At 50.8% G+C, this 115343-nt stretch carries 97 protein-coding genes and 1 pseudogene (1 of these 98 cut by a window edge); 24 read left to right on the top strand and 74 right to left on the bottom strand.

Annotated elements, in window-relative coordinates; all coding sequences use genetic code 11:
• The 9 genes from M2277_RS10630 to M2277_RS10590 all read left to right on the top strand — a co-directional run.
• On the top strand, positions 1-52 hold the 3' end of the coding sequence (locus M2277_RS10630; RefSeq protein WP_280754740.1) for an ABC transporter substrate-binding protein. It extends 1268 nt beyond the left edge of the window; the window shows 52 of its 1320 coding nt (coding positions 1269-1320); its start codon lies beyond the left edge, outside the window; its stop codon occupies positions 50-52.
• A 5-nt stretch (positions 53-57) separates the two neighbouring features.
• Complete coding sequence (locus tag M2277_RS10625) at positions 58-936, top strand: carbohydrate ABC transporter permease (RefSeq protein ID WP_234972779.1); 879 nt, start codon at positions 58-60, stop codon at positions 934-936.
• On the top strand, positions 923-1762 hold the full coding sequence (locus M2277_RS10620) for a carbohydrate ABC transporter permease (RefSeq protein WP_006207931.1): 840 nt from the start codon (positions 923-925) through the stop codon (positions 1760-1762). The genes M2277_RS10625 and M2277_RS10620 overlap by 14 nt, the downstream gene beginning before the upstream one ends.
• Positions 1763-1908: 146 nt before the next feature.
• Entirely contained in the window at positions 1909-3549 is a 1641-nt protein-coding gene (locus M2277_RS10615) for an alpha-glucosidase (protein ID WP_006207930.1), read from the top strand.
• 42 nt (positions 3550-3591) lie between these two features.
• A complete protein-coding gene (locus M2277_RS10610) occupies positions 3592-4536 on the top strand; it encodes an MTP-1 family protein (RefSeq protein ID WP_006207929.1) in 945 nt (314 codons plus the stop codon).
• 55 nt (positions 4537-4591) lie between these two features.
• Positions 4592-5653, top strand: coding sequence for a BtaManbiosPhlase (locus M2277_RS10605; protein ID WP_006207928.1), 1062 nt, complete (start codon positions 4592-4594; stop codon positions 5651-5653).
• Between the two features lie 351 nt (positions 5654-6004).
• Positions 6005-6412 (top strand): VOC family protein, encoded by a 408-nt coding sequence (locus tag M2277_RS10600; RefSeq protein WP_006207927.1) that lies wholly within the window; start codon positions 6005-6007, stop codon positions 6410-6412.
• A 287-nt stretch (positions 6413-6699) separates the two neighbouring features.
• Positions 6700-8202: an MDR family MFS transporter gene (locus tag M2277_RS10595; protein WP_280754739.1), complete on the top strand. Its 1503-nt coding sequence runs from the start codon at positions 6700-6702 to the stop codon at positions 8200-8202.
• A gap of 4 nt (positions 8203-8206) precedes the next feature.
• Positions 8207-8812 (top strand): PadR family transcriptional regulator, encoded by a 606-nt coding sequence (locus tag M2277_RS10590; protein ID WP_280754738.1) that lies wholly within the window; start codon positions 8207-8209, stop codon positions 8810-8812.
• 85 nt (positions 8813-8897) lie between these two features.
• On the opposite strand, the gene M2277_RS10585 is transcribed toward M2277_RS10590, so the two are convergent.
• The 3 genes from M2277_RS10585 to M2277_RS10575 form a co-directional block, all read right to left on the bottom strand.
• A complete protein-coding gene (locus tag M2277_RS10585) occupies positions 8898-9728 on the bottom strand; it encodes an aldo/keto reductase (protein ID WP_280754737.1) in 831 nt (276 codons plus the stop codon).
• A 247-nt stretch (positions 9729-9975) separates the two neighbouring features.
• The gene (locus tag M2277_RS10580; RefSeq protein WP_006207923.1) at positions 9976-10347 is read right to left on the bottom strand and encodes a hypothetical protein; all 372 of its coding nucleotides are present in this window, start codon (positions 10345-10347) and stop codon (positions 9976-9978) included.
• Positions 10348-10447: 100 nt separating this feature from the next.
• Positions 10448-11032 carry a nitroreductase family protein gene (locus tag M2277_RS10575; protein ID WP_063478467.1) on the bottom strand — a complete coding sequence of 195 codons (585 nt, stop codon included), beginning with the start codon at positions 11030-11032 and terminating at the stop codon, positions 10448-10450.
• 326 nt (positions 11033-11358) lie between these two features.
• Between M2277_RS10575 and M2277_RS10570 the strand changes: the two genes are divergently transcribed.
• Entirely contained in the window at positions 11359-13359 is a 2001-nt protein-coding gene (locus M2277_RS10570; RefSeq protein ID WP_280754736.1) for a prolyl oligopeptidase family serine peptidase, read from the top strand.
• A 242-nt stretch (positions 13360-13601) separates the two neighbouring features.
• Here M2277_RS10570 and M2277_RS10565 read toward each other — a convergent pair whose 3' ends face one another.
• The 15 genes and pseudogenes from M2277_RS10565 to M2277_RS10495 form a co-directional block, all read right to left on the bottom strand.
• The gene (locus M2277_RS10565) at positions 13602-14762 is read right to left on the bottom strand and encodes an N-acetylglucosamine-6-phosphate deacetylase (protein WP_280754735.1); all 1161 of its coding nucleotides are present in this window, start codon (positions 14760-14762) and stop codon (positions 13602-13604) included.
• Positions 14763-14859: 97 nt separating this feature from the next.
• Positions 14860-14982: a hypothetical protein gene (locus M2277_RS10560; protein WP_006207919.1), complete on the bottom strand. Its 123-nt coding sequence runs from the start codon at positions 14980-14982 to the stop codon at positions 14860-14862.
• An 88-nt stretch (positions 14983-15070) separates the two neighbouring features.
• Positions 15071-15808: a glucosamine-6-phosphate deaminase gene (locus M2277_RS10555; RefSeq protein ID WP_006207918.1), complete on the bottom strand. Its 738-nt coding sequence runs from the start codon at positions 15806-15808 to the stop codon at positions 15071-15073.
• Positions 15809-15838: 30 nt separating this feature from the next.
• Positions 15839-17113, bottom strand: a complete 1275-nt coding sequence (locus M2277_RS10550; RefSeq protein ID WP_280754734.1) for a Gfo/Idh/MocA family protein — start codon at positions 17111-17113, stop codon at positions 15839-15841.
• Positions 17106-19226, bottom strand: coding sequence for an alpha/beta hydrolase family protein (locus M2277_RS10545; RefSeq protein ID WP_280754733.1), 2121 nt, complete (start codon positions 19224-19226; stop codon positions 17106-17108). The genes M2277_RS10550 and M2277_RS10545 overlap by 8 nt, the downstream gene beginning before the upstream one ends.
• Positions 19223-20464, bottom strand: coding sequence for a Gfo/Idh/MocA family protein (locus M2277_RS10540; RefSeq protein WP_280754732.1), 1242 nt, complete (start codon positions 20462-20464; stop codon positions 19223-19225). The genes M2277_RS10545 and M2277_RS10540 overlap by 4 nt, the downstream gene beginning before the upstream one ends.
• Positions 20465-20480: 16 nt before the next feature.
• The gene (locus M2277_RS10535) at positions 20481-21311 is read right to left on the bottom strand and encodes a carbohydrate ABC transporter permease (RefSeq protein ID WP_063478461.1); all 831 of its coding nucleotides are present in this window, start codon (positions 21309-21311) and stop codon (positions 20481-20483) included.
• Entirely contained in the window at positions 21304-22185 is an 882-nt protein-coding gene (locus tag M2277_RS10530) for a carbohydrate ABC transporter permease (protein ID WP_280754731.1), read from the bottom strand. Before M2277_RS10530 ends, M2277_RS10535 begins: the two co-directional genes overlap by 8 nt.
• A gap of 80 nt (positions 22186-22265) precedes the next feature.
• A complete protein-coding gene (locus M2277_RS10525; protein WP_280754730.1) occupies positions 22266-23579 on the bottom strand; it encodes an ABC transporter substrate-binding protein in 1314 nt (437 codons plus the stop codon).
• 325 nt (positions 23580-23904) lie between these two features.
• Entirely contained in the window at positions 23905-24945 is a 1041-nt protein-coding gene (locus tag M2277_RS10520; RefSeq protein WP_280754729.1) for a LacI family DNA-binding transcriptional regulator, read from the bottom strand.
• 194 nt (positions 24946-25139) lie between these two features.
• Positions 25140-26516, bottom strand: coding sequence for a glycoside hydrolase family 5 protein (locus tag M2277_RS10515; RefSeq protein ID WP_280754728.1), 1377 nt, complete (start codon positions 26514-26516; stop codon positions 25140-25142).
• 191 nt (positions 26517-26707) lie between these two features.
• Positions 26708-27928: an asparaginase gene (locus tag M2277_RS10510; protein WP_280754727.1), complete on the bottom strand. Its 1221-nt coding sequence runs from the start codon at positions 27926-27928 to the stop codon at positions 26708-26710.
• Between the two features lie 482 nt (positions 27929-28410).
• Positions 28411-29226, bottom strand: coding sequence for a hypothetical protein (locus M2277_RS10505; RefSeq protein ID WP_006207908.1), 816 nt, complete (start codon positions 29224-29226; stop codon positions 28411-28413).
• Positions 29216-29758: an RNA polymerase sigma factor gene (locus M2277_RS10500; RefSeq protein WP_280754726.1), complete on the bottom strand. Its 543-nt coding sequence runs from the start codon at positions 29756-29758 to the stop codon at positions 29216-29218. Before M2277_RS10500 ends, M2277_RS10505 begins: the two co-directional genes overlap by 11 nt.
• Before the next feature lie 154 nt (positions 29759-29912).
• Positions 29913-31306 (bottom strand): annotated as a pseudogene (locus M2277_RS10495) (MATE family efflux transporter).
• A 156-nt stretch (positions 31307-31462) separates the two neighbouring features.
• Here M2277_RS10495 and M2277_RS10490 point away from each other — a divergent pair.
• On the top strand, positions 31463-32332 hold the full coding sequence (locus M2277_RS10490; protein WP_280754725.1) for an AraC family transcriptional regulator: 870 nt from the start codon (positions 31463-31465) through the stop codon (positions 32330-32332).
• A 188-nt stretch (positions 32333-32520) separates the two neighbouring features.
• Positions 32521-32673, top strand: coding sequence for a hypothetical protein (locus tag M2277_RS10485; protein WP_006207904.1), 153 nt, complete (start codon positions 32521-32523; stop codon positions 32671-32673).
• Between the two features lie 117 nt (positions 32674-32790).
• Here M2277_RS10485 and M2277_RS10480 read toward each other — a convergent pair whose 3' ends face one another.
• From M2277_RS10480 to M2277_RS10425, 12 genes are all read right to left on the bottom strand, one after another.
• The gene (locus tag M2277_RS10480) at positions 32791-33342 is read right to left on the bottom strand and encodes a hypothetical protein (RefSeq protein WP_148248341.1); all 552 of its coding nucleotides are present in this window, start codon (positions 33340-33342) and stop codon (positions 32791-32793) included.
• A 143-nt stretch (positions 33343-33485) separates the two neighbouring features.
• Entirely contained in the window at positions 33486-35069 is a 1584-nt protein-coding gene (locus M2277_RS10475) for a response regulator (RefSeq protein ID WP_148248342.1), read from the bottom strand.
• The gene (locus M2277_RS10470; RefSeq protein ID WP_280754724.1) at positions 35041-36969 is read right to left on the bottom strand and encodes a cache domain-containing sensor histidine kinase; all 1929 of its coding nucleotides are present in this window, start codon (positions 36967-36969) and stop codon (positions 35041-35043) included. Before M2277_RS10470 ends, M2277_RS10475 begins: the two co-directional genes overlap by 29 nt.
• A 191-nt stretch (positions 36970-37160) precedes the next feature.
• Positions 37161-38825: an extracellular solute-binding protein gene (locus M2277_RS10465; RefSeq protein ID WP_006207900.1), complete on the bottom strand. Its 1665-nt coding sequence runs from the start codon at positions 38823-38825 to the stop codon at positions 37161-37163.
• 135 nt (positions 38826-38960) lie between these two features.
• Entirely contained in the window at positions 38961-39842 is an 882-nt protein-coding gene (locus M2277_RS10460) for a carbohydrate ABC transporter permease (protein ID WP_006207899.1), read from the bottom strand.
• A gap of 22 nt (positions 39843-39864) precedes the next feature.
• The gene (locus M2277_RS10455; RefSeq protein WP_036643917.1) at positions 39865-40860 is read right to left on the bottom strand and encodes an ABC transporter permease; all 996 of its coding nucleotides are present in this window, start codon (positions 40858-40860) and stop codon (positions 39865-39867) included.
• Positions 40861-41164: 304 nt separating this feature from the next.
• Entirely contained in the window at positions 41165-41338 is a 174-nt protein-coding gene (locus M2277_RS10450) for a hypothetical protein (RefSeq protein ID WP_006207898.1), read from the bottom strand.
• A 190-nt stretch (positions 41339-41528) separates the two neighbouring features.
• Positions 41529-41765 (bottom strand): cold-shock protein, encoded by a 237-nt coding sequence (locus tag M2277_RS10445; protein WP_006207897.1) that lies wholly within the window; start codon positions 41763-41765, stop codon positions 41529-41531.
• 96 nt (positions 41766-41861) lie between these two features.
• Positions 41862-42062, bottom strand: a complete 201-nt coding sequence (gene cspD / locus M2277_RS10440; RefSeq protein ID WP_006207896.1) for a cold-shock protein CspD — start codon at positions 42060-42062, stop codon at positions 41862-41864.
• A 303-nt stretch (positions 42063-42365) separates the two neighbouring features.
• Complete coding sequence (locus M2277_RS10435) at positions 42366-42830, bottom strand: pyridoxamine 5'-phosphate oxidase family protein (protein ID WP_280754723.1); 465 nt, start codon at positions 42828-42830, stop codon at positions 42366-42368.
• 28 nt (positions 42831-42858) lie between these two features.
• Positions 42859-44499 (bottom strand): cellulase family glycosylhydrolase, encoded by a 1641-nt coding sequence (locus M2277_RS10430; RefSeq protein ID WP_006207894.1) that lies wholly within the window; start codon positions 44497-44499, stop codon positions 42859-42861.
• A gap of 194 nt (positions 44500-44693) precedes the next feature.
• Entirely contained in the window at positions 44694-45875 is a 1182-nt protein-coding gene (locus M2277_RS10425; protein ID WP_076151208.1) for an acyltransferase, read from the bottom strand.
• Positions 45876-46045: 170 nt separating this feature from the next.
• On the opposite strand from M2277_RS10425, the gene M2277_RS10420 reads away from it, so the two are divergent.
• The 6 genes from M2277_RS10420 to M2277_RS10395 all read left to right on the top strand — a co-directional run bounded on the left by M2277_RS10420 (position 46046) and on the right by M2277_RS10395 (position 50473).
• Positions 46046-46795 (top strand): amino acid ABC transporter ATP-binding protein, encoded by a 750-nt coding sequence (locus M2277_RS10420; RefSeq protein WP_036643923.1) that lies wholly within the window; start codon positions 46046-46048, stop codon positions 46793-46795.
• Between the two features lie 82 nt (positions 46796-46877).
• Positions 46878-47687: a glutamate ABC transporter substrate-binding protein gene (locus M2277_RS10415; RefSeq protein ID WP_006207891.1), complete on the top strand. Its 810-nt coding sequence runs from the start codon at positions 46878-46880 to the stop codon at positions 47685-47687.
• Between the two features lie 128 nt (positions 47688-47815).
• Positions 47816-48475, top strand: coding sequence for an amino acid ABC transporter permease (locus M2277_RS10410; RefSeq protein ID WP_006207890.1), 660 nt, complete (start codon positions 47816-47818; stop codon positions 48473-48475).
• Positions 48476-48517: 42 nt separating this feature from the next.
• Positions 48518-49168: an amino acid ABC transporter permease gene (locus M2277_RS10405; RefSeq protein ID WP_006207889.1), complete on the top strand. Its 651-nt coding sequence runs from the start codon at positions 48518-48520 to the stop codon at positions 49166-49168.
• Between the two features lie 217 nt (positions 49169-49385).
• Positions 49386-49883, top strand: a complete 498-nt coding sequence (locus tag M2277_RS10400) for a hypothetical protein (protein ID WP_280754722.1) — start codon at positions 49386-49388, stop codon at positions 49881-49883.
• Positions 49884-50038: 155 nt separating this feature from the next.
• Positions 50039-50473 (top strand): DUF6376 family protein, encoded by a 435-nt coding sequence (locus M2277_RS10395; protein WP_036643928.1) that lies wholly within the window; start codon positions 50039-50041, stop codon positions 50471-50473.
• Positions 50474-50559: 86 nt separating this feature from the next.
• Here M2277_RS10395 and M2277_RS10390 read toward each other — a convergent pair whose 3' ends face one another.
• From M2277_RS10390 to M2277_RS10290, 21 genes are all read right to left on the bottom strand, one after another.
• Entirely contained in the window at positions 50560-51672 is a 1113-nt protein-coding gene (locus M2277_RS10390) for a hypothetical protein (protein WP_280754721.1), read from the bottom strand.
• Positions 51673-51842: 170 nt separating this feature from the next.
• Positions 51843-52469 carry a nitroreductase family protein gene (locus M2277_RS10385; protein ID WP_152824872.1) on the bottom strand — a complete coding sequence of 209 codons (627 nt, stop codon included), beginning with the start codon at positions 52467-52469 and terminating at the stop codon, positions 51843-51845.
• Between the two features lie 523 nt (positions 52470-52992).
• A complete protein-coding gene (gene abnB, locus M2277_RS10380) occupies positions 52993-55398 on the bottom strand; it encodes an arabinan endo-1,5-alpha-L-arabinosidase AbnB (RefSeq protein ID WP_280754720.1) in 2406 nt (801 codons plus the stop codon).
• A 272-nt stretch (positions 55399-55670) separates the two neighbouring features.
• Complete coding sequence (locus tag M2277_RS10375; protein ID WP_280754719.1) at positions 55671-56894, bottom strand: family 8 glycosyl hydrolase; 1224 nt, start codon at positions 56892-56894, stop codon at positions 55671-55673.
• 401 nt (positions 56895-57295) lie between these two features.
• A complete protein-coding gene (locus M2277_RS10370) occupies positions 57296-58318 on the bottom strand; it encodes a zinc-dependent alcohol dehydrogenase (RefSeq protein ID WP_280754718.1) in 1023 nt (340 codons plus the stop codon).
• A gap of 20 nt (positions 58319-58338) precedes the next feature.
• Positions 58339-60579: a helix-turn-helix domain-containing protein gene (locus M2277_RS10365; RefSeq protein WP_280754717.1), complete on the bottom strand. Its 2241-nt coding sequence runs from the start codon at positions 60577-60579 to the stop codon at positions 58339-58341.
• A gap of 65 nt (positions 60580-60644) precedes the next feature.
• Positions 60645-61523, bottom strand: coding sequence for a carbohydrate ABC transporter permease (locus M2277_RS10360; RefSeq protein ID WP_006207879.1), 879 nt, complete (start codon positions 61521-61523; stop codon positions 60645-60647).
• On the bottom strand, positions 61517-62482 hold the full coding sequence (locus tag M2277_RS10355; protein ID WP_280754716.1) for an ABC transporter permease: 966 nt from the start codon (positions 62480-62482) through the stop codon (positions 61517-61519). The genes M2277_RS10360 and M2277_RS10355 overlap by 7 nt, the downstream gene beginning before the upstream one ends.
• 80 nt (positions 62483-62562) lie before the next feature.
• Positions 62563-64179, bottom strand: coding sequence for an extracellular solute-binding protein (locus tag M2277_RS10350; RefSeq protein ID WP_280754715.1), 1617 nt, complete (start codon positions 64177-64179; stop codon positions 62563-62565).
• A gap of 203 nt (positions 64180-64382) precedes the next feature.
• Positions 64383-64598: a hypothetical protein gene (locus tag M2277_RS10345; protein WP_063478446.1), complete on the bottom strand. Its 216-nt coding sequence runs from the start codon at positions 64596-64598 to the stop codon at positions 64383-64385.
• 108 nt (positions 64599-64706) lie between these two features.
• Entirely contained in the window at positions 64707-65639 is a 933-nt protein-coding gene (sdaAA, locus tag M2277_RS10340; RefSeq protein ID WP_063478445.1) for an L-serine ammonia-lyase, iron-sulfur-dependent, subunit alpha, read from the bottom strand.
• Positions 65636-66319 carry an L-serine ammonia-lyase, iron-sulfur-dependent subunit beta gene (gene sdaAB, locus M2277_RS10335; RefSeq protein ID WP_006207873.1) on the bottom strand — a complete coding sequence of 228 codons (684 nt, stop codon included), beginning with the start codon at positions 66317-66319 and terminating at the stop codon, positions 65636-65638. Before sdaAB ends, sdaAA begins: the two co-directional genes overlap by 4 nt.
• Before the next feature lie 39 nt (positions 66320-66358).
• A complete protein-coding gene (locus tag M2277_RS10330; protein WP_006207872.1) occupies positions 66359-67441 on the bottom strand; it encodes a dihydrodipicolinate synthase family protein in 1083 nt (360 codons plus the stop codon).
• Positions 67441-68457 (bottom strand): NAD-dependent epimerase/dehydratase family protein, encoded by a 1017-nt coding sequence (locus tag M2277_RS10325; protein WP_280754714.1) that lies wholly within the window; start codon positions 68455-68457, stop codon positions 67441-67443. The genes M2277_RS10330 and M2277_RS10325 overlap by 1 nt, the downstream gene beginning before the upstream one ends.
• 205 nt (positions 68458-68662) lie before the next feature.
• The gene (locus tag M2277_RS10320) at positions 68663-68803 is read right to left on the bottom strand and encodes a hypothetical protein (RefSeq protein WP_006207870.1); all 141 of its coding nucleotides are present in this window, start codon (positions 68801-68803) and stop codon (positions 68663-68665) included.
• Between the two features lie 41 nt (positions 68804-68844).
• A complete protein-coding gene (locus M2277_RS10315; protein ID WP_063478442.1) occupies positions 68845-70176 on the bottom strand; it encodes a hypothetical protein in 1332 nt (443 codons plus the stop codon).
• 255 nt (positions 70177-70431) lie between these two features.
• Positions 70432-72054, bottom strand: coding sequence for a Na/Pi cotransporter family protein (locus M2277_RS10310; RefSeq protein ID WP_280754713.1), 1623 nt, complete (start codon positions 72052-72054; stop codon positions 70432-70434).
• A gap of 107 nt (positions 72055-72161) precedes the next feature.
• Entirely contained in the window at positions 72162-73775 is a 1614-nt protein-coding gene (locus tag M2277_RS10305) for an ATP-binding protein (RefSeq protein WP_100086467.1), read from the bottom strand.
• Between the two features lie 243 nt (positions 73776-74018).
• Positions 74019-75449, bottom strand: coding sequence for an aspartate ammonia-lyase (locus M2277_RS10300; protein ID WP_148248867.1), 1431 nt, complete (start codon positions 75447-75449; stop codon positions 74019-74021).
• 251 nt (positions 75450-75700) lie between these two features.
• Entirely contained in the window at positions 75701-77068 is a 1368-nt protein-coding gene (locus M2277_RS10295) for a sensor histidine kinase (RefSeq protein WP_280754712.1), read from the bottom strand.
• The gene (locus tag M2277_RS10290; protein WP_036643968.1) at positions 77065-77784 is read right to left on the bottom strand and encodes a response regulator transcription factor; all 720 of its coding nucleotides are present in this window, start codon (positions 77782-77784) and stop codon (positions 77065-77067) included. The genes M2277_RS10295 and M2277_RS10290 overlap by 4 nt, the downstream gene beginning before the upstream one ends.
• Positions 77785-77942: 158 nt before the next feature.
• On the opposite strand from M2277_RS10290, the gene M2277_RS10285 reads away from it, so the two are divergent.
• Positions 77943-78662, top strand: coding sequence for a hypothetical protein (locus M2277_RS10285; protein ID WP_280754711.1), 720 nt, complete (start codon positions 77943-77945; stop codon positions 78660-78662).
• Positions 78663-78777: 115 nt separating this feature from the next.
• Here M2277_RS10285 and M2277_RS10280 read toward each other — a convergent pair whose 3' ends face one another.
• Both M2277_RS10280 and M2277_RS10275 read right to left on the bottom strand, forming a co-directional pair.
• A complete protein-coding gene (locus tag M2277_RS10280; protein ID WP_280754710.1) occupies positions 78778-79698 on the bottom strand; it encodes a polysaccharide deacetylase family protein in 921 nt (306 codons plus the stop codon).
• A complete protein-coding gene (locus M2277_RS10275) occupies positions 79664-80986 on the bottom strand; it encodes an MFS transporter (RefSeq protein ID WP_036643975.1) in 1323 nt (440 codons plus the stop codon). Before M2277_RS10275 ends, M2277_RS10280 begins: the two co-directional genes overlap by 35 nt.
• Before the next feature lie 214 nt (positions 80987-81200).
• On the opposite strand from M2277_RS10275, the gene M2277_RS10270 reads away from it, so the two are divergent.
• A complete protein-coding gene (locus tag M2277_RS10270; RefSeq protein ID WP_036643976.1) occupies positions 81201-81917 on the top strand; it encodes a DUF421 domain-containing protein in 717 nt (238 codons plus the stop codon).
• 48 nt (positions 81918-81965) lie between these two features.
• Here M2277_RS10270 and M2277_RS10265 read toward each other — a convergent pair whose 3' ends face one another.
• From M2277_RS10265 to M2277_RS10175, 19 genes are all read right to left on the bottom strand, one after another.
• Positions 81966-83000, bottom strand: a complete 1035-nt coding sequence (locus M2277_RS10265; protein ID WP_280754709.1) for a copper amine oxidase N-terminal domain-containing protein — start codon at positions 82998-83000, stop codon at positions 81966-81968.
• Between the two features lie 165 nt (positions 83001-83165).
• Entirely contained in the window at positions 83166-83765 is a 600-nt protein-coding gene (locus tag M2277_RS10260; RefSeq protein ID WP_006207860.1) for a TetR/AcrR family transcriptional regulator, read from the bottom strand.
• 35 nt (positions 83766-83800) lie between these two features.
• On the bottom strand, positions 83801-85249 hold the full coding sequence (locus M2277_RS10255) for an MDR family MFS transporter (protein WP_228029905.1): 1449 nt from the start codon (positions 85247-85249) through the stop codon (positions 83801-83803).
• A 406-nt stretch (positions 85250-85655) separates the two neighbouring features.
• Entirely contained in the window at positions 85656-86375 is a 720-nt protein-coding gene (locus M2277_RS10250) for a glycerophosphodiester phosphodiesterase (RefSeq protein ID WP_036643981.1), read from the bottom strand.
• A complete protein-coding gene (locus M2277_RS10245; protein ID WP_006207858.1) occupies positions 86336-87181 on the bottom strand; it encodes an HAD family hydrolase in 846 nt (281 codons plus the stop codon). The genes M2277_RS10250 and M2277_RS10245 overlap by 40 nt, the downstream gene beginning before the upstream one ends.
• A gap of 84 nt (positions 87182-87265) precedes the next feature.
• Positions 87266-88126, bottom strand: a complete 861-nt coding sequence (locus tag M2277_RS10240) for a carbohydrate ABC transporter permease (RefSeq protein ID WP_006207857.1) — start codon at positions 88124-88126, stop codon at positions 87266-87268.
• Positions 88116-89072 (bottom strand): carbohydrate ABC transporter permease, encoded by a 957-nt coding sequence (locus tag M2277_RS10235; RefSeq protein ID WP_481857770.1) that lies wholly within the window; start codon positions 89070-89072, stop codon positions 88116-88118. The genes M2277_RS10240 and M2277_RS10235 overlap by 11 nt, the downstream gene beginning before the upstream one ends.
• The gene (locus tag M2277_RS10230) at positions 89072-90409 is read right to left on the bottom strand and encodes an ABC transporter substrate-binding protein (RefSeq protein WP_280754707.1); all 1338 of its coding nucleotides are present in this window, start codon (positions 90407-90409) and stop codon (positions 89072-89074) included. Before M2277_RS10230 ends, M2277_RS10235 begins: the two co-directional genes overlap by 1 nt.
• A 299-nt stretch (positions 90410-90708) precedes the next feature.
• The gene (locus M2277_RS10225) at positions 90709-91263 is read right to left on the bottom strand and encodes a glycerol-3-phosphate responsive antiterminator (protein ID WP_006207853.1); all 555 of its coding nucleotides are present in this window, start codon (positions 91261-91263) and stop codon (positions 90709-90711) included.
• A 561-nt stretch (positions 91264-91824) separates the two neighbouring features.
• Positions 91825-95694, bottom strand: a complete 3870-nt coding sequence (locus tag M2277_RS10220) for a discoidin domain-containing protein (RefSeq protein WP_280754706.1) — start codon at positions 95692-95694, stop codon at positions 91825-91827.
• A 560-nt stretch (positions 95695-96254) separates the two neighbouring features.
• The gene (locus M2277_RS10215) at positions 96255-96725 is read right to left on the bottom strand and encodes a DinB family protein (RefSeq protein ID WP_006207851.1); all 471 of its coding nucleotides are present in this window, start codon (positions 96723-96725) and stop codon (positions 96255-96257) included.
• A gap of 150 nt (positions 96726-96875) precedes the next feature.
• Entirely contained in the window at positions 96876-98948 is a 2073-nt protein-coding gene (locus tag M2277_RS10210) for an amylo-alpha-1,6-glucosidase (protein WP_280754705.1), read from the bottom strand.
• A 24-nt stretch (positions 98949-98972) separates the two neighbouring features.
• On the bottom strand, positions 98973-101102 hold the full coding sequence (locus M2277_RS10205) for a glycoside hydrolase family 3 N-terminal domain-containing protein (protein ID WP_280754704.1): 2130 nt from the start codon (positions 101100-101102) through the stop codon (positions 98973-98975).
• A 26-nt stretch (positions 101103-101128) separates the two neighbouring features.
• Complete coding sequence (locus M2277_RS10200) at positions 101129-101953, bottom strand: carbohydrate ABC transporter permease (protein WP_076151217.1); 825 nt, start codon at positions 101951-101953, stop codon at positions 101129-101131.
• Positions 101954-101958: 5 nt separating this feature from the next.
• Positions 101959-102903: a carbohydrate ABC transporter permease gene (locus M2277_RS10195; protein ID WP_280754703.1), complete on the bottom strand. Its 945-nt coding sequence runs from the start codon at positions 102901-102903 to the stop codon at positions 101959-101961.
• Positions 102904-102998: 95 nt separating this feature from the next.
• On the bottom strand, positions 102999-104246 hold the full coding sequence (locus M2277_RS10190; RefSeq protein WP_280754702.1) for an ABC transporter substrate-binding protein: 1248 nt from the start codon (positions 104244-104246) through the stop codon (positions 102999-103001).
• A 173-nt stretch (positions 104247-104419) separates the two neighbouring features.
• Positions 104420-105976, bottom strand: coding sequence for a response regulator transcription factor (locus M2277_RS10185; protein WP_280754701.1), 1557 nt, complete (start codon positions 105974-105976; stop codon positions 104420-104422).
• A 6-nt stretch (positions 105977-105982) separates the two neighbouring features.
• On the bottom strand, positions 105983-107785 hold the full coding sequence (locus M2277_RS10180) for a sensor histidine kinase (RefSeq protein WP_280754700.1): 1803 nt from the start codon (positions 107783-107785) through the stop codon (positions 105983-105985).
• 55 nt (positions 107786-107840) lie between these two features.
• The gene (locus M2277_RS10175; RefSeq protein WP_006207843.1) at positions 107841-108584 is read right to left on the bottom strand and encodes a helix-turn-helix domain-containing protein; all 744 of its coding nucleotides are present in this window, start codon (positions 108582-108584) and stop codon (positions 107841-107843) included.
• Positions 108585-108695: 111 nt separating this feature from the next.
• Between M2277_RS10175 and M2277_RS10170 the strand changes: the two genes are divergently transcribed.
• The 4 genes from M2277_RS10170 (at position 108696) to M2277_RS10155 (ending at position 113698) form a co-directional block, all read left to right on the top strand.
• Positions 108696-110981, top strand: coding sequence for a glycoside hydrolase family 65 protein (locus tag M2277_RS10170; RefSeq protein WP_076151220.1), 2286 nt, complete (start codon positions 108696-108698; stop codon positions 110979-110981).
• A gap of 158 nt (positions 110982-111139) precedes the next feature.
• Positions 111140-111817 carry a beta-phosphoglucomutase gene (gene pgmB / locus M2277_RS10165; RefSeq protein WP_280754699.1) on the top strand — a complete coding sequence of 226 codons (678 nt, stop codon included), beginning with the start codon at positions 111140-111142 and terminating at the stop codon, positions 111815-111817.
• Between the two features lie 375 nt (positions 111818-112192).
• Positions 112193-113155, top strand: coding sequence for a phosphotransferase enzyme family protein (locus M2277_RS10160; RefSeq protein ID WP_152824915.1), 963 nt, complete (start codon positions 112193-112195; stop codon positions 113153-113155).
• A gap of 24 nt (positions 113156-113179) precedes the next feature.
• Positions 113180-113698: a hypothetical protein gene (locus tag M2277_RS10155; protein WP_280754698.1), complete on the top strand. Its 519-nt coding sequence runs from the start codon at positions 113180-113182 to the stop codon at positions 113696-113698.
• Positions 113699-114160: 462 nt separating this feature from the next.
• Here the strand turns inward: M2277_RS10155 and M2277_RS10150 are convergent, their stop codons facing one another.
• Both M2277_RS10150 and M2277_RS10145 read right to left on the bottom strand, forming a co-directional pair.
• Positions 114161-114367 carry a hypothetical protein gene (locus M2277_RS10150; protein ID WP_152824919.1) on the bottom strand — a complete coding sequence of 69 codons (207 nt, stop codon included), beginning with the start codon at positions 114365-114367 and terminating at the stop codon, positions 114161-114163.
• A 416-nt stretch (positions 114368-114783) separates the two neighbouring features.
• Positions 114784-115065: a hypothetical protein gene (locus tag M2277_RS10145; RefSeq protein ID WP_194166070.1), complete on the bottom strand. Its 282-nt coding sequence runs from the start codon at positions 115063-115065 to the stop codon at positions 114784-114786.
• Between the last annotated feature and the right edge of the window lie 278 nt (positions 115066-115343).

Raw genomic sequence — 115343 nt, 5'->3', positions numbered from 1 at the left:
TCCGCAAACCGGTTGGAATAACATGAAGAAAGCGATTGAAGGTGAACTTTAATCATGATTAATAAGCAAAATAATAAGTTGGGCTGGCTTTTCGCCAGTCCCTACATTATTTTCGGACTGGTATTTTTTCTGGGACCACTGCTTTGGTCCTTGTACCTTTCTTTTACGAATTGGGATCTTATCGCCCCCGAATTTGATTTTGTGGGACTGGACAATTTCCGAAAAGCTATGGCAGCGCCCGGTGTGCAATCCGCCTTCTGGGTGACTTACAAATTCATGATGCTGTTTGTTCCACTGGTAACCGCCATGTCGCTGGCCGTAGCCGTTGTTATTCAGGGATTGCCTAAATTCAAAAGCGTATACCTGATCGGGTTCTTCCTGCCGTATCTATCCTCAGGAGTTGTTGCATCCCTGATCGTACAAGGCTTTCTATCTTACAACAGCCCGGTCAACGAGTTCTTAAGAGGCACCTTCGGGATTAATATCGACTGGCTCGGCTCACCTTTCTCTGCACTGTTTATCGTCGGTTTGATTCTGGCCTGGAAGTTCACAGGTTATTATGCGTTGATCCTGACGTCGGGTCTTGAAAGCATTGACAAAGAAGTTTATGAAGCAGCTGCCATTGATGGGGTAAGCGACAGACAGCGCTTCTGGAAAATCACACTGCCGCTCTTGTACCCTGCCCTGTATACAACACTCATTCTTTCGTTCGGCGTAACCTTCGGCATCTTTACAGAAGTTTACCAGCTGACGGGTGGCGGACCGAACTTTGCAACCAATACATGGCAGATGGAAATCTTTAATCAAGCCTTTACGAATCTGCAAGCAGGATATGCATCCGCGATTGCCATTATGGCATCGATTGTCACGTTCATCTCGATCTTCGTGATTCGTAAACTGCTGGAAAGCTGGGGGAAACGAAATGGTTGGGTCTAAGAAAAATAGTAAACGTCGTCTCGCGAGCCGCTATGTACTGGCCACCCTTCTGCTTCTCGTCATGGTGTACCCCTACTTGTACATGGTGCTCAACTCGTTTGCGGATTGGGCACAAGTGGACAGGCAGCTCGTTCCAAGCAAATTTTCTTTAAAATCCTATGAATGGCTCCTGACCGGCGGCGAGGTCGGCATTGCCCGTCCCTGGATGAATGCATTCTTCAACAGCGTCATCGTTTCAGTTGCCTCCACCTTCCTTATGATGTTGTTCGGAATCATGGTAGCCTATGCGCTGTCCAAATTGAAATTCCGCGGACGCGATACCGTGAATAACTTCGTGTTATTCCATATGTTCTTCCCGGCGATCATTCTGCTGATTCCAAACTTCCTCATCATCCAGAAGGTAGGACTTTACGATACGTACTGGGCCATGATCATTCCTAAGGCCGTCAGTTTATGGGCGATTTTCATGTACACCAACTTCTTTAAAGCTGTTCCGGATGCCTTTATTGAAGCAGCGAAGTTGGATGGCGCATCGGATTTTAAAATTTTGTACAAAATCATGCTGCCCATGTCCAAGTCCATAACCGCGGTTATCTTCCTGTTCTTGCTAATGGAGCGCTGGACAGAGCTTCTATGGGATATGATCGTTGTTCGCAGCGACAACATGCTGACACTCAACGTTCTCTTGTCCCAGATGTTCGGACCGTATGGCAGTTATCCTGGTCCGCTGTATGCTGCATCCGTCCTGCTCACCGTGCCGATTATTATCATGTTTGCAATCTTCGGCAAAAAGTTCAAGGAAGGCATGCAGTTCAGTCTCAAATAAAAACAGGATATTTTCGAAATAACGTCCGATGGCTGCAGGAAGCTCGTTTAAGAGGTCTGTACTTTACATTACAACCTGCTATTCGGGCTTCTTCTTAAATAAAGGGTGAAAACAGAAAACACCTTTCATCCGGGAGTGGAGAACGTATGGATCGATATCCAAAAAAGTGGTGGCAGGAAACCGTCTTTTATGAAATTTATATGCCCAGCTTCTGTGATGGCAATGGGGATGGCATCGGAGATTTCCCCGGAATCACATCCAAGCTGGATTACCTGGAGGAGCTAGGAATCGGCGGGATATGGCTGACTCCCTTCTATCTGTCTCCCAAGATCGATAACGGCTACGATATTTCAGACTATTACGCGGTCGATCCGCAATATGGGACGATGGCAGACTTCGATTATTTCATTCATGAGGCTCATCAGCGGGGCATCCGGGTCATTGTGGATCTTGTGCTGAATCATACTTCATCTGCCCATGCCTGGTTTCAGGAATCCAGATCCTCTCGCCTCTCTCCGAAACGCGACTGGTATATTTGGAAGTCTCCTGATGAACAAGGCGCACTGAATAACTGGGAATCCTTTTTCGGCGGAAGCGCCTGGGAATGGGATGAAGGCACGGGGCAGTATTACTACCATGCCTTTGCGAAGGAACAGGCTGATCTGAACTGGGCCAACCCGGAAGTCCGCCGGGCGATGAAGGATGTTATGGGATTTTGGCTGGAGAAGGGAATCGACGGCTTCCGGCTTGATGTCATCAATTTTCTTAAAGTCTCGGGCGAATTCCTGGATAATCCGGTAGATGAGAAAGGCAGACAGGTCCATCGATACGATCAGAACCAGGATGGGATCCTGGAGGCGATCGGCGACATTTGCGGCTATGTGCATGAACGGGAAGGCATTTTTATGGTAGGTGAAGTCGGCTCTGAGGATATGGACATCCTGCGCCGATACAGCGGCAGCGGTCTGCTCGATGTGGTGTTTAATTTCAATCTGGGCAGCCAGGAACGATTCCGGCCAGCGGATTTATATCGAGAGCTCCAATTGATGGAAGACCAACATACATCTGACCAGCTTCCAACCTTGTTCTTCAGCAGCCATGATATGCAGCGCCACATTTCGAGATTCGGCGAAGGTAATACGGAGCTGGAAGAACAGAGAGCCAAGCTGATGGGAGCCCTTATGTTAACCGCGAAGGGTATCCCCTTCCTCTATTATGGCGATGAGATCGGGATGAGAAACCATATCGCGCACCGAATCCAGGATATGCGGGATATTCAAGGCATCAGCCATTATGAGATCGCCCTTAAGAATGGAAAAACGGAAGAAGAAGCATTAAGCATCGCCCGGGCCAAGAGCCGCGATTATTCCCGTTCCCCCATGCAGTGGAATGGAAGCCGTTACGGCGGTTTCTCGGAAGCGGCACCCTGGATCGGGATGGGTCCCGGGCACGAACGGATTCATACGGAAGCGCAGCGGGAGCAGCCAGATTCCATTTATTCTTTTTATAAAAAGCTGCTCTCGCTCCGAAGCCGATATCCGGCCATCGCGGCCGGTGAATACGTTAAACTCGAACGATTGACAGGTGACGCAATCGCATATACCAAACGCTCCGGTAGCGATGAAGCCGTCATCGTGCTCCAGTTCGGGAGCGAGCCGCTTAGGCTGGACCTCTCCTATTGGTCCGATAAGAAGCTGGAGATGGCAGCGGCTAGTGACGAGATTGTACCGATCGGCGGGTCTCTTATCGAAATCCCCCCTCATACGGCAGTGGTCTGGCTTTCCTAGGACGCAATTATTATATGGTTTATATAAGGAGGCTGCATGACAGTGGCAATGAATAAATCCGCAGTGAAAACATGCAAAGTGCTGTTGCAAGAATATCAAGACAGGAAGTCTAACGTTCAAAACCCGGTTAAACTGCATTTTACCGGCGTAGGCGACAAAGACGTGTATAACATCACGGCTCCATTCCGGATCGATGGGGTCACCGTGATTGCAGGCCGGGTGGAATCGCGGGACAGCGAGCATTCGGAAATTCACTTTTTTATGGAAAAGGACGGGGCTTGGATGCCCCTGGGGGGCGCACCTGTCCTCACGCTGCAGGATCCGTTCTTTACCTTCATCCAAGGCGAACTGGTGCTGGGGGGCGTTGAGATCTTCCCGCATCCTGCGATGGAGAATGCGCTGATGTGGAGAACCGTGTTCCGGAAAGGCAAAACGCTGAATGAGCTCTCCCCTTTCTTCACAGGCCCCGATGCAATGAAGGATCTACGCCTCGCGGAGCTGGTAAGCGGTGAGATTGGCGTGTTCACCCGTCCTCAAGGTGAAAAAGGCGGCCGGGGTAAAATCGGGTTCACCAAGGTAAAGTCGCTGGATGATGTGACGGTAGAGCTTGTGAACGATGCTCCTCTCTTGCCAGATCAATTTATCGATTCAGAATGGGGCGGGGCTAACGAACTGCACATTCTGAGAAATGGGCTTGTCGGCGTACTCGGTCATGTGGCCAGCTTCGATGAAGCCGGTGATCGCCACTATTATCCCATGGTGTTTGCCCTCGACCCGCAGACTGGCGAATTCAGTGATATGGAATTGATTGCTGTACGTGCCGAATTCCTGTCGGGGGAAACCAAGCGTCCGGATCTGGCTGACGTCGTATTCAGCGGAGGTCTCGTTCGCCATTCGAACGGAACCGCCGATCTCTATGCCGGAATCAGCGATGCCGAAGCACATCGCATCACCATTCAGGACCCATTCCTCAAGTTCGAACAGTAACATTACAGCCGTTCTCATATAAAAAAAACGCTTATTTGGATAGGGGTAAACAACCATGAATATATACAGATATGAGGAGAACCCTCTCATTACACCGGCTGATGTGAAGCCGTATCATGAAGGTTTTGAAGTAATTGGCGCTTTTAACGCAGGCGTAGCCGAATATAACGGTGAGGTGCTGTTGCTGCTCCGCGTTGCGGAACGTCCGGTCAGTGCTGACCCGATGATTGTCAAAGCGCCTGTATTCAACGCAGCAACGCAGAAGCTGGATATTTTGGAATTCCGTACCGATGATCCGCGTTATGACTTCTCAGACCCTCGCGTCATTCGCAATGTGAATCACAGCGCCACCTTCGAATATCTGACATCCTTGTCTTATATTCGAGTGGCTCGCAGCAAAGATGGACATCGATTTACCATAGATGACAAGCCGCTGGTCTATCCAGCGCAGTCGCTGGAATCCTTCGGTATCGAAGATCCACGCGTCACGCAAATTGGGGATACGTATTATATCTACTTCTCCGCCGTGTCCCCGGTCGGTGTCGGTGAATCGATGGTATCCACACAGGATTTCGTGAACTTCACGCATCACGGGATGATATTCGGACCGGACAACAAGGACGTGCTGATCTTCCCCGAGAAGATAGGCGGCAAATACTATGCGCTGCACCGCCCGACCACAAAGAGTACGGGTAATCCGGAAATGTGGATTGCAGAATCCGATAACCTCTTGTACTGGGGCAACCATAAACATCTTGCCGGACTCCGTGACGGCATGTGGGACAGCGGCCGTATGGGCGGCGGAGCCGTGCCATTCCGCACGGAAAAGGGCTGGCTGGAGCTCTACCATGGCGCAACGCTCGATCACCGCTACTGCATGGGCGCCCTGCTGCTGGATCTGAACGATCCATCCAAAGTAATTGCCCGCTCCAATCATCCGATCATGGAGCCGGAAGCCGATTATGAGAAGAACGGTTTCTTCGGAGACGTGGTCTTCTCCTGCGGCGCGCTGGTGGATGGCGATGTCGTGAAGATGTATTACGGCGTAGCCGATACGTCCATGGCTTGCGCTGAGCTGAGCGTGAAGGGAATTTTGGATAGCCTGACTTACGAATAAGATGTCTGCCTGTCCAACAGGCCCTGCTGATAGCAGTACCGCATCATGATTGTTGACACAGCAGCATGAAGATAACACCACAGCGTGATGCTGACACCCAAACCAAGGCCAGCTTTAGCAGGTCTTGGTTTTTTGGCATCTGCATATGATGGTATATTGATATCACACTACACGGGATGCCGAAATGACTTAGCCTGAAGAAGCACAGCTGCTGAGCCCCAAGGATAACATCCGGGTTTATTTCTCCGATTTTGCAAATATATATATGGAAGCGTATACAAAATGGGCTACAATAGTCTTATGAAATCATCTGATCTCAAGCTTATATACATACCGAGGAGGAATGCCGTCATGATTAAAGGAATCGCCCATCTGGCGTTTGATGTTGCCGATATGGAGAAGTCCCTGCATTTTTACTGCGACGTTCTTGGCTTTACCCGCGCTTTTGATATCCCGAACGATCAGGGCGAGCCATGGATTGAGTACATTAAGGTGTGTGATGGACAGTTTATCGAGTTGTTTTACGGTGGTCAAAATAAACCGGCACATGTACAGCGGCCTGTCGGGTTCTCCCATCTCTGTCTTGAGGTTCAAGATATCGACAGCTTGGCGGAGCATCTTCGCAAGCAGGGCATAACACTCGACGTTGAACCCGTTCAAGGAAAAGACTTCAATATGCAGTGCTGGGCCAGGGACCCGGACGGTAACCGGATCGAATTCATGCAGCTAGACGCCAGATCCCCGCAGATGAACAGCTGAATATACTCGCTCTCATCCCGTTATCACACGAAATACCGCATAGGAATAACAAAATTTCTGCTAGGCAGCTTGATGTAAAGATACGCTCTGGCAGCTGCTTGATTGCGTTACAAGGTCATCCCGCAATTAGGGGGTTGGCCTTGTTTTTTCTTGTCCAGAATGTAAGGACAGGCAGTGCCATTAAACATCTTGCCAACATCTGCTAATCCGGCTACAATATAACCACCGAATTATTCAAATTTGAATAATATATACATAGTTGAATATGGAAAAGGAGTATTCTTAACATGAATGCACAACAAAGCAACATCAAATTGGTCGTGGCCGGTCTGCTGCTGGGCATCTTCATGGCCGCCATCGATAACACGATTGTAGCCACGGCTTTATCGACGATTATCCGCGATCTTCAGGGCTTCGACCAAGTCGTCTGGGTAACCTCGATCTACATGGTTGCCGTAATGGCCGGCACACCGATCTTCGGCAAGCTGTCCGATATGTACGGGCGGAAACGGTTCTTTATATTCGGGCTGGTTGTCTTCCTGATCGGTTCCGCCCTCTGCGGGATGGCCAACAACATGACAGAGCTTATTATTTACCGGGCGATTCAAGGAATCGGCGGCGGTGCTCTTATGCCGATTGCGTTTACCATCGTGTTTGACCTGTTCCCGCCGGAGAAGCGCGGTAAAATGACGGGTTTGCTCGGTGCCGTATTCGGTACCTCCAGCATTATGGGACCGCTGCTGGGTGCTTTTATTACCGATAGCGTTGGCTGGGAATGGATATTCTACGTCAACGTTCCAATCGGGATCGTATCCTTTATTTTCATCATGACTTCCTATAAGGAGACCCGTTCCCATGCCAAGCAGAAGATTGACTGGACGGGAGCCGCAACGCTTGTAGGTGCCATCATCTGCCTAATGTTCGGTCTGGAGCTGGGCGGGCAAACCTTTGCATGGGACTCACCGCAAATTTTGGGCTTATTCGGGGGATTCATTGCCCTGTTCGTTGTGTTTCTCTTCGCGGAGACCCGGGCAGCTGAGCCGATCATTTCGTTCCAGATGTTCCGCAAGCGCCTGTTTGCCTCGAGCAATATCGTGGCCTTGTTCTATGGCGCAACCTTTATCGTGGCAACCATCTACATTCCGATCTTTGTTAGCGGAGTGTATGGCGGAACCGCAACCAATTCCGGCCTCATTCTGATGCCGATGATGCTCGGCAGCGTTGCCGGCAGCCAAGGCGGCGGTATGCTCACAACTCGAACTTCGTTCAGGAACATTATGATCCTGTCGGTGTTTTGCTTTATTGCGGGTATTTTCTGCCTGAGCACGATAAATCCTGATACGCCTCGCTACCTGTTGACGATCTTCATGGTCCTGACCGGCTTTGGCGTCGGGTTCTCGTTCTCCACCCTGAGCATGGCCTCCATCCATAACTTCGATGCCAGACAGCGTGGTGCAGCCACTTCGACGAACTCCTTCCTCCGCTCGTTCGGCATGACGGTCGGGATCACCATTTTCGGTATCATTCAGCGCAATGGCCTGAACAGCCGACTTGCTGAAGCCGCAGGGAATGCACCGGCCGGTGTCCCGCTGAATGCGGATGTGGTGCTTTCGCCCGAGGTGATGGGCCAGCTTTCTCCGAACGTACGCGAGCAAGTCACGGTTTCATTGGCCGATTCCATATCAAATACGTTTATGTGGGCGCTTGTGCCAGCGGTGCTGGCTCTGGTGTTTGTGCTCATGATGGGCAACGAACGGGTGGCCGTTCCTAGTAAGGTCAAGGGAGCCTAGTGGAATGTCGATGAAACTAGCCATTCTGGGTTTGCTGCTGGAGGGTGACTATCATCCGTACGAGATCCGGATCAAGATGAAGGATCGCGGGATGGATCAGTATACCAAACTTCAGATGGGCTCTCTCTATTACGCAGTAGACCGGCTCGCCGAGGACAGATGCATTGAGGCGGTCGAAACCATACACAGCGACAGCCGGCCGGACAAAACCATCTACCGGATCACGGATGCCGGACACAAGCTTTTTGAACAGCTGCTGCTCAAGAAATTCAGGGACATCGAGCCTGTGCACCACCCGCTCTATATCGCCCTGCCTTTCTCACGCCACGCAGACCCAGCCGTACTTGCCCCTATCCTGCAATCCCGTATCCGGGATGCGGAGCATCGGGTGAATCATGCGTACCAACTGTATGAGGAACACAAACATATCGTTCCCCGCAGCGCCCAGCACCTCATGATCGGGCTGTATGAACACGCCAGGACCGACTTGAACTGGCTAAAAAGACTGCATGAAGACCTCGTGCAAGGAAAGCTTGGCACGATAGGCGAACCGCTGTTTCCGGAGGATGCCTCCGATGAGGAGGATCGCGGAGCCAATTCATCCCTGTAGGTCCTATCTCGGAATATGCAAAAAAGAGCGAGAACTTCCCGTCAAAAGGGTTGTACTCGCTCTTTTTATAAGATAGAGGCAGATTCTAGAACAGGAATTCGTCCGGATTGGAGCCAAAACGTTTGTTTTGGTTCAAACCGTCAATGGCCGCCATATCCGCTGCGGAAAGCTCGAAATCAAAAATGCCGGCATTCTCACGGATACGATGGTCTTTAATCGATTTTGGAATGACAATAATGCCATTCTGAATATCCCAGCGCAGAATGACTTGCGCCGTTGTTTTTCCGTATTTCTCCGCGATCTGGGCCAGCAGCGGTTGATCCAGGTTGCCTTGCATCAATGGACTCCATGCTTCCAGAACGATATGATTCTCGCGCGCGTACCCCAGGAGCTCCTTCTGGGAGAGCAGCGGGTGCAATTCCACCTGGTTCACAACCGGAACAACGCCGGTGTCCTCCATGATATGCTGCAAGTGGCGGATTTGGAAGTTGCTGACGCCGATGGAACGGACAAGTCCTTCCCTTTGCAGATGAATCAAGGCCTTCCACGTATCGAGGTATTTATCTTTTCCCGGCCAGTGCACGAGGTACAGATCAATGAAATCCAGTCCCAGCTTCTTGCGGCTCGTCTCAAAAGCTTGCAGGGTCTTCTCATAACCCTGGTCTTCATTCCATACCTTGGTTGTGATGAACAGCTCGTCCCGCGAAACGCCGGATTCGCGAATAGCTTGCCCCACGCCCTCTTCATTGCCATAGACAGCTGCGGTATCGATGCTGCGGTATCCTGCAGCGATTGCTGATTTTACGGATTGAATAACCTCTTCGCCTTCTTTGGTCTTCCATACGCCGAGGCCCAGCCACGGCATTTTGACGCCGTCATTTAAAGTAGGTCCATCGGTAAAAGTTTGATTGGCCATTGAAGAAATCCCTCCCTGATGTGTAATACTGCGGTTAAAAGCCGCTCTCTTAAGTATATCAAAAGCCCAGTATCACGCTCAATGTTACATCACATGCCAGGGCTTCATGTTCGGTTTGTGTTTTTTTCCATCTGATCCGGTTGTGATCACGCTTATATAGAGAAAAAAGGGCCGTCCCCAGCAGCCATCAGCCACTTCCAGGTCCAGCCCTTGATTCTTATAATTTGCATGTGCATGCAGCAGGAATCTAATATTTGCGTTTGAAAATCCCAAAACTCAGCAGCCCGCACGATACCATGAACAGATACGGCCCCGCAGCAGCCCCTCTGATTGTCTGCCCAAAAAAATCAACCGTTTTGGACGATACGTACATCATGGTCAAGATAATCGCTGCAAGCGCAAAAGCGTATGCAATAATCTTGTTCATCTTCTTCTCGCGAACCACTTTCAGAAATGGATAGATAAAACATACTATGAAAAACGCGCCGCCCTGCAAAAAGCCGTTCTCTGCAGCCACGCCAATATCCAGCCATTTAAAAAAGAAGGAAGCCAGCGCTAAACAGGTTGCTATAAAAATAAGTTTACTGCCCAGATCCCACAACTTGAATCGAAATTTCATCCATGTACACTCCCCTAGTGTCAATCGCCCGGATGCCATTACACCCTTCGACAAACTTAGGGTTAATTATACCGGATTTTCGCTGCCGAGGGTAGATAAACTACAGGTCTGCAGCACTATTCAGCCATACGGTCTTACTCGCTGCCGGTTGACGTTTTCCTTGCTTCGGCTCCATATCCGGATATCCGATGTACAGGAAGCCCAGCATTTTATCGTCTGGTTTCAAACCAAACGCTTGGTTCATCAGGGCATGAAAGCACGGCTCACCCGTTCTCCACACGGCACCAAGACCAAGCTCATGGATTTGCAGAAGCATATTCTGAGTTGCTGCAAACACCGCTCCGTACTCTTCAAGCTCAATCACCTTCGGGTCCGTGGAAGGCTCAACCGCCACACCGATGACAAGCGGTGCACGATAGGCCTTCGTGCGTCCCGATTCACGAGCTGCAGCTACCACCTCTTCGCTGGTATCGTCGCCACCTGCAACCTGTATGTCTCCAAGAGCATTACCCAGAACGTCCCGTCCCTCTCCTTGCATCACAAAAAACTTCCACGGCTCCGTGAGCTTGTGGTTCGGCGCCCAGGTCCCTGCTTCTAAGATTTGCTCAATCCATTCCTGCGGCACGGCGTCAGGCTTGACTTTGCCAAGGCTGCGGCGCGTACGGATCGCTTCACTTACATTCATATCTGATTCCTCCCGAGCTATATATAGTTGATCTTTTTTACATACTCCTAATTGAGAGTCTATCTCAATTATAACAAAAAGAGAAGAGGAACTGCTGCGGAGTCTATCAACCACATTTCATATATAAATTGACCAGCAGAAAATTAACTGGACCTTTTCACTACGAAACCGCTATCTCATTACCTAGTATTATTGTAATTCCCCCTCTATTTTACTAGCATTTGGATTGAAATGTTCACAATCTACCTCTCTCTTTTGTCTAGATTTTCATACCATTATCTGGGATAATAAGGGTTAACTCACAGAGAAGATTAGGAGGATGATTCATGACTGATAAGCGACTTATAACCCCGGAGGATTTGTACCGGATGCACTGGGTAAATGACCCCGTTGTCTCTCCCGCAAGCGGAGCTATAGCATACGTACATAAATCCGTCAGCGAAAAGTTCGACGGCTACCGCTCCCACATCCGTCTGCTGCCTGCAGTTGGAACCCAGGACATTCTCTTCACATCCGGCGAAGCCGATGCTGCACCTGCTTGGTCCCCCGACGGGTCAGAGCTCGCCTTCCTGCGTAAAAAAGGCGACAAGCCACAGATATGGATCATGCCTGCCAACGGAGGGGAAGCCCGCCCGGTTACCGACATGAAGCATGGTGTCAGTGCATTTAAATGGTCACCGGACAGCACGCGCCTTCTGATTCGAAGTGAGGCGGAAGCAGCGGAGTCTACCGAAAGCGAAGACCAAGGCAAAGACGATAAAAATAAGCTGCCCGAAGAAAAGATCATTAACCGCATTAAATATAAAGCCGATGGCGGCGGATTGTGGAATGGACGTAGAAATCATCTATATATCGTAAATCCGGCAACGGAGGAATGCAAGCAAATAACTGATGGCGATTATGACGTATATGCCTTCGCCTGGTCGCCGGATGGCGGCCACATCGCATACAGCAACAGTCTAGCCACGGAGCAGTTCCCGGATCCCGATCTGCGTTTGACCAACGATGTATTCGTGATGGACCTCACGGACAAATCCGTAACCGAAATAACGGACGGAACGCTGTCGATCGGGTCCATTGTTTTCACTCCGGATGGGCAGTATGTTCTTATGCTCGCCAGCGATCTCAGCTGCGGGTTTGCCACGCTGACCAAGATTCATCTCGTTCCGCTCTCCGGTGGAGAATCCCGTGTCCTCTTTACGGACATGGATGTTCAGCTAGGGCACGCCGCTGTAAGTGATATGAGATCCGGTGCAGGAACGCCTCCTCTGTTCAGCAAGGACGGTCAATCGGTATACCTCCAGCTTAGCCAGGACGGCGGCGTGCATATCGGACGTTTTGCACTGGACGGCTCATCTTTTGACCTGGTGGTATCGGGTGAACGCGAGGTATATCAATTTGCTTTAACTCCTGAGGATACAATCATTTTTGCCGCTGCTGACCTGCTCCAGCCCGGCGATCTGTTCAGCTACTCTGCAGCCGAGGACAAAGAACGCCGCCTGACCCACTGCAATGAAGAACTCTGGAATGAGATTACGTTAAGCACGCCGGAGTCCTTTACGTTCCATACCTCCGACGGCTGGCCGATTCAAGGCTGGATCATGAAGCCTGCAGGCTTTACCGAAGGCTCCAAAGTTCCGGCTGTGCTTGAGATTCACGGTGGACCTCAAGCCATGTACGCTCACACGTTCATGCACGAATTCCAGCTGCTTGCTGCAGCCGGTTATGCTGTATTCTATACAAACCCCCGGGGCGGGCACGGGTACGGTCAGGTACACGTTAATACTGTCAGAGGAGATTACGGCGGACGTGACTATCAGGACCTGATGGAAGCTGTGGATTATGTTCTCGATACCTACACATATATTGATGCCTCCCGTCTTGGTGTCACCGGCGGCAGCTACGGCGGCTTCATGACCAACTGGATCGTGGGTCATACCGACCGCTTCCAAGCGGCAGTAACCCAACGTTCAATATCGAACTGGATTTCCTTCTACGGGGTCAGCGATATCGGTTACTCATTCACGCAGGATCAGATTTGGGGCAATCCGTGGGATGACCTGGAGAAGCTGTGGAAGCATTCACCTCTCGCTTACGTGAAGGACATGAACACCCCGCTCCTCATCCTTCATGGAGAACAGGATCTCCGCTGCCCGATCGAGCAGGGCGAACAGCTGTTCATCGCCTTGAAGCGGCTCGGGCGGGAAACCCAGCTGATCCGCTTCCCGGGAGCGGACCACAACTTGTCCCGTAGCGGCCACCCGCATCTGCGGGTAAAACGCTTGAGCCATATTGTCCGCTGGTTCGAAGAACATATCGAAAAATAGAACAAAGCCAAAAAATATCCCCGTGTGTGTCGCGCCACATCGGGGATTTTTTATGGCTGTTCGGCTGGGCGAAGGAGCGCGGCTGATCTGTAGAGCCTGCGAGCGCGGCGGTCGCTCTGCAAGTCCCTTTTAGGGACTTGCGCGGCCTGCGGGCGCGGCGGTTCGCGCTCATACTTTACACTCACACCCCGATGGAAAGTGAAATACTTCCCACGCTCCCCCTCTCGTTCACCATCCCGACATCAAACAGATCTATACACCGTCTCACCTGCAACTACGGTCTCCCGAACAGACATATTCGTCCCGTCCGCATAGCAATCGAACAGTGTCAGGTTCGCCGGACGACCAATGTCCAGCTCGCCTAATTGCGGCACATTCAACACCATTGCCGGGCGGCTTGTGACCGCGCTTATCGCTTCCGCCAGCGTCATGTCCGTATAGCGAATCGCATTCGCAATACCGACGTCCAGGGAAGAAGCGGAACCGGCCAGTATCGCCGGATTCTCTACCGTATGCAGGCGGCCGTCTACCGTCAGTTCCACTGCGCCTCCGATGAGGCTGCTGTACTGTCCGGGGGCCATGCCGCCGAACATGACGGCATCGCTAACGAGCACTGCTTTCTCCCGTTTAGCCTGCAGCATGGCTTTCAGCACGGACGGTGCCAGATGGTGTGTATCCGGGATAAAGGTTGCCCATAACCGGTCATCAGCCAGCTGATGCCAGATATAGTTGGGGTGCCGCGGCAGAATCGGCTGTGAGCCGTTCCCCAGATGGGTCGACACCGTCGCCCCTGCCTGCACCGCTTGCTCGATCTGCTCCCCGGTAGCCATCGTATGCCCGATCGCTGCCACAACGCCTGATTTAACCAGTTTCTCAATAAAAGGAACCGCCCCCTCACGCTCCGGCGCAAGTGTTACCATCCGAATTAGCCCGTCCGCCGCATCCTGGAGCCGCTGAAACTCATCCCAATCCGGATTTCGGACGTACTCTCTCGGATGCGCCCCACGACTGCCGTCTTCACCGGATAGATAAGGTCCCTCCATATGAATGCCTGCAATTGAGGCACTTCCCAAATGCCTGGATTGGACATATTGGGATAAAGCGGTGAATGCCTGACGCATCCGGTCGTAACTGCCTGTAATGACGGTTGGCAAATAGGAAGCAACGCCCCGGCGATGCAGCGCCAGCGTCACGCCTTCGATATCACTCCTCGATGTCACGGTGCCGTTCAAATCGCAGCCGCCAAAACCATTGACCTGCAAATCGATCCAGCCGCAGCTGATCCAGGGCAGCTTCGCCGATGTCTCATGCTGACCCAACGGCCGCACATCCGCGATTCGTCCATCTAAAGCCTCTATTTCTACCAGTGCCCCGGTGTGCGGGAGCTTACCTCGCCACAACATAGGCGTCCCCCTAACTGTTCTATACTTGTTCTTCGCATAAATGAACTCGATATCTGTGCAAGTTCATTAAATTACACAATTACCCTCACAGGTTTGTTCATATGACGCTTTCCCAGGCAGCGGAAGCGGTGATCATGGCTTCATCGACATGCTCCTCCGCTCCAGACAGAGAACAGATGAGCATAACTTTCGGTTCACCCGCTTTGCGCGCTCTTTTCATGCTGCCGAGCACACCGGATGGTTTACACACTCGTATAACGGAATCAGCAGCTCTGCACGCATTACACCAGCATCCCTAATCTGAATAATTAAGCCCACTGATAAATCGGCGCTGCCGATGCTTTATCCAGATACAGCATCCAGCTTGGATGGGTCTTCAATATCGTGGCGGGCACCTGGTTATCTACTCCGCCTTGAATGGTATTCAGAATAGCAGCCGCCTTTGCCTGATGAGGCACAACCGATACGATATGGCGGCTCTTCAAAATCTGTTTGACCGTCATCGTAATCGCTTGCTGAGGCACTTTCTCATTCGATGCAAACCAGCCCTCCCTAACCTGCTGGTTCTTGCACGTATCGCTCAGGTTCACGATTGTATAAGGCGACTCGTTATCAAAATCAGCCGGCGGATCATTAAAGGCAATATGCGCATTTTCCCCGATTCCAATCAAGGCCAGATCCACAGGCGCTTTCACAATTTCCTCATTCAACCGCTTCACCATGTCCTCAGGATCGCCTTCGCCGTTAATCAGCCATGCCTTGCCGACATTCGCGTAGGCCAGAAAGCGTTCCTTCAAATATTTACGGAAGCTCGCGGGGTGAGATTCCGGCAGTGCGATATATTCATCCAAATGGAACATCTCGATCTTATTCCATTCCATATCCAGCTTCACAAAATGCGACAAAAACTCAAACTGTGACGCGCCTGTTGACAGGACGATGCGCGCACTTCCTTTTTCCGCGATCGTATCGCGAAGAATGGCCTCGCAAGCGCGGGCTGCCTCTAAACCTGCTTGCTCCGCATGCTCCAATATGTTCAACTGCATAATGATAATTCCTCCTTGTTGTACAGAAATTCAAGCCAGAGCGCCGCTATGCAAAAATTCCTCCTGCCTCACCATGCGCTTCTCTACTCGGGAACGCTCGGCGGCAAACGCCATCAGGTGGCTCTGTATCGACGCCTTGGCCGAAGTGGAGCTGTCATGCTGGCCCTGGGACCCCACCGACTTCACAAAATCCTGGATCAAGCGCATATCCCCGCCGCCATGGCCTACATGGCCTTCCGGATCGACGAGTTGAATCACTTCCGACTTGCCGCTGCCAAAGCGGCGGATCTCGATTTCATTGGTCTCCATCGTGGCTCGAATCTCGCCTTCGGTACCCATAAGCTTGATCGTGCGGTTGCATTTTTCCGTGAATGCACTCATCGTGAACACGGCCGTAATGTCATGCTCGAACTCCATGCTGACCACCTGATGGTCCACGACATCGTTATCGCAATGATAGACGCACCGGCCAAAAGGCCCCTCCAGCATCGCTTGGTAACGGGCCTCATAACTTGGATCGTTGCTTGCCGCCTCGCCCTTCCAGCCTGCGTTCTCGATCAGATAGGTGTTCGGCGCATAATACTGGCATTCATGAGACACCGGACATCCGTCCAGGCAGCGCTTCGGCGCGCCGGGCGGAGCGGATTCCGGGCGAAAATGAGACAGATGGCCATAGGATGCCACACTCAGGCATTGGCCTCCGGCCAGCCATTGCATGATGTCGAGATCATGACAGGATTTCGCCAGAATCATCGGGCTGGAGGACTCGGTGTTATTGAAATATCCACGCACGTACGAGTGCGCCTGATGCCAGTAGCCGACGTTCTCATTATGCTGGATCGACATCAAACGGCCGATCCGTCCTTCATCGAGCAGCCGCTTAAGCTCCTGGAAAAAGGGGGCGTACCGAAGAACATGGCAGATCGTTAGCGTACGGTCATAGGCTTCCGCCTGCCGGCCCATATCGATGCATTCCTGCCATTCCGGCGACATCGGCTTCTCCAGCAGCACATGGTATCCCGCCGCCAACGCCTTCATGGTCGGCTCATAATGATCCCGATCCCTTGTGCAGATAAAGACGGCATCCGATTGCCGCGGCCTTGCAAACAGCTCATCCCAGCTCGTAAAGCATCGCTCATCGGCCAGCCCGAACTTGGCCTGGCAGCGGCTTCGCCGCACCTCATCCGGATCGGCAACCGCCACAATCCGCATCTCATCCGGCCGCTGGAGTGCATAACTGCTATAGATCATGCCCCGGAGTCCGGCTCCGATCAGTGTGACGGTCAGTGGTTTTGATTTACTCATGTCCTTCCACTTCCTTTCCCTCTCGTTGCCCGCGGTCATCGCCCTGCGGTTCGTTCAGCTCGGGAAGATCAAGCACCTTCAACATGCCGGGAAACACAACGCTCATCGCTCCCTCTTCCTCAAGCTGCCGTGCACTGGCCAACTTCGAGATGCTGCTCAAAGAGTCAACGGCCTTAACCTGTCCAATGCCCGGATCGATCACAGCCGCAAGCTGCACGTAAAGCCCTTCCCGTCCCACGGCATAGAACGGGATGACTCCTCCCTGCCATTCATCAAAGTGCGAGACGGCTTCCACACATCGAAGTACATCGAACGTGCGCAGTGCGGCCAGGCTATCCCCGAGCCAGATCAGATCATCGGCCAGCTTATGCAGCACCCCGAAATAGGAATGTGCAGGCTTTCCGTATATCGGATAAGGCTCATGAGGACCGACCCCGGACGTATTCAGCACCAGTACAGCGCAGCCGGATCGACACGTCTCCTGAATCCATTCCCAGTGCTCCTTCAATCGGCGGGTCCCTCCCCGCCAAACAGCAACGGTCAACGGCTGCTTTCGTCCGGTTGAATCCCCGGCAAGTCGGAATACATAACCGCTGTTCATGATGCCTTCCTGCGACCACCACAGACGGTAATCGACCTCAAGACCCTCCACCACGCCTAGCCGGATCACGCGCGGATTCAATTCGCAAGGCTTGCGGAAAGCGTAGATCCTCTCCTGCAGCCACTTCCTTGCTTGATCCTGTCTTTGCTGCGTGGGCAGCAAGGACCGCGCCTGGGCCAGTCGATCGCAGCGATCCTCATTGAAATCCCTGATCGATCTTGCATCCGCATAATCCCGGTACACCTGACCGCTGGAGCAGCACCACAGATTTTCCGGCGGCAATGCCTCTATCTTCATTTCATAAGCTGCATTCACCCTCACCTGAAGATGCTGAACAAAAAATGCTGCCGCGGCCTCTACCAATCGGTCCGTATAGCGATGCGTGGAGGCATCGGTCACAAGCTGCACATGGTCTGGGTGACCCAGCAGCTCCCAGAAACGCCGGCTGCGATCAACGGTACGCCGCGTACCTTCAATCGGGAAGAAATCATATTCCACCGCCAGCACAAGCAGCGGCTTCGGCGCAAAGGCGATGAGCAGATCCTCATGGTCATAACCAAGTCTGGTTAATCCCGGCCATACCTGCTCGGCATCCTGCACGCCCCCGGCATGCATATACAGCTGCCGGTTCATGATGAAGGTGGCGGGAGCTGCCGCCGCAATGCGTTCATCGCAGACCATCATCATGGCCGTCTGGGTTCCGCCGCCGGAGTTTCCCGTTACGCCAATCCTTGCCTCATCCACCTCAGGCCGCTCGCACAAATAATCCACGGCCCGCATGGCATCATGAACGAAATAGCGTGCAATGCTGTCTCCGAGCCAGTGACACTGAAACCCGCATTGCTGATGCTCTTGCGTGCCCCAAATGCGGCTCCCTTCCTTCTCCTCCGAGTTACAGAAGCTAAGGCGCTCTCCCTGTCCTATCGGATCGATAGCCATTACAATCAGGCCCGCCCGGACAAATTGCTGGATGACACGCTGATAATAAGCGTTGTGCTTGCCTTCGAACTCGTGACCGCTCAGGAAGAGGACGGCCGCGGACCGCTCCTCCCGATGATCGGGCAGGTACAGATTCGAGGTGACATAATATCCCGGACTGGACTCAAACACGACTTTCTCTACCTGAAAGCCAGCCCCACGAGTCACACCGGTCGTGCGCCCCTTAAGGAAGGGATCCGATCTGACACCTGACGCTTCACCGAACCCCCTCGCCGTCCGGATCGAACGTCCCTTAAGCGGAGCGCTGTCAAGCGATTTATCCTCCCCGGTTGTCGGCCCTTCCTCCGTTTCCGGATTCGCAGAGACATCGGGGAGCCCGCCGATGGACCTCAGGAAAGCCTCCCTGATCTCCACCTGTCGCACTCTTGCCGCCTCGGGCGTGACGATGGCATCCCGCATGGCGTCCCCGGCTGCAAATGCAGCATCGGAGCGGTCAAATACATGCGTCTTCAACTGATCCCGTGTGTCATATAAAGTACAGATATACTGCTCCAGTTCCTGCACGCTGTTCATCTCAACGAGCTCCCATTAACGAAATTCGGTGATATATCCGGGAGCGTAAGGGCCCTGCCTTCGGCAATGGAGCGGTTGGCCGTAGCGCCGATCAGAAGGGATTCCGCGCCTACCGAGCTATCCGCTTGCTGCCCCAGCGGGTCGTCAATTCCCCCTTCAAACAGCGCCTTGCGCAGCTTCGCATCACCGCCACCATGACCGGCGGCCGAGGTATTAACCTCTACAACCTCCTCGGAGCCATCGGTTCGGTAAATATGAATCCTGCTTGCTTCCACTTGCTTCATATCCGCATTACTGTATATATTTGAGACTTCAATTCGCCCTTTACTGCCGTTGATTGCGGCGCGCCATCCCTCATACGGGCTGTACGCGACCAGGGAATAGGTAAGCATCGCATCATTGTCATACCGGACGTTGACCGACATCGTATCGTAAATATCGATCCGGCTGTCAAACAGGCAGCGGTCCCGAATATATCCGTCCTCTTCTTCAGCCTGATGATAGTATTGTTCAATGAACGGGTCCTTCTCAATATCCATATAGAACTCGCAATCGGCTTTCCGGTGACAGGTCAGACACCTTGCTCCATGCTCCTGCCGATCGTCACCATACACCCGTCTCGTTCCGAAAGCATGCACTTCAGCGGGACGGCTGTCCATCCACCAGTTCATGATGTCAAAGTGATGCGTGGACTTGTGCACCAGCAGTCCGCCGCTGTTCTTCATCTCGGCATGCCATCTGCGGAAGTAATCCGCTCCATGCCTTCGGTCCAGAAACCACTCCAGATCCATATGGTAGATCTCGCCGATCGCCCCTTGAAGCAGCAGTTCCTTCACGGCTGCAAAATATGGCGCAAACCGCAGGTTGAAGGTGACCGTCACCTTCTTGCCGCTCGCCTGCTCCGCTTGCAGAATTTCACGGCATTTGTCTTCATCAATCGTCATCGGCTTCTCGCTGATGACATCACACCCGGCGCTCAAAGCTTGCACGATATAAGTGTGGTGCGTATAATCCGTACTCGCCACGATGACCACATCCGGCTTCGCAGCCGCGATCATCTCGTGGAAATCGTCATATACGGGAATTCCTCCACACTCCTCGCTAAGAAAGCGCGCCCGCAGCGGATTGGCATCATATACGCCTTCAAAGGCCGCGATGTGACTCCAGTCCGTTACCATCGGCTTAGCAAACATATACAGCGCTCTGGATCCAGCGCCGACCAGCACGTACTTCTTCATGTCGTAAGTTCCTCCTTCAGCCCTTCATCCCTGTCGAAGCGATACCCTGAACAAATTGCTTCTGCGCGAACAGATAAACCAAGACAACAGGCAGTGTCGTAATGACGGCCCCTGCCATCAGCAGCGCTTGGTTGACATTCTCCGATTTCAGGTAGAGCAAGCCGAGCGGTAATGTATATAATTCCTTGTCTTGCAAGTAAATCAAGGGTCCCAGCGTGTTGTTCCACGCGCCCATGAAGGTGAATACCCCCAGCGCAGCCAGTGCCGGCTTGCACAGCGGCAGATAGATTTTGAAGAATATGCCCGGAGGGCTGCAGCCATCAATCGTAGCCGATTCATACAGCTCTTTAGGCAAGGACTTGATGAACTGATGCATCAGGAAAATACCGAACGCCCCGCCCAGAAAGCTGGGCACAATCAAAGGGTAATACGAGTTCAATGCGCCAAATTCTTTCCAGATGAAATAGGTTGGAATCATCGTCACTTGAGACGGTATCATCAAGGTTGCCAGCATGATCATATAGATGAGACCCCGCAGACGGAAGGTGAACATCGCAAGCCCAAAGGCCACAAATGCGCTGGAGACCAAGGAACCCACCATCTCGATCGAAACGATGAAAAAACTGTTCATGGTGTAACGACCGAAGTCGATTTTGTTCCATATCGTCATATAGTTATCCCAATTCATCGGATTCGGGATTAACTGCGGCGGCATCTGCGAAATGGCGCCTACCGTTTTCAGCGACGTAGACAACATCCATATGAACGGGAACACCATGAACACCGAACCAACGATCAGCAGCAGGTACATAAGCACCTTAAGTAAGGGGTGAGTGGTCTTAGTCATAGTGCACCCACTTCTTCTCGAAATACTTCTGGAACAGGGTGAAGACTAGAATGATGACAAACAGCAGCCACGCCGTGGCGGATGCAGGGCCCATTTTGAAGAGCAGGAACGCATCCCGGTACACCAGCAGATTCGGAACCATATTCCGTTCCGGGATCCCCGTGGTGATGGACCCGAACAAACCGAGGAACACATCAAATGCCTGAAACGCCGATATGGTCGACAAAATCATCACGAGATACACCATCGGCGTTACCATCGGGAACACAACCTTCGTCAGCTGCTTCCAGCCATTGGCGCCGTCGATTTGCGAGGCTTCCAGCACCTCCTTCGGAACATTTTGCATGCCTGCCAGAATCATGATCATGGATTGTCCTACACCCTTCCAGACCTGAACGATTGCGATGCTGGAGATCACCATCAGCCAATTACTGCTATCAATCCATTTCACAGGGTCGAGCCCCATGGATTCCAGTGCCCAGTTGATGACACCGTATTGGTAGTTGAACATCCATACCCATACCACGCCACCGGCGATCCACGGGGTTACGACGGGCAGGAAGTAGAACAGGCGGAACAATCCCTTGGCCCGAATGGCCTGATTCAGCATAAAGGCGATCACAAACGCCGTGATTGTCTGAATCGGTACGAAAATGAGCGCAAACACAAATACATTTCGGATGGACACCCAGAACTCATGTTTGTTCAAGACGCGAACCCAGTTGCCCAGCCCGATCCATCTTGGCGCGTTAAACAAATCCCACTCCGTGAAGGAAATATACGTGGAGAACACAATCGGAAATAAGAGGAATACCACGACGTTAACGACAAATGGCAATGTGAATATATAGCCCCAGTATCCTTGTTTCTGCATGACACACCTACCTTTCGATAGCGGGAAAGAGATGCAATCCGCTACTTCGTCAAGACTGCACCCGCTCTGATCCCATGAAGCTATTTACTGGAGTCCAGCACTTCCTGAACCTTGGTATGAATATCTTTCGCGCCGTCCTCAACTGAAACATTGCCTACCATGATTTCATTGACCACCTGCTGCACCAGAATGCGCCATTCGCTCCAGGTAGCATTCTCATCCAGGGTAACTCCGCCTTCATCAATACCGTCCGTGAAAGCTGCCTTGTTCAGCGGTTTCGTTGTACTGTCCTTCAATTGATCCAACGCCGACTTCTTCACAGGCAATGTGGAACCCGTCTTGACGATCATGTCCTGTACTTCGTCGCTGAGGTAATATTTCAGGAACTCCCAGGCAGCATCCTTGGATTCCTGCTTCGCTCTGGAGGAGACAAGCCAAGTGTTGGCTACCATCGGAACATAACGCTTGCCGTCAACGCCTTTCGGAATTTTGACAACATCCCAGTTCGTATCCGCAAAGCTCTCGTTCATATTCACCTGCAGGCTGTATTGGAGGAAATACATCGCCGCCTTGCCGCTTGCAAATACTTCGAGCTCGCCGCCGTTCGCTTTCAGAAAGTCGATGTCCGCAAAATATCCCTGGTCCAGCCCATCGTACAGCTGCTGCAGCCCGGTTGCAGTCTTGGGGTCGTCAAACCGCGATTTCGTCAAGGTATCATCCAGTGCGGATCCGCCTGCCTGCTTGATCCAAGGGAACCATCCGTTGGTTATGGAGAACGATCCGATAAATCCGAATTGACTCGTTCTGTCTCCTTCCTTGACCGTCAGTGCCTTGGAGGCTTCGATCAGATCGTTATAGGTCCAGTCATCCGTCGGCACCGCGACGCCAGCTTTCTCGAAAACATCCTGGTTATACGCGAGTGCAATCGGATTAATGCCATGAGGCACACCCCAGACCTTGCCGTCGGGTGCCTTGGCCGAGAACAAACCGTCGATATATTCGTCTGCCTTCAGATCCGCTTCAATGTAGGAGGATAGATCCTCTGCTACACCGCGCTGTCCGTAGCTAAGTATGGTAGCGTTCTCTTGGAACCAGACATCCGGCATCGTGTTGCCTGCGATTTGTGTGGCGATCTTGGATGTGAAGTCCCCCCACGGCGCTTCTTGAATTTCAACCTTAATGTGCGGATGGGAGGTTATAAATCCATCGATAATTTCCTTGCTCGTCACCTCGTAGCTTCCAGGCAGCCCAATCTTCAGGGTCACTTTCTCTTTATTGTCCGTTGATTGATCAGGTGATGCCTCCCCATCGGTTGACCCGCCGGATGAGGAGCATGCGCTGAAAATCATCATAAACGCCAGCATCAGGGAGATTGCACTAAACTTCTTCGACATTGAAAACCCTCCTTTTTTTGTTTAAAAATAGGATTGCGTGTTTTCTGCTCCAGCTCATTCCAAATGTTTTAAAATTTATAGTAATCGATTTCTGTACCGAGTATAGCATGGAAGCCCTTTCTTGAATAGAGTTTTCTATTATCTAAATAATGTTTTTTATTTTAAAAGTCCGAGTTCAGGCTTTGTATAAGGTATTACGAGGTTTATTAGGCATAGTTTTCCACATGTTATTACTGAATGAGATCAAGTTATTATTCAGTAATCGATATCTTTTTAACGTAAAAAAAAGCCCGAGCAATACCTGCTCAGGCTTTATTCCGCTGCATCATTTCCCCTCGCCCCGGATATCCCGGATCGACTTTCTCTCCAGCAGCTTAGGTTGAAGCATCACGTCAAACATCGGGCTGTCATCGCCCTGCATCATATCCAGCAGCATTTTGCAGGCCATCTTCCCCATCTCATAATCTGGCTGCTTAATCGTCGTGAGCGGCGGATGAATCATCTGTCCCACGTCGATGCCGTCAAACCCCATAACCGAAACCTGCTCCGGCACCTGAATATCTCGCTGGGACAACTCGTTGATCACACCGAAGGCCATCATGTCATTGCATGCAAAAATCGCCGTCGGCTGCGGCGAGTGCTCCAGCAATTTCTGCGTCAGCTGCTTGCCGGTATCGAATTCGGTGATGGCATTGTACACTTCCTCAGTCTGAGACTCGACCACCAGCGGCTTCAAACCCGCGTCCTTCATCGCCGACATGTAACCCTGGTGAATGCTTCGGCGGCTTGGACGATCCAGCTTGGAAGTAACATAACCAATGCGTTCATGCCCCTTCTCCTGCAGATGCTTGGTCGCCAGGTAGCCTGCTTTATGGTAGTCGAACTCAATCTGATTGACGTTGTCCTCATCGATCTTCTGGTCAATTGCGATGACATTCAAGCCAAGCTTCATCAATTGTGTCAGTTGACTCTTGTCCTTGGAAATCGAGGAGATAATCAAGCCCTTGACCTGCTTCTCCATGATCGTCCTTAAATATTCATCCTCCAGCGCAGGATCTTGCAGGGAATTGCACACGATAACGGTATAGTTATTCTGCCGGGCTACCTCTTCGATCCCGAAAATGACGGAAGAATAAAACGGATTCACAATAGAAGGAATGATGACTCCGATCGTATTGCTGCTATTCTTCTTCAGCTGTTTACCCAGCATATTCGGGATATAATTGGATTCCTTCGCGATTTGCTGGATACGCTCCTTAAGCTCCTTGCTGACAGGATAGCTGCTGTTGCTCAACACGCGTGAAACCGTCGCCGAAGAAACGTTTGCCATCTTGGCTATATCATGTATCGTGGTCGGCTTCTTCATAGTATCCCTCACTTGTAGTAATCGTTTACTATAGTAAAGTATACAAATAGCTGACATAGAAAGCAATAGAAGCTGGAGGACTTTCGTTTGCCCATCAACTTACTCAGTCAAGCGGCAGCAGACTGATAAATTGAAATGGCGGTACAAGGATTACCCTGAGCACCGCCATTTCTCTATTTAACATTTTTCGGCAACTACTGCTTATCAAGTCCCTCTTTCAGAGCATCCCACAACGGACTGTCGATCTCTATTCGAGGCGGCTGCTCTCCCTTTTCAATTGCCTCCCAGTACTTCCAATTCGGCTTTTTATCTCCCATCTCGTAATCCATCCCGTCCCAAGTGTCTTCTCTGAATGCGTAGAACGCCCAATGCCAGCCATATTCGTTAAATATGGATATCAAATCGGCTAGATATTGATCTGCTCCGGTTACCATCCGGTTAATCCCGAACTCCTCGGCAATTATCCGATTGGCAGGAACGTTATGTTCAGCCGCCCATTTGGCAACGGGCTCCAGAAATTGTTTTAAAGTTTCTTTGTTGAATTCCTTTTCTGTTTGCTGTTCTCCAACCTTCACTTTTCCCGGATATTCAATTGCAAGGCCCTTTTTCTTGTTCTGACTTGTCAGTTCATAAGGCTCATACATATGGAAAGCGTATAACACGTTATCATCCTGCACCGGCTTCAAATATTGGAATGCCCACGGCGTGGCATATAGGCCCGAGTTTAAAATAATGGGTGTGTCGGAATCCACCGTTCGAATGGCCTTGACGATAGTATCGTACAGCTTGTTCAAGTCTGCGGCTGTGCCCTCAACCCCCTTATACCATTCGGCATAATCCTCAGTCCAGAAATCGTGAAAGCCCGTCGCCGTTTCGGGATGCGGCTCGTTGATCAGATTGTAACCAATCACCGCCGGGTGATCCTTCAATCGGCTTGCAAGATCTCTCCAGAAAAGTGCTGCTTGTTCATGATAAGCTTCATCTTCCCATATCCGATCATCGTTCTTCTTGTTATTAAACTGCCTCCAGCGGTCTCCCGGGAGACTGAGGACAGTCAGCACTACTTTGGAGCCGCGAGCTTCAGCCGCATCCAGATCGCCCTTTAATTTAGCAAAATCCTCCTCCACCAAACCTTCATATTGATCTGCATTCCCGATAAGGAAGTCACGGTTCGGCTTCAAGTCCGGCTGGTCATTAAACAGAAAATCACGGTCCTTGGCCCATTTGTCCGGGGCAAGCCGAATAAACTCGATATTGCGTTCCTTGGCGGCTTCGTAATTCTCCGGCAGCGATTCGGAGTTCATAAAGTTTGTCCCTTTGCGCTGCTGGTTCCAAAATGTAATTTTGCCCTTGGGCTCCTCTTGTATTTGCCCAGATCCATTCTCCCCATTTACCGGGGGCTTGGTGTTAGGAGCGGGTTCACCGCATCCGGCTACGAGCATTACAATGGATGCCAGGAGGAGCAGCCGGGAGGCTCTCCAGCGCCTCTTCACCCGGTGCCTTACCGCACTTTGGGAACTAACGCGTTGCGAAATACCTCCTGCGTTTCTTTTTTTGAATTGTATTTTCATATCATCACCTCAGAACCTACTCTAACCCCGGTTTGTTACACGAATGTGACAATCCATCATGCCCATTGGTCTTACTGCTGTCTGCATGCACAAAAAAAGACCGCCAGGGTATCCCTGGCGGCAAAATATATGGTGGAGGAAGGAACTTCATCGTTCAGTAGGAATAAGGAGCAGCTAAAAAATGACTGAGATTACACTTCAGGCGTTCCGTAAGTTGCAAACCAGCCTTTGATGGTATTGAAATCATCTGTAAAGGACAGGGAGAGCTGCAGCAGCACACGCGCTTGTTGAGGACTCAGGTTGTCACCTGAAATGATGCCTTCCCCGCCGCCGTATACGCTACCGGAGCCTGTCCGGGTCGTTGTTACGAAAACCACCCCCTTCTCGATCGCTTCTTTACGGGCCGCACTCATCTCTCTCGAGATACCGCCTGCGCCGGTACCGGAAGTGACGATGCCTTTTGCTCCGTCGGCAACAAAGCCTTTAATCGCGCCGCCGCCAGCTTCCTGATAGGAAACCGCAATCTCAACCTTCGCCAAATCCGCTTTCGTGATTTTGCTCAGGTCAAATACCGGATTCCCTTCTCCCTCTGCCTTCATTGCACGAAGCGGGGCACGATATATCCGTATATTCTCATCGTCGATATATCCGACTGCGCCGAGCATCGGCGTTTCGAAAGTGTCGGTGCGGTAGTCATTGGTTTTGGTTACGCCGCGCGCCAGATGGATCGTATCATTCAGCATGAGCACGGTACCGAAGGATTCTGTGCGGCCGCTTCCGGCAAGCTTGATGGCATTGTACAGGTTCGCTTGGGCATCGGAACCGATAACCGTCCAAGGTCTCATGGAGCCTGTAATCACCACAGGCTTATCGCTTTGCACGGTCAGATCAAGGAAGTACGCAATCTCTTCCATCGTATCTGTTCCCGTTGTGACAACAACGCTGTCATACACCTTCAGGGCTTGGTCGACGGTCTGGGATAGATCATACAAGTCCGCCATCGTATAGGCGCTGGATCCGGAGTTGCCGAACTGGAGAGTGCTGATATCCGCAATCTTGTCCGTGTTCGGGAGTTCACCCACCATGTCTTCAATCTTCAGCGTACCCGCCCGGTAAGATTGGAAGCTGGTGGCATCTGTCGATTGGCCTGCCAATGTCCCGCCTGTCGCAACTACCAGAACGTTAGGTTTCGCCGACTGCTTGGCAGCTTGCGATAATGGAGGAACCGTCGTATTTCTTCCAGGCGCCGCAGGGGTCTGTGCAGGGGCTGGCGTACTAACCGTTCCCTTGACTTCCGTCACCGCAGCAGCGTGCGCCGCATAACTTCCGATCGGGGATAAGGAAATAACAAAAGCAGTTATTGCAGCGGTACTCCAGACGGCTATGGGACGTTTTGACTTTGGTTTCATCATTGCACTCTCCTTTGATGTTTATGTCATATTAACTGACTCAATAATATGTATTCGTTAGCGTTATTCTATTTAATGTTAGTTAATATAACAAAATTGACATGTAATAGAAAAAGCGTTTACAAATAGAGATATGAAACGATATTCTTATATTTTTAGCCATTTTCAACAAATTGAAAATATTAAATCCCAAGATTCGGGAGGGCTTCTATTTATATATAAACCTTATCAATGTGTTATATAACATTACATATAAGGCGATGTATTTATCATTGAATAAAAAAAGGATAGCCCACACCATCCGGTTGGACTATCCTTTTGCAACTCACTCTTTATCCATGTTAATCCGACAACATCGCAGGTTTGCTTCATTCAGCGAATACGCTTCGGCCTCAATCTGCCAAAGGCGGTTTCATTGCTGCATCCTCCCATAACAAGGGCTGACACTGACGCTATCAACATCATTCTAATTTTATTCATAATCCTTACTCTTTATCGTCCTTTGTATTTGTATTCGAGGTAATATGGAACTCTTCCATCATGTTCCGGAAACGTACGCCGAAGCCTTCCGAGGCCTCCAGGAAATACTGCTGCTTCACAACAAAGCTGCCGCCCTGCCCGTTATCAAAAACATAATACCGCACTACCGGATCGTCCCACTCTTTACCGCCGGTTCCGCCAATGGCACGCACTTCCCAGCCTTGAACCGGTTCCTCGACCAGATTCGACTCTACCTTCGGATAGTCTTGCAGCTCACCCTGGATTCGCTCCGCTGCAGCTTTAGGGTCGATGCCCTCCTGCGAGATTTCCATGAACACTTCCGGATAGCGGCCATCCGTCGGCTTCTCCTTCAATTCAATGCGGTCAACGTCCGCTCCATGAACCATCTTAAACCGGCTCTCATCTATATAAATCACGTAATCCGCACCCTCATGCAAGGAATCCACACTCGTTTCCGGCATCCCTTCAAGCTCCTGCTCCACCGTTTTCTCTGGAGCAAACCATTCCTTCACCTGATCGATAAAAGCCTGGACAGGCACCGTCTGAAAACTGACGGCAAACACGATCGCTGCTGCGGCTGCGGTTCCCACGATCCAGCCGGCAGCTCTTCGCCGAGGCCGGCGCCTTACCTTCGACTCGCGCGGAGTGAATGGCGCTTCGGATTCGGCCTTTTGCGGCGCAGGCTCACTATGAATACGCTCTTTAATCGACGTCCATATCTCATCTTTATATTGCATCGCATCATCCGTACCCTTCTCTAAGCTGTCTTTAAGCTGTTTATCCAATGGATCACGTCCCATGCTGATTCCCTCCCCTTTTTTGCAGCATCCATTCCTTTAACTTCTTTCTTGCTCTGAACAATCTGGATTTCACCGTGTTGACGTTCAGCTCCATCATGTCGGCAATATCCTTCTCGGCAAAATCATTCAAATATTTCAGAATCACCGGGATCCGATGCTCGTCATCAAGCCGCTGTACCATCTCGTATACCTCACCATGCCGGTCGAAATCGTAGGTGTCGGTTTCCGAAGGAAGATCCCGCTCCTCCGAAATCTCGGAGGGCACCATCCTCGAATGTTTCTTCAAATACCGGTTGCACTCGTTGTAGAGAATCCGGTTGAACCACGGATCGAAGGGCCTGCTCAAATCATAGGACCCCAAATTGCGGTAAACCCGGATAAAGGTTTCCTGGACCACATCGGCAGCGCTTCCCGCACTTCCGGTTACCGCCGTTGCCGTGCGAATCGCCCGATCCGCATATAACCGGTATAGCTCTTCAAAACCTTCATCGCTGTATTCTGTTTTTAGTCGTTGTATAAGGTCATGTACCAAACCGTGTTTCCCTCCTTCCACTTGGCCAATCACTTATAATACCCTGCCATGCCGGAGAAAAGTTTTCGATATTTATTTTTTTAGTATCTCACAAAAAAAGAATACCTCGATGCCGCACGGCCGAAGTATCCTTTATCAATATTATACCCTGAAATTACACCTGTGCCGGTATCGGCTCGATTGGGGTCGTGTGATGGTTCATCGGCTCTGCCTGCTGCTCTGCCTTGCGCAGGTACTTCTGATTGCGCCAGCGGAAGTAAGACAGCGCACCTCTCAGATATTCGTCAGCGATCATGCACGAATAGATACCGATCAGTCCCCAGCCCATATGAACGCCGAGCACGTAGGACAGCACCGTGGCGACCAGCCACATCGAACCAAGGGAAATATACATCGTGAACCTCGTATCGCCCACAGCATTGAGTGAGTTGCCTAGTGCCATGTTGAGCATTTTGCCCGGCTGAAGAATCAGGTTCATGCCCAGCAGAGAGGCCCCGATTGCGATGATGGTCTGATCATTGGTAAACATGCCAAGCAGCTGCTTGCCGAATACAAACAAGATAAAGCCGTTAACAACAACATAAATCGTGCCGAAGCCCAGCGCGCGGTAGGCGCTTCGGTAGGCCTCCTTCGTACGTCCTGCCCCGAACAGATGGGCAATTTGAATTTGGGCGGCCATCGCGATGGACGAGCCAAGCAGGAAGCAGAAGGATTCGAGTGTATTCATATACGTGCGGGCAGCGAGCTCCGCAGCGCCAAGCGTAGCAATGAAGGTGTAAATGATGAGCTGCGAGAACACCCAGCAGGACATATTCACCCCGAGCGGCCAGCCGATTTTTAATACTCGCCAAACAGCGGACGGTCAAACACTCGGAATTCTCTCCACTTGACCCGGTATTCAAACGAACGCAGGAATATATAGAGCAGCAGCAGAACAGCAAGCAGACGGCTGACCACCGTCGAAATTGCCACACCGGTTAGCCCCCACTGCGGGAAGCCAAAGGCCCCGAAAATAAAGCCGTAGTTCATAATCACGTGGATAATGTTCATGCCAATGGCTACGTACATGGGGGCTCGGGTGTTCCCGGTATTGCGAATGACGGTGCTCATCGTCGCCATCATGGCAATCAGCACCATGCCGCCCCCAACAATCGAGATATAGGTGCCGGCAAGTGGAAGCAGGTTCTCCGGCAATTGAAGCACAGCGGCAATCTGCTCCGGCACAGCAAATAAGATCACGCTGCATACGATGCCGATTAAGGTAGTCACACTTAGTGCCATAATCGCGATCGTTCGGGCATCCCCTGATTTGCTGGAGCCGATTTTTTGCGCAATGAGGATACCGGCACCGCTGGCAACTGTCATAAACAGCGTTGTCATCGCCTGAAAGAGCTGATTGGAGAAGCCTACCACCGCAACCGCGTCATCAGATATACGGCTAACCATCAATGTATCGACTGCTCCAAGCAGAAACTGCAGGAACAGCTCAATAAATATAGGCCACGCAAGGACCCATAGTGTAAATTTGCTTGTGTTTTTATCCAACATTCCAACCTCCACCCATGATGTAAGGGTTAAACACAATTCATGATAAAACGGTCTTTAACCTTCTCAAATTATAGATGGTATACTGGAGTTATAATATCATTTTCCGAACGAAAAATATAAAAATTCAAACCTCGAGGATCACGAAAGGGCTTTCCTATGACCATCCTGAATTTCACCGTTCCGCCGCTTCCGGAATATATCAATAGCGGTCTCACCCGGGCTCCCATCCATGGTGGACATCCCAACCGCAAGAACATCGGCATTTTCGATCTGCTCGTTGTCATGAAGGGTCGGCTTGATGTTACAGAGAATGGCAATCCCTATGAGATCAAACCGGGCATGTATCTCATCCTGCGGCCCGATACGCATCATTTTGGTACAAACGGATGTACCGAAGAGACCGATTATTACTGGCTCCATTTCCAGACCTCCGGGGACTGGCATGCCGACGAGACCATCCAGGCGCCAAGAAAAGAGGAGGTGCCGGAGCTGAAAGCGATGGCGCCGAACTATTTTACCGTCAAAATCCCCCAGTTCGGCACCCTGCCTCAACCGGAGAAAGCCATGGAGCTTCTGGCAACCATGTCCTCGCTGGTTCAGTACGGCCATCAGGCCAAATTTTTATGGCGGCAGCAGGTGGTTTTTCAAGAGCTCATTGAACAGCTGGCCGCCGCACTCGATACGCCGGTATCCTCGCCTTCGTCCGCTTGCGCCGAACGGGCCGCGGCTTATTTGCGGAAGCATTATCGTGAGGAATTCAAGGTGCAGGAGCTTGGTGACCGCATCAACTTTCACCCTGTGTATATTGCGCGCTGCATGCAGAAGGAATTCGGCTGCTCGCCTGTTGAATATTTGCAGCGCTACCGGATCGAGCAAGCCAAGATGCTGCTGATGCAGACGGATTTCAATATCAGTCGTATCGCAGAGGAGGTCGGATTCAACCATGCGGCCTACTTTACCTCCTGCTTCACGAAGCAGGAAGGCATATCTCCGCGGAAATATAGACAGCGGTTCTTTATGAATTAAAATCATTTTCGACAAATTCGAGAAAGTGACTTGCATCCCGTGCGGGAAGTCTTTATAATGAGAATTAGCCATATGATAATGATTATCATTACCGGACAAGTGAGAATGTGTTGAGAATCTATGCAACACTTGAGGTTACACCTGTTTCGCTTGGAGAGTCTATAGATAAAAGGAGAGCCGATTGACTTATGAAAACGACTTCCCGCCGCTGTTCTCTGCAAATGGATGACTATCTGGACCTGCTGAATCTCGCCATCCAGCTCGGAGACGTGAAATGGCAGAAAGAAATCACCCGCAAAATGGAAATGACGCTGTCCATGCTGGAAACAGCCGCTCAGTAAATATAGAAGACACAAGGATTACATAATCCTGTATATAGGAAAGACACCCATCGCTAATTCCAGGCAGGAACCAGGAACCCCGGTAAGGTGTCTTTTTTTGCTATGTATGAATGCCTTCTACTTGACCGAATAACCATGAAGATCTTGCCCCAAACGTTTGTTAAGCGCTACCAATCCATCGTAATTGGATATATTCAGCGTCACCTCGGCACCCTCCTGCGACTCTGGTAGATAGTATACCTCGCTCATAAGGGAGAGCAGCGCTTCCGAATCCCGCATGATGAGAGCGTATTTATCCTCGTCAGCTTCCAGGAAACGACCGTTCTCTGCGTAGCTGTCCCGAATGCTATCCGACAAGGCCAGCATCTTCTCCGCAATCGGGTTTAACAATGAAGAATGGACAGCCTTATCCGCCGTCCTGGAGTATGCTTCAATCGCCGCAAGCTTCAATCGAACCTCCGCCAGGCGCGCTTCATGAAGCGGCATCGACTTCAGCTTCAGGATGTCGGTATAGTGGCTCCATATTTGAGCAAGAGACGTCCCCAATACGCTTTGCAGGGTCATTCTCGCCCCCTGCTCCATCCTCTTCTGATGTTCAAGCACAACAACGGTACATACAACAATTAAGGCTACAATCCATACCCAGACCCATTTGGCCGATTTCGACATGACACACCTCCAACTCTATTTATTTTACCATAAAAAGGATAAACCAAGAGGTTGGATATCTCCTCTCACTTAAAAAATCCCGCCATTTTCCAAGCGCAGAAAACGGCAGGATGATAAGGGATGCACAGGAAATGGCAGCCAGGCTATCCCTGCTGCAGCCCGGCATCCGTCTGAACCTTAATCCGGAATTCATGCGGCGAGATCCCTTCAAGCTCCTTGAACACACGTGAGAATTGCTTGATGTTCTCAAACCCGACGGCTTTGCCTATGTCTGTAAGCTTCAGTGTCCCATCCTGGATTAGATCTTTGGCCTTGGCAATCCGCAGCTTCTTGAGAAAGACCACAAAGTTCTCGCCCGTATGAGCCTTGAACGCTTCACTGAAATAGGAATAATTCAAAGAAACATGATTGCTGACCATCGCCATATTAAGCGGTCTATGGAAATTCTCCTCCATGTAACTCACAGCGGCTTTGATCTCGGAATGCTCGCTGTGGGCGGAGCGGATGCCCTTGATGTATTCATTCACGTTAAGCAGCAGATGCTCCAGATTTCTGAAATACGAGTGAAAATGACGGTAATTGTCCATCGTGCCTACCTTGCGGTACAGCTTCAATACCTCCACCATAGACTCCCCGTAAATTCGAAACACTTCATCCAGTACCTGTTCATTAATCCGCTTGCTGACCTGCTCCAAATAATCAATGGCTACATGCGGCATATCCTCGATATGAAAAATATCCAGCAGCAGCGCCTTGATCTCACGCTCGCGTTCTGTACCCAGCATATTGCCCAGCTTGCGGATATCCTCCTCCGGCACCGGATAGGTATGCAGCGCTCCCTGAATATCGTCATGACTCATCAACTTAACGTTAGGATGTATGAACGTATAATTCATCGCGGTCAGGGCTTGCTTGTAGCAAGCCCTGATATCTTCCACCCGGAAACCCTCGCAGCTGATCCCTACGAAGAGCCCGTCCATCTCTCGCTCGGTAAACTGCCGTGCAAGCTCCTCGAATAAACCGTCCGGGCTCCCGATCAGCACAACCTTTCCTGTGCCGTCCAGGAAGCAAGCACTGATTCGCCCTTCGACAGAAGCCATTATATGATCAATCAGTTGCTTGAGCTCATTCTTGTTCATGGCATTGCCGTCTTCATACTTATACTTCATCACTGCAAGTCGGAACGGCTTCATAAACGTATCAAAGCCGATCTCTTTCGCCGCAGCTTCCATATCCTTGAGGGAACCTTCCGGCTGCTCTAACAACTCCTTCAGGCGATGGGCCTGCAGCTGCTGAAAATACACCTCGCTGGCCGCCATTCGTTTATGCACATCCGCCTGCCAGAGCAACGCTTCTTCCGTCTTTCTCAGCGCGGCGAAAAGTTCATCCCGGCGGATCGGCTTAAGCAAATACTCCTTCACCTGATACCGGATCGCTGCCTTCGCATATTCAAAATCATCATAACCACTTAAGATTAGCACGATGGGCTTAACCCCCAGTGTGCTCTCCAGCTCAGTAAATGCCTCAATCAGGCGAATCCCGTCCATGACCGGCATCCGGATGTCTGTAATTACGATATCGGCCGGCTGCTCATGAAAGGAATCCAGCGCTTCCTGTCCCTGTGCAGCTATCCGGATATCGTATTGATCCGGGAACTCCCGTTCAATCATCATTTTCAGTCCATGCCGGATATTCTTCTCATCGTCTACGATCATCAGACTTCTCATGTCCACTGCCTCCTCCTGTTAACAGAACCTTAGGGAACGTCATGGTCACCTGCGTGAATATTCCTTCTTCGCTCTTCACTTCGAGTCCATAATCGTTTCCGTAGAACAACCGGATTCGCTGGTGCACATTCCGAAGTCCGATTCCTCCAGCCTGTGCCCCTCCCCTTCCGTAGTCTCCGGATGGAAGGTCTTCATTGTCAACCGTGCGCAGACTCTCACCCAGCCTGCCCAGTCGATACGGCTCAATACCGATCCCGTTATCCGTTACGTTAATCGTAATTCGGTCCTCTTCCCATGCAATCACGTTGATCTTAACCCGTTTCTCCTGATCCAGCGCCTCTGGCCAGGCATGCTTGACGGCATTCTCCACAATCGGCTGCAGTGACATCTTCAGCACCTCAAGCTCCATAAACTCAGACGGTATGTTAAGCTCAAGCCATATCGGTTCATCAAAACGGATATTCATCACATCAATATAATTGCGGATATGACGGATCTCATCCCTCAGCTTCACGTACTCTCCCGACCACTTAAAGTTGTAGCGCATCATCCCGCCGAGCGAGGTCAGCGCGTCCGAGATCGTCCGCTGCCCTTCAATTTCCGCCAGCATCTTAATATTCTCAAGTGTATTGTACAGAAAGTGGGAGTCAATCTGACTATGCAGCGTCCGAAGCTCTGCCTCCTTGGTCACCGCTTGCTTCCTTACCCCTTGGGCAATCAGTTCGTTAATGGTTCGGATTAATTTGTTAAAATGATGCGCCAGCTCTCCAACCTCGCCGCCGCCCTGTATGGTCAGGCCCGCAGTGACTTCCCCTTTGCGGACTCTTTTCATTGCCTCCGTTAAACGCCTCAAACTCTTCAGGATGATGGAATTCATGTAGTACGTAATGATCGACAGCAGAATGATCAGCAGGATATTGGCTGCTATAATCTGCCCCTGGGCTTTGGATACGTTATTCAGAGCCCCTTCCAGCGACACGACATTCAGCACGTAAGCATGAAGCCGCTCCACCGGCGTTGCAATCAGCAAGAACGAGGAACCATTCACGCCGAATTGCGCATGCACCGTTTTTTCCAGATCATCGGCCTGCTGCCTCAGGTTAGCGAATTGGACCTCGACCTCTTCCCGCAAGCCCTCATGGCCGGTCATGAACGATTGGCTTCTGTCCATGAACAGCTGCCCCTCCTGATCTACGATCATCATCTGTGAGCTTTCATCCAGGATACCGGCAAAGGTCTTCGGAGCAAAGTACTTGAGCAGCATGTCAACCTGGACCACTCCGCTGTAACTCCCGAGATGGACCTGACGGATCAAGGATACCTTCGGCAATTCCTCGGACACATCCGCTGCGTAACGCTGTAAAATATCAGGGTCACGGTGGTTGAACACCCATAGTTCCCCACCGTTTAATTCCTTGATTTTAGAAAACCAGGGCTCACCGACAATCCGGTTCTCCTGAAATATAATAGGCCACATCTCCGTAACGTTCGGATTATCCGTAAATAAACGAAGGTGGGTAATGTTAGGGTTGTTCGTCTGAATTCGCTGCATGTCCTTAAATGGCCCCCAAGCCAACTCAATCAGCCATGCCGGTTCGGGTTCTTCACTCAACCGCAGATACTCCTTGATTCCATCATCCGAAATCGACAGCTGTGCAGCCATTTCGATCGCCTCAATCTGGTTAAGCATGTTCATCTTCTCGATCTCCAGCAGGAATGAGTTCTGGTTCAGCGCATCGCTAATATAGGTCTCCCGAATCTGCTTGAAAAAATAGTTCGATACGATGATGCTCGGAATGAGCAGAATCAATATATAGGCCGCAACCAGACGGCTCTGCATGGACCTGCGGCCAAACCAATAAGTAAACGATTGAATAAGCGATGCCATTCGTTTCACCATGACTGTCACATCCCGTTTTATGTAATGAACATACCCTAATCCAGAATGGACAAGGACAACAGCATCAGCCGATCGGATACAAACCCTATATTATCTCGTGATGCGACAAAAGGCACCCTATTTCGACAAAATCGAGGATAGGGTACCTAAAGCCTTCATTCTGTTCATCTACCAGATCGTAAACGAAATCCTTATTGCAGGAATTCCTCAAGCTTCTTCACGTTCTCTTCGTATTCTTTCTGTCTGTATTCATGCACTTTGGCAAATCCGAGCGATTCGCGTTTTTCCAAATAACCGTTCCAAATCTGATCAAACTCGGCATCGGTTTTGGCAAAGATCAGTTTCGGCAGTATTTTACCCCACTCGTTCATGACCTTGTCATTTATAATGCCTTCCTCAGAACTTGCATCCGGGTCCAATTGGTCAAATTGCGAGAAGCTTTCCGTCTTGCCGCGCGTCCAGTCTTCCAGCTGCTTGAACGGCTCTACAGCCGGAGGTGCCCAAGCAGGCGTAATATTGGTATCCATCAGCATCCAGAAGGTATGGGATGCTCCGTACTTCTTGTCGAACGCTCCGCGGTCGCTGTTCAGCAGCTGCGCAACTTCAGGCAGGAACTGGTCTTTGCCGTCAATCGTATCCCATGTTACGCCTTTTTCGCCAAGGTAGGTGTCACGCTGTCCTTCTTCGGAGATCAGGTAATCCAGGAAGCGGATGGCACGTGCTTTGTCCTTTACGTTCTTGGAGATCAATGTAACCGTCCAGCCGGAAATCGATGGACCGGACAGGGTCGGCTGATCCAGATTGGAGTTGGCCGGTCCGTCAACCGCGATGTACACGGAGTTCGGATCATTAGCAAACAGCGCGTTCTGCTGGTTCGCCATATCACTGCGCTGGTAGAGCATCGCGAAGTAACGGCCCTGTGCCATTTTCTCTTCCATTTGCGGACGTTTATCCACAAAGATATCTTTGGACATCAGTCCCTTTTCATTAGCAAGACGCAGGGTCTTGAGCCATTTTACATATTCCGGATCTGTCGTGCGGTCATTCAGCTTTCCGTCTTTATCCTGTGGAATGGCCAGAAAGTTCTGCAGGTAGCCTTCCAACGAGCTGTTGCCTTTTTCATGGAAATCATGCAGACCAAACGGAATGAGCGGCTGCCCGTTCACATCCGGGAACATTTTCTTGGCGTCCTCAAGCGCTTTCAGGAAACCTTCCGGTGTGCGCATCTCCGGGCTTCCAAGCGCCTCATACATGTCTTTACGTACCAGGAACGTTTGGTTCGACGTGATGTTGTCGCCAAACTTCTCATAGTCCTTCGGTGATGAGGAAGCATTCGGATAACCGTAGATGTTGCCGTCATCCTTCGTGTACCATGACACTTTTGCAGGGTCGGATACTTTATAGAAATACGGATCATACTGATCGGCCAATTCGTTCAGAGGCAGGACCAGATCGCCTTCAATCATTTTTTTGACAGCGTCTTCATACCATCCCAGCGTAATAAAATCGGGCAAGGTACCGGATGCAATCATCGTATTCATCTTCTCGGCTTCGTTCCCCGCCGGTACGATCAGGTTAAGATTCACCCCGGTCTTCTTGGTTACGTATTGGGAAGTAATATCCTCGCCCCATTTGTTCGGGAACCAGGCAAAGTTGATGTACCAGTCAAACGTAATCGGTGAAGTGTCAACTTGCCACCCCGGCTGATCCTGAGTCAGTTTCACTTCTTCTGCCGGTTTTTCCTCCTCTTTTTCCGACGCGCTATTATCACCGCCGGACGAGCATGCTGTTGTAAAGGCCATGACCAGTGCGAACATCAACAACAGAAGGCTCTTTGGCTTAAGCATCTTGCTCATGTGTTTTCCCCTTTTCTTATTTAAAAATATGATTATATAGAACTCCCGCCGGATGTGGCAAGAGAAGCTACCGCCTGTATATCTCTCTCCTCCCGGATTTCTCCGGAAGATGGGAGAGGAAAGCTTAACACCGACTTATCCCTTAATGGAACCAATCATCATCCCTTTGACGAAGTACCGCTGCAGGAACGGATATACGAATACAATAGGCGCAGTGGTCACCACCATGGTCGCCATTTTGATTGATTGCGATGTGACCGTCTTGGCAACACCGCCCGGAACCTGGGCCATCATCTGGTTGGAGCTGGATTGAGCCACAACCTTATACAAATACGTCTGGATCGGCTGCAAATCCGTATTGTTAATGTAGATAACCCCGGTGAAATAATCGTTCCACTGGAACACCCCATGAAACAGCGCGATCGTCGCGATAACCGGCATAGACACTGGCAGCACCACCCGGAGGAAGATCGACCAGTCGTTGGCTCCGTCGATTTTTGCTGCCTCCTCCAGGCCATCCGGGATTTCCCGGAAGAAGGTCATGAAGATGATCAGATCGAAGAAACTGAACATTGCCGGAATGATGTATACCAGGAAGCTGTCCAGCATGTTTAAGTCCTTGATCAGCAGATAGGTAGGAATGAGGCCCCCGCCAAAAAACATGGTCACCGTTCCCATCAGAATATACAACTTGCCGCCAATCAGGCCTTTGCGGGAGAAAGCATACGCAACCATTGCCGTGAAGAGGACGTGGATCAACACGCCGATCACGGTTTTGGCCACGGTAATTCCCATGGCGGTCATGATGCCGGAGCTCTGAAACACCGCGCTGAAATTCTCGAAGCTGAATACCCGCGGCCACCAGTAGATACCTCCGCGCATGGCATCCTGCCCGTCGTTGAAGGCATTCACCAGCACGTACCAGATCGGGTATATCGTCAAAAAGCATACAATCAACATGCCGAAGTTGTTGAATATATCGAAGAAGGCTTCGCCTTTGGTTCTGCGTTTAAGCATGGAATTCCCGTCTCCCTTCCCGTTAGAATAGTGATGTGTCGTTCAGCTTTTTGGTAACCTGGTTCGCGATCAGCAGCAGGATAATAGCAATGACGGACTTGAACAGTGCGACCGCTTGCGCGTAGGAGTAACGTCCGTTCTGCATCCCGGTGTGGTACACGAAAATATCGATTACGTTACTCGCGCTTTCATTAAGCGAGTTCCGCAGCACCAAAATCTGATCGAAGTTGGAATTGAGCACACCACCGACCGCCAGAATGAAAAGAATGGAGATGGTCGATTTGATACTTGGAAGCGTAATGTACCACATCTTCTGGAACCGTCCTGCACCGTCAATCGTGGATGCCTCGTACATTTCAGGAGAAATGCTGGCGATGGCTGCCAGATAAATAATCGCAGACCAACCAAGCTCCTTCCATATATCCGAGGTGATGATAATCCCCCAGAAATATTTCGGTTCGGCCAGATACGTGATCGGCGCATCAATGATATTCAGAGCCAGCAAGATATTGTTGATAATTCCGATGTCGGCAAGCCAGGTCATCAGAATGCCGCCCAGTATAACCCATGACAAGAAGTGAGGCAGATAAGAGATCGTCTGGATTGTTCTCTTGTAGCGAACAGACCGAATCTCATTCAGGAAAAGCGCAAAGATAATCGGAAGCGGAAAACCGATGAACAGCTTCAGCAAGCTGATGCCGAGTGTGTTCCGCATGACGTTCGTAAAGTCCTCGTCCGAGAAAAACTCCTTAAAATGCTCCAGCCCAACCCATGGGGCCTCGCCAATGGACTTCACAATGTTGAATTCTTTAAATGCGATGATGACACCGTACATGGGAATGTAGTTAAAGATGATCATCCACACAATGCCGAGCAGTGCCATAATTTGAAGATGCCGTTGACCGTAGAGCTTTCGGAGCCATCTTTTTCTATCAAGTTTCTTCTGATCCTGCGCAGAAGGTTCCCTCGATGGACCGACACCGGTTTCGGAAACGTCGGCATGAAGTTGATTTTGCATGGTTATGACCTCCAAGTTGATCCTATCAGATTGAAAACCCTTACATTCTCTATGTTTCTATTGTAGATCGTACTTTCCCTGCATGTAAGGTTTCAGATTTCGTTTCAAGGGGCTCATTTTTCGGGTAAACTCCCTCGATGAGAGCCCTTGTCCTCCCCATAACACAAAAAAAGGCATGAACAGCAGCTTCAAGAGCTGTCATTCATGCCTCAATCCTGCAAATGAATCCTGCTATCCGTGATCTAACCGATCACGTCAGCAGCATTATCCGCTTTTTTCCAACGTATATCAAACGGTTTCCCAATTAATCCTCTTTGTTTTCCTCACGCTGTTCCTGTTTACTCTCGTGTTCCTGTTGATACTTCTCACGCATCAGCTTCTGCATGATGAATTTCTCCTGATCGTTCAAGCCGCCTTGGTTCTCCTGAATGATCATGTTGTCGATGTTTCGCTTCAGTACCTCGGTTTGCGTGTTCAATACATTTCACTCCTTTGAATTTTGCGACCCCTATGCTGCGAAATCACTCTGAGCTCAGAATGTTAAGGGTACACATATTACTAACCATTCTCCTTCCAATGAAACAGAAATAGACGGATTTACCATAAAATCCGAAGGTAGCTTCAAGAAGAATTCGTATTTGCCCAGCGCTTTCTCTAGGTATTAGCTGCTATTTGCGTTCGATCTGAATCCCCTTAGCCAGAGATTTCTGTTGTTTATTGGTATTAACAAGCTGCGGCAGACTTCTCGATTCCTTGACCATAGGGGAATGACACAAATGGCATACCGGTTCCGTGTCGAACGCAAAATCGTCCCGCATCCACCCTTTGCAGTCTTCCTTTGTGCATGCCCAAACTTCCGTTATTTCTTCAGGAATACTCTCCATCGAGTTTTTACGCGAATACATGAACGCTCCTCCTTATTTTCGTCTTAGAAAACAGAAACGCCGTATAAAAGAAAACTGCCCTTAATGTCTCACATTAAGGGCAGTTTTCAATTGTAATTACAATTTAACAACGTTCTCAGCTTGTGGTCCACGGTTTCCTTCAACAATGTTGAATTCAACGCGTTGGCCTTCGTCAAGCGTTTTGAAGCCGTCGCCTTGGATCGCGCTGAAGTGAACGAATACATCGTTACCGCCTTCAACTTCGATGAAACCAAAGCCCTTTTCAGCATTAAACCATTTAACAGTTCCTGTTTGCATGGGGGAATCCTCCTTGATATATATTTACATGACCTTTTTTCTTCGCAGACGGAATAAAAAAATTCACATATTGCACAAGGTTACCAGAAATGACAACCCTCTACAATATGTGAATTCAGGTCGATTTCGATATTCATATCTTAACACATCTGGCCGCCGATAGCAAATACCAAACCAAAAGATTCTGCGTAAAATTATAAGCTGCCTTATTCGGCATCATTCCGATTAACCACAGCGAGGCATATACAACTCCCGGCATATGCCAGGAGCCATATATAGAGCCTTTATTTCACAAGGAAACGTTTACTTGAGCAGTTCCTCAATCGTTTCCTTCCACCGCCCCAGCACTTCATCCGGGTCGTGGAGCTGGATCTTCACCGCCGAGAGAATGTCGGCATATTTCGCGATATCCTCGCGTACAGCCACCACTTCGGCGGCAAAACGCTGCCGCGGATGCCGGGCATCCGGCAGATCGGGAAGTGCCTGAAGCCGCAGCCGAACATAGTGGGCTGCTCCATCATGAATAGCCACCAGGGTTGCCTGACCTGAGCGCAGAAGGTTCCCGGTTGTCAGCGTCCCCGGCCAGAGCGCAAGTCTAAGCCTGCTCCGGTCCAGAGCGACAATCTCTCCTACGCTTATCATCGCCGTATGCGGCCACAGATCTTCCGTTACACTAAGCAGCATCATTGCCGTGCCCTGCTTCGATTCCAGATCGGAGCCGTCCAGCCATTGGTACAGCCCTTCTGATATACCAGCCTGCTCTGTCACAGCCGCATCTCCCCTTTACCATCTAAGTTCAACGGGATTCCGAGAACTCCAGCCAATCCAGCTCGATTACGCCTTTGTTCACCATCATCACCACATCGACCGGTCCTTCCTCGACCGGCATAGCCTCAGTCAGCTTATATATTTGCCACTGCCATTCACCGGACTCCGATAACGAGATTACCTCAGGCTCCCGCTCCCCTACCTGAAGCATGATGTCTACGGAACCCGTCGGAAGCTGCGCCCGAATGTCCAGATCGAAGACGCCTGCTGATGCGCTTAGCGCATCATAAGCGAGCCAATCCCCCTCCTGGAGCTGCACGCATACCAAGTTATCCTCTACCCATGGCTTGCCGCCTTCCGGCGCATAACTTGGTTTTTCCATCTTGCCTGTAATCATCCGCATCGGAACACCGTCACGAACCCGAAAGCCGATATCCTGCCTGGCCTTTGCTCCAACATGGTAAGAGAGGCCCTCACCACGATATCCGTAAAACTCTGCCGGGATCTGTATGGGCAGCTGGCGCAGCAGGGACCGGGACACGTTCGGATAGGCATCACATGCTTCCAGCGGAAGATGATCCAGGTATTGGCCCAGAATAGCCTCCGCTTCGGCAGGAGATGGCTTCGCTCCACCTTCCAGATAACCCGTCAGTTGATCCCAGCCCTCCGGCATTCTGATCGAGAACGGCGAGTTTTGAGTGTTCATCTTCTTCCAAGTCCAGAAGTTCCAGGATATATTATGGTCCTCGAACATCCGAAATGCCCCCGTGTACCACTGCGGGTTGTTCTCGCCGCCCTCCCCCATGAAGATCGGCACATTCCATTCCTCGCGCAGATCAAGATACTTCTGAATGCTCTCCGTATCGGGATTATTCCAGTACTTATGGAATTGCAGCATGAGGTTGTCATCAAATTTATCGTCGAAAATACTCCAGTCCGTAGACCAGTGCACTCCTTCCAAAATAATCATATGCCGCTTGTCCACTTCGCGTATCGCTGCGGTGATCTCCTTGTACAGCGGCATCACCCGGTCATTGTACTCGCTGAACCAATCCGGCAGCGGCTCATTGAGCAGGTCGTAACCGGCAACGATCCATTCGTCTTTATAGCGCTCGGCCAGCATCCGCCACAGCGCCACGGTACGCGTTGCGTTCAGCGGGTCGGTGAACAGCTCCGGTAAATCCCGCTCGGAATCGTCTATATTCGCACCCGTCTGTCCGCCAGGTGCGCCGTGCAAATCCAGAATAACATACAGCGAATACGTCCTGCACCAATCGATGACCCGGTCGATCATCTTCAAATGACCTTCGTGATATGCAAAAGGCGGCTGCTGCCCCTCCTCCATAATGAACCTGGCATTGATTGGCACCCGAATCGAGTTGTAGCCCTCATGGGCCATTTGCCGAATATCAGCTTCGGCGATATACCGTTCATAATAGGTTTCCCAGAACGCCGATGCCTTCTCCTCTCCGATCAGATCTTTGACCATGCCTTCGATGCGCCGCGGACGGTCTCCCTGCTCCGGCAGCTTCCACATATATCCTTCCGGCAACAGCCAGCTTCCCAGTCCGACGCCCTGCAGCAAAATCTCCTGACCATCCCCATTAATAATCCGTTTGCCATCCGCCTTAATGAAACCGCTTACTATTTGATTTCTGCTACCACTCATATTGCCATTCCCTCGCTTTCATGTATGTAACGAATGTGGTTGACCTGTGTTTAAAACAAAATATAACATGACATTCGGACAGCTTAACCTCATTCCGAAAATCAGGGAGTCATTCTGAAATATCGCCACCTGAAGCCAAAAGAAAAAGGCGCTCTCCCCTGCCGAGGAAAGCACCTTATTAAATCCACAGATTTCTACGATGATGTCTCTGTAAGAGGCGGCGCCTGAACCGGTGACCCCGTAGCTCGTCCCGGCCGCAGGTTTCCCGGCAGCTTGCCAAAGAAGATCCATGTCCAGCGGCCAAGGCGGCTGATGCTGTATACCACCATGTACGAAACGGCCAGCGCACTGACCAGCCCCCCTGCATACCACGCCAGCAGCAGCCAGGAGTTCTCTGTATGGGGAGGGAAATCCCGGTAGATCAGCAAAACCAAAGGATGAACCAGATAAATACCGAAGGAATATACCCCGATCCGCCTGAATCCGTTCAGCCACCACGCACGCTTATTCCCGAAGCTCAGCGCTACTTGAAGCATAACCAGCGCAGTCGTTAATGTGTGTACATTCCAGAACGCATCGTAGAGCAGCGGGTGATATTCCATGCCCAGCAGCCGCTGATTGTATCGAAGACCTATATGCACCAGCGCGGCGCCCAGCCACACTGCCCAAAGCGCGACCCAGCCCAGCTTGCGCAGCGTTGGCGTTGCGGTCCCCTGTGCTGAAGTCAGCCAATCTTTTACCCGGTCATAATAGATGCCAATCCATGCCCCGAGAAAATAATACGACAAAAATGACAGCGACCAGCTGTTGCGGTTGGTCACGTCCCACCAGGCATCATTGCCGAGATAGAACAGCCATTGCAGTACGATGCCCACCAGCACGCTCGACGCCGCGAAGCCGCGGAACCGCTTCAGCAGCATCAGCACCAGCGGGAACAGCACATAGAACTGAATGTTAATGAAGATGAAATATAAGTGCGTGTAAGATTTTCCCGTCAACAGCTTGGGCCAGAAGCTCTCCAGCATCGCTGCTAGATTCGACTCGCCCCCGCGATGATACCAGGCCACGGTAAAGAACAGAATCGAGAACAGCAGATACGGGACCAGAATATACATCAGCCGGTTCTTGAAGAACCGCGCAAGATCGCTGCCCTTGAACGGACGATGGTAATAGTTATAGAACAGCACAAAGCTGCTCAGGAAAATAAATGTTGTCGTTCCGACCTTCGAAAAAATGTTCAGGAAGTTATATAAGCCAAAAAAATCGTCCCCGCGCATCTGAACTGTGGCGAATGAAGTTGCATGCACCATCAGCACACCCATCATCGCAAAGCCCCGAACCAGGTCGATTTCGGTCAATTTTGCACGTTTATCCATGTTGCCTCCTTCATCCTAATGACGCACCCTATTATATCTCACTCCCCACCGCTTGGATACTAAATTTTCCTAAAAGTGGCATGGAACAAGCTCCCTTTGCCATACCAGTGTAAAAAGGGCCTGGCACCAAGACAGGACAAAAGCTTACATGCCTGCAGCGTCATTTTAAAGTGAATAGGAGGGGATTTCTACTGATCGAATTCAGCCGAGTCAACAAATTTTTCGGAACCTTCCATGTTCTGAAAGAAATCGACCTGACCATTTCCCAGGGGGAAGTCGTTGTCATCGTGGGGCCATCCGGCTCCGGAAAAAGCACGCTGCTGCGCTGCATCAACCGACTCGAAGGCATAAGCGATGGCGAGCTTGTTGTGAATGGAGTCAAGCTTCATGACCGAAAGATCGACATTAATAAATTCCGACGGGATATCGGCATGGTGTTCCAGCATTTCAATCTGTATCCGCACAGGAAGGTAATCGACAACATCATCCTTGCACCCATGAAGGTGCTGGGAATGACCAAAGCGGAAGCCACGGAAAAAGCGATGACGTACCTGCAGCGGGTCGGGATTGCGGACAAAGCGGACAGCTATCCCTCCCAGCTCTCAGGCGGCCAGCAGCAGCGGGTTGCCATTGCCCGCGGATTGACGATGAACCCGAAAATCATGCTGTTTGATGAACCAACATCCGCACTCGACCCGGAAATGATAGGCGAAGTGCTGGATGTCATGCGTTCGCTCGCTCACCAAGGCATGACCATGGCCGTGGTTACGCATGAGATGGGCTTCGCCCGTGAAGCCGCAGACCGGGTCGTCTTTATGGATGAAGGGCGCATCATTGAGGATGCCGCTTCCTCCGAATTCTTCAATCAACCGCGGGAAGAAAGAGCGCGGGCATTCCTGAGTCGTCTGCTGCACCACTAACCGCCGACCATGTTACGGCTAGCATAACCGCTTTCAGTAGAACCGGCTGTGAGAAATTATATCTTTGAGGGGGATCTGAAGTATGAAGAACAGGTTTACAAGGAAGTTCCGATGGAGCGCGGCGATTCTGTCGCTAATTATGATGCTGATCGCATCAGGATGCGGAGGCTCCGGCAATACAGACACCCTGGATGCCATCAAGAAACGGGGCAAACTGGTGGCGGGCGTGAAATATGATACGAAGCTGTTTGGACTTCAGGACCCGGCCACCGGCAATGTGGAGGGTTTTGATATCGACATCGCCAAAGCGCTTGCCAAGAAGATTCTTGGTGATGAAACCAAAGTCGAGCTGAAGGAGGTTACCTCCAAAACGCGGATCGATATGCTCAAGAACGGGGACATCGATATCATTATCGCCACCATGACCATTACGGAGGAACGCAAGGAACAGGTGGATTTCAGCGATGTGTATTTTGAAGCTGGCCAATCCTTGCTGGTGAAAAAGGGCAGCCCCATTACAGGACTCGAAAGCCTGAACAAGGATACGAAGGTACTCACCGTGAAGGGCTCCACCTCCGCGCAGAACATCCGTGAGAAAGCCCCTGACGCCGTAATCCTGGAATTCGAGAATTACCAGGACGCCTTTACCGCTCTCAAAGCAGGGCAGGGTGATGCCCTGACCACCGACAATTCGATTTTGCTCGGCATGCAGCAGCAGGACCCCAGCTTTGAACTGGTCGGCGGCAACTTTACGGATGAGCCATACGGCATGGCAATCAAGAAAGGGAATCCCGAGTTTGTGAAAACCGTTAACGAGTTGTTGAAGGAAATGAAGGACAGCGGCGATTACGACAAGCTGTACGAACAGTGGATGGGCGTTAAACCGGAATAACTGTCACATGTAATGGCCGGGTCGGTTCCAGAAGACTTGCTTCTAATGATAAGGGATCTTCCTTAGGGAGGGGACCTTCTCTTCCGACCGGCCCATCAATTTTAATCCCCAATTGGAGGTGAGGCATTTTGACCTTGTGGGATTTTAACATTCTGGTTGAGCATTGGGATCAATTCATGGCAGGCCTGGGTCAGACTATTCTGGCCAGCCTGTTCGGGCTGATTGGCAGCTTGGTGCTGGGCACACTCATTGCCATTCTGCGCATTGCCCCATTCCGCATACTAAAGGCCATCGGTGCCATCTATGTGGAGTTTATCCGCAACATTCCGCTCCTGGTGGTTGTATTTTTCTTTTTCCTGGGTCTCCCTGCTCTGGGTGTGCCGGTTGATCCGTTCACCTCAGGGACGCTCGGATTGATGGTGTATACAGCGGCCTTCATCGCCGAAGCCATTCGGGCAGGCATTCAGGCGGTACCGTCAGGACAGACCGAGGCCGCACGGTCCTCCGGGCTGAGTTATGTCCAGAACATGCGCTACATCATTCTTCCCCAGGCGGTCAAAATCGTACTCCCGGCTATCGGCAATCAATTGATTAATTTAGTTAAGAACTCCTCTGTTTTGGGCGTTATCGCAGGACTCGATCTGATGTATTATGCCGATCTTATTAATCTAAGCACCTTTAAGGGCATACCTGTCTACACGTTTGTAGCCCTGTTCTATCTTCTCCTGACCGTTCCGCTCAGTCTGGCCGTCCACTACATGGAGCGCCGATTTGCGAGAAGCAATTGACGTTAACACGAAGTTCGCCTATTAAACAGGAGGTGGCATGAGATGGATTTTATCGGTGCGTACTCCTGGCCGAATCTGCGATATCTCCTTCAAGGCTTTTGGATCACGGTGCAGGTTGCCGGCTTATCGATTATATTCAGCTTCATTATTGGAACCGTACTCGGGACTGTAAGGTATACGCGAACCCCCTTCCTATCACGGACAACGGCCTTTTTCGTGGATATAATCCGCAACCTGCCGCTGCTGCTGATCATTTTCTTCATCGGCATGGTGCTGCCGCAGACAGGGATTCGCATTCCAACCTTTTGGGCGGCTGTGGTCGGGCTGAGCATTTTCGAAGGGGCCATGATAGCGGAGATTGTCCGCAGCGGTCTTGTATCGGTAGATAAAGGCCAGATCGAGGCGGCACGGGCCTCGGGTCTCTCTTATATGCAGACATTGAGGCATGTGATTCTCCCGCTGGCACTGCGCCGAATGTCCCCGCCCATGGTCAGCCAGTTCATTTCGCTCATTAAGGATACTTCGCTCGCTGTCATCATCTCGCTGCCTGAGCTGATGCGTAACGTGCAGATTCTAAGCGGCTCCAGCTATTCCTACGTTATACCGGCCCTTGTCTTTGCATCGCTATTGTACTTCACGCTGAATTATCTTCTGTCCATCATCGCCAAACAGCTGGAAGCCAGGCAAATTTAACCCTGATTTCAGTTCTTGGGTCATACTATCGTTATTGACCACCAACCGATTTTCGGGAATGAACTCCATCCAGCTCCGCAGGCCGGCCGGCTTGCGGAGTATTTGGCTTATGCGTGAAACAGTTACACTCCCTTATCATTTTCATAAGGCTGCAACAATGCCCCTATCGGACACGTCTACATATGTATCCATCTCCCAAAAAAAGGAGCACTCCAAAATGAAAAAGGGCATCCTCATTGCGGTCAGTCTGTCCCTCGTTGTCGGATTATGGCTTGGCATCGATAACACCGACGTTTCTGCGCTATCTTGTGCCGAGCCTAGAGAGGTTACCGAGGAGTTGAAAATATCAGACGCGGTATTTAGGGGCACCTTGACCTCATCTAACCCCGAAGCCGACATGTCCAAAACCCATTATGAGTTTCAGGTATCCGAATGGTGGAAAGGAGAGCATACCTCCTCCACCGTCAAGCTGTATTCCAATGGCTGGGAATCCTTCGAGCCGGGCAAAGAATATATCGTATTCGTGGACAAGAGCGAGAAGAGACTCACACCCCGTCTATGCGGAAATACCGGTCTTTCCTCATCCGTTGACGTTACGGCTTTGGGTGAAGGCATTCTGCCGGAGAAGCTCGTCCAATCATCCGGTAATCCAAGGCCTGACGGTCTTCTTCAAGTTTTCATGGAATGGATCCGCGATCTGCTGGGCAAAATCTAACCCCCTTCTCTCGCTAACCCATTCCTCGGAAATCCAGCTGTCCGCCTTTTTTACCAGGAAACCCCCAGCCTCATCCTTATAAAAAAATACAACCATTGTCTGAGTCATCCGTATACAACCTATAAGAACTTGCTGTTTATACAGGAGGATGAGAGATGATCAAAAGATTATTGTTAATTTCACTTGTTCTGGGTGTCCTCTCCGGCTGTTCATTGGTGGACAATGTGAACAATTCGCTGGATTACACTCAAGAAGCAACCACTTTTATGAATGAGGCTGCCCAGTTCGCCGAGTCCATTCCGGAGCTCGCACAACAGGCTGCAACAAATGCAGACGCTCAGGAAACGTTAACCAAGGAACTTGAAGCGATGAAAACCCGAATCTCGGAGTTTAACGGGATTGAAGCTCCTGCCTTTGCGCAGACGATCCATGAACAGCTTGTCGCATTAAACGACACTTTGCTAACGGACATTAACGGCTACATGGATCAAATCCAGAACGGGGTCACCGATTTCCAGAACTCCAACATCGCTCAGACCATCAATAAAATAAACGAAACCATGGATAAACTCCAAAATCTTCAGCCGTGATGGTGCCTTACATTAAGACATGGAACCCCTGCTCTTCATGAGCAGGGGTTCCTGTGCTGTACTCGATTATGTAGATAGTTAGTCCATCATCTGAAAAATGATTCCAAATTGGCTGTAAGCACCTGCCTCACCACATACCGGCTTTCGTCCCCGCCGGGAGCCATGATCCAGTATGTTCCCTGATAACTTGCTTCACCCTCCGAACCCCAAGCCACAATGAATTGCCAGGCTGAACCAAAACGCTTATCGAATTCCACTCTGTAATTTTCGGCAATGTTCTCCTTCGAAACAGGTTCGATCCGGACATGCTGTACGCTCTCAAAAGACTTCATCCATTCCGTAAACTCCACCATGTCCTGGACATAATGACCGGAGAAATAACCTTCGGCACCCCCCGATATGGCGTAAAAGGTCTCCTGATCCTCGGCTTGAGCCGCCTGATACAGCAAAGAAACCGTCTGCACCGGGGTCAAGACAGGCATCTTCGCTTTCGCTGCCAGAAATGCCCTGTCTTCCGCGGTATGACGAATTTCCACAGCAATGAGCTCCTCCATCGCCGCCTCTCTGCCAAGCTCGTAAGCTCCCGGGTAAATCGTGGATTGCTCTACCACTTTAAGCCCATCCGTGAACGCCGTTACGAACCATAGGTTGTGGTCCCCCTGACTGAGCTCCTCCAGCACAATCTCGGCCTGACTGCCGTACGTAATCGCAAGCAGCTGGCGGCTTGCCTGATCCAGCATCTCTTTATCGAAAACCATGAAGCGTTCCGGCCGCACTTCCCGTTTGCCGGCCTCTTCGATTAATACCTTCAGCTTGGCCGGGGAAATCCGGACACTCGGAATGTCGGCATGCTGGAAATACGATTCGGAATCGTCAGCCTGAAGCGCCTCGTACATTCGGAGAACCGCCTCAATCGGATTCCTGTTGGTATCCCCTTTTGGCGCGGACCCTTCCTCCGCCTGACGATCGACTTGTTCTTCTTGCCGGAATGCCGTACGCACCGATTCCTTAGCCGATGCTGACGTCTCCGATTCTTCTCTGACGGACTTCCCGGCATTCGGTATGGAGGCAGCGGACGTTGGCTGCACAGATGATGGCTCCTCCTTGCTGCAAGCAGCTGTTAACAGGATCGTCAGTACAGCCAAAGCAAGAGTCAGTCCATACTGCTTATACAGCTTGCCGATATTCAATTCATTCACCCCCTATATATAGATAATGACCCCACTGTATTTAGGATTTGTACTGCCATCTATCTCTTTATATTCATCATCGTCATTCCGCAAGGGAATGTTTATTGTTATAAGCAAAAAAGCTCCCGCCTCAGATCTTGAGACCTTGAGTGAGAGCTCTTACGCATACCCTGGATAACTTAAAACTGATTATAGCTTACAAATTCCAATACCGGCTTGCGATAGCCGCGGGGGCGGGGCTTTCTGGTATCCTCCTTGCCGATGGCAATCAACATCGCAGGTACGTAGGAATCCGGAACATTTAATGTCTTCCGCAAAACTTCAGGATCAAATCCGATCATCGGGCAGGTATCCCAGCCCTTGTCCTTGGCTACCATCATCAGCAGCATCGAGGACAGGCTTGCATTACGAATGGCCTCTTCCCTCATAAAAGCGTCTCCGCCCGCTTCATAGAAATCCGTCACCGATTCAACCGTCATATCAAACTCCAGTTTATCGATCACTCCGAGGCTCAAGAAGCCCTCATTCATTCTTCCGATGTCCTCATAGGCGAGCTTGTTTCCAAACACAACGATGACGGCAGAGGCGGTGTGGATCTTGTACTGCTTGTGGGCCGCTTCGTAAATTTGGTGCTTGATATCGGGATCCTTCACCACAACATAATGCGTGTGCTGTAAATTAAACGCCGAAGGAGCGTACTTAACCTCATTAAATATTTCATACAAATCATTGTCCGGAATTTCGATTCCTTCAATAAACAGATTAGCCGACCTCCGGCTCTTAATCAACGATGTCAGATCACTCATATCTATACAACTCCTAATTCATCCTATTAATTATAAAAAATACAGCATCCATCAAATACAGTTCGAATTCATAACTATTCGCTGCAGCCCGGTGCAAGTTCGGTCTTCATATGCATGGGTTTCATCTGATCGCCAGTTCCCATTCTTATTATTTTCTACCTTTATCGTTTATATTGAAGTTATGTACATCACACTTGCCCTTGCTCTTTAGTTGCGTTAATTAAACCATTTACAAGGTTAACTATGAGGCATTCGCCAAAACTTACCACTTTCGATCCACTAACTTTTATATAGTTATTTATCTTGATTTAAAGATATATGATTATCCCCTATCTGTCAACCATTATTTAACTACTCATACCGGCTACCCCATCCGCTGTTCGGCAACCATGCAAGTCTGTTTCCTAATGCCTGGCAGCACTTCATCACCCGTAAATTCAAGTCAAAAAAAGCGTGCAGACATTGTCTGCACGCCATCAACTTGTAAAAAAGGAGATACCCCTTGGATTAGGATCATCGCCCCCTATTCCGCCAGCTTTTTGATCTCCTCTACGGTCAGGGCCTTGTTATAGATCCGTACCTCATCCAGACTGCCGTTAAAATAAGGATCGGCCGCAAACCGGCTTTTGCCCAAATAAACTTCCGTTGCCAGCAGCTCGTTCGGATTCAGCTTCATATAGTCTCCTGACGCAACGACTTGACCATTCACGTACAGCTTGCCTGTATCTCCTTGCAAAGTGACTGCAACATGAGTCCATTCATTGGTCGGCAATGGTACGGCAGACAAGAGGCTCTGATCTCCACCACTTCCATGCAGCGTAAATTGCAGCACACCGGAGTGCTGGGATGGCGTCAGGAACATATGCCGGGCCAGTCCGTTCCCCGCATCCAGCACTCTCTGCCACGGAGCTCCTCCCTTCCAATATACCCAGGTCGCAAAAGTAAAGTCCTCGGTATCGGTCACCTGATTTGGCAGCTCAATATAGCCATCCGTGCCGTTGAACTCCATCCCGCCGCCTTGCCGGCTCTGCTCGTTCCACTGGACGCCTCCAACCACCTTGCCATGAAATCCATTAGCTGAGCTGTCTAACACCGCATTGCCCTTATTCTCACTGAATGGGTAGTTCAGCAGCAGCGGACCTGCCGGCTGCTGCAAGACGTTCACTTCAAAGGCTCTGGAAGCCTTTGATTTGCCCTTTGTAATTTGAGCGGTCAATGTGACCTTGGCATCCCCTGTCCCCGCAGCAGGGCGCTTCACCTTACCGCTTGCGGTTATAACTTCCGGATGAGAGGAACTCCAGCCAATGACCGTTCCACCCGAAGCCTGGGAAGGCAGGGTCAGATCGTAAAAAATACCGCTCACGTCCCCTATGGACAGGTCCTTCTTCACTGCATTCACCGTCTCCTTATCACTCCGGTCAAGCTGACGCGCGCCCCACACGGCCGCTCCATCCGCTGAAAGAGCCGTAAAGGTCATCACCTGCCGCTTCGCATCAGGGTCCCACTGCTCGGCGAGCACCCCTGTATAACCCACTCCATCCAGCGTAAGCTGCACATCCCGTTTTCCGCTGATCTTCCATGTACCCGCTGCTCCACCCGTGACTTTGCCGTTCTTATGAAGCTCAATGGATACGGATTCTTTCATCGCAGCTGAGATATCTTTGCCGTGATGAATCAGCTTGTATTCTCCAGCCGCATCATTCGGCGTAATCTTATGGTTATGCTTCGCTTCCTCGCCCGCGTATCGGTATGGTGCCGCTACAGGCCAACCCTCCTCATTCATGTACAGTTCATGCACCCGAATCTCATGCTCTTCTCCCCGCAGCGGGAATCGGCTGTGAAAAATAAGAAATGTTCTTCCGCTCCGCTCATCATAATAAACGGAGTTATGTCCTGGGGATACGGCTCCCGTTCCGATTCCCGTTCCCGGATCACCAATCAAGCGTTGAAACAAATAGTTTCCCATCAGCTTCACGCCGTACGGTTCAATCGACCGGTCATCAAAAAGCGGAAGCGCAGGATCCGCCTTCACCTCTCTCATATCGTTGCCTTCTGCATCGTAGAAGGGACCATCCGGACTTTTTGAACGAACGACCCGCATATTGTAACCTCCAGCCGCATCCAAGCCGCCGTACGAAAGATACAGATAATAATAGTCCGTCTCCGGGTTGTAGAGCATGTACGGCCCTTCAATCCGGCTGTGATTGCCGCCGAGCAGCTTCTTGCCATATCCCTGTCCAGGCAGCGGCTTGCCTGTCTTGGCATCCATCTCCATAATGAAAATGCCGCCGGAGTATGAGCCGTATACCATCCACAGCTTGCCGTTCTTATCGAAGAATACATCCGGATCTACCACGTTCGGGTGCTTGGTGGCATCATAGACGGTTCCATCCTCACTGATCTCATCCCACATGCCGGATTTCAGAATAATGCCCGTGTCCTTATAAGGTCCCTCGATCTGGTCTGCAACCGCGACCCCCATAGCGGATCGCGGGGAATCTCCTTTGCAGGCGTTGTAATACATATAGAATTTGCCGTCAGCCAGTTGAATCACATCCGCTGCCCACAAGGTATCGCTCTGCGCCCAGGCGAGTGTCTCCTTCAGTTCCTCCGTTACATTCGGGATCAACGGGTTGCCGTTCGTGACTCCCGATGCAACCATATCCCAATTCAGCAGATCCTTCGATTTGGCCGCAGCCAGATGGGAACCGAACACATAATATGTATCCCCGGTCTTGATGACGGACGGATCATGAACGGACGCTTCCCGAAATACAGGCGTCTTATCTGCCTTCTTGCTTGCTCCCGCCTCAGCGTACACATCCGGACTACTCACCACCGCCCCCTGACCCATAGAGGTTAACCCCCCAATCAATAAGGCTGCAACCAAGCTTGCAGCAGCCGTCTTACGCAGCATGTTCTGGTGCATGCGATTCTCCCTTCACTTCATTTTTTGTAAACCCTTTCACAAATAAAAACCAAGAAGCTGTGATTTTTGAATCTTTGTTCATTTGATTCATAATAATATAAAACGTTTTATATTTGATAAGATATTAACATTGCCTGTTATGGAATATCAATCCTAAATCTCATTATTTTTATTAACAAATATAATAATGGGAGGAAAGACCTAAAAAACCCTGATCTATTACGGATCAGGGTTTTATTTTATATTTTAATGAAATTAAATCAGGGAATCACTCAGTAGCTCCACCAGTTACCCGACATCACAATCATGGAGAACAGCTTGATGCTCTCCTCATAATATCCCTCTGCAGATGCGTTCGTTGTGTAACTCCACACAGAGTTCAACCAGCTCTGATGACTGGATGAAGTCATGGCGCTCACGCCGAACGGTGCATAGAAGGCTCCGCTGTTATAGGTCACCAGCGCGGTGCCGTTCAGGTTATATCCTGCCTTAACATTAGCCGGATTGCTGCTCGTAGCTGATTTAATGAAGGTGTTCATTTTGTTCAATTGATTCAGTGCACGTGAATCGCCTGTCATCAGGTAATCGGTTGTTATCCGCCAAGGGGTTCGGGATGAATTGTAATAATATTTCCCATCGTTTGCTCCCTCCAGGAATCCCGCTGCAGCAGGCTGATAATTACTGCCTGACATGACAACGAAATCCGGCAGCAAGCCGGTATTCGAGCTGTAACTGTTGTAGATCGAATTGATGATGGTATAGGTCTTGTTAATGACGTTATCCCAGCGAGCATCGCCTGTGGCCGACCGGAATGCCTTCATATGATTCAGCATGAAATCCGATGGGCGGGTGGCGGTGTTGTAGTTACCGCTCGTAGCCCAATCGCCAAGCCGCAGCGTCCATTGCGACTGGTTCACGTCGTTGCTCATAATCGCGTTAATGATATTTTTGGCCGCTTGCAGGTAATTGATCGAGCCGCTGCTTCCCCACTGCTTGTCCGCAAGCAGAAGGGCATAAGCAATGTCCATGTCGCCGTCCGTTGCCGAATTGGCTCCCTCGATATTCTGGAAGCTGCTGTTCTGTTTCCATGCCATTAAATACGGATTGTTATCACTAGGGTGCGCTTTATAATAACGATAAAGTCCATCAAAATACGTCTGTGCATTACTGTCATACCCTGCCATGAGAACGGTGAATAACATGCCGTAGCCATGAGCCTCGGACACCGTCTCCCCTGCGGAATTGTATTTCACATAATATTGTCCTGAAGCAGCCGGTTTCAAGAACGAGCCCTTCCAGCTATTCCACTTGCTCTGAACCGCATTGTCCATCACAGTCTGTGTCACATGATTAGGCTTAATGGAGCCGCTCGTATAGGTTGTATGCTGAGGAAACGGCTTGTTGGCCGCCATAGACAATCCGGCTGGCAGAACCATAACTACGGCACAGAGCAACACCACAGATTTACGTATAATTGATTTTCGGAATAGCTTCATCAAATTTCGCTCCTTTGATTTTCGAATAGGAAATCTATTACCATGGCAACCTGGTAAACCGGTTTCGGATTCGACCACCACCCTTCCCAATTATCGCTGGAAACGAGGAGACTGATTATATGTATGCGCTACCAATAAAAACGGATATATACCTTCTTTCATATAAAAAGAGTGCATATCCATATCTACTATTATTATAATATAACTGTATATTATTGTAAATTGATAGTTTGTGTATTCCCCTTATTCCGGGCAAGCAAAAAAAGCTGTCCTCCCGCAGTGAAAACACGGCTTGAAGAGACAGCTATCCGCTACCACTCTCTATTCTTTGCAGATTGTTGCAAGGCATGGCTTGCAATGACAGTTATATCCATTCCACCCCGATATCGGCGGGTTCCGCATTAAGCTTCTGCACCCACTGGATCATCATCATATTTAAAAATCGTTCCCAGTGTTGCAGATCCCGGACCATACCGCTCATAAGCCTTGCCCGCTTCATCCACGGGGATTACATGCGAGATCAGCGGTTTAACCGTTATTCTCCCTTCGGCAAGGAGACGAATATATTCGGCGATGTTGCGCCCTTCCGTCCAGCGCACGAAACCAATCGGATAATCCGTATTGCGGAGTTCATAATCCGTTTCATACCGGCCGGGACCTCCTGCGCGCGATATGAGCACCTGTGCCTCCTTGCCAAACATCGCTTCCCTGGAATAGCTCATGGATAAATCACCGACCATGACGATTTTGCCCTTATCCCGTATCCATCCCATCGAGGCGTTCATGAGCTCCTCCCCAGGTCCGTTCGCACACAGAATCACGCTGTCAACTCCATGTCCGCCGGTCATAAGCTGAATCCGCTCCTCAAGCAGCTCCTGACTGTCATACGCATAGGGAATATACCGCTTCATCTCCTTCACCCGTTCCGGGTTCAGATCTAGCCCCGCAACAGGGCAGGCTGACGCGTGGGCAATCTGGGCAATCATCTGCCCGAGTATGCCAAGACCGACAATCACTGCCGATTCGCCGAAATGCAGATCCGCTACTCGCAGGGCATGGATGGCAATCGCCCCAAGCCCGGCAAAGGCAGCCTCCTTCGGATCCACCCCATCCGGGACAGCAGCCGTCAGGTTGGAAGGCACTGCAAGCCACTGGGCATGACGCACGTAAGGCGCCCCATAACAGGCCACCCTTTGCCCGATGGCAAGCCCCTCCACGCCAGCGCCCAATGCCTCGATAATCCCGACAGCGCTGTAACCCATGATGACTTTTTGATCCGATGCTCTTCGAATAAAAATCATTTCCGTACCCGGGCTGACCGCCGAATATTCGGTACGAACAAGCACATGACCTGCCGGCAATCCGGCCGGCTTGTCGATTTGATCCACGATAACTTCTCCAAGAATGGTAGCCACAGCTTTCATACGAACCCTCCCACTTCGCTTTATTTTCCTGATGCTTTTCGATATTCGCTCGGCGAGACGCCGCTATATTTCTTAAAGGTCGTTGTAAACGTGGATGAGTTCGAATACCCCGTCTTCTCTCCGATTTCGGCAATGCTTAAGTCCGTGTTCCGAAGATACTCCCGCGCATGCGATAATCGGACCTTGTTCAAATACTCCACGTAGTTCACGCCAAATGTTTTCTTGAAATAATTCGAAAAGTATTTCGAACTGGTATCCAGCACTTCAGCCATATGATCCAAATACAAATTCTCCATATAATGAAGTTCGATATATTGAGAGATGAATGCGGGATTCAGCTTGCTTCGCGGGTCATGGTTCCGCGTATTTGCCACCACGCGCATCACCTCGATCAGCGCCTTCTGAAGTTCTTCACAGGTAAATGCCTGATCGACCTTCCTGATGAAATCACTCTCCAGCCGGAACAGCTCATGGCGGTCGGCAGACGGCGAATCTGCCTGCTTCATGACAAGAAAGAACACACTCTTCGTGACGTGAACCATCTGATGATGATGGATCTGAAGATTCACATTGTGCTGAAATATGTCGTTCACAATCTGCAATCCTTCATCCACCTTGCCGCTGAGCATGCAATTGCTCAATTTCTCAATCTGCTGGAGGGGATAATAAAGATCCGGCACATAGCGGATCTGCTCGTTATCTACCATATCCGTGTCCGCATTCACGTTGCGGTACAGCAGGCCGTCCTGAATGTTCCGATAGGCTTCACGGCAATTGCTGATCTTGGATTCATAGGTCCTGCTGACACATCCCCATGCCTTAAACGAATCGGCAAACTCCCGGTTGAACATATCGATGTATTCTTCGAACCCCCGTACCAGCTGCCTGCGCTCCGAGGGCTGGTCCAAGCCGATTAACGCGAGGAATTTCAGCTGTTCCACATGATAAACCACCGCATGCCCATAACGCTCCTGAAGGCTGCTGCGAATCCGAGCCGTCAGCTCCTCCAAGACAAATTCCGACTTGACTGCCTCCTTACCCGACGCCTGCAAATACACGGCCGCCATCATAAAATGACGGCACTGAAAAAAGTGCGTGTAGTGCTTCTGCATCTGCATTTCCTGCTCACGTGAATGGTGATGACCATCCAGCGTCTGCAGGAATACGCTGCGGCGAATATCTTCATCCACCAGGTCCATCTGCTTCTTCAGGGATTCATTCTCCCGCTGCACCTTGATGATACCGCTTTGAATTTTCACAAAATCATTTCCTTTAAGCGAACTGCCCCCGAGCAGGTGCACAATGTTCTTCACCGGCCGGTACAGGTAAATACTCAGCAGCAAGGAGAGAATTGCGGCCAGCACAATCGCGCCGTACATGATCCACCGGTTGGCGTTTGTGACGGAATCGATATTCTGAAACTTATAAGGCAGCTTGTTTATATAGATGAAGCCGTTATAGTCCGATTTGTAGAAGTTGTATTCATAGTTGCCGTGAGTCAGGGAAGCCTCCTGGGAAGGATTGAAGTAGACATCGTTCAGGATATCCACCAGATCCAGATTCTCCTCCGTGCTCAGAATGACGTTCTTGTCCGCATCCATCACGATAAGCGAGGCGCCTGGCATCATCGAATGCAGATCGATCCCCTTGAGCAGCTTGTTCACATTAATCAGAACCATGAGGTTCTTATTCGACATCCTGACCTTGTTGCTGTCGACAGCAATCATCAGATTTCTTCCGAATCCGCTGGCCATATCCGCGTAAACCTCAGCGGGAAAGACCGTAAGCTCATGCTCCGACCGGGTGAAGGTCTTCCAGAACATGGAGTTGAACTTCTGGGACTTGTACCTTCTGTCGAACAAGGCATCCAAATTGCTGGTCCCGCGGCTCGTAATCGCCAGATCATGATCGTCAAACGAAACGATCACATCCTCCACGATATCCATGTTCGAAGCAAAACTTGCGATGCTGTCCCGAAGCGAGATAACCTTCTCCATGTCCATCGAGCCGTTATCCAGCTTCACCCGGTCCGAAGGAAGCGAGTGAATGTTAAAAATCAGATTGTTTACAGAGGAGAAGTGGGTGTCGAACGACTGAATTATATTTTTGATCACCATCCGGTTGTTCTCGCTCACCTTGTCATAAATTCCGTTGATGGAATTTTTGTACACAATGTAATTGAATATGAACATGATGCCGATGACGAGCTGCAAAGCGAAAAAAATCTGAAGCAGCCCCCTGCTCGCGATCAATCGATTCATTCGGAATCACCTCTCTTGGATGTCATTCCTTCATATTCAACAAGCGCGGTCCTTGTCCCTTCCTGTCATCCCTTCTCCGAACCCAGCATAACCCCTTTCGCAAAATACTTCTGGGCAAACGGATAGATGAGCAGCACCGGAATCATGGACAACACAATCGTAGCGTTCTTCATGGCCTGCGGCGCCAATGCCGAGGAATCGACCAGGCTTGCATTATTGCCGCCTTCACTGAATATCAGCATGTCCCGGAGCACCACCTGCAGCGGATACATGTTGGCATCATTCAGATAAATCATGGGGATAAAGAAGCTGTTCCAATGCCCCATGAAATAAAACAGCCCGATGGATGCCAGTGCAGGCTTCGAGAGGGGAATCACGATCTGGAACAGGATACGGTATTCAGACGCTCCATCCACAACGGCCGCTTCACGCAGTGATTCGGACATATTTTCATAAAAGCTTTTTAAGATCAGAAGCTCAAAGGTCCAAATCGCATTCGGAAGTACAAGTGCCCATACGCTGTCAATCAGCCCTAGTTCCGACACAATGAGATAATTAGGGATAATTCCCGGATTCAGAAACATGGTCAGAATGATGGCCATCAAAAAGAAATTGCGTCCGAACATATCCCTGCGCGCCAGCGGATAGGCTGCTATGGCTGTCAGCAACAGATTGATTGCCGTTCCGAGCGCTGTGTACATCAACGTGTTCAGATAAGCCCGCGGAACCCGATTATCCGTAAGAACCTGGGCGTACGCCTCCAGATTGAACCCTCTGGGAAACAACGTAACATGGCCTTGCACAACCTCCGAGGTTGAACTGAGTGAAACCGCCGTAATGTAAATGACCGGATACACCGTCACGACGGCCAAACTGAGCAGAATCAGTGTATTGATCACATGAAACAGGGAGATGTTTCTGAGTCTGAACCGCTTGCTTACCATAGTCCGCTCCCTCCCAATCTCTTGCTTAAATAGTTGGACGACAGGAGCAGGATCATAGCCACCAGCGCCTCGAACAGCCCAACGGCAGTCGCATAACTGTAATTCGCTTCCAGAAGTCCTTTGCGATACACATAGGTGGAGAATACGTCCGCCACCTCATAGGTCATCGGGTTGTAGAGCAGCAGCACCTTCTCATAGCCGATGCGGAGCATCGATCCGGTCTTCAGAATGAACATGATAATGATGGTAGGCATTATGGCCGGTATCGTAATCCTGAATATCATATGGCGCCTCTTCGCACCATCGACTTTGGCTGCTTCGTACAAGGAAGGACTGATCCCGGCGATGGCAGCCATATAGATAATCGCTTCGTACCCGACGTTAGCCCAAATATCCGAGGACACATAGATGGTCCGGAACCAATTCGGATCGATAAGGAAATATTTCTTCTCAAACCCGAGGGAGGCCAGAAGCTGATTCAGGATGCCTTGATTGGGCGAGAGAAAATCGATAATCATGCTGCTGATAATGACCACGGACAGGAAAGAGGGAAGGTAGCTTAGCGTCTGAACCGACTTCTTAAACCATTTGATCCTCACCTCGTTCAGGAGAATTGCCAAAATGATCGGGAACGGAAATCCGAAGATCAGATTGTATACGCCAAGCAGCAGGGTGTTCTTGAACAGCATCCAAAAATCAGCGCTGCCGAAAAATTTCTCGAAATGCTTCAGTCCCACCCAATCACTATCCAATATGCCGGTGAACACGCTGTAGTCCTTGAAGGCAATGATCATGCCGTATAGCGGCCCATATCGGAAAATGAGGTAAAAGAGCAGGCAGGGAATCAGCAATATCAGAAGCTGTCTATCGCGTTTGATACGCTGAAAAGCTGCAGTCGTTCGCTTGGCAAATCCGGCACGGGGCCGGGCATTACTCGTTTTGGTGCCTGCACTGGCCATGGGGTAACCTCCTTAAAGCTGAAGGGGCAGCATCGGTATAAGAACGGATGCTGCCTACGAGCAGCTTTATTCTGTCTTCATTACTTGGATGCATTTGCCTCATCAAATCGCTTCTGTGCGTTGTTGAAAATTTCGACCAATTGGGAAGCCCCTTGCTTCTCGGCCGCTGCCTGCCATTGCTGCCACTCGGCATCTCCATAATTCTTGTTCAGAATGTATTTGGAATTGAACTCATTCGCCGATTTGTTGAGCGCGGTATGAAGCTCGGCAATCTTCGATGTTTCCTCATCCGTAAAGTTCAGGATGGGATCGTACGGCTCAAAGTTGCCTGCATTCAGGCGCTTATCCTGCGCTTCCTGCTCCTTCTCCGTAAAGTTGTAATACACACTGCGTTTGTCGGAGTTTACATACATCCCCTGCAGCCACAATCCATAACGGTCCTCCAGCACTTTAATGTCCACGAGCGGTACATCGGTAAGCTCCGGATAAACCGCCTTATCGCCTTCGATCTTGAATGTCTCTCCTTCAACCCCCATCGTGACAAGGGTCGCACCCGACGGGCTTGTTAAATAATCAAGAAGCTTGAGCGCTGCTTCCTTGTTATCGTTGTTGGCTACAGCAATACTGAAACTGTTGTCGATCTTGGGCAGCGTAGCCCCGTTGCCTGTCGGTCCAACCGGCGTGCCGTAACGGAGATTATAATTCGGGTTCTGATCCTTAATCTGGTTGTAGAACAGGTCGAGTCGGCCGATCCAGTCAAAGGTTACGAAGGACTTGTTGCCGGATGTCATCTTGGCTGTCCAGGACTCATCCGTATCCGTCAGAAATTCAGGGTCCATCAACCCTTCGTTGTACAGCTTCTTCATGAAATCAATCATCTCTTTATGTTCCGGCTGGATGGAGGCATACTTCCACTGCTTGGATGCCTCGTCATAATAAGTAGGATAATCTTTGCCTCCAAGCCCCCATCCGTAAGACCAATCACGGAAGATGAACTCTTTGGTTTTCGAAGCGTAGGGATAGGAGTCCGGATGGGCTTCTTTCAGCTTTTTCAAAGCTTCATAGAATTCTTCCGTCGTGCTCCATTCTTTTATCCCAATTTCATCAAATACATCCTTGCGGTACAGAAAACCGTGATTGACGTCGCGGTTGATGTTGGCAATCGGCCAGGTGTAAATATTGCCCTCTTGATCGCCGAAGGACGATATGACCCACGGATTCTCCTCGACATACAATTTCTTGAAGTTTGGCAGCATATCGATGTATTCATTGATAGCCACGACCGCATTTTGCTGACCGATCTTCTTGAGTTCCGATGGCGTAAGCCCGTGGAATACGTCCGGGAGCTTGCCGGAGGCCACCGTCACTCTCAATTTATCAGCGAAGGTTGCCGGTGAATATGCTTGAAAGTTCACCTTGATTCCCGTCCGTTTCTCTATTTCTTTGGCAATGAGGGAATCATTCAAATTGGTCTTCTCGCTCGCAACCATCCACGTAATCGTGGTTGGTTTATCCACGAGCGGAAGCGCAAGCCCGCCGGTATCCCCATATTGGTCAGGATTTGCCGGTACCGAAGGAGACGGTGCCGTTTCTTCGCCCGCTTTCGGAGCGGCCCCTTTGTCTCCCCCGCTGCATGCTGCCAGCATCGAAACGATGAATGTGAACACAAGTACCATACATAGCCATTTTTTTGTCATGTGCTTACCTCCTCTAAATCTATTCTTTGTCATTGAATTCACTGACTGAACCTGTGTGCAATCGCTATTCTACCCCCGTCATTCTTCTCGTCTTTTCTCGCCTGCTGTATTCTGCTGACAACATGTTCAATGCAAGATACTCCCTATCACTCCTCCTCAAGTTGTGAACTCCCTATCCCAAACAGGGAATATTCTAAAATGGTTCAGGCAGCTGCTGCCGATTCTCCGGCACGTCTTTTTCCACCCATCCACATCATAAAAACGCTTCCATCATTCGTAAAGCAGTGTATTTCTGCGAGATGCTGTTTTTTTCCGCTTTTTGAGGTCCGAGCGCTGAAAACCCGCACAGCATCAAGCTTTATTAACATGTGGAAAATGCTAAAGCGGTAGAAATAGATAAAAAAATAGAGGGATTTCATAACGAAATCCCTCACGGAGCATGTTAAATTTCTTCTCTTCTTCATCGTACATTTACGGGGCAGAACACTTAGGGAGTTCTATTGCAGCGGGTCACAGAGGATGTAAGTTCACTCAGCCGGTAGATCTTTTTTTGCTTTGGCACCCTTTTCCCTCAGTTTCTTGCCTTCCTTGCCGTACAGGTCCTTCAGGATTTTTTTCCCTGTCGGTGTCTGTGCAAGTCCGCCCTTCGCCGTTTCCCTATGCTTGGACGGCATGGCCGTGCCCACTTCCAGCATCACGTCAATCACTTCATCGGATGGAATGACACTGCGTACGCCGGCAAGCGCCATGTCTGAAGCTGCCAGTGCCGTCACGGCACCGAAGCCGTTGCGCACGATGCAGGGGATCTCCACCAAACCGCCGACCGGGTCACAGATAAGCCCGAGGGAATTCTTCAGTGCGAGGCCTACAGCATGAACGGCCTGCTCAGGCGTGCCGCCCCGCAGTTCTGTCAAGGCTCCTGCTGCCATGCCGATGGCCGAGCCGACTTCCGCCTGACAACCGCCCTCAGCACCGGAAATAAAGGAATTGTTGGCAATCACATATCCGATCGCGCCTGCACTGAACAGCCCCATAACCAGGTGCTCGTCATCCCAGCCGAACCGCTCCTGGGTACTGACAAACACTCCGGGAATAATGCCGCATGACCCCGCAGTCGGTGTAGCCACGATGCGTCCCATTGAAGCATTCACTTCCGATACAGACAAGGCATAAGCCAGTGCCGTACAAGCATCGGTGCCCAGCGCGGGTACGCCGCTGCTCATATACTGATGAACACGAACCGCATCCCCGCCGGTCAGCCCGCTTTTGGAAGGGACCGGTTCATGAATTCCCCGGTGGACCGCTTCCTTCATGATGCCATAGTAGTCGGCCATCTGCTTGAATGTCTCTTCCTCGCTCTTGCCGGTCTCCTTGATCTGCTCCTTCAGCATGAGCTGGCCTATCGTAACCTGATCCTCCCGGCAGCATGCGATAATCTGCTCCAGTGTAGAGAATTTCATGACTGTACCTCCTCTGCGGTCAAATCCGCAACTACGACGCGATGCACACTCGGCAGTCCTTCAATATGCTTCATCAGCTCAACAGGAACCGCCTCATCCGACTCGACTACCGTCATGGCATCGCCGCCCCTTCCCTTACGATCCACATCCATATAGGCAATGTTCACGCCGCCGCCATCCAGGAGTCTGGTAATATGGGCGACCATGCCCGGCGTATCATCATGGAAGACGAGCAGCACCGGATAATTCATCGTAAACTTGACGTCAAAACCATTCACGCGCAGCATCTCCACACTGCCTCCGCCAATGGAAGCGCCTGCAATGATATCGGTATGCTCCCCGTCTTTCAGTCTTAACTCCACGGTATTCGGATGAAAGGCCACATTCTGTGCGGTCCTGAACTTGAGTTCGATGCCTGCCGCTTCGGCAAGTTCAATGGAATTCCGGATGCGCATATCGTCCGTGGCAAAATCGAGCAATCCGCCCACGACAGCCAGATCGGTGCCGTGACCGCGGTAGGTTTCAGCAAAAGAACCGTAAAATACAATTTCCGCCTGATCGGGGAACGCTCCAAATATGCGCCGCGCAGCTCTCCCGATCCGCACGGCCCCTGCGGTATGAGAGCTGGACGGCCCTACCATACTGGGCCCAATAATAGAAAATACATCTTTAAACCGCATGCGCGATTCCCCACTTTCGACTATTCTGCCCTCATTGTATCAGTCCGCGAGCCATCTTTCCAAGTGCTCTTGAATAAATTCATCATCGTTCAAATGCGGATAGTCCCGGTAAACTCTGTCAATCTCCGCGGATTGGCCCGAAGACAGCGTTTCATGCGGATTCAGGCACCATGTGCCTCGCAGCAGCCCCTGTCTGCGGAGCACCTCATGAATGCCTGGAATGCAGCCTGCAAACTGATGCGCAGGATCGAAGAAGGCTGCATTGGAATCCGTGACCTCGGCATTACGGGTCAGCCATTCCTTGGCAAGGTGGTCCTGTCCGCGGGCTTCCTTGATCTCTTCCAGCAGTTTCACCGCTTTATTCGTCCAAACCGCCCAGTGACCAAGCAGGCCGCCGACAATCGGCTTGGTGACCATCGTTCCGTTCACCCGGAACCGATACGTTGTCAGCAGATCGTTAACGATGTTGTCATCGTTCCCCGTATATAGCGCAATATCCTCGCTGCGGCTTGAATAACAGACGGCACGAACGACGTCAATCGTCTGGTAGCGGTTGAAGGGAGCCATTTTGATAGCAACGATATTCGGAATTTCAGCGAATGCTCGCCAGAAGTCGAACGAGAAGATATTGCCGCCAACCGATGGCTGAAGATAGAATCCGATCACCGGCATGATGCTCGCAATTCTCTCCGTGCGCTCCAGAATGTCCTCCTCGCTCCAGCCGTTTAAGCCGCCCATACTGAGAAGAACCGCATCATAACCAAGCCTGCGAGCAACCTCCGTCTCCTCCACCGCCTGTTCCGTCGGACCACAGACTCCGGCCACCATGATAAAGGGTCGAGCAGGCGCAGCCTTGCGAATTTCCTCTGCTGCAAGACGCAGCACCGGTTCATACAGATCGATGCCTTTGTCTCGAATCTCGAATTGAGTGGAATGAACACCAACCGCAACACCTCCTGCACCGGAGGCGGCATAATAGCGGGTTAATGCCCGCTGGCGACGTTCATCCAGCCTCCGGTTCTCATCCAAGGCAAGCGGGTGCGCCGGAATAACGAGTCCTTCATGAAGGGCCTTCAGCTTCTCGGGCGCCAGCTGCTGGGCTGTAGGGACCTGTCCGCTCATTAGAATTTCCCCTTTCTCTCTTGGAAGTGAGTCGGCTTATTCCAGCTTTCGCCGCCGGATAATACCCATTCAGCGGTCCAGTCCAGCATTTGCAGTAAAGACACCCTCGGATAACCGAACAGCTGGTGAGATTTCGAAGCATTGTTCAGGAGCGCCGTCTCGGACTCGATACCCGTAAAGCTCACTTCCTTGCCCATTCGTGTGGCCAGTTCCTGCGCCGCCCAGCGGATCGACATCGTCTCCGGTCCGGTAATGTTAATGATTTCGGGCGGCGTGCTGCAATGCAGGAGTGAGCGGAGCGCCATTTCGTTGGCATCCCCCTGCCATATCATATTCGCATGCCCCATCGCAAGGTGAATCGGACGATCCTCATGGATCGTTTTGGCCAATTCATGAAGAACGCCATAGCGCATATCAATCGCATAATTCAAACGGTACACCGCCATCGGAGTTCCATTCTTGTGAGAGAAGTACTCAAAAACGCGCTCTCTTCCCAGGCAGGACTGCGCGTACTCTCCGACCGGCTCCGGTGCCACGGATTCGTTGACTCCGCCGCTGCTCACCACTGAGAACGGATACACATTTCCCGATGAGAACACCACCATGCGGGATGTCTTGAATTTCTCGGCCACCCGGCCCGGCAAATAGGCATTCATCGCCCAGGTAAAATATTCACGGCCCGTTGTGCCGAATTTATTCCCTGCCATGTAGACCACATTGGCAGCTTCTGGCAGCTGCTGGAGCTCATCATCGTTCAGCAGATCGCATGAAATGGTCGCTACGCCCGCCTCTTCCAATTCGCGTCTGGCTTCGGCATTGCTAAACCGGGACACCCCGATGATCCGCTTGCTGCCACCGCCTTCACGAACGGCATTAGCCGCAAGTCTCGCAAGGCTTGGGCCCATTTTTCCGCCGACGCCCAGCACAAGGATATCGCCCTCCAAAGACGCCAGATCGGTAACAAGCTGCTCTGATGGCGCAGCCAGCTTTGCTTCTAATTCCGCAACGGTTAACATCAACAATCTCCTCCTCCGATATGTGATTCCCCTTCATCATACGGCCCTACTCAATATAAAGACAAATCTTTTAATCGTCTTTAAATAAGATTGGTTGATGCGAGATGATCTCCGGTTGTCTCCTTCTCGGGAGAGGTTTTATCGTTAGGTTCTTCGCAACAAGTACAGAACCCCTTATCCATGCATGAAAAAAAGCTCCCTGAGCTCAGGGAGCAAACGAAATGTTCAGCACAATATATCGAAGTACAAAGAAGGCAATAATGAAGGATGCTGCCAGTCCCAGCAGCGTAAAGATAAAGATTTTCTCAAAGCGGGAAAACTTAGCTTTCGTTCTCGTACTCTTCAAAACCATCACCTCATCTACCATTATAGCGCATTTATGATAGCTTATTCCAGAAAGGTGAACCGGAAGATTTGTCTGGGTCTCCCCCGCGGCACCTTCTCGATCCCCGCGATTTTGACCAGATCATTGTCCGTCCACAGCTGGAGCAGCCGGTGTGCACTCCGAACGGTAATGTCCAGCAGATGGGCAAGCTCATGGACCTTGTATTCGTATTTACCCGAGCGTGCGCGCTGGTTCAGCAGTTTGCTTAAATAGGCGCTGGTCATGCCTGCGTCCTCTGCCCGCTTGATCAGCTCCGCATCGGTAAAAGACAACACCTCCTGCACCGGATCGGCCATCTCCAGCGGTCCAATCAGCGTTCCATCTTCCCGTACGATGAAGCAGGCGTTGCCGCCCACCTCCTTCGCTTTGCGCATCGCGATGCGTGCGTTAGTCCCCGCCAGACTGGCCGATTGGCCGAAGCCCATGCCGATGCTGAGCGAAATGCCGTAGGTTTTGTTCACGTCTTTGGCCAGGGGAATGGTTTTGTAGCCGCCGGTTTCCCGTTCGAAGATGCCCCGCGTTGTAAAAAACAAATACTCATCCCCGCCCAGATGGGTCAGATAACCATCAAGCGACTCCACATAATCCAGCACCATTCGGTGGATGTCCAGCTTCAGCTTCTGGACTTCATGCTCATTATTCCTTCGCAGTGCCTGGGCGCCGAAATCATCTATATTGATCATGCCGACCACAATCTGGCCCTCCCGACTCCGGCGGGAGGCCGTAGACAACAAAGCCCGTTCCAGCGATACCACAATATCCTGATCGGAAGGCAGCAGCCATTCATTCGGTATCCCGAGCTGTGTCAGCTCATCGGCTACAGACTCAACCCCGGTAAACGCAACAGAACTCGTGCCGGATTCATATTGAGACCGGTGAAAGGCAATCAGGCTCTGCTTCGGGGCATAGGCAGGCCCATCGTATATGACAGCCTGTACAGCAGGAATGCCCAGATCCTTCATGGTCCGAACCACCATCGCCTCTGTTAACGTATCCACCGATATTCCTCCTGCAAGCCTTCCCCTCTGTCCGGCATAAAACAGGGCTTTATACAACCCCGCGTCCGTAACGGGTACATAATGAACCGGAATTTCGACTTGGCCGAGATCCTTCACCTTGCGCTGTGACAACGGATCCGAGAGGAACATTACCTCGACCTCGCTTCCGATTCGTTCAGCCAGGGCAGGTGCTTCAGCCTCATCCTGAAATACAAGCGGCACAGGGTCAAAGGAAGGAAAGGTTTCAATGACCTTCAAAATCTTGTCAACGATCGTCTGGGTTCCAATAATGCCGATACGGATTTGCTGGACAGGGGTACGGTTACGCTCTGTCATGATTCCTTCACTCCCATCATTCCCATTTCCGAGAAGCCGCATGGGGCAGGCAGGCACGGATACCTAAATCATACCCGCAATCGGAAATTTGGCAAGTGAATGCAGCCCCCCATTCGTAAACTCACCCCTGCACCAATCTGGTGATTCAGTCCAGGCGAACACGATAAGGAAACAACAAACAGCGCTGCCATGCTTGTCCCCCAAGTTTCAAGTGGACCGACATGATCAGCGCTGCTTTTATGGAATCAACCTATATTAAGTTTGTTCTTCGTGCATGACGAATTGAGCAATGTTTTTGCTGTGGTCCCCGACACGCTCCAGGTTGCTCAGAATATCCAGATATACCGCTCCGGAGTTGCCTGTGCACAGATTCTGGTTCAGACGCTGAATGTGACTCTTGCGGAATTTGACCTCCATCTCATCCAGTTCCCGCTCATAATCCAGTACCTCCTGCGCCGCAGTCACATCATTATGCTCCAGTGCGGCAAGTGCCCGTTCCACCGCCTTGTCGGCAAGGGTGAGCATCTCTTTCAATTCACGCCCGGCTTCTTCCGAGAATTCAACCTTTTTATTAATGCTGAATTCAGACAGCTCTACGATGTTTTCCGCATGATCGCCAATCCGCTCAATATCATTCACAAGCTGGAACCAGCCGGAGGCTTTCTCCGATTCACCCTCGGGCAGGCCGTTCTGCTGCTGGATTTTCACCATATAATCGGTAATTTTCCGATTCAGTTCGTTAATGAGCTCTTCCTTCTGCAAGGCAAGCTCCCCCACTCGGGATTCCCTGCTGAAAAAGAAGGTTGACGCATCATTAAGCGTCTCACGGGCATACTGCCCCATGCGTAAAATCTCATGCTGGGCTTGTCCAAACGCAACCGCCGGCGTCGCCAGCAAGCGTTCATCCAGATAAATCGCCTTGAATTCAATCTCCTGCATTTTGCCCGGAATAATCTTGGTTACCAGCCATGCCAAAGCCGGAATTAATGGCAGGAAGATCAAGGCATTGGTTGTATTAAAGATTCCGTGTGCGTATGCAATCTGCATCCGGATATTGACGCCTTCGCCAAGCCACAGGACCAGGGAGTGCACGGGGACCAGCAGAATCATAAAGATAATGGCTCCAATGACGTTAAAAATAACGTGTACCAGCGCTGTGCGCTTCGCTGCAACCGTGGCCCCGATGGAAGCCAGCACCGCTGTGATCGTTGTGCCGATATTATCGCCAAACAGGATCGGCAGCGATCCCTTCAGACTGATCATGCCTTCATCAGCAATCGTTTGTAATATACCGATGGTGGCGCTGGAGCTTTGGACAATCATCGTGAATACAGTACCTACAATAAGAGCCAATAAAGGCTGGTCCTGCAGCTGGATCATAAAGTCCGTAAACGCAGGAAGCTCGCTAAGCGGCTTCACGCCGCTGCCCATGGTCGACAACCCCAGGAAAAGGGTCCCGAAACCAAAAACGACTTGGCCAATATATTGAAATTTCTTCTTGTTAAAGAAAAATAAAAAGAACGCACCTACTGCAATAATAGGCAAAGCATATTCTTCAATCTTGATTCCGACGATAAAAGCAGTCATGGTTGTTCCGATATTGGCTCCCATGATCACGCCGATTGCCTGCTTAAGCGTCATCAATCCTGCATTAACCAACCCGATGGCCATAACGGTTGTTCCCGATGAGGATTGGATAAGAATCGTAACCCCGACCCCAACCAGCACGCCCAGCACCGGGTTGGATGTATATTTCTCCAGCAACCCGCGCATCTTGTCTCCTGCCGACTTCTGCAGCCCGTCCGACATATATTTGATGCCGAATAGAAAAATACCCAAGCCGCCTACAAACTTAAATAGGATGTCTTGCCAATCCAAGAGATAAATCCTCCTTCTGATGTTACACACGTAGTAAGGTTATAAAAAACCCTCTAATAATTTAGCACAATTTCCAGATAAGATATACCTATCTAAGTATCGACATATTACGGGAGGGGCAGACCTATTTCGACCGAGGTACCCCGCTCTTCCTCGCTCCGAATGACAATTCGGCCATGATGGCTCTCCATGATCCGATGGACAATCATAATGCCAAGACCGTTGCCGTCCGGCTTGGTTGTATGAAACGGCTCCCCGATCCGCTGAAGCACTTCCTCCGTCATGCCGGAGCCGTTATCTGTAAAGATCACGCGCTGATAACCCTCCTGCACATCCAGGCGAATATGAATATTGCCGCCATAAGGCAGGGCTTCCATCGCATTTTTCAGAATATTAAGAAAGACCTGCTTAATCTGGTTCCGGTCACACAGAATCACTGCATTCTGCACAAAACATTGGGTCATCTCAATCCCGCTGAGTTCCGCCTGAATCGCAAACAGATGGAGCACCTCTTCCAGGATTTCGCCGCAATCCTCCTGCTTCAATACCGCAGCCTGAGGTTTGCCCAGAATCATGAACTCCCCGACCATCAGATTAGCGCGCTCCAGCTCGGACATGATCAAGTCATAATGGCGGAGCCGGGCATCCTTATTGGCCAACTGCAGCATTCCCTTCACGGTTGTAAGCGGATTGCGCACTTCATGGGCAATACTTACGGCAACCTGACCGGCAAACACCAGCTTTTCCGTGTTGCGCAGCACCTCCTCGGTTCGCTTCATCTCCGTAATATCCCGAAGGGAACCCACAACCCGCATGATCTGCCCCTTCCGGTCATACGCCGGCTGGACGTCGAGGATATAGTGGTTCACATTCCCGGATATTTCGAGCGAGAGCTCCTCTCCGATGCAGACTTCCTGCCTCTGTATCACCCGCTCATAATACTCGCCAATCGGCTTGATTCCGAACACCGAGCGGCTCACATAGTTCGACCGGTCCCGGTCACTCCGATCTGGGCACAGCAGACTCAGACAGTGTTCGTTCATCTCCAGAATCTGACCCTGGGCATCCGTAATAATGACACCGTAATGGTTCGTGCCAAGGAGCACTTGGTTCAAGGTCTGCAGCTGTGTATTCTGTTTGCGGGTAACCATCTCCCGCTCCAGGGAATCGGCCATGGTGCACAGCAAGGCATGAAGATGCGGGTGAACAAATTCCTTGTTTGTCATCAAAGAAATGGTCCCTATAATCTCCTTGCCGCTCTCGCCATGAAAGGGTGCCGAATAACAGGCCATGCCGTGAAGAATCTGATGAAAATGATCCTCTCCAATTAACGTAAACGGCCGTTTGTAGTTAAGGCACAGATCGATCGAGCTTGGGCCATCTTCCGCGCAATAGCCGCTGCCCTCGACGATACCCAAATACCGGGCCGTTTCAATGATGGTCGGGTCCCCGGCAAAATCAAGAATGAATCCTTCATTATCCGTAATCGTAATCAAGACGGGGTTCCCGGATCCGGAAGAAAGAAACTTATTTACGAATGCTTGTATCACTTCGATGTATTCACTATATTTTGCACGCCTGACGGCCAATGCTTCATCATTCAACCGATGAGTATGTGTTGGAACAAGCTCCGGGTTCATCCCCTTGTCTATACACTGCTGTTTTGCCTGCCGAATGATCTCCTGATCGGTTATTTCACCAAATGGTTTGTCCAAAATCACATACCCCTTTTTATCATACTGCCACTTTAATGTCATTTCCGTCTATTCTATCACTTTTATCGGCAAATGGAGCCCGGCAGTAAACCCAAGAACATCACACCCATGCCAAGCCTTCATCTTAGCACTATCAGGACTTGCTGAACAGGCAGTCCCGTATGTCTGTCTTCAACCACGAAAATATAAGGAGCCGACCAAGATATGAATCTTGATCGGCTCCTTGTTATTGTATAGGTCACATGATCCTTATTGGTTCAAGAGGAACTCTTCACCGGCAATGCCAGGGGAAGTCATATGATACGGGTCCAAGATGACCCGGATCTGATCCTCTGTCAAAAGCCCCTGCTCCAGAATAATCTCCTTGATGCCTTGGCCCGTCTTCTGCGCTTCCTTCACCAGCCTGGATGCCACATCGTAGCCCAGATGCGGATTCAATGCCGTAATAATGCCGTAGCTGTTATCCACGAAGTACTTGCAGCGTTCCTTATTCGCTTGAAGGTCGACTATCAGGTTCTTGTAGAATACATCCATCCCGTTCTTCAGGATTTTGAGGGAATGCATCAAGTTGTTGGCCGCGACCGGAACCATAACGTTCAGCTCGAATTGTCCGGCCTCGCATGCCAGACTGATCGTGTGGTCGTTGCCGATCACCTGGAACGAAACCTGGTTCATGACCTCGGCCATAACCGGATTGACCTTGCCCGGCATAATCGACGAGCCCGGCTGTCTTGGAGGCACGTTCAGCTCGTTCAAGCCCGCTCTCGGCCCGGAAGCCATTAACCGGATATCGTTGCACATTTTCGAGAAATTAACGGCACATACTTTAAGCGCAGCCGACAATTCCATGTACGCATCCGTGTTCTGGGTAGCATCCACCAGATCCTCGGCTTGCTTCAGGGAGAAGCCCGTCTGCTCAATCAAATGCTGAACGACGCTGTGCATATAGTCCGGCGTAGCATTCAGCCCCGTTCCCACAGCCGTGGCACCCATATTCACAACTAACAAGCCTTGTGCCGCCCGGTCGATCCGGTTGATGTCACGTGTCAGCACATTGGCATAAGCCCCGAATTCTTGTCCAAGGCGGATCGGTACCGCATCCTGCAGATGCGTGCGCCCCATCTTGATGACATCGTCAAATTCCTTGGCCTTGTCCTGAATCCCGGCAACCAGTGTGCGGAACACCCCCAGCAAATCCTGAGTCAAGCGGTAGGACGCAATGCGAATGGCTGTCGGAATCGCATCATTCGTAGACTGTGACATATTGACATGATTATTAGGATTGCAGTAGAAATACTCAGCCTTCTGTTTCCCCAAGATTTCCAATGCGCGGTTCGCCAACACCTCATTCATATTCATATTGATCGAAGTGCCCGCCCCGCCCTGAATGGAATCGACAATGAATTCGGAGCGAAGATTGCCCGCAATAATCTCATCTGACGCCTCGATAATGGCGCTTCCTATCTTTTTAGGAAGCAAGCCAAGCTCCATGTTGGCCAGGGCCGCTGCTTTTTTTACTTCTCCGAGAGCAGAGATAAGCTCGGCGTGAATCGGTACCCCGCTGATCGGGAAGTTCTCTACCGCCCTGACGGTATTAATGCCGTAATAGGCTTCCACAGGAAGCTGTTTTTCCCCCAGAAAATCCTTTTCAACCCGAAACTGCATATCCATGGACAACATCACCATCGCCTTTTGATTATTTTGTATCGTGCTTGTCACCTGTTATCATCCAGCTTGCCCGGATATATACAGAATTCTGCCTTCTCACTGGAAATCCTCTATAGCTTACGCGTTTTGTTAGAGAACATTGAATAATATGTGTGAGTGCGCAAAAAAAGAGGCTTTCTCTAAGTAGAAATACCCAGAAATAGCCTCTCTTACCCATCATCCTCTTATTCGGTTGATGGACATCCTTACGAAGCGTACACAGACTACACAAGGGAGGTCGTTCGATACGGCGGAAAACCAAGCGAGATCACCGCCCCTCCCTCTTTACGATTGCCTGCCGTAATCAGCCCGCCGCAGCGCTCCACGATGGCACGGGCAATCGCCAGCCCCAGGCCGGATTCGCCGTTCTTCCCTTTAACAAACCGGTGGAACAGGAACGGAAGCAGCTCATCGGATATGCCCTCTCCGTCATCGGAAACGGTAAGCACCACCTGGCCTTTTTGGATGCCGGCTTGAATGTAAATATGCTTGCTTGCATGTCTGGCCCCATTCGAAACAATGTTAAGCAGCGCTTGCAGCAGCTTGTCACGGTCAGCGCACACAATTAACGATTCGTTCTCCCCATAAGAAGGATGCACAAACAGCCCTTTTTTCACCAAGACCGGATTGATTCTCTCAATGGTTTCCTCCACAAGCTCCCTCAGGTTGACGGCTGTAGCCTTGAATATGTCATCCTCGCTGTCCAGCTTAGCCAGAAGTGTCATCTCGGTCACGATATTTCTCATCCGGCCGCTCTCGCTCATAATGATCTCCAGCCCTTTGCGGATGTCCTCCCCTTCAAACACCCCGTCCCGAATTCCTTCCGCATATCCGGAGATGGACATAAGGGGCGACTTCAACTCGTGCGAAGCGTTCTGGAAAAATTGCTTCTGGACATGGTTGTACCGCTCGAGCTCACCTGCCATTTCGTACAGAGAGTCTGCAACAACGCCGATCTCTCCGCTTGCCGTAACACGCTCTACCTCGGAGAACTGGCGCTGCTTCACCTTCTTCAATTCTTCCCGAAGCAGCATGAGCGGCTTAATCAGCCGTTTGGTAATGAATAAGCTTAAGATAAACATCATCACAGCCCCTACGCCAAAGACCAGCATTAAACGGCCAAGCAGCGCCTGCTCAATCGCCTTGATCTTGCTGACGGGGGTAAGCAGCGTTAATGTTCCCTGAGGCACCGTCGTGACCTCCGTGAGATACGCATCGTTGTTCATAGCGGCTTGAAAGGATACCGTCGAGAATTCCACCGGTCTTATCGGTGCAGTGTCATACGGATAGGCTGTGACCGTTTCCCTTGGAATCACTACATTTCCTTGAGTATCCTGAATAATAACTTCCACATTCGCCATCCGGCCAGCCGTATAACCTGTAACGGCTATCGGCGTACTATCGATCGGAAGACTCTGGGCGGCAGCCGTCTCCAGCTTGGCCGAGAGCTCGGCGCCAATGGACTGCATGTCCTTGCGCTGCGTTCCGATAAAGTGATCCAGCAGCACGTAATGAATGACAACGGCTGTAACGGAAAGCACAAGTATTAACGATAACGCAAAAGCAAGATTGATCTGATGCACCAGCTTCATATCGATGATTCCTCCCCATCCGCTCTCATTCGGTATCCATGTCCCCATATCGCCTCAATCGGCAGCTGCTCCACCTTCTTGCGAAGACGTTTAATGAGATGATCCACCGCCCGGTCGCTTCCGAAATAGTCGTCGCCCCACACGGAGGTCAGCAGTTCATCTCTTGTAAACGCACGATTGGGATGCTCTACAAATACTTTCAGCATCTCGAATTCTTTGTTGGTCATCTCCACTTCTCCCCCGTTCCAGAACACACGTCTCTCTTCCAGCATCAACTGCAGACGGCCGTTGCTAAGCTCCGGGGACGCTGCCGCAATCCTGGCATTACCCTCTACATGATTGAATTTATACCATCGGTTGAGCTGCCGTTTGATTCGGGCGATCAGCTCGCGGGGGCTGAACGGCTTGACCATATAGTCATCGCTGCCCAGCTCAAGCCCCAGTATTTTATCGACTTCACTATCCTTGGCCGAGATCATAATGATGGGGACCTCAGCTTCCGCGCGTATCCGCCTGCACAATTCGAAACCGTCCATGCCGGGCAGCATAATATCCAGCACCCACATATCTGGCGGGTTCGTTCTCCACATCTCCCAGCCTTCCTCTGCTGTTCCAAGCCCAACGGTCCGGTAACCCTCCTTGCGCAAATAAGCCTCCACCAAATTTCGTATATGCTGATCATCGTCGATCACGGCGATGAGATAATTTTGATTCATATATAGTACCTCCGAATTCATCTCCTCTCAGTATACCAAGCGTCGTGCGGCGAATGGGGAATGCCATTATTTTTCCACAAATACACCAATGTTCTGCCAATGCTGACCCGTACACTGGGTACTGTAAGACAAACCAACCCGATAAGGAGTGTTAAACCATGAAACACAGATTATTTGGCAAACTCGCACTATCCGCAGCCCTGCTTGGTGGAACAGCAGCTCTTCCAGTCCATGCCTCAGGTGCTGATACACCAGGCGACGTTTCAAGTCAAACAGGGAAAAGCGCGCCTGCTGAGACTATTGAGATTGCAGCCGTCCATACCCTGCCGAACCCGCTGGAATTGGCAGAGAAATACGCCCCGGAAACGGTTCAGGATTGGAAAGAAACCCTTGAGAAATACGGCAAGCTTGCTGGTGCTGAGGGAACATTTCAGTTCGCGGCGACAACAGCCGCCGCCACGGTTCGGGTTAACGATGACTCGAAGCCGGGTGAAGTAAAGGACCCCGTGGAAGCTACAATTTCGTTCAAGGCTACACCGGCCAAGGATATCCAGGAGTTAATCGACAGCGGTGAGATCAAGGAATTCACAGCAACCGGGGTCAATGACGTTGGGATGCCTCCTGAAGGTGTGACCATTCAAAGAACGGAAGCTGTAAAAGCAGGGGGCGGCGAGGCTCCATCTAGCTTTGTACCAGCCGGTGTAGAAGGTACAAAGGCAGTGAAAATCAGCGATGAGGATCTGGCTTTCATTCATGGAAGAGTAGACCTCTTCAAAGCTGCGGATTCCAAGGATTCCGCCGCCATTCAAGAAGCGCTGACAAAACTGCTGAACCAGTACAAGGAACAGATCACCAAGCTGGAAGCTGAAGCGAAATAACATACAACGGTTAAGTACAATCGGAACTTACAACACACAGGCGGCAAACGCCCGATATACTTAACAAAACAACCCTTGCCGGTGCCGCGGCAAGGGTTGTTCGTGCAGGCTCTGTTTATTTTTGCGCCATGGCCTTCATGAGTTTTACGGCTGAACGTATACGCGGACGCTTTAAGTTCTCCTCCACATAGCGGTAATCCGTTAAGATCACCTTCGCATCCCGCAGTCCGTATGCAAAATCGTCATCGAACAGAAGCCGATACTCCCACACCCGCTTCTCCCAATTCGGAATATTCGCCAGCATCCATGCATCCTCGGCTCCCGGGTGGACATAGGTTTCGCTAACCCCTTCAGGCAGTCTGTACAGCTTATCGATCAGCGATTGCTTGAAGCTGTCATAGGTCTCCCCTTCGACAACAGGGAACGGATGCGAGAGCAAATAATCCGGAATCGGCACCCCCAGCATATCGGCAAGACTGGAGGCAAGCGCGACCGGACGCTCGATATTCGATAAAGAGCTAAGCAGGGGATCCTCCGGATGAATGTAACGGAATAACCGTGCAGGAAGCCGCCAGCGCGAAGTCTTCCACAGCATCTGCGGAATAAGACTGCGCCCCGTCTCCATCCCATACAGACTGCCCATGTGATTATCAACATGGCTCACAGGAATGCCAGCCTTGCTCGCCCGCTCATACTGCGCGTCCAGCTCTTTCAGCACGGCCCCTGTCTCCGCCTTCTGTTCAAACTCCTGAACCGTCGCGTATTGTTGACCGCTCTGGTCATGCAGGGATGGATGACCGGTCAAGCTGCTCCATCGCAGCGCCTCGAATTCGCTTGTCATGGTCAGGTGCAGTCCGACATTGGGCTGGCGCCGACGAGCCGTCCAGGAAGCAGCCTCTTCAAACCCGGGGGTCACCGTCATGATGGTGGCAGAGGAAGCCTTGTTCTCCTCCAGCAGATGCTGAATCGCCTGGTTCATAGCTTTGCTCTGCCCGAAATCGTCACAATTGATGATCAGCCTTCGCTCCATGGTCATGTTCGCCTCCTATGGTTTTTGAGAATTCGATTCTGGTCAGGAAGGATAACAGGAAGGAGATGATCAGCAAGCACAACGGAACGACACTGATCAAGTACCTGAAGGTTGATTCCGGATCGCTTCCCGGGTTGTCACCGCTCTCATATCCGAAAATCATGCCGACCACAAAGAACGCCAGTGCGGAAATCAATCCGCTGGAACGCGTAATGAACCCGCTGACAGCCGTATAGATTCCCTCTCGCCTTAGACCCGTCCGCTCCGCATCCTCATCGATGATGTTCCCGCTAACCATAGCCGGTGTTACCAGAAATCCTGCCAGACCGAAGCCCACGCCGATGCCGGCCAAAATGCCGCTGAGCAAATCGTATCCGAACCAGAGTGGAATAACGGATATACCGTACACCCCGAGCGAGAGTCGCCAGGCCTTCACACCATCCATCCTGCGGATCATCCAATACCAGACGAACACCAGCGGGATGACCGATACAAACACAGCCGCCAGCAGAATCGATACTTGGTCAACCGGAATCTGCAGCACATATTTGGCATAGAAGGGGATCGTTGAGCTTATCAGACCATTCACCGTCTGGGCGAACGAATTGGAGATGTTAAATACCCAGAACTTTTTGTTGCGCAAGGTTTCACGAAACGCCTGAACCAGCTTGAGCGGCTCGTTTGTGCTGTACACCTCCTGCTCCCGAACGCTCATCATACAGAGGAGCATGAATACACCAAACAACAGCGCATACAGAATTGCCATATTGGAAAAACCCAGGGCATCATAGATGATCGGAGTAAGCGCAGTGCCTATCAGCAAAGCCACTACCTGGTAGCCCTGCTGTATAGCTGAAGCCTTTGCCCGTATCCGGTCCCCGCGGAACAGCTCGGGAAACAATGCTCCATAATTAACCCATAACACGGTGGCTACAGCTTCATACAGAATAAGCGCAACCAAAAACCACATAAACAGTCCGTTCTGAGACAATCCTTCCGGTGGCGAGAATACGAGCACGAAGGTCAGCATAAACAGTGGAATCGCACCGAATACCCACGGCCTGCGCCGCCCAAGCCTGGTCTTCGTACGATCCGACCAATATCCCATGAGCGGATTGTTGACAGCATCCCAGATCAGAAATACCGTCCGCGCGAGGGATGCCAGCCCAATGCCAAGTCCCAGTGTGTCCACGTAAAAAAAGATATAAAAGGAGCTGAACGCCTGACTCGGAACCATCATGGCAAACATGCCGAGCGAATATGAATACGGTGAATTCCTCCAACTGCGCTTCATCCGTTTCCCTCCATCCGTTAAGGACGATTTGTTGTACAGTATTCGGCGCAAAGAACGATTATACCTGCTCATGCAAGGGAGGCCATGAGATCTTGTCGAACCGTGCAGGGCAGCGTCTCTCCTGCCGTAAATTTGGCTGATAATACATAGTTTTCTTGGCAATAGCCAACCCTTCTGTGTAAGGCCGTAAAACCACTCGGAAAGGATCTGTGCCATGGAACTCATCAAAGATCTTCTGGTAGTGCTCGGCAGAATTTATACCATCTATCCGCTGCTCTTAGCCGTTACCCTGTTTATGGGCCGTCGATCCGTTGCCGAGCTGCCCGTCTTTGATTACATCATCATTCTGTCCCTCGGTTCCGTAATCGGGGCAGATATTGCAGACCCCCATATCGAGCATATTCCTACGATCTTCGCCATCGTTGCCATCGGTGTCCTGCAAAAGATCGGCTCCGTCCTGCTCATTAAGAGCCGCCTCATCGGGAAATGGATGACATTCGAACCCATTATCGTGATTAAGGATGGGCAATTCCTTCATAAGAATCTGAAAAAAGCCCGTTATCCCATCGATAATATTTTGCAGATGCTGCGTGAGGATCAGATTTTTGATATCAACACTGTGGATATGGCCGTGCTCGAGCCGAATGGGACCTTATCCGTTCTGAAGAAAATGGAGAAGATGACCGTTACGCTAGAGGACTTAAAATTAAAGCGGCAGGATTCCGGCCTGTCCTACGCCATTATTAAGGAAGGGCGAGTTCAAACCATAACCCTCCAAAAGCTAAACCTTACAGGAAAATGGCTGGAGAACCAGCTCAGCGAGCGGGAGATCCTGCTTGATCAGGTGTTCTTCGCTTCTCTTGATGAACAGATGTCTTTAAACATCACCGTCTATGATAAGGAAATTCCGGTTCCCCCGCTGTATCATTAACGAGAAAAAAGCCCGGCGCAGCCGCCAGGCTTCTTCTTGTATTCCCTCTTATTGAAGAACGATTTTGATCGCATGGCCAATCGGCGGCAGGCTCTTGGTCATCACAGGGCTGTAATAACCAATGATCTCCGCATCGGCAGTCAAATCACTAGCTTTCATAGCTTTGCCATCTTTATGCTCGATAATCGTTTCAGGCGTCAGACTTAGGATCACTTCACTTGGTGATTGCTCCGTCAATCCTTGACCCTTGATCGTTACACGCAGGTTGCCGCCCTCTGCATTGATATCAGTAATCGCACCAGCGGTAGCGAGTTGTTCCTTCTCTTCCTTGTCCGACTTCACACTGATTTCATAAGCGTAGGTCTGCGGCGGCAGGCTCATGGTCATCGCCATGCTGTGAACGGCTTCAATCTCCATCCCTTTCGCAAGATCCTTGAGCTCGATCTTCTTGCCTTCCGCGTCGCGGATGATGGTGCTCTCGTCCACATTCAGAATGATGCCTTCCGTTCCCGTGCCGTTAATATGAACGGCCTTGCGATTTTCATTATGAATGACTTCCGTGATTTTGCCGCTGGTGGTTTCCTTCTTCACATCATCTTCCCCGGAAGTGATACTCACCTTCATACCATCGACCGCGACGCTAGCCCGGAGTACCTCGCTGAAGAAGTTAGCCGGAACATAGAGCGTGCCCTTCACATTCACCGGCGCAGCGCCGAGGGACTTGTACATTTTGTTTACCGCGTACTGATCCTTGCCTGTTTGCACGAGGGTCCAGATCGGTGAGCCCGGTTTCGTCAGCTCTGCAGAGCGATCCTCCTGATTCCAGTCCAGCTCAAATCCGAGTGCCTCGGACACGCTCCGCAGCGGAATCATGACCTGCTTCGCGTCTGTATTCATAAATCCAGCGCCCGTCACATCCTTGCCGTTGACCAGCACTCCATAATCCATGGCAGCCGATATCACAACCGGCTTCTGTCCTTGGCTTCCTCCAGCCTGGGGTGCCGCATAAACCGCTGCACTACCGGAAACCGCCATGGCTGCAACCATCAGTGTCACCGCTTGCTTCTTCCATTGTTTGTTCATGTTGATCATCCTTTCTAGGTGTCTTTCATTATCATGTACAACTATACTGACGGGCGTTTTTTGCCAAATGTTGCATTGAAACGAAAAAGAAACCCTACCGAGAACATACAAAAAAGCCGTCCGGAAGACTATACAGTCTTCCGAAACGGCCTCTTGCATGCCGGTCTATTTCGTTGATCGACATACAAACAACGGGTCAACAAAACTTCTGCAATATTCCTCCGCAATCTGCTCCGCACTATATCCCATATCCCGGAGATACAGAATAATGTCCGCCCGAGGCAGCGAGGCAAGCATGACGGATGTAAATTGTGAATCAACCGGCATCAGCGTTCCTTGCTCCGCCGCTTGGTCCAGAAGGCCCTTGATCTGCAGTCGCAAATACATGAAAGGTGGATGCTCACACAAAATGTTCTTGGTGTCTTCCAGCCGATCGGAACTCAGCATCACCCGCAGCCATTCCAGATCCTCATTGAAGTGAAGAATAACCTTCGTCATGACGGTCCTCAAACGGGCCGCAGCGGGCACATCCGCGCTATTGCGCAGGTAAAGGTCCAATTCCTCCATGAACCGGTCAATCTTCGCCTCCATGAGCGTAAAGCAAATTTTACTCTTGCTTGGATAGCGGCGGTACAAGGTGCCTTGACCGATTCCGGCGGTTTTAGCCACCTGATGCATCGACACGTCCTCGACGCCGTATTGGTCAAACAAGGCCTGAGCCGTATCCAAAATTCTCTGACCTAATTCGTCATTCTCTTTTGCCATTCATATATCCCTTTCTCTTTGAACAAACGGGAATCTTATGCGGCAGACTGTTCTTCTTCTACGGGTGAAGTTGTTCGTTTGACGAAGAAGCCCAGCACCAAGGCCACTATTGCAAGAACAAATCCGATTATAAAGGCGCTTTGAAGGCCTGCAATCATACTTTCCACCGGATTCATATCCCCGGTCGTCTCGACATAATTTTTAGCTCCTGATGACATGATACTGATAAAGAGCGCCATGCCAATAGCTCCGGCAACCTGCTGCAATGTGCTCATAATCGCTGTTCCATGCGGGTACAGCAAGCGCGGCAGCTGGTTTAGTGCTGTTGTCTGGGCCGGCATCATGACCATAGATATGCCAACCATCATCATAACATGAAGGAAGATAACATAACCACCGGTCCAGGAAGAATCCACTCTCGAGAACAGGAAAATCGAGAGGGACAACAGCACCAGTCCAGGAATAATGAGAACTCTCGGACCGAATTTGTCAAACAGCTTGCCTGATATCGGGGCCATCAGACCATTGACGATACCCCCCGGCATCATGACAAGTCCTGCCGCCAGTGCGGTCAAACCAAGTGCATTCTGCAGGAACAACGGCAGCATGATCATTGTGGAGAACATACTCATCATCAGCACCAGCATCAGCACCGTGACGAGCGAGAACATCGGAAACTTAAACGTGCGCATATCCAGCATCGGCTGGTCCATCTTCAGCTGACGCCATACAAATAGCAGCAAGCTGACCGCACCGGCGGCAATGAACCATGTGACCTTCGGATCAGACCAGCCGCCTTCACCGGCACTGCTGAAGCCGTACACAATTCCCCCGAATCCGACGGATGACAGAATAATGGAGATAAAATCCACCTTCGGCTTGGTGAGCTCTGTAACGTTTTTTAGATATATAAATGCAAAAACAATCGAAAATGCCGCCAGCGGAATGATGAGGAAAAACAACCAGCGCCAGCTAAGAGCATCCACAATCAGACCGGACAGCGAAGGTCCGATCGCCGGAGCCGTCATCATGACCAAACCGATCATTCCCATCGCTCCGCCGCGATTCTCAGGCGGATAAATGCTGAGGATCGTATTCATCAGAATCGGGATCAGCAGACCCGTTCCTATTGCCTGCAAAATCCGTCCGGACAGCAGCACGCCAAAGGTCGGCGAAATACCGCTGATCACGGTACCGATTAAGAACAGCGTCATAGCACCGATAAACATCTGCCTGGTGGTAAACCACATTTGAAGCAGCGCGGTTACCGGCACCAGAATACCGACAACCAGCATATACGAAGTGGACAGCCACTGAACCGTGGACTCCCCAATACTAAACTGCTCCATCAAGCTTGGGAAAGCGATGTTGAGCAGCGTCTCATTCAAGATGGAAACGAACGCGCCAATAATCAGTGCGGCTACAATCGGCCCTCTCTTTAACTTGCTTAAATCAATCTTGGCCGTACTTGGCCCCACTCCCATATCCAAGACCTTATCCTCCTTAAAATGATGTCTGCGGACAATTGTCCGATTATGCTTTTTAAATTCTAACGGACAATTGTCCGTAGGTCAACTGAAAATTTTCATTGAATTTTCAGGAATTGCAGCCATGCTGGAATTCCTGGGATTATGCGAATACACATCAGTAATTAGGACGCTCAAGAGTTAGGATTTTCAAGACCCTTATGGGTTATCGAAATAACTAGAAAAAGGATCTGCCCCATTATGAAATGCCGGGACAGATCCTTTTCATTCTATGGTCATGCCGATCTCCATCAACCCGCAAGCCGGACATCATCGGAAGGATAGAATTACACTGATGTACTGAACTCGAATGATGCGAGTGCCTGTTATCCGTCACTCCAACTGCCGTTGCCTCTTTTGAGTTTCACGCGTTCTGGGCAATCTTCTCTTGGTATACCTTGGCCCAGCCCTCCAAATTGTTCGTCACGATCAACAATTCCGGATATTGGGCAAGCGTCTCCAGAGCTGCTTCATCATCCGGTGTCCAGACAATGAGCTGGATGTTCCGCTTGCGTGCTTCCTCCATGAACTTCGGGGTCACATAAACGTATTTTACGGATACATACCGGGCCCCGATCGCTTCCAGATACGGAAAAACGGAAGGGGTCGCCCCATATATAACCAGGCCCAGCTCAATGTCCGGATCAAGCGCACGCGCCCGTTCAACGGAATAATGATCGAAGGAGGTCAGGAAGACCTGCTTCTCCATACCCGTTTCCTTGATCACGTTGATGACCTTCTCCTCCAGCCCCGGATAGGTATCGCCCATCTGCTTCAGCTCAATGTCCACGATCATCCGATCCTTGGCAAAACGCAGCGCCTCCTCCAGCGTTGGAATGACCTCTCCCTGGCCTGCGTCCAGCTTGCGTATTTCCTCTAGCGTGAAGGCGTTGATCGCTCCTGTACCGTTGGTTGTCCGGTTTACCGTCGGGTCGTGTATCACAACGGGCACGCCGTCCTTCGTCAGCTGGACATCCAGCTCCAGATGCGAGAAGCCAAGCTCCAGCGCTTTTTGAAAACCGAGCATCGTATTCTCCGGATATTTTAGCGGATATCCTCTATGGGCCAGTCCCCGTACTTCCATATTCCCTTCCCTCCATGTACAAATCGATTGATGGCTTCGATCACGCCTTCGCCATAAGATGCCTGACTTACGTAATCGGATGCCATTTGAAGCTCTATAGGACTGTTCGCTACCGATACTCCAATCCCTGCCAGCTGCAGCATGGACAGATCATTCATCTGATTGCCTATCGCCATGATCCGCCCCGCTTCGATCCCAAGCGTGCGGGATAGACGCTGCAGCATAAATCCTTTGCTAACTTGTCCCGAGACAAGCTCCACGTAGTCAGCCTCGGACTGAAACGGAGAAACGGCATGGCGGTGGACGCTTTCCCACCGGTCCCACACCGTGTTGAATGCGAGCAGATTCCCGATTAATATCACTTTCTCCAGCTCCCCCGCCGTCCAGCGGGAAGATCGGGCAGATATCACGGAGCAGGATACGCGCTCCTTATGCTCATAGGCTTCGATCTCTTCGGTGCGTGCAAAGGTCTGGATTTCGTGCTCGCGGAATAACAACACGCTCAGTCCCATCAGGTGGAAGTCCAGCAGCATATCAGCGATGTTCTTTACGGACAAACAGTATCGTTCCAGGACGCGCCCGCCTTCTGCGAGCACGGCTCCATTGCTCAGAATGACGGGGATATCGATTCCCAGTTCCTGAATCACAGGCATCGCAGTCCGATACGGTCGTCCCGTTGCTACCGTGAACAGGCCGCCTTCCTTCACATATTGCCGGATAGTCCCTGCTACATGTTCACTTAACGAATGATCGGGTGACAATAACGTACCGTCTAAATCGCTTACGATCAGGCGAATGTCTCTCAAGAATATGTCCTCCTCGGTAACGGTGCCAAGGGATGCAGGCTTTCTCCGTCAACTCCGCCTAATCTCTTAACGAATAAAATGAGGTTATTTAAATGTCGAATTCGCCATGGCGGCTACAATATGCTTCTGCATGACCGTAAACACCAGCACGATCGGGATAATGGCCATGACGCTGGACGCCATAATAACATTGAAGAACATCGCTTCATTGCCGGCAATGGAATCCCGCAGCATGGCAATACCTACCGTAAGCACGCGCATATCGTTGTCGTTGGTCATGATGAGCGGCCAGAAATACGAGTTCCAGGACGAGATGAAGATTAAGACGCCCATGGTGACAATCGTTGGCAATGCCATCCGAAACAACAGCTTATACAGAATCGAGAACCTTCCGGCTCCATCCACGCGCGCTGCTTCCAGCACGTCATTGTTGATGGATTTGAAGGCCTGCCTAAGCAGGAATATCGCGTAAGCAGAAGCTCCATGAGGCACGATGAGCGCCCAGAAGGTGTCCAGCCAATCCAGCTTGGACATCATGACGTACACCGGAACGAAAATGACCTGCTCCGGCACGATCAGTGCAGCCAGAACCAGTAAGAACAGAGCGTCCCGTCCCCAGAATTGCCCCTTCGCAAAAGCATATGCCGCCATCAGCGCCACATTCAGCTGCAAAATAATCGTTCCTACCGCCATCAGCAGCGTATTACTGAAGAACCGCGCATAAGGGATCACCCGGAAGGCCTCGGCAAAGTTCTGCCAGGCAAAGGTTTCCGGCCAGAATGTAGGAACGGCCATCCGCATCTCAGACTGCGTCTTGAGCGCACTGATCAGCAGCCAATACACCGGAAAGAACATGACAAGCGTTACCATGACGGCTCCGATGATGCGAAGCGTCATCATGGTCTTGCGGTTCTTGGCTGACCCGGCCATATAATTATCCTTCATAGTGCACCTTCTTCCTGCTGACCACCCATTGAACCAATGTTAACAGCAGTATGATAACGAACAGAATCATGACAAGCGCAGAGGCTCTTCCTGTCTTGAATTCATCGAAAGCCATCGTATAGATCCAGTACACAATAGCGTTTGTGGCCTTGAGCGGACCGCCGTCTGTCATTACGTCAATTGACTGGAACACCTGCATGGAGGAAATAAAACTGGTAATGACAAGAAACAGGGTCATCGGCGACAAGAGTGGCAGTGTAATATTGCGGAACTGCCGAAGCTTGCTGGCCCCATCAATCGAAGCCGCCTCGTAATACTCCGCCGGAATCCCCCGCATGCCTGCAATAAAGAGGATCATCGCGAAGCCCACGCCCTTCCATACCGAAACGGCAACCAATGCCGGTAATGCCGTGGAGGGATTGGTCAGCCATTGGACAAGGTCCATGCCAAACCAGGATACAACGGAATTCAGAAGCCCGTATTGTCCGTTGTATATCCAGGTGAATACCATGGCTGCAACCACCATCGACACGTAATATGGCATGAAGATGACACCGCGCATGAAGCCGAACAGACGTGACGAGGACACATTGAGGAGCAGCGCCAGCAGCAGCCCGATCACAAGCGTGAATACAACGTCCATCAAGGTGTACAGGAACGTGACCTTCAGGGACTGATAGAAATCCGCGCTGCCCAGAAGACGCGTATAGTTATCAACGCCTACGAACTTTTTCACGGGACGAGTCATATTCCAATTCGTGAAGCTGATGTAGACGGAATAGCCCAGCGGATAATACAGGAACACGCCCATGAACAGCAGCGCCGGGACCGCGAATGAAAAGTCCTTCCACTTCTCCATTAACGTATGAGACATCCGTTTAGAGACCGAAGCGGTCGCCCGATTGGACGCCGCCTTAGTCACTTGTTTATTGGTCTCCATAGGCATCACTCATAGTCAGCCAGAATATCGTTGATCTTCTTGGCCGCATCCTGCATAAGTGGTGTCGGATCTTTTTTGTTCAGCACCATTTCCCCTACAACTTCTTTGTACACTTCACTGAATTCAGGATAAGCCGGGTGCTGCATACGCGGTGTCACTTCATCAAAATGCTCGTAAACCGATCGGTATTGCGGCCATCTTTCGAAATATTGATCGCCTTCCTCCGACTCGATCGCGGATTTTCTTGTAGGCAGGTATCCAACGGATTCGGCCCATTTAATGTTCTGCTCAGCTGAAGTCATGAACTCGATGAATTTCCATGCTGCTTCTTTCTCCAGATCCTTGGCACCTTCCATCATGACGATACCTGCGCCGCCAATGTTGGAGGTACGGACTTTATCACCAGGAATGAAGGATACGCCGACTTCGAAGTCTGCATTCTCGCGGTACATCTTCAACATCGCGGAAGTGTGCTGTACCATGGCGATTTCACCGTTCAGGAACATTTGCCGCATATTGTCGGAAGCTCCTTTACCGAAGCCCATATGCATACTGCCGTCATTTTGCCATTTGTAGAAATTCTGAAGGTAGCGGAGGGAGTCCTCGTTCTCGACAGCGGAAGCACTCAGGTCCTCCGTCAGGATTTGTCCGCCGCCGTTAATGTTCCAAGGGTCATAGTACCACGTATCCCAGCCTGGAACCGAGAAGGCATAGCGAGTCGTTTTGTCGCCTTCCTTTTTTGTTACCTTTGCATTGAAATCCTCAATCTCATCCCATTTCGCAGGAGGCTCCACGCCCAGCTCGTCCAGCATCGTTTTGTTGTAGACGAACACGCTGGTGCTGACAATCAGCGGGAATCCGAATTGCTTGCCGTTGTAGGCATAGGCGTTCAGCATCCCTTGAGCAAAATCGTCCATCTTCACTTCATCGCGCTTGATCCATGGACCCAGGTCGGCAAATATGCCGCTGTCCGCAAAGTTCGCGAGGGACGATACCTCCACATTGGTCACGGCCGGTACATTATTCGCAGCTACGGCAGCCGACAGTTTCTTGTGAAGGTCAGGATAACCGCCTTGGAACACCGGTTCTACCGTAATATGAGGATACTTCTTTTGAAACTCTGCAATCATGTAATTCAAGCCTTCAAGCTGGGCATCCGCGTGGGCATGCCAGTATTGGATTTTGACAGGTGTTGTATCGTTCTTCATATCCATTGAAGCGGCTTCCACATCATCCAGCGAAACCTCGCCTCCAGCACTTTCACTTCCACCGCCGCCTCCGCATGCCGTGGTGATGACCATAAATATGGTCAGTAACGTCAACAACCATGATTTCTTTTTCATTGATGATCTCTAGCCCCTTTCGAATCAACTTCTTCTGAATAATGGCTTGTCTATCCACACTTCATCCATCCCAATGCCAGCCCTGGCGGCACATGGACCCTCAGGAATGAGGAAAGCTCCTCATCCAATCAACCCTTCTATCCCTTAAAAAGCGCACAAAAATAGAGACGTCAAAAGAGCGCAACCTAAGAGCCACCACCTCCTATAAAAGCTAAAGTAGCTGCTACTCGGGTTATCTCATCGTCTCCACCCCTAGCAAATATGTAATTGTAGTAAATCCATTAATCCTACAGGACGCTTTATTTCCAAAAGCGCGCATCACCCGTAGATACGAGATCTGCACCGTTAGCCAGTGCCTCATCGATTTCTTCTTCGCTTCGTAAAAAACCTCCCACAATTAGCGGACAGTGAATTTCCTTCTTCAGGTCGCGGATCACGCGGGGCATAAGTCCCGGCATCAGCTCCACCTCGTCCGGACGCGCTTGTCCGATCATCTTCACGGCGGTTCTTAAAGCTGTCGTATCAATGGCAAACACACGCTGTATCGAGCTGATGCCTGCTTGCCGCGCTGCTGCCACCGTATTGGTCTTCGTGGTAATGATCCCATCGATCCGATACGAATCCGCCAAATACTGCACAGCCGAATTGTCACGACCAATCCCGCTTACCATTTCCAAATGAACAAACACTTTTTTGCCTGAGGAGTGCAGCCGACTTACGATATCCCTTAGTTTCATGATGTCACCTGTCATCAGGTTCACCCGTTCCACCGCGCTGCTCACAGCCGCATCGATCTGTTCAAGCTTGGTAATCGAAGCGATCACGGGAAGACGGCTTCTCTTCTGATCTGTCATAAGTGCGTGTCCCCCTTTACCGAACACTCACTATGATAAAGCGATAGGATCATGTGAGTATTAACGATGTGTAAAATATGTGTTAACGAGCTCCCTGCACACATTCCACATCTCATGAATGCGCTTTCCATTTAGCTGATAACAGATTTTACTATATGCCTGGTTTGGTAGGTTCCCTCCTAGACTTAGGATCATTTTCGGTTCAGCGAACATGGGGAGAACGCTTTCAGGATAGCTCGATCAGCTATTTAATATCTATCATAGTGGAATGATTTAGCTAGAGTCTATAGCGAATATTGTATTAATTTGTCGAATTTAAAAGAATGTGAGTTGAATGTAATAAATATCATGGCGCTTTGTAAAAAGAACGTCAACTCCGTTTGCAATCGTCCCTGGTTATGGGGCATATAGAAGGGCAGATCGTGCCACGGAGATCGCACAGGATGGAAACAGGCCGCCCGAGGGTATCGGACGACCTGCCAATCCATGCTTCCATGCGCCTGTTTCAGGCGCTTAACCGTTTGGTCTGCAAAATGCGCTGACTGCTCTACACCTTGGGGATTACGGATTCACCTGAATCGTAAACGTCGAGGTGTTATTCTTGATCGGCGTTACGGTATCGGTGATCTTCAGGTTATTAAAGATCACACTGCCCACGGCCGGACCTTGGTTCGGCTCCGGCATTTCGTTAGCCCAGATTCCTACGCCGGACTTCGCGTCAAATGCGTCGCCGCTCTTTTTCGCACCGGAGATCGTAATGTTCGTAAAGATCGTATCCTTGACCGGGTTCTGCGGCTGCCCGCCAACATAATTGGTCTGGAACATGATGCCGTGGTAAGTCGGATCGATAATGTCCACGTCCGTTACCCGAATGCCCTGGAACACCTTTGAGGCTGAGAACAGCCACATTGCCGGAAAGGTCTGCTGGTTCCAGAAATGGCCGCCCGCACGGACAATCGAGATATTCTCGAATTGGGTCGGCGGCGATGCGCCGAAGCCGTTCATCGGGTATCCGAAATCCAGCGAGCTGATCGTGACGCCGGAATAACAGAGCGTATCCGCAATGTAGATATTACGAAACGTATTGCCGTATCCTCCATATACCGCAAGGCCCGCCGCACGCCAGGTCAGCAGCGAAGTCAGATTCTCGTAGACGTTATCCTTCTCGTCTGCCCCTCCCGCATCAATCGCGGAGAACAGAGCAAAGCTGTCATCCCCTGTTGCCCGTGCTTCAATGTTGCTCACGAGATTGTTCGTGCTGCCGTTGGTCATGTTGATCCCATCAGCAAACACGTTGCGGATCCGGGAGTTGGTAATTTTCATGTAATCCGTATTGGCGCCCCAATACATGCACACTTGGTGCTCCACCCAGATGTTATCGATCGTCATGTTCGCAACGTTCGAGAAATCGAACACTTTACCCGGTCCGTCGATCCGGGAGGTGTAATTGCCAAAGTATGCAAAGTTCGCGAAGGTGGAGCCGTTCGCCGTTGCATTGACGGAAAATCCGATATCGGTATTGTTCTGTGACGATGGGCCGGTAAAGCGAGTAAACCATGGGCCCGCACCAACGATTTTCACCGGTTTGCCGTAAACCTGGAACTTATTCGATGTCTGATAGGTTCCGGCCGGGAGATAGACGCCGACCAGATTCCCCGTTGTATCCATGCGGAATTTATCCAAAGCATTCTGCACGTCCTGATGCGTAAAACCTGCGGGAACGACATATTTAGCCGGGTCCGGATTCGGGATTAATGTCACCTGCTCCAGGTTGATAAAATCAATGGCGTACTGGCTTGTGTTGGCTGCATCCTTCTGCAGGCGGATTTTGCTTCCCTTTGGGATGGTGGTATCAAACATGATGTTGGCCTCGTCGTATATGTGACGCGGTGCTCCTGCAGATGGGCTGTTGCTTGGATTGGCCTCATCGCCATAGAGCCATGCATATTTGGAAGTGAGATTGATGGTCTTGGTAAAGACACCATCCACATAGACGTTCAGTGTAGCATCGATCCCTCCGCCGCCAGGCGCATCCGGAATCGAGAAGCGCGTAACCAGACTATTCGTGCTGGCTTTCGTCGTGAACTCTACGAAGCTGCCTGTTGAATGGAGTGTGACCGCCTTTCGGCCGGATGCTTCACCGGCAATATCCCCGATGTTGCGGTTCGGCCCGACCACAGCCGCTCCGCCGCCAACGACGGCATCCTCGGCCTCATACATGTCATAAGGCATATTCGCCCCCCGTCCGATAAAGAGCGGACTTGTTGCGATGTTGTTAGCTTGCTTCACCGGCAGCTCATTGGCATCCACGGCCACCTCGGTCTTCACGTTGTACTTGCCGTTGGCCGCCGTCCAACTGCCTACGTTCACCGGCTGAGCCGAAGCCCCGCTGGCGATGACGCCATTCACCGTGCCTGTAAAGGTCTGAATGACGTTGTTTGTATTCGCATCGCTCAGGGTCACCTTAATGCCGTGGGCACCTCCAGCGGACGCGGCCGTACCCTGGTTCTTCACCGTAACGGTGAAATTCACACTGTTTCCGGCAGCCGGATTGCCCGGTGACCAACTGTTCGCTGCCACCAGGTCGGAGCTTTGAACAGGGCTGATGACCATGGATGTCGGATTCGTATAGCTGTTATTGGCTTCGTTCTGCTCCATGACGGCATTGTTCTCATCCACCTTGGCCGTGAGTTGATATGTTCCCGCCTCCTTGGCACCGAGATTCAAGGTCACGTTAGCCGAAGCACCGGCTGCGAGTCCCGCCACATTCGAAGTACCGAGCTTGTTATTGCCATGGTAGAAATTGACGGTTGTTGCCCCGGAAGAGAGGGTCCCGATGTTCTTCACTACAGCCGTTAATACAATGCTGTCGGTTTCCACCGGGTTCACCGGTGTCCAGGACATTCCCGTAATGGTCAAGTCCGGATTGGAAGCAGGCGTGCCGATAACTTGAAACTCGGCAATCTGTCCTCCCGATGAACCCGTATTGGCCGTGATCCTCAACTGCACGGCATTCACTTTGGCAGTAACCGGAATGGTCACCGTATTGCCCGTGGCCGGGTTAAAGGTATACTGCGCAGCGGATACCAGATTTGTGAAGGCGTTACTGTTCTGATCATGGCCCAGCACCTGAATTGTCTGCGCCCGCGTTCCCCATTGGCTATCCGGATTCAGCTTCAGCACAACCGACGAAATGTCCGCGTTGGAGCCTAAATCAACGGTCAGCGTATGCGGATAACGGTTGGCACTGCCTTCCCAATACGTGCTCAAGCTGCCATCATTGGCATTGGAAGCAGCATAAATGTACTCGTTCGAGGAAGCCGTGATCGGCTTGTTCAGCGCCAGATTGGTTCCGTTGCCTCCGCCGCCGCTGCCTGTGCGGGTCACCGTGTTGCTGGCGGCAGATACATTACCGGCTGCGTCTTTGGCCTTCACAAAGTAACTGACCGTGGCGGCAGCAGGCTGATTATCCGTATACGTCAGCACATTGCCGGCTACGCTTGCCCGCACTGCCTGATTGGCGTATATATCGTACCCCGTTACGCCGACATTGTCCGCTGATGCCGACCAGGTCAGCTTAATTTGGCCTGAAGCTGGCTCAGTATAAGCGAGGTTGCCCGGGGCAGTCGGTGCCTCTGTATCCCCGGCCGGTGCCTGGCCGTACACTTCGAACTCGGAAATCTGACCGGCTGGCCATGCGGTATTGGCGGTGAAAAGCAGCCGTACATATCGCGCCGATTGCGCGGTCAGATTGATCGTAACCTTATTGCCGTCTGCCGGATTAAATGTATAGGCAGCGGAAGAAGACAGGTTGTTGAACGCTGAGCCGTTGCTGCTGCCTTGTACGGTCAACGTCTGAGATCTCGTCTCCCACCCGTTCGCAGGCAGCTTCAATATCACTTTGTTGACACTGTAGGAGCTGCCCAGATCCACCTGAAGCCACTGAGGAAAGGCGTTGTTGCTGCTCTCCCAGTAGGTAGCCTGGTTAGAATCATTGGCATTCCCGGCAGCATAGGTCTGGTTATAGGAGCTGGCCGTCATATTCTTGCCAGCCGCCAGATTGCCTGGCTCCGCTGCGATTACGGCATCCTCGGCTGCTGGCGCTTTGGCGTCTTCGCCGGATGCAGGTGCTTTACCTCCTTCGGACCCGCCGCCCGGAGTGCCTTCATCGCCTGAGCCATCTCCTGGCACCTCCTCATGACCGGAGCCGGGCCGGCCTCCGCCCGGTTGATCCATAGCGGGTTCCCCCGCCGCCGGATCGCCATCCCATTGCTGCCCATCTCCAATCTGAACGGCTGGATGTGAATCGGTATGGGATCCCTCAGCAAAGCCCGGGTCAGGCACCATGATCAGCTGTGTCCATATCAGCATCAATACGAGTAAACTCATGACAGCAGGTTTGATTCTATTCATCAACCTTCTGGATTTCATGATCCAACCTCCTGATATCAAATGTTTTCCTTGTGTACGTTGCATACGTTAGTCTCGTCTTCCCGGCCGCATGCCGGAAGAAATAAGTATGCGCTTACAACTATGTTCCGTTCGTGCCGATCACCTCCCTTGAACTCCTATGTTCCTATGTGCCCTGTGTTGGTCAACCGCCGCCGCTATCCTCCCCATTACGCCCCCAGCACGAATAACCCTGTTAGGATCACCCGAACATAGGCAAAATCTCGCGCACTGGCAGTTTATAAGGAAGAATGCAATAAACATAATGAGAGGGTATGCTGGTTCAGGTGCTGCTGCAAAAACAGAAACATCATGACGCCGTGCGTAAATCTGCGGGGAGCTTAACGATGGGTGGCAAACATATTCCATGCTGTGTCATTACTATAAAGGATTTCCAGATCGATTGACGATGCGCGATCGTATGTTTTTTAGGTGGATTTCTATGCGAGGAAGGAAAGGAGTTTTAATATGGTCAGGTCAGAAAAAAGGCCGGACAAGAACGCCCCCTTGTCCGGCCCGGATGGATCTCCTCCATCCCATGGCTATTCGAATAACGGGACCTTCGGGTCCTTTCCGTTACAGTGAACCAGCATCGCATGCAGCTGTCCCCGGTGGTGGTACACATGACCCAGTATTTCAAGCAGCCATTCGTACCTCGAATAGGTGACGCCCCAGTAGGACGTCATCTCCTGATGAAGCTCTTCTTCCGTCATCTCTCTGAACGCCTGTTCCAGATACGAATAGTTGCTTAACAATTCAGCCTGTATATCCTTCAGGTTATGAATCGATACACCTGCATAATAGGCGCTCATCTCCTCCTGCGCAGCTCCTTGTGATATGTGGAAATCGGCCCGGCAGATGACGGCGATATGCTTGAGCAATTCCCCGACAGAATGTTTGTCCTCGGTCGGCTTAACGAGCAAATCCGCTTCATCGAGCTTGTCGATTATCGCCACGATGGATACAACGGCAACTTCAATCTGATGTAATGCATATGTACAATAGGAATTCATAGTTTCTCTCCCATCCGGTATGTATACAACAATCCATTCAAACTCACTTCACTATTATAGAACATACGTTCCTCTAATTTCAACCAAAAACAACCTGACCCTTAAGTATTAAGAGTCAGGTTGTTCGTGCACACAGAATCTGATAAAAGATCAATCCACAAGATTGAATCCGGTTGTATTCTCAAGTACTTGGACTTTAAACGTGCTGCTGCCGGCTTCCCGTACGACGAATACGGACAGATGGCCGTTTCCGATGGCAATCCGCTCGGCCTTCAGCTCATTCATCCCTTCCGGAAGGAACGGAGACAACGCAATTTCCTTCCTCGCTGCATTCGGATACAATCCGAGCATCGCCTGCAGGAAGGCAATCGAGGTTCCCGCCGCCCATGCCTGCGGCGAACAGGTTGTCGGGTATGGAACCGGATAACCGAGCTTCGCATCATGTCCGCAGAACAGCTCCGGCAGACGCTGGTACTCAAAATGCGCCGAAGCCTGCAGCAGGCCGGAGATGACCTTACCCGCCTCATCCTTGAATCCCTGCTTGCCAAGTCCCAGCAGGATCATGGCATTATCATGCGGCCATACACTCCCGTTGTGATAACTCATCGGATAGTATCCCGTGGAGTCTGTGCTCATCGTGCGGATTCCATATCCGTTAAACATGTCGCTTCTGAGCATCCGCTTGGATTGGGCTTTCGCCCGGCTCTCTTCCGGCAACCCGCTCATAAGCAGATGCCCGGGATTCGAGGACACGCTGCGCACCTGACGGAGATCCTTATCCAGTGCGATGGCATAACACATCTCATCCTCCATCCAGAAGGCCGATTCGAATCGAGCCCGAAGCTCCGCGGCTTCCGTCTCCAGCCTGCGGGCCCGTTCCGGCTCCCCTAACCCTGCAAAGACGGGCACAAGCGATGCCTTGGCTTGATACACATAGCCCTGGACCTCCGACAGTGCGATCGGAGATTCCGCATACTCCCCATTCTCATGGATGATCGAGTTGGCGGAATCCTTCCAGCCCTGGTTCGGGAAGCCTTTCTCGGCTTCCTGCTTGTAAGCCATGAAGCCGGAGCCCGCTTCAAGCGAGGCGTCGATGTAATCCAATGCCCGCAGCATGTTTGGCTTCAATTCCTCCGCCAAGGAAAGATCGCCTGTCCAGCGGTAATACTCGCCGATCAGCGCCAGGAACAGCGGCGTGGAATCGATGGTGCCGTAGTACGGCGAGAACGGGGATTGATTCGTCGTGACCAGCTCGCCATAGCGGATCTCATGCATGATTTTGCCCGGCTGCTCATCCCGCCAAGGGTCCGTCTTCTCGCCTTGATAAGCTGCCAGCGTTCTCAAGGTCCCCTTGGCATGCTTCGGGTTCACCGGAAGCATGAACAGGGCCGTGATCAAGCTATCTCTGCCGAATGGAACCGCGAACCACGGCAGCCCCGCGACTGTTGTATCGCCGAAGCCCACATCGGTCGTCAGCATGCGCAGATCCTGCAGTCCTCTCTGGTACAAGCCGCTGAACAGCGCGGAATCCGACTGGACCCGTGAGCTGTTCCCGTACCATTCTTCATAGGAGGCTTCGAGCTTCTTCAGCCCTTCTTCGTAGGTCAGCGGCTCCGCTGCGGGATGCTGCTCCGTCATCGGTGTGATACAGAAGGTAATGACCTTCTGTTCTTGAGGTTTCAGAGACAGCGGAAAGCTAACCGTGCCGGTCTGATCCGCCTGACCACCGTCTGCATCCCAGGAAATGCGGGTCTGTCTTCTCAAGTTATCCGCTCCCATGTAAGCCAGCGTCATCTCCAGATCCCCTGTTCGAATTTCCTCCATCCTGCCAACTTCCCCGGTACGGTATTTACGAACCAGGAACATATCCTGAAAATCGGCGTCAAAGGAAACCGAGAACTCGAAATGGGAATCCCCAACAAAATAGTTGGTCAGCGTGCAGCGCTCGTACAGGATGCCGCTGTAGATGAAGCGCTCACGATGTACTTCAACAGCCCCTTCATCCTTGGCCTCCTTCATCAGGCGGAAGGAAGCAACATAACTCTTGTCCCCCGTGGAGGACAAGAGCGAAGGCTTCTCGCCATCGATGAATAGCTCCATGCGGCTCAGAAAACGCGTATCCTTCGTATATAAACCATGGCCTTGTTCATCCCCCAGGACGATATCTCCATTAAGCCCGGTCAGAAAGAATAAATTTCCTTCTTTAATTACACGGTAGTCCATGTTTAAATCCCCCTTTGATTCCGGTTATTCAACAACTACAAGCTCAGCCTGCAGTCCTTCTTCCGAATGTGGTCCGACCCAGACATGGAACTTCCCGGGCTCTACCGTAAACACAAGTCTCTCATCCAACAGCCCAAGTTCTTCACGTCCCAGCGTAAAATGTACCGTCCGGCTTTCTCCCGGCTGCAGTCGTATCTTGCGGAATCCCTTCAACTCTCTGACCGGCCGGGTCGAGCTTGCAACCAAGTCGCGGATGTACAGCTGAACGGTTTCCTCGCCGGCTCTTTGTCCGGTATTCGCTATGCTCACCGATACATCTACGGACTCATCCCGGCCGATTTGATGCCGATCCAGCCGCAAATCCGTATATTCGAACGTTGTATAACTGAGGCCATACCCGAACGGATACAGCGGAGAATCATCGCAATCGATATAATCTTCGTACAAATGAGGACGGCCGGTATTCTTCCGGTTGTAATACATCGGAATTTGGCCCGTCGCACGCGGAACGGTAACCGGCAGGCGACCACTTGGATTGTAAGTGCCGGTAAGCACATCTACAAGCGCATGACCTGTGGCGGTTCCCAAATGCCACGCTTCAACCACAGCATCCGCATGTTCATGCAGCCATGGAGTGGCAAGCGGACGTCCGTTCATCAGCACGACGACGATCGGCGTGTCGGTCTGACGTTTCAGCTCCTGAATCAGGCGCTCCTGACAGGGTGGAAGCGTAATGGAGGTGACGTTGTAATGCTCGCCCGTCATGGCTTCGGATTCGCCCACAACGACAACCGCAACATCGCACTGCTTGGCAAGCTCGACAGCCCGCTTCACTCCGCCATCCAGCTCCTCCAGAATGCCGCTGCCCGGCTCATAGAACACCTCGGCCTTCGGCGCGATTTCCGATTGGAACGCATCCCATACCGTGATCACGTCTTCATCGCGGCCTTTCCAGGCCCAGCAGCCCATCGAATTGTGGCGGTCATCCGCCAGCGGCCCGATCAGAGCCAGCTTCTTGTGCGTGCTGGTGTCCAGCGGCAAAATCCCGCTGTCATTCTGCAGCAGCACAATCGATTTCCGGGCGCTGTCCCTGGCCTGCTCCAGATGAGCAGCAGGAATGGCTTGCCCTTTCGGCGCATCTCCGTTCACTTCAGCTTCCTCGCTCACATACGGATGCTCGAACAATCCGAGCCGGAATTTCACCTGTAATATGCGGAGCACCGCATCATCCAGTTGCTTGAGCAGCTCGGGATTGTCCTGGATCAATGCTTCCAGATGATCGAGATAAACACCGGCGTGCATGTCCATATCCACCCCCGCGTCTAGCCCCTTCAACGCGGAATCCTTCCGATCCTCGGCATAGCCATGGTAGATCTGCTCTTCGATCGACTCCCAATCGCTGACCACCATCCCGTCAAAGCCCCATTCCCCCTTCAATATATCCCGCAGGAGATAACGGCTTCCGGAAGCAGGAACGCCGTTCAGTTCACTGAAGGCACTCATCACGGATAGCGCTCCGGCCTGAATCCCTTGATAGAACGGGGGCAACACGGTTTCGCGCAGCGTCCGCTCCGACATGTCGGTTGTATCATAGTCCCTGCCGCCTTCAATCCAGCCGTACCCGGCAAAATGCTTCACGCATGCCGCTACCGTCGGATAACCGTCCTCATTCGGGCTTTGAAATCCTCTGACCTTCGCGGCAGCGGCCAGAGAGGACAGATAAACATCCTCCCCCGTGCTCTCCGCGATGCGGCCCCACCGGGGGTCGCGCGTGATGTCAACCATCGGCGCGAAGGTCCAGCGAATCCCTTGCGCTGCGGCCTCTACGGCCGCAATGCGGGCGTTCTTCTCCATCCCTTCGGGATCCCAGCTGGCGGCCTCGCCCAGCGGAATCGGAAAGATGGTGCGGAAGCCATGAATGACGTCATCCCCAATCAGAAGCGGAATTCCGAGGCGGGTTTCCTCCACGGCCAGCCGCTGAAGCTCGTTGATCTTTTTCGGACCATGTACATTCAGCAATGACCCGATCTTGCCTTCGGCAACCAGCTTCAGCTCCGGCTCCTCACACCGGCCGTACTGAACTGTCTGACCAACCTTCTCCGTCAAGGTCATCTGCGCAAGAAGATCCTTCGCACGCCGTTCCACGTTATCCATCGCTAATCCCTCCCCATGCTCCTATATCAACCTTTGACACCGGCGTTCGAGATTCCCTCGATATATTGGCGCTGGAACAGGAAGAAGAACAGGATGATCGGCAGTGTGGATAGCACAACGCCCGCCATAATCATCGGTGTATTCTCAAAGAACATATCCTTCACACTGTTCAGGCCGACAACCAGCACATACATTTCCGGCGTGTTCGCAAGCGTACTCGGAACGAGATAACTGTTCCATGTTCCGGCAAAAGCAAGAATCGACATCGTAATCAGTGATGAACGGGCCAGTGGATACACGATCCGCCAGAAGGCGCCCATCTTCGTCAAGCCGTCCATCCGCGCTGCTTCCAGGAATTCATTCGGAACCGAGATGAAGAACTGCCGCAGCATGAAGATGTACAGACCTTGATACAGGAACGGCACCGTTAACCCCCAGAACGTGTTAAGCCATCCGAGCTGCGCCACGTTCACGTAAACCGGGATCAGGATCATATGGTACGGCACCATCATGGTGGCAACAACGATCCAGTAGATCAGGCCTTTGCCCTTGAAATTCAGCTTGGCCAGCGCAAAGCCTGCCATCGGGTTAATGATCAGGTTCCCGATCACGACAGCGCCGGTCATAATGACCGTATTCAGAAACCATCTCGGCACATTATAAGCATCATTCGTAAAGAAGATTTTAAAGTTCTCGAACGTCCAGTTGGCCGGCGATGTCAAGGTGTTGACATGGCGCATCGGAATGATGGACGTATAGAGGGTATAGAGAAATGGAAGGGCGAACAAGAGCCCAAGGATAATCGTGCCGATGTACAGAAACGGCCGACCATTATTCGTACGGGTCAACATTACGCTCACTCCTTCTCATCCAAGAATTTTTTTTGCAGATACGTAATCAACATGATGATCATGAAGAACAGTACCACCGCCGCGCTGCCGTAACCGATGTTCATGTATCGAATCCCGTGCTGGTAGAAATACGTCACCACCGTGCTGGTAGCGCCAGCTGGCGAACCGAGTGCGCCATAACGGGAAATCGCCGCAATCTGATCATAAATCTGGAACCCGGCAATGGTGGATACCGACACGATAAAGAAGGTGATCGGCTTCAGGTACGGCACCGTAATGTAGCGGAATTTGTTCCATTTGGATGCTCCGTCAATCTCGCCCGCTTCGTACAGATCCTTCGGAATTTCCTGCAGGCCCGACAAGTACACAATCATGGTGAAGCCAGCTTGCTGGAAGATAAACAGAATACATACAAATAAGAGCGCATAGTTGGTATCTGCAAACCATGTTACATTCCCGAAGCCTAAAGCTCCGAAAAATTCCGTTAGGAAGGTGCCCTGCTTAAACAGCATCATGAACACGGTGGTGATCGCGATTTGCGAGGTGATATACGGAATGAAGAATACCGTCCGGAATATCCCCTTGCCTTTCAGCTTCTGATTGACCAGGATGGCCAAGAGCAAACCGAGAACAGTCTGAATCGGAATCGAGATGACCACGATTTCCAGGGAATGAAGCAGCGCCCGGAAGAATTCTTTATCTTGAAGGATCGTCACATAGTTTTCCAGACCGATGAATTTGGCCTGGTCCAAGGCGGCAAAATTCGCATCCTGAAAGCTTCTTACAAATGACTGGATAAATGGATATAGAAACCACCACGCCCACAAAATCAAAAAGGGCAGTGAAAACAACCAGCCCAGCGTCTTGTCGGAGTCTGCCAACGAACGGAACCAAGACTGTCTAATCCTGCTCCCTTTCAAATCAGCTTGCTTGCTGCTGTAATCGGACATGAGTTATCCCCCGCTCCCTTACTCAAATTCTAATAGGTGAACAAAGGCTCCCGCTCCCCTGAGAACAAGGAGCGGGAGCGGGTGTTGCCTTTTTCTTATTTGAACTGGCCTTGAATGTCATCGAGAATTTGCTGAGCCGTTTTACCGGAGCCGCCCAGAATCAAACCTTCCAATTCTTTAACGAGTTCATCCGTGAAACGCTTGGTATCCGTCGGATAACCATAGTCTGTGCTGTACTCCAGCGCAGGCTGCAGCGCCTTGAATTCAGGGTTTTTCTCGAAATACTGCTCGGACAACGAGGATACCGCCGGATTAAAGCCGAGCTCCATGAATGCGGTTTGCGTATCGTCATTGGTCATATAATAAGCAGCTTTCAGCGCAGCTTCTTTGTTCTTCGCGTCTTTCAGTACCATGTAAGCATCCGAGCTCATGGTGCTTCCGTTAGTTGTTCCTTTAGGAACCGGAATGGCTACCATTTTCAGATCCGGATTCGCATCCTTCAGGTAACCCTTGTACCAGTAGCCACCCGTACTCATTGCGCCCTGCTCATTGCTGAACACTTCGCCATCCCAGCCGAAGCCGAGTGATTTCGGTGTTACAGCAAGTCCTTCGTCATACATATCGATGATCATTTCCAGCGCCTTCACGTTCTCTGGCGAGTTGATGGTCTCACCGTTGCCCCAGCCGCCGCCGAAGCTCTTCACGTAGTTCGTGATATGGAAGGCATCCAGGTTCACGATAATGCCCTTCACATTGCCTTTGTTCAGCACTTTTGCCGCTTCGATCACTTCATCCCAAGTCATCGGGTACTCGCCGAGACCGGCATCTTTCCACATCTGCTCGTTGATGAAGAACATCGCCGGCATATCGCTGTTCGGCACGCCGTATTGCTTGCCGTCCACGTTCCAAATTTTCTTCGACGCATCCGGGAAACGGCTCATGTCTACGCCAGCCGCTTGAACCAGTTCATCGATTGGCGAGAACAACCCTTTGTTGATGTATTCGTAAGCACCTTCATTGGACATCTTAATGAAATCAGGCGCAACGCCGGCAGCGATTTCGCCCGGCAGCGTGTTCCAGAATTGCTCACTGCTCGGATATTGTTTGATTTTGAGTTCAAGCTCCGGATATTGCTCGGAGATGGTGTCCGCTGCTTTCTGGTAAATCTCCAAATCCTGTGCCGTACCCCAGAATCCGAAATTCACCGTCACTTTTTCTCCTGCATCTCCAGATCCGTTATCTGTATTGTCAGCGCTTTTATTGCCGCCGCAAGCGGTCAACCCAACAACAAGAGCCAGGCACAACACCAGCATGGCAGAAAACTTCCTGTTCACTTTACCCATGATGCTACCCCCTACATTTCTTTTCGTTTTAACTTGCACCTTAATCATAAAGAGCGAGGGCAATAAAAAAAATTAATCAAATGATGATTAATTTTTTAAAATTAACTATTTTTTTATAAATAGATTGTGCGGTAAGATCATTTTTATTAAAAATCATACTTTCTTTTCGATTATCACACTTCTTCTTTCCTATACTGTTTAGGAGAAAAGCCTGTGTATTTCTGAAATACAATCGCAAAATGGGCCTGATTATTAAACCCTACCATCTCGGCAACGTCATAAATTTTGTAGCGGTAGTTCTTAAGCAGCACCTTCGCCTTCTCGATCCGAAGCTCGTTGATATAATCGAACAGTCCTTGACCGACCTCCTGTTTAAACAGCCGGCTGACGTAATTCGGACTGACATGAAACAGCTCCCCGAACAGCTTCAGCGAGAGGCTCTCCGCATAATGTTCCTCCGTGTACTCCATAATATTGCGCGTGAGCTGGCTGTATCCCTTAAACCCCAGATCGTTGCGATGCTTAAACCGCGCTTCGAACAGGGTCCGGTATGCAGCGGACAGCTGTTGAAAATCATGGATTCCCTCCAAGCCTGCAACTTCTTCCTGCACGGCTCCGCTTGGCTTGCCGCCGCTTTCCCCGATCATAAACTTCAAGCCTTCATACACTTTGCGGACATCCTTCTCTTCCATGCACTCTTCTTGCTCCAGAAACTTCTCCCACGTGGATAGCAGCTCGAGAAACCGGTCATTCGCTTCTTCCCTGAGCGCAGACTTCATCTGGCTCAAATAGACATCCGCCTGCTGATAAACGCTCTCGCTCTTCTGTCTCAGATGCTGATAATAAAATATCGAAGTCTCCGGGTGGTAAAATTGCTGGGACAAGGCTCTGCCTGCTTGCTCATAACCCATGGAAATGCCGTCAAAATCAGCAAACCAATCGCTAATGCCCAGCACGATGTCAATATTCACAAAGCGCTTTAGCGCCGAGCTGATCATCTGAACCATTTTATTGACGCGGGTCAACGATGCCAGCAGACTTTTCAATTCGCTGTTGCTTATAAATACGGCATATAGCTGCTCATTCAGCCGAAGAAACTCCACTTCCTTCTCCGTCGATAGAATCTCGCCTACTACGTTCTGAACCGTATTAGGCAGGATCGATTCCGTTTCTTTGGTGTACCTCTTGATGACCGCTTGATAATCTTTGATTTTGAAGAGAACGACATACATATTGCCCTCTTTCAACCCGGTCTCTGCTGACAGGTCATGGACGTTCCCGTGAAGCGCGTCATATAGAATCTGTTCCTTCCGGCTGCCGGGTGCATTCGCTCCGGTTCGGGCCGGAGCCTGCTGACTTCCAAACTGCTCCCGAATGCTCTTCAGCATCGCCGTCAGCTCGCGCTCATTCATGTCCGGCTTATGGAAGTAATCGAAGGCCCCTAACTTCAGAGCTTCCTTCACATACGTTATGTCGTCGAAGCTGCTCAGCACGACGGCTTGAACCGGCAGCTGCCGCTCCTTCATTGCCCGCAGCACTTCGATTCCGTCCATCTTCGGCATCTTGATATCCAGCAGCACCACGTCCGGTACCGTTTCCGTTATCATGCGCAGCGCTTCTTCGCCGTCGCCCGCTTCACCGACAATGTCCACACCCTGGGCCTCCCAGTCGATGGCCGATTTGATACCGATGCGCACAAGCGGTTCGTCATCTACGATTAGTATTCGCACTTGCTATCACCCTGCTTCTTCTGTGATGATCGGAACCCGAATCCAGGCCACCGTTCCGCCATGCTCTCCGCTCTTGATCCACAGGCCGTACTCCGGTCCAAAATGAAGAGATATCCGGTTCCTTATATTGTTTAGTCCGATCGAGTTGAAGGTATCACGAGGACCTTCCTGCTCCTGCTTGGCTTGTCCGCCCTCCGGAAAACCGCGACCGTTATCACTTACTTTCATAATCAATGTTTCTTCTTCCTCATATATGGATATCACCAGCATCCCTTTATAATCAATACCTTCGAAACCGTGGAAGACTGCATTCTCCACCAGGGGCTGAAGCAAAAATTTCAACGTCCTATGATTCATTACGGCTGGTTCAACCTCATACGTAACATCGAATTTATTAAAATAGCGGAAATCGAGAATTTTCGTGTAATTCTCCATAAACTCGACTTCCTCTGCAATGGTCACATAGTTGCCCTCCTTCTTCACCGTAAACTTGATGACCGAAGAGAAGGCCTGCAGCGCTTCCTCAATGCCGGTGGCCCCCTGGATCTTGGCCATCCACTTGATCACGTTCAGCGTGTTATATATAAAATGCGGACGGATCTGGGATTGCAGCGCATTCATCTCCAGCGTCCGCTTCTCTTCTTCCTCCACATAGATCCGCTCAATCAAATCGCGGATTTCCTGCAGCATCTGGTCCACGGTATGGCTGATCACGCCGATCTCCCCATGCTGCCTCGTATCAAAGCTTACGTCAAGCTGACCTTGGGAGACAAGCTTCATCTTGCTGTTCAGTACCGACAGCGGCTTCATGATCGTGGTCGCGATGCGCGCCGAGATCAGAATGGACAGCACGAGCAGCAGAATCAAGGCGCCCATCAGGATGGCTACCATCAGGTACACAATGGAGAAGAGGTCTTTTTTCGGAATTACCGTAACCGCCTTCCAGTCGGCCATAGAAGAGGACGAAGATATCATGTACGTATCCCGATTAATCTGCGTATTGACTTCACCGTCAGCGTTATATTGAAAATCACTCCCCAGCACCTCGGCTGCCGGCAGCCCGATCTCCTCCGGATAAATGCTGTGCACGATATGATCCGCTTCATCAATCAGATAGAAATTCGTGTTCTCCGAAAATGCCGAATCGCTCCAGAGCGTCTTCAGTTTGTCCACCGAAATGTTAAACAGAATAAAGCCCAGATCTTCCTTTGTATAGGGGTCCATGATCGCTCGGCCGGCAGATACGACCGGAGTAGCCTTGGTGGACAGCAGTTTCTCCTGGTGGATGCCTACCGGAACGAAGCGCCCGTAGGCACCTCTGATCTTCTGGACAAAAGGCTCGCGCGTGAACTGCTGCTTGAAATAAGCGAAATTCATGTACTCCTTGTTGCTTCTGCCGATGATAGACTGGCTGTTCTCGTGGTAGATGACAACCGAGTCAATCAAATCGGAATACAGCATGACTCCGCTCTGGATCAAGCCGTTCACTTTATCGAAATCCCGCCCCCGCTCAAGCAATGGGTAGGTCACCTTGCCATAATCCTTGCGCATGATGGGATACACCGTGGAATCCTGGATCGGAAACATCGACAGCCGCAGCAGCGGCTGCAAGGAGGTATCGATATTCTTGATGATTTGTTTGTTGTTCTCCACGGCAGCATCAATCATCGTACCCCGATTATTCTCTACGTAGACCCACGATACAATCCCGCCGATCAGAATGAGCGGCACAATGATAAATGCGGAGAAAGCAACGATCAGTTTCTTCTCCAGACTGAGATGAAGCATTTTCTGCTTGAGTTTGTTCATGACATTCTCTCTCTTCTCGTTTCTCTCACTTCTCGTTGTTCGTTGTCATCGTTCGTTATCGCGCCGTACCGCTGATTCGGAATTTTCTCGGGGTCATCCCCGTGAAATTCTTGAATAATTGCGTATAATAACTCTGGCTGCAGAACTTGAACGTAAACGCGATTTCGGAGATCGATTGGTTTGTATGGGTCAGCAAATGCTTGGATTCTTCAATCTTCCGCCGATTCATAAAGGTTGTAATGGATACACCCGTCTCCCGCTTAAAGCGATCGGACAGGTAGCTCGGGTGAACGTTTAAATATTTTGCAACCCGCTGTAAGGTCAGCTCCTCAAAAATATGCTCCCTGATGTAATATATCGCCAAATTCACAATATGCGAATAGGATACTTCTTCCTTCTCGGAGCGAATCATCGAAACAAACTGAACCAGCATTTCATATTCAAAATGAACCAGCCGCTCCACATCACTCATTTTCTCAATCTCAAGGATTAGCGTATCACTTAAATGAAAGGCTATCTCCGGGTCGACGCCGCCCTTGATGATCGCCCGGGTAAACAGGGTGCAAGACGCAATTAAGGCATTCTTCTTGGATCGAAGCGGATACGTCGCAAGCACGGCGGCCTCCAGCTCGTTAATCTTGCGCAGCATATCCATGGCCCTGTTCTCGTCCCCGAAGCGTATGGCCTCCATTAACTCGTGCTCGTAATCAAACGGAGGATGTATAAAATTCTCGCGCAGATAATGCATGCGGGAAGACAAATAAAAGGGATGATTTCCTGTGCGGGAAGGTTCCTTCATTATTTCTGCACCACCTAAAAATATTGATAAAAACCTTGATATTTTAGTATAACATAACCCCGTTTGGCTCTAAAATTCAAGCATAACCATGCTAGGAAGGAAGTGTAGACCATGACCTGGACAATTTCAAATCCTGAGTTGTCACAGCAAGCCTTGCTGAATATGGAAAGTATTTTTGCACTCGGAAACGGTTACTTGGGTGTACGTGGCAACTTCGAAGAAGGCTACGGAGAGGACATGTCCACCATTCGCGGAACTTACCTGAATGCTTTCCACGACGTTATTGAAATCCCTTACGGCGAGAAACTGTTCGCCTTTCCCGATACACAGCAAAAACTCGTTAACCATATTGATGCCCAATCGGTCCTGATCTATTTAGGCGATGAGAAAGAACCCTTCCGTCTGGATCACGGCACGATTATTTCGTTTGAACGCCGCTTGTTTATGGACAAGGGATATTCCGAACGAATCGTGCATTGGAGATCGCCCGAAGACAAAGAGATTAAGCTGACCTTCCGCCGCCTGGTGTCCTTTACGCACCGTGAGCTGTTCGCCATCCATGTACGGATAGAGCCGGTCAATTACAACGGCCAGGTCCGCATCGTCTCTACGGTGAACGGCAAAGTGAAAAACTACACCAATCCCAATGATCCCCGGGTCGGCGCAGGACATGCGGAACGGATGACCGTCACCGAAACTGGCGTTAAGGGCAGCGATGCCTATGTCGTTGATGAAACGATGGCATCCAAGCTGCGTGCGGCTTGCGTTACCCGCCACCGCCTGGATGCCGATGCTGACGTTCAACTTGAAAATGGAGCCGGTGAAGTCACCTACACGGCTACCCTTTCATTGACCGGACCGATCGGCTTTACGAAATACAATCTGTATACCGACAGTCTTCGTCACGGGCAGGATATGATCGAGCGCGGGATTCAGCTGCAAGAGAGTTTGAAGGAGCTTTCCTTCGAGGATCTGCTTGCAGAGCAAACCGAATATTTAAATGACTATTGGAAGTCTGCGGATGTGGTGATTCAGAACGATGACCAGCTGCAGGAAGGCATCCGCTTCAACTTGTTCCAGCTGCTGCAGTCCGCAGGGCGGGACAAACACAGCAACATTTCCGCCAAAGGGCTCAGCGGCGAAGGATACGAAGGCCATTATTTCTGGGACACCGAAATTTACATGTTCCCGGTATTCCTGATGACGCAGCCGGACATCGCGCGCCAGCTGCTGCTGTACCGCTATTCCACACTGGAACAGGCGAGAGCGAGAGCTCGGGAAATGGGACACCGGCAAGGCGCTTTGTTCCCGTGGCGCACCATTTCCGGAACGGAGTGCTCCTCCTTTTTCCCTTCGGGCACGGCGCAGTATCATATCAGTGCAGATATCGCATACAGCTATATCCAGTACCATCTGGCCGAACAGGATCAGGATTTCCTCTTGTCTTACGGTGCCGAGGTACTGATCGAAACCGCCCGTCTCTGGGCCGATATCGGCCACTATTATAACGGGGCGTTCCATATTGATGAAGTTACCGGCCCGGATGAATATACCTGCTGCGTGAACAACAACTATTACACCAACGTCATGGCAAAACATAACTTGAAATGGGCTGCCAAGAGCTGCTCCATTCTGAAGTCCTATGATGCACATGGCTTCCAATCCCTGCGCGACCGGCTTGGCGTTACCGAGGATGAAATCTCGGCTTGGGCGAAAGCCGCGGAAGCTATGCTGCTCCCGTATGATGAAGCCCTTGGCATTAACCCGCAGGATGACACGTTCCTCCGCAAAGCGGTATGGGATTTCGAGAACACGCCGGAGGACAAATATCCGCTGCTGCTGAATTACCATCCGCTAACGATTTACCGTTATCAGGTGTGTAAGCAAGCCGACACGGTTTTAGCGCACTTCCTGCTGGAAGACGAGCAAAGCTATGAAACGATTCAGCGTTCGTACGACTACTATGAAGGCATTACGACACATGACTCGTCCCTGTCCTCCTGCATCTTCAGCATCATGGCTTCGAAGATTGGCAGCATGGACAAGGCTTACGAATACTTCATCGAGACGGCGCGCCTGGACCTGGACAATACGCACGGCAACACAAAGGACGGTCTGCATATGGCCAACATGGGCGGTACCTGGATGTCCATCGTATACGGCTTTGCCGGCATGCGTCTGAAGGAGAGCGGGCTCTCCCTCTCCCCCGCCATTCCGAAGGATTGGGAGAAGTACGCATTCCGCCTGAACTTCCGCGGCCGCCTCATCGGCGTATCCATCGAGAAGGACGGCGTGACCCTGGAGATTGTGGAAGGCGATGCCATCGAGATCAAGCTGTACAACGAGGCCGTTACACTTAAAGCCGGACAACCGGTGCAAAAATCACTCGCCAAGTAGCTCCGGGCAGGTACAGATCCACCAGATCCATCAGGTTAGGCTTACCGTGAGGAACCAGCTTCAGATAAGTGCATCATTGATCGTGCTCTCATTAGGAAATTAGCGATGATACTAGTACGATTGAATATATTTCAGTTGGTAAAAGGAGTTATTTGGACATGAGCATAGCGAAATCGCTGAAGGCTGTCATTTTTGACTTGGACGGCATCATTACCGATACAGCCGAGTATCATTATCAGGCCTGGAAGGCTACGGCAACCGAGCTGGGCATTCCCTTCACCCGAGAATTCAATGAGAATCTCAAAGGGGTATCCCGCATGGATTCCTTGATGCTGCTGTTAAGCCAGGCGGAGACGCCGGTCAACTATTCCGAAGGAGAGCTGGTGCAGCTGGCTGACCGCAAAAACAAGCTGTATGTCGAGCTGATCGAAACGATCACGCCAGCCGATCTGCTGCCGGGCGTCACCGAGTTCGTGGCAGACATTCGGGCGGCGGGTCTTAAGACCGCCATTGCGTCCGCCAGCAAGAACGCCATCGCTGTACTGACCCGGCTTGGCGTCATGGATCAGTTCGACGTCATCGTCGATGTAACCAAGCTTACGAACAACAAGCCCGACCCGGAAATCTTCCTGACCGCTGCCGCGCAGCTGGGCGTAGAGCCCGCTGACTGCATCGGGGTGGAAGATGCCGCGTCCGGCGTCGATGCCATCAAGGGTGCCGGCATGTTCGCCGTGGCAATCGGCAACGCTGCCCACTTCCCGCACGCGGATATCGTGCTGGACAGCACGTCACAGCTGAATTTCCGGGAACTGGCGCAGAAGTTCGAAGGTAAGTAGATCGATGTAGTGAAGGGGTGTTCCTTAGGTGGGACACCCCTTTTTGATGTGGCAGAGGTTGTTGCAGGGACGGGATACTTCCCCATGGTCGCTGCAATCGGGCTGGCGCGGGAGCCGCTCTTTGGCGACTCTTAGTCCCTTTTGGGGACTTGTTGGCGCGTAAGCCGCTCTTTGGAAAGTCCCTTTTGGGGACTTATTTGGCGCGTGCGAGCACCCATGCTGGGTAAGATTATCTCACAACGTCAGGATGCGCTATCCCTTTTTTTGCAACGATGCACCATCTTCGGTAGACTTGAGTTGATACTGATGCTGCTGATTACCATCCGGTATGTGGACCAGACCGACATATCGAGAACACCATAAAGGGGATTTTCCATGGAACAGGCTGTTTTGAATCAGGGTGCCGAGCGTTTCGGCAGAGGTTCTTATTCACTGCAATTGCTTGGAGGATTTGACCAAAATGTATTTGAATATATCGGTGAAGACGGGCTTCGCTTCATCATTAAATTCTTAGACGCGGCCAAGTACCGCAAAGCCTCGATCATCCGCGAGCTGACGTGGATGGCTTATCTCGCCGAGCATGGGCTAAACATAGCGTCGTCGATTCGTTCCGCCCAGGATCTCCTGATTGAAGAAATCATTCACGGCTCCAAACGATATTATGTCATTGCCTTTACGAAGGCTCCGGGCAGCCCTTTATCCGATTTGACATCGGATTTTGCTATGATCGAGCGTTGGGGACGCGGGATGGGAAGCATGCACAAACTCGGCAAGAAGGACTCCACATCCGCTTCGCTCGTACACCGCATGGCTTTTCCCCAATGGAATGATCATCTCATCTTTACGGATGCGTTCCCGGAGACTGCCGGTGAAAGGGTACATACTCAGTGGAGGCGATATCTTAAGGAGCTGGAGTCCCTCCCGCAAGATCAGGACAGCTACGGGATCGTTCATAATGACCTGCACCATAACAATTTTCATGTACATAACGGGGAGATTGTCTTTTTTGATTTCGGGGATGTTTCTTACCATTGGTTCGCATACGATATCGCCATTGCCATCTATCATGCGGTTCAGACAGTCCCTGAACACAGGAAGGCCGAATTTGTCGCCAGATTCTTCGATTCGTTCTTATCGGGCTATCTGAAAGAGAACACATTGAGTGCGGATTGGATTGAACGGATTCCATTTTTCATCGACTTCCGCAACCTGTATTCCTATGTCTACTTCTCCAAATTCGTGGACTGGAACGAGATGGATGAGTCTACTCGGAATTATCTTCTAGCCATGAAAGCCGATATAGAATCAGGCCAATCGGTAGTCAATCTGTCTATTTAATATAAAGAAGGAAGATTGCTCGCCATGAAACCAAAATCCAAACATCTCCGCCGGCTCGCATATGCAGGCCTGGGTTTGCTCCTCTCAGCCAGCCTTCTATACCTGCTGTTTCTTCGTCCCACACCCATCAAGGCGGGTGGATTCACATCCCTTACGGGCGAGAATACGATCATCTTCGAAGTCATCAACGAAGGATTCACCAAGGTGGAGCTGCTGGATGTGCGGGTGAACGATGGCCAGAAACCAGCCAAGGCGGAGCTCGGCGTCAGTTACTCCCTTCATCTGGTCGGCGGAGACGACCTTGATGAAGACACCCATATCGAATTCGTGGGTATTCAAGAGATGCCGCTCCAACCTGAACTCACAGCAGATGAGAAGTTAGCCGCACTTGATCAGGGAGCACGCATCCCGCTCAATTATGGTGTCCGTCTTTTTAATGATACGCCTATCACCCAGATTGAAGTGACGTATAAGTATTGGGGGATCACCTTTAAGCGGGAGGTGCCGATGGGGCGGTTTTTCAATAACGGTTCAAGCACCTAAATAAGAACAGGTTTTAGTTTACGGGAGTATCATATTGAGCGTAATATCGCTCTAACCGCTTTTGTTATCACTGTTATATCGCTTCCGTTATATCTTTAACCAAGCTCTTTGATATCGACAAGTATACTATGTTCACAGGACTCTCTTATACAACTAAATAAGCAAACCAAAGCCCCTATCCGTGTTGGATAGAGGCTGATGCAATTAAAGACCCCCTCTTGCAGTTCTATGTAGTTGATCATTATCTACGATACAATTTTAATCAGTCTATAAGCAAACAATATAACTACGGCAAGGCACAGAGTATACATCAGAAACTAGAATGTTTGACGTTCTCGTACGGTATAAGAACAAGGCGATTTTGACCTATCAACTTGTCGCTATCATCCGTGAGAAGGTATCACATCACCATTAAAGACACCAAAGGCTGAATTGAGTTGATGGCCGTGGAAATGACAATCACTATTTTTTAGGAGGCTTTCGTGAGCCTTCATCTAATAACTCTTTCAAATTTTCAAGTTCACCTTTTAATGTAGTTATTTCTGATTTCAAACCAGAATTTTTAATTACTTGGCTTACAATCAAATATATTATAAAATAATTGACTACTAATAATACTAAAATAAGCCCCAGCCCTTCTAATCCAACGACCTTATGGGATAAATCCATGAAAAACCATCTCCTTATTATTTAAGAAATAACATTTTTAAATTATTAAACTAAAGCTAAAATAATTCATGAATATTGATAAATAATACAACTTATTCATAACTTATCTTATCTTTGACTATCCCTAAATTAACTATTTCTGCCCCAGTATTACTGCGAACATCCTAATTGATCGGTTAGACAGGTTTATGATTACTCATACTCATTTGAATTATTATAAAAGTAAACACCTCCACCTTATTATTAAATAGCCCTCGGCATTCGCCGAGGCTTGAGGGACAAGGAATTCCTTGAACCACAATCGTTGCCAGCCTCCTATTTCCATAGGGGGATTTTTTATTTCAACCACAATTTAAATTAAAAAAATTTTTTTGAATGCTGCCAGCAGCCAGCATGACCTGCCGCTCTACCCCGGACTACAGCCAGCTTCCCGGTACGACGCTGTAAGTCTGGTCCTCAGTTCCATGGAATTTACGCAACGTTTCACCTTGGGCACAGTCGATAAGATGCTGCTCGATGCCGCTCATGACGCCGAAGCTATCTACGAATGGCTCGACCGACAGCACATCGAGCCGTTTATCGACCTCAATGTCCGAACGAAAAAGAATACTTCCACCGACTCCGAGATCCGGATCTCGCCAACAGGCGTACCGATTTGCCCGATTGGCAAAGATATGAAACCTAACGGCTACGACCATACCCAGAATCGCCAGAAATGGCGTTGCCCGCTTGTTTGTCGCGCTGAAAACTCTTGTCAGAAGCCTTGTTCCAACGCAAAGTACGGGCGAACGTACCACACTTTCTAGGCGGATCATCTGAGGCTTTTTCCCAAGACGAACCGACAGTCCGAAATGTGGAAGCTGACTTACAAACGCCGTACCTCGTCGAGCGTTCCAACAAGCGAGAGAAGATTGACTACAAGCTCGAAGCCGGTCGTCATCACTCAATCCTGATGTGCCAGCACATCGACGCTTGG

Source organism: Paenibacillus sp. LBL (assembly GCF_029893715.1).
GTDB classification, from domain to species: domain Bacteria; phylum Bacillota; class Bacilli; order Paenibacillales; family Paenibacillaceae; genus Paenibacillus_AQ; species Paenibacillus_AQ glucanolyticus.
This window is presented reverse-complemented; position numbering and strand designations above follow the sequence as displayed.

Excerpts from the sequence above, each read along its gene's own strand:
- M2277_RS10180 (WP_280754700.1), bottom strand. The coding sequence starts at position 107,785 with ATGAACAAACTCAAGCAGAAAATGCTTCATCTCAGTCTGGAGAAGAAA.
- M2277_RS10455 (WP_036643917.1), bottom strand. The coding sequence starts at position 40,860 with ATGCAAAATCAACTTCATGCCGACGTTTCCGAAACCGGTGTCGGTCCA.
- M2277_RS10415 (WP_006207891.1), top strand. The coding sequence starts at position 46,878 with ATGAAGAACAGGTTTACAAGGAAGTTCCGATGGAGCGCGGCGATTCTG.
- M2277_RS10565 (WP_280754735.1), bottom strand. The coding sequence starts at position 14,762 with ATGTTGTGGCGAGGTAAGCTCCCGCACACCGGGGCACTGGTAGAAATA.
- M2277_RS10525 (WP_280754730.1), bottom strand. The coding sequence starts at position 23,579 with ATGTCGAAGAAGTTTAGTGCAATCTCCCTGATGCTGGCGTTTATGATG.
- M2277_RS10470 (WP_280754724.1), bottom strand. The coding sequence starts at position 36,969 with ATGGTGAAACGAATGGCATCGCTTATTCAATCGTTTACTTATTGGTTT.
- M2277_RS10160 (WP_152824915.1), top strand. The coding sequence starts at position 112,193 with ATGGAACAGGCTGTTTTGAATCAGGGTGCCGAGCGTTTCGGCAGAGGT.
- sdaAB (WP_006207873.1), bottom strand. The coding sequence starts at position 66,319 with ATGCGGTTTAAAGATGTATTTTCTATTATTGGGCCCAGTATGGTAGGG.
- M2277_RS10595 (WP_280754739.1), top strand. The coding sequence starts at position 6,700 with ATGAATGCACAACAAAGCAACATCAAATTGGTCGTGGCCGGTCTGCTG.
- M2277_RS10155 (WP_280754698.1), top strand. The coding sequence starts at position 113,180 with ATGAAACCAAAATCCAAACATCTCCGCCGGCTCGCATATGCAGGCCTG.
- M2277_RS10375 (WP_280754719.1), bottom strand. The coding sequence starts at position 56,894 with ATGAAGCTATTCCGAAAATCAATTATACGTAAATCTGTGGTGTTGCTC.
- M2277_RS10150 (WP_152824919.1), bottom strand. The coding sequence starts at position 114,367 with ATGGATTTATCCCATAAGGTCGTTGGATTAGAAGGGCTGGGGCTTATT.
- pgmB (WP_280754699.1), top strand. The coding sequence starts at position 111,140 with ATGAGCATAGCGAAATCGCTGAAGGCTGTCATTTTTGACTTGGACGGC.
- M2277_RS10575 (WP_063478467.1), bottom strand. The coding sequence starts at position 11,032 with ATGAATGTAAGTGAAGCGATCCGTACGCGCCGCAGCCTTGGCAAAGTC.
- M2277_RS10400 (WP_280754722.1), top strand. The coding sequence starts at position 49,386 with ATGAAAAAGGGCATCCTCATTGCGGTCAGTCTGTCCCTCGTTGTCGGA.
- M2277_RS10570 (WP_280754736.1), top strand. The coding sequence starts at position 11,359 with ATGACTGATAAGCGACTTATAACCCCGGAGGATTTGTACCGGATGCAC.
- M2277_RS10510 (WP_280754727.1), bottom strand. The coding sequence starts at position 27,928 with ATGATGAAACCAAAGTCAAAACGTCCCATAGCCGTCTGGAGTACCGCT.
- M2277_RS10330 (WP_006207872.1), bottom strand. The coding sequence starts at position 67,441 with ATGAGCGGACAGGTCCCTACAGCCCAGCAGCTGGCGCCCGAGAAGCTG.
- M2277_RS10620 (WP_006207931.1), top strand. The coding sequence starts at position 923 with ATGGTTGGGTCTAAGAAAAATAGTAAACGTCGTCTCGCGAGCCGCTAT.
- M2277_RS10605 (WP_006207928.1), top strand. The coding sequence starts at position 4,592 with ATGAATATATACAGATATGAGGAGAACCCTCTCATTACACCGGCTGAT.
- M2277_RS10540 (WP_280754732.1), bottom strand. The coding sequence starts at position 20,464 with ATGAAGAAGTACGTGCTGGTCGGCGCTGGATCCAGAGCGCTGTATATG.
- M2277_RS10235 (WP_481857770.1), bottom strand. The coding sequence starts at position 89,072 with ATGCCTATGGAGACCAATAAACAAGTGACTAAGGCGGCGTCCAATCGG.
- M2277_RS10615 (WP_006207930.1), top strand. The coding sequence starts at position 1,909 with ATGGATCGATATCCAAAAAAGTGGTGGCAGGAAACCGTCTTTTATGAA.
- M2277_RS10520 (WP_280754729.1), bottom strand. The coding sequence starts at position 24,945 with ATGAAGAAGCCGACCACGATACATGATATAGCCAAGATGGCAAACGTT.
- M2277_RS10505 (WP_006207908.1), bottom strand. The coding sequence starts at position 29,226 with ATGGGACGTGATCCATTGGATAAACAGCTTAAAGACAGCTTAGAGAAG.
- M2277_RS10350 (WP_280754715.1), bottom strand. The coding sequence starts at position 64,179 with ATGACAAAAAAATGGCTATGTATGGTACTTGTGTTCACATTCATCGTT.
- M2277_RS10445 (WP_006207897.1), bottom strand. The coding sequence starts at position 41,765 with ATGTATTCGCGTAAAAACTCGATGGAGAGTATTCCTGAAGAAATAACG.
- M2277_RS10425 (WP_076151208.1), bottom strand. The coding sequence starts at position 45,875 with ATGGATAAACGTGCAAAATTGACCGAAATCGACCTGGTTCGGGGCTTT.
- M2277_RS10550 (WP_280754734.1), bottom strand. The coding sequence starts at position 17,113 with ATGAGTAAATCAAAACCACTGACCGTCACACTGATCGGAGCCGGACTC.
- M2277_RS10175 (WP_006207843.1), bottom strand. The coding sequence starts at position 108,584 with ATGAAGGAACCTTCCCGCACAGGAAATCATCCCTTTTATTTGTCTTCC.
- M2277_RS10465 (WP_006207900.1), bottom strand. The coding sequence starts at position 38,825 with ATGAGCAAGATGCTTAAGCCAAAGAGCCTTCTGTTGTTGATGTTCGCA.
- M2277_RS10395 (WP_036643928.1), top strand. The coding sequence starts at position 50,039 with ATGATCAAAAGATTATTGTTAATTTCACTTGTTCTGGGTGTCCTCTCC.
- M2277_RS10280 (WP_280754710.1), bottom strand. The coding sequence starts at position 79,698 with ATGACCATGGAGCGAAGGCTGATCATCAATTGTGACGATTTCGGGCAG.
- M2277_RS10195 (WP_280754703.1), bottom strand. The coding sequence starts at position 102,903 with ATGTCCGATTACAGCAGCAAGCAAGCTGATTTGAAAGGGAGCAGGATT.
- M2277_RS10480 (WP_148248341.1), bottom strand. The coding sequence starts at position 33,342 with ATGTCGAAATCGGCCAAATGGGTCTGGGTATGGATTGTAGCCTTAATT.
- M2277_RS10255 (WP_228029905.1), bottom strand. The coding sequence starts at position 85,249 with ATGGGAGTGGGGCCAAGTACGGCCAAGATTGATTTAAGCAAGTTAAAG.
- M2277_RS10270 (WP_036643976.1), top strand. The coding sequence starts at position 81,201 with ATGGAACTCATCAAAGATCTTCTGGTAGTGCTCGGCAGAATTTATACC.
- M2277_RS10515 (WP_280754728.1), bottom strand. The coding sequence starts at position 26,516 with ATGAAAATACAATTCAAAAAAAGAAACGCAGGAGGTATTTCGCAACGC.
- M2277_RS10360 (WP_006207879.1), bottom strand. The coding sequence starts at position 61,523 with ATGGTAAGCAAGCGGTTCAGACTCAGAAACATCTCCCTGTTTCATGTG.
- M2277_RS10530 (WP_280754731.1), bottom strand. The coding sequence starts at position 22,185 with ATGCAGAAACAAGGATACTGGGGCTATATATTCACATTGCCATTTGTC.
- M2277_RS10285 (WP_280754711.1), top strand. The coding sequence starts at position 77,943 with ATGAAACACAGATTATTTGGCAAACTCGCACTATCCGCAGCCCTGCTT.
- M2277_RS10365 (WP_280754717.1), bottom strand. The coding sequence starts at position 60,579 with ATGAATCGATTGATCGCGAGCAGGGGGCTGCTTCAGATTTTTTTCGCT.
- M2277_RS10545 (WP_280754733.1), bottom strand. The coding sequence starts at position 19,226 with ATGAACAGCGTGCAGGAACTGGAGCAGTATATCTGTACTTTATATGAC.
- M2277_RS10600 (WP_006207927.1), top strand. The coding sequence starts at position 6,005 with ATGATTAAAGGAATCGCCCATCTGGCGTTTGATGTTGCCGATATGGAG.
- M2277_RS10370 (WP_280754718.1), bottom strand. The coding sequence starts at position 58,318 with ATGAAAGCTGTGGCTACCATTCTTGGAGAAGTTATCGTGGATCAAATC.
- M2277_RS10485 (WP_006207904.1), top strand. The coding sequence starts at position 32,521 with ATGAAAACGACTTCCCGCCGCTGTTCTCTGCAAATGGATGACTATCTG.
- M2277_RS10385 (WP_152824872.1), bottom strand. The coding sequence starts at position 52,469 with ATGAGTGATCTGACATCGTTGATTAAGAGCCGGAGGTCGGCTAATCTG.
- cspD (WP_006207896.1), bottom strand. The coding sequence starts at position 42,062 with ATGCAAACAGGAACTGTTAAATGGTTTAATGCTGAAAAGGGCTTTGGT.
- abnB (WP_280754720.1), bottom strand. The coding sequence starts at position 55,398 with ATGCACCAGAACATGCTGCGTAAGACGGCTGCTGCAAGCTTGGTTGCA.
- M2277_RS10300 (WP_148248867.1), bottom strand. The coding sequence starts at position 75,449 with ATGTTGTCCATGGATATGCAGTTTCGGGTTGAAAAGGATTTTCTGGGG.
- M2277_RS10560 (WP_006207919.1), bottom strand. The coding sequence starts at position 14,982 with ATGAAAAGAGCGCGCAAAGCGGGTGAACCGAAAGTTATGCTCATCTGT.
- M2277_RS10205 (WP_280754704.1), bottom strand. The coding sequence starts at position 101,102 with ATGGATAACGTGGAACGGCGTGCGAAGGATCTTCTTGCGCAGATGACC.
- M2277_RS10220 (WP_280754706.1), bottom strand. The coding sequence starts at position 95,694 with ATGAAATCCAGAAGGTTGATGAATAGAATCAAACCTGCTGTCATGAGT.
- M2277_RS10315 (WP_063478442.1), bottom strand. The coding sequence starts at position 70,176 with ATGACAGAGCGTAACCGTACCCCTGTCCAGCAAATCCGTATCGGCATT.
- M2277_RS10250 (WP_036643981.1), bottom strand. The coding sequence starts at position 86,375 with ATGGAAGTACGGGGACTGGCCCATAGAGGATATCCGCTAAAATATCCG.
- M2277_RS10555 (WP_006207918.1), bottom strand. The coding sequence starts at position 15,808 with ATGCAGTTGAACATATTGGAGCATGCGGAGCAAGCAGGTTTAGAGGCA.
- M2277_RS10475 (WP_148248342.1), bottom strand. The coding sequence starts at position 35,069 with ATGAGAAGTCTGATGATCGTAGACGATGAGAAGAATATCCGGCATGGA.
- M2277_RS10355 (WP_280754716.1), bottom strand. The coding sequence starts at position 62,482 with ATGGCCAGTGCAGGCACCAAAACGAGTAATGCCCGGCCCCGTGCCGGA.
- M2277_RS10200 (WP_076151217.1), bottom strand. The coding sequence starts at position 101,953 with ATGTTGACCCGTACGAATAATGGTCGGCCGTTTCTGTACATCGGCACG.
- M2277_RS10190 (WP_280754702.1), bottom strand. The coding sequence starts at position 104,246 with ATGGGTAAAGTGAACAGGAAGTTTTCTGCCATGCTGGTGTTGTGCCTG.
- M2277_RS10290 (WP_036643968.1), bottom strand. The coding sequence starts at position 77,784 with ATGAATCAAAATTATCTCATCGCCGTGATCGACGATGATCAGCATATA.
- M2277_RS10535 (WP_063478461.1), bottom strand. The coding sequence starts at position 21,311 with ATGACTAAGACCACTCACCCCTTACTTAAGGTGCTTATGTACCTGCTG.
- M2277_RS10580 (WP_006207923.1), bottom strand. The coding sequence starts at position 10,347 with ATGAAATTTCGATTCAAGTTGTGGGATCTGGGCAGTAAACTTATTTTT.
- M2277_RS10295 (WP_280754712.1), bottom strand. The coding sequence starts at position 77,068 with ATGAAGCTGGTGCATCAGATCAATCTTGCTTTTGCGTTATCGTTAATA.
- M2277_RS10490 (WP_280754725.1), top strand. The coding sequence starts at position 31,463 with ATGACCATCCTGAATTTCACCGTTCCGCCGCTTCCGGAATATATCAAT.
- M2277_RS10225 (WP_006207853.1), bottom strand. The coding sequence starts at position 91,263 with ATGACAGATCAGAAGAGAAGCCGTCTTCCCGTGATCGCTTCGATTACC.
- M2277_RS10275 (WP_036643975.1), bottom strand. The coding sequence starts at position 80,986 with ATGAAGCGCAGTTGGAGGAATTCACCGTATTCATATTCGCTCGGCATG.
- M2277_RS10590 (WP_280754738.1), top strand. The coding sequence starts at position 8,207 with ATGTCGATGAAACTAGCCATTCTGGGTTTGCTGCTGGAGGGTGACTAT.
- M2277_RS10230 (WP_280754707.1), bottom strand. The coding sequence starts at position 90,409 with ATGAAAAAGAAATCATGGTTGTTGACGTTACTGACCATATTTATGGTC.
- M2277_RS10585 (WP_280754737.1), bottom strand. The coding sequence starts at position 9,728 with ATGGCCAATCAAACTTTTACCGATGGACCTACTTTAAATGACGGCGTC.
- M2277_RS10170 (WP_076151220.1), top strand. The coding sequence starts at position 108,696 with ATGACCTGGACAATTTCAAATCCTGAGTTGTCACAGCAAGCCTTGCTG.
- M2277_RS10145 (WP_194166070.1), bottom strand. The coding sequence starts at position 115,065 with ATGGTCGTAGCCGTTAGGTTTCATATCTTTGCCAATCGGGCAAATCGG.
- M2277_RS10210 (WP_280754705.1), bottom strand. The coding sequence starts at position 98,948 with ATGGACTACCGTGTAATTAAAGAAGGAAATTTATTCTTTCTGACCGGG.
- M2277_RS10265 (WP_280754709.1), bottom strand. The coding sequence starts at position 83,000 with ATGAACAAACAATGGAAGAAGCAAGCGGTGACACTGATGGTTGCAGCC.
- M2277_RS10345 (WP_063478446.1), bottom strand. The coding sequence starts at position 64,598 with ATGAAATCCCTCTATTTTTTTATCTATTTCTACCGCTTTAGCATTTTC.
- M2277_RS10215 (WP_006207851.1), bottom strand. The coding sequence starts at position 96,725 with ATGAATTCCTATTGTACATATGCATTACATCAGATTGAAGTTGCCGTT.
- M2277_RS10325 (WP_280754714.1), bottom strand. The coding sequence starts at position 68,457 with ATGTTAACCGTTGCGGAATTAGAAGCAAAGCTGGCTGCGCCATCAGAG.
- M2277_RS10405 (WP_006207889.1), top strand. The coding sequence starts at position 48,518 with ATGGATTTTATCGGTGCGTACTCCTGGCCGAATCTGCGATATCTCCTT.
- M2277_RS10460 (WP_006207899.1), bottom strand. The coding sequence starts at position 39,842 with ATGCTTAAACGCAGAACCAAAGGCGAAGCCTTCTTCGATATATTCAAC.
- M2277_RS10240 (WP_006207857.1), bottom strand. The coding sequence starts at position 88,126 with ATGAAGGATAATTATATGGCCGGGTCAGCCAAGAACCGCAAGACCATG.
- M2277_RS10260 (WP_006207860.1), bottom strand. The coding sequence starts at position 83,765 with ATGGCAAAAGAGAATGACGAATTAGGTCAGAGAATTTTGGATACGGCT.
- M2277_RS10430 (WP_006207894.1), bottom strand. The coding sequence starts at position 44,499 with ATGAGTGGTAGCAGAAATCAAATAGTAAGCGGTTTCATTAAGGCGGAT.
- sdaAA (WP_063478445.1), bottom strand. The coding sequence starts at position 65,639 with ATGAAATTCTCTACACTGGAGCAGATTATCGCATGCTGCCGGGAGGAT.